103 protein-coding genes, 3 tRNA genes, 3 rRNA genes and 1 other annotated feature (1 of these 110 cut by a window edge) are annotated in these 115,343 nt (G+C 53.3%); of the genes, 48 read left to right on the forward strand and 61 right to left on the reverse strand.

Translation table 11 applies throughout. From position 1 onward, the window contains the following. Window positions 1-100: 100 nt before the first annotated feature. The 15 genes from wecG to trxA form a co-directional block, all read right to left on the reverse strand. The gene (gene wecG, locus WM46_RS19195; protein ID WP_102603054.1) at window positions 101-841 is read right to left on the reverse strand and encodes a lipopolysaccharide N-acetylmannosaminouronosyltransferase; all 741 of its coding nucleotides are present in this window, start codon (window positions 839-841) and stop codon (window positions 101-103) included. Window positions 842-843: 2 nt separating this feature from the next. Further along, a complete protein-coding gene (gene wzyE, locus WM46_RS19200) occupies window positions 844-2,196 on the reverse strand; it encodes an ECA oligosaccharide polymerase (RefSeq protein ID WP_102603055.1) in 1,353 nt (450 codons plus the stop codon). Continuing rightward, complete coding sequence (locus WM46_RS19205) at window positions 2,193-3,272, reverse strand: TDP-N-acetylfucosamine:lipid II N-acetylfucosaminyltransferase (protein ID WP_102603056.1); 1,080 nt, start codon at window positions 3,270-3,272, stop codon at window positions 2,193-2,195. Before WM46_RS19205 ends, wzyE begins: the two co-directional genes overlap by 4 nt. After that, entirely contained in the window at window positions 3,269-4,519 is a 1,251-nt protein-coding gene (gene wzxE / locus WM46_RS19210) for a lipid III flippase WzxE (protein WP_102603057.1), read from the reverse strand. The genes WM46_RS19205 and wzxE overlap by 4 nt, the downstream gene beginning before the upstream one ends. Window position 4,520: 1 nt before the next feature. Further along, complete coding sequence (rffA, locus tag WM46_RS19215; protein WP_061075779.1) at window positions 4,521-5,651, reverse strand: dTDP-4-amino-4,6-dideoxygalactose transaminase; 1,131 nt, start codon at window positions 5,649-5,651, stop codon at window positions 4,521-4,523. Between the two features lie 4 nt (window positions 5,652-5,655). Beyond that, on the reverse strand, window positions 5,656-6,333 hold the full coding sequence (gene rffC, locus WM46_RS19220) for a dTDP-4-amino-4,6-dideoxy-D-galactose acyltransferase (RefSeq protein WP_102603058.1): 678 nt from the start codon (window positions 6,331-6,333) through the stop codon (window positions 5,656-5,658). Further along, on the reverse strand, window positions 6,311-7,192 hold the full coding sequence (gene rfbA / locus WM46_RS19225) for a glucose-1-phosphate thymidylyltransferase RfbA (RefSeq protein WP_061075781.1): 882 nt from the start codon (window positions 7,190-7,192) through the stop codon (window positions 6,311-6,313). The genes rffC and rfbA overlap by 23 nt, the downstream gene beginning before the upstream one ends. 19 nt (window positions 7,193-7,211) lie before the next feature. Then, window positions 7,212-8,279 (reverse strand): dTDP-glucose 4,6-dehydratase, encoded by a 1,068-nt coding sequence (gene rffG / locus WM46_RS19230; protein WP_102603059.1) that lies wholly within the window; start codon window positions 8,277-8,279, stop codon window positions 7,212-7,214. Then, the gene (gene wecC, locus WM46_RS19235; protein WP_102603060.1) at window positions 8,279-9,541 is read right to left on the reverse strand and encodes a UDP-N-acetyl-D-mannosamine dehydrogenase; all 1,263 of its coding nucleotides are present in this window, start codon (window positions 9,539-9,541) and stop codon (window positions 8,279-8,281) included. Before wecC ends, rffG begins: the two co-directional genes overlap by 1 nt. After that, a complete protein-coding gene (gene wecB, locus WM46_RS19240) occupies window positions 9,538-10,668 on the reverse strand; it encodes a non-hydrolyzing UDP-N-acetylglucosamine 2-epimerase (protein ID WP_061075784.1) in 1,131 nt (376 codons plus the stop codon). Before wecB ends, wecC begins: the two co-directional genes overlap by 4 nt. 55 nt (window positions 10,669-10,723) lie before the next feature. Then, complete coding sequence (gene wzzE / locus WM46_RS19245) at window positions 10,724-11,770, reverse strand: ECA polysaccharide chain length modulation protein (RefSeq protein ID WP_061075785.1); 1,047 nt, start codon at window positions 11,768-11,770, stop codon at window positions 10,724-10,726. Window positions 11,771-11,781: 11 nt separating this feature from the next. Then, on the reverse strand, window positions 11,782-12,885 hold the full coding sequence (gene wecA, locus WM46_RS19250; RefSeq protein ID WP_061075786.1) for a UDP-N-acetylglucosamine--undecaprenyl-phosphate N-acetylglucosaminephosphotransferase: 1,104 nt from the start codon (window positions 12,883-12,885) through the stop codon (window positions 11,782-11,784). A gap of 238 nt (window positions 12,886-13,123) precedes the next feature. Next, on the reverse strand, window positions 13,124-14,383 hold the full coding sequence (rho, locus tag WM46_RS19260; protein ID WP_002437993.1) for a transcription termination factor Rho: 1,260 nt from the start codon (window positions 14,381-14,383) through the stop codon (window positions 13,124-13,126). Window positions 14,384-14,470: 87 nt separating this feature from the next. After that, window positions 14,471-14,590 carry a rho operon leader peptide gene (locus WM46_RS19265; protein WP_071887707.1) on the reverse strand — a complete coding sequence of 40 codons (120 nt, stop codon included), beginning with the start codon at window positions 14,588-14,590 and terminating at the stop codon, window positions 14,471-14,473. Between the two features lie 133 nt (window positions 14,591-14,723). After that, window positions 14,724-15,053, reverse strand: a complete 330-nt coding sequence (trxA, locus tag WM46_RS19270) for a thioredoxin TrxA (RefSeq protein ID WP_001280776.1) — start codon at window positions 15,051-15,053, stop codon at window positions 14,724-14,726. Between the two features lie 239 nt (window positions 15,054-15,292). Here trxA and rhlB point away from each other — a divergent pair, with 239 nt between their 5' ends. Both rhlB and gppA read left to right on the forward strand, forming a co-directional pair. Then, a complete protein-coding gene (gene rhlB, locus WM46_RS19275; protein ID WP_061075787.1) occupies window positions 15,293-16,561 on the forward strand; it encodes an ATP-dependent RNA helicase RhlB in 1,269 nt (422 codons plus the stop codon). 136 nt (window positions 16,562-16,697) lie between these two features. After that, the gene (gppA, locus tag WM46_RS19280; RefSeq protein ID WP_061075788.1) at window positions 16,698-18,182 is read left to right on the forward strand and encodes a guanosine-5'-triphosphate,3'-diphosphate diphosphatase; all 1,485 of its coding nucleotides are present in this window, start codon (window positions 16,698-16,700) and stop codon (window positions 18,180-18,182) included. Between the two features lie 44 nt (window positions 18,183-18,226). Here gppA and rep read toward each other — a convergent pair whose 3' ends face one another. The 4 genes from rep to WM46_RS19300 all read right to left on the reverse strand — a co-directional run bounded on the left by rep (window position 18,227) and on the right by WM46_RS19300 (window position 22,711). After that, window positions 18,227-20,251 carry a DNA helicase Rep gene (gene rep / locus WM46_RS19285; protein WP_102603061.1) on the reverse strand — a complete coding sequence of 675 codons (2,025 nt, stop codon included), beginning with the start codon at window positions 20,249-20,251 and terminating at the stop codon, window positions 18,227-18,229. 260 nt (window positions 20,252-20,511) lie between these two features. After that, on the reverse strand, window positions 20,512-21,240 hold the full coding sequence (pnuC, locus tag WM46_RS19290; protein ID WP_102603062.1) for a nicotinamide riboside transporter PnuC: 729 nt from the start codon (window positions 21,238-21,240) through the stop codon (window positions 20,512-20,514). Next, complete coding sequence (locus WM46_RS19295) at window positions 21,240-21,983, reverse strand: nucleoside phosphorylase (RefSeq protein ID WP_102603063.1); 744 nt, start codon at window positions 21,981-21,983, stop codon at window positions 21,240-21,242. The genes pnuC and WM46_RS19295 overlap by 1 nt, the downstream gene beginning before the upstream one ends. A 26-nt stretch (window positions 21,984-22,009) precedes the next feature. After that, a complete protein-coding gene (locus WM46_RS19300) occupies window positions 22,010-22,711 on the reverse strand; it encodes a Crp/Fnr family transcriptional regulator (RefSeq protein ID WP_061075791.1) in 702 nt (233 codons plus the stop codon). A gap of 194 nt (window positions 22,712-22,905) precedes the next feature. Between WM46_RS19300 and ppiC the strand changes: the two genes are divergently transcribed. Then, complete coding sequence (gene ppiC, locus WM46_RS19305) at window positions 22,906-23,187, forward strand: peptidylprolyl isomerase PpiC (RefSeq protein WP_001140251.1); 282 nt, start codon at window positions 22,906-22,908, stop codon at window positions 23,185-23,187. 111 nt (window positions 23,188-23,298) lie between these two features. Here the strand turns inward: ppiC and ilvC are convergent, their stop codons facing one another. Beyond that, window positions 23,299-24,774, reverse strand: a complete 1,476-nt coding sequence (gene ilvC, locus WM46_RS19310) for a ketol-acid reductoisomerase (protein WP_102603064.1) — start codon at window positions 24,772-24,774, stop codon at window positions 23,299-23,301. A 156-nt stretch (window positions 24,775-24,930) separates the two neighbouring features. On the opposite strand from ilvC, the gene ilvY reads away from it, so the two are divergent. After that, complete coding sequence (gene ilvY / locus WM46_RS19315; RefSeq protein ID WP_042326059.1) at window positions 24,931-25,839, forward strand: HTH-type transcriptional activator IlvY; 909 nt, start codon at window positions 24,931-24,933, stop codon at window positions 25,837-25,839. A gap of 3 nt (window positions 25,840-25,842) precedes the next feature. Here the strand turns inward: ilvY and WM46_RS19320 are convergent, their stop codons facing one another. The 8 genes from WM46_RS19320 to ilvL all read right to left on the reverse strand — a co-directional run bounded on the left by WM46_RS19320 (window position 25,843) and on the right by ilvL (window position 33,262). Then, window positions 25,843-26,544, reverse strand: coding sequence for a DUF2461 domain-containing protein (locus WM46_RS19320; RefSeq protein WP_102603065.1), 702 nt, complete (start codon window positions 26,542-26,544; stop codon window positions 25,843-25,845). A 66-nt stretch (window positions 26,545-26,610) separates the two neighbouring features. Next, window positions 26,611-28,155, reverse strand: coding sequence for a threonine ammonia-lyase, biosynthetic (gene ilvA, locus WM46_RS19325; RefSeq protein ID WP_043001785.1), 1,545 nt, complete (start codon window positions 28,153-28,155; stop codon window positions 26,611-26,613). Between the two features lie 2 nt (window positions 28,156-28,157). Beyond that, a complete protein-coding gene (gene ilvD / locus WM46_RS19330) occupies window positions 28,158-30,008 on the reverse strand; it encodes a dihydroxy-acid dehydratase (RefSeq protein ID WP_061075794.1) in 1,851 nt (616 codons plus the stop codon). A gap of 161 nt (window positions 30,009-30,169) precedes the next feature. Continuing rightward, window positions 30,170-31,099 (reverse strand): branched-chain-amino-acid transaminase, encoded by a 930-nt coding sequence (ilvE, locus tag WM46_RS19335; RefSeq protein WP_061075795.1) that lies wholly within the window; start codon window positions 31,097-31,099, stop codon window positions 30,170-30,172. A gap of 18 nt (window positions 31,100-31,117) precedes the next feature. Then, the gene (gene ilvM, locus WM46_RS19340) at window positions 31,118-31,381 is read right to left on the reverse strand and encodes an acetolactate synthase 2 small subunit (protein WP_042326055.1); all 264 of its coding nucleotides are present in this window, start codon (window positions 31,379-31,381) and stop codon (window positions 31,118-31,120) included. Beyond that, a complete protein-coding gene (gene ilvG, locus WM46_RS19345) occupies window positions 31,378-33,024 on the reverse strand; it encodes an acetolactate synthase 2 catalytic subunit (RefSeq protein ID WP_102603066.1) in 1,647 nt (548 codons plus the stop codon). Before ilvG ends, ilvM begins: the two co-directional genes overlap by 4 nt. Window positions 33,025-33,026: 2 nt before the next feature. Continuing rightward, on the reverse strand, window positions 33,027-33,077 hold the full coding sequence (gene ilvX / locus WM46_RS26520; RefSeq protein ID WP_193388322.1) for a peptide IlvX: 51 nt from the start codon (window positions 33,075-33,077) through the stop codon (window positions 33,027-33,029). Window positions 33,078-33,163: 86 nt separating this feature from the next. Beyond that, window positions 33,164-33,262: an ilv operon leader peptide gene (ilvL, locus tag WM46_RS19350; protein ID WP_001311244.1), complete on the reverse strand. Its 99-nt coding sequence runs from the start codon at window positions 33,260-33,262 to the stop codon at window positions 33,164-33,166. Between the two features lie 353 nt (window positions 33,263-33,615). On the opposite strand from ilvL, the gene WM46_RS19360 reads away from it, so the two are divergent. Then, entirely contained in the window at window positions 33,616-35,136 is a 1,521-nt protein-coding gene (locus WM46_RS19360) for a YifB family Mg chelatase-like AAA ATPase (protein WP_102603067.1), read from the forward strand. A 25-nt stretch (window positions 35,137-35,161) separates the two neighbouring features. Here WM46_RS19360 and maoP read toward each other — a convergent pair whose 3' ends face one another. Then, entirely contained in the window at window positions 35,162-35,500 is a 339-nt protein-coding gene (gene maoP / locus WM46_RS19365) for a macrodomain Ori organization protein MaoP (RefSeq protein ID WP_042326051.1), read from the reverse strand. 119 nt (window positions 35,501-35,619) lie between these two features. Between maoP and hdfR the strand changes: the two genes are divergently transcribed. Further along, on the forward strand, window positions 35,620-36,453 hold the full coding sequence (gene hdfR, locus WM46_RS19370; RefSeq protein WP_102603068.1) for an HTH-type transcriptional regulator HdfR: 834 nt from the start codon (window positions 35,620-35,622) through the stop codon (window positions 36,451-36,453). Window positions 36,454-36,557: 104 nt separating this feature from the next. On the opposite strand, the gene WM46_RS19375 is transcribed toward hdfR, so the two are convergent. From WM46_RS19375 to WM46_RS19400, 6 genes are all read right to left on the reverse strand, one after another. After that, window positions 36,558-36,633 (reverse strand) — tRNA-Trp (locus tag WM46_RS19375). Window positions 36,634-36,641: 8 nt separating this feature from the next. Then, window positions 36,642-36,718: transfer RNA gene (locus WM46_RS19380), tRNA-Asp, on the reverse strand. Window positions 36,719-36,772: 54 nt separating this feature from the next. After that, a 5S ribosomal RNA gene (gene rrf / locus WM46_RS19385) occupies window positions 36,773-36,888 on the reverse strand. A gap of 198 nt (window positions 36,889-37,086) precedes the next feature. Continuing rightward, window positions 37,087-39,991 (reverse strand): 23S ribosomal RNA (locus WM46_RS19390). Between the two features lie 194 nt (window positions 39,992-40,185). Then, window positions 40,186-40,261: transfer RNA gene (locus WM46_RS19395), tRNA-Glu, on the reverse strand. A gap of 85 nt (window positions 40,262-40,346) precedes the next feature. Further along, window positions 40,347-41,888, reverse strand: a 16S ribosomal RNA gene (locus WM46_RS19400). Together the 16S, 23S and 5S rRNA genes with 3 tRNA genes alongside form the textbook arrangement of a ribosomal RNA operon. Window positions 41,889-42,382: 494 nt before the next feature. On the opposite strand from WM46_RS19400, the gene WM46_RS19405 reads away from it, so the two are divergent. Next, window positions 42,383-43,102: a FadR/GntR family transcriptional regulator gene (locus WM46_RS19405; RefSeq protein WP_061075799.1), complete on the forward strand. Its 720-nt coding sequence runs from the start codon at window positions 42,383-42,385 to the stop codon at window positions 43,100-43,102. Then, window positions 43,099-44,526, forward strand: a complete 1,428-nt coding sequence (gene mdtD, locus WM46_RS19410; RefSeq protein WP_102603069.1) for a multidrug transporter subunit MdtD — start codon at window positions 43,099-43,101, stop codon at window positions 44,524-44,526. The genes WM46_RS19405 and mdtD overlap by 4 nt, the downstream gene beginning before the upstream one ends. Here mdtD and rbsR read toward each other — a convergent pair. From rbsR to kup, 7 genes are all read right to left on the reverse strand, one after another. Continuing rightward, on the reverse strand, window positions 44,492-45,490 hold the full coding sequence (gene rbsR / locus WM46_RS19415) for a ribose operon transcriptional repressor RbsR (RefSeq protein ID WP_081093651.1): 999 nt from the start codon (window positions 45,488-45,490) through the stop codon (window positions 44,492-44,494). The genes mdtD and rbsR overlap by 35 nt on opposite strands. A 3-nt stretch (window positions 45,491-45,493) precedes the next feature. Continuing rightward, window positions 45,494-46,423 carry a ribokinase gene (gene rbsK, locus WM46_RS19420; RefSeq protein ID WP_102603859.1) on the reverse strand — a complete coding sequence of 310 codons (930 nt, stop codon included), beginning with the start codon at window positions 46,421-46,423 and terminating at the stop codon, window positions 45,494-45,496. Between the two features lie 107 nt (window positions 46,424-46,530). Next, window positions 46,531-47,421 (reverse strand): ribose ABC transporter substrate-binding protein RbsB, encoded by an 891-nt coding sequence (rbsB, locus tag WM46_RS19425; RefSeq protein WP_042998766.1) that lies wholly within the window; start codon window positions 47,419-47,421, stop codon window positions 46,531-46,533. Window positions 47,422-47,445: 24 nt separating this feature from the next. Then, a complete protein-coding gene (gene rbsC / locus WM46_RS19430) occupies window positions 47,446-48,411 on the reverse strand; it encodes a ribose ABC transporter permease (RefSeq protein ID WP_042998765.1) in 966 nt (321 codons plus the stop codon). A gap of 5 nt (window positions 48,412-48,416) precedes the next feature. Then, window positions 48,417-49,922, reverse strand: coding sequence for a ribose ABC transporter ATP-binding protein RbsA (gene rbsA, locus WM46_RS19435; RefSeq protein ID WP_061075802.1), 1,506 nt, complete (start codon window positions 49,920-49,922; stop codon window positions 48,417-48,419). A gap of 7 nt (window positions 49,923-49,929) precedes the next feature. Next, window positions 49,930-50,349 (reverse strand): D-ribose pyranase, encoded by a 420-nt coding sequence (gene rbsD / locus WM46_RS19440; RefSeq protein WP_061075803.1) that lies wholly within the window; start codon window positions 50,347-50,349, stop codon window positions 49,930-49,932. Between the two features lie 196 nt (window positions 50,350-50,545). Continuing rightward, on the reverse strand, window positions 50,546-52,414 hold the full coding sequence (kup, locus tag WM46_RS19445) for a low affinity potassium transporter Kup (protein WP_102603070.1): 1,869 nt from the start codon (window positions 52,412-52,414) through the stop codon (window positions 50,546-50,548). Between the two features lie 220 nt (window positions 52,415-52,634). On the opposite strand from kup, the gene ravA reads away from it, so the two are divergent. Together ravA and viaA are read left to right on the forward strand one after the other, a co-directional pair. Continuing rightward, the gene (ravA, locus tag WM46_RS19450) at window positions 52,635-54,131 is read left to right on the forward strand and encodes an ATPase RavA (RefSeq protein ID WP_102603071.1); all 1,497 of its coding nucleotides are present in this window, start codon (window positions 52,635-52,637) and stop codon (window positions 54,129-54,131) included. Continuing rightward, window positions 54,125-55,576, forward strand: coding sequence for an ATPase RavA stimulator ViaA (viaA, locus tag WM46_RS19455; protein WP_102603072.1), 1,452 nt, complete (start codon window positions 54,125-54,127; stop codon window positions 55,574-55,576). The genes ravA and viaA overlap by 7 nt, the downstream gene beginning before the upstream one ends. Before the next feature lie 2 nt (window positions 55,577-55,578). On the opposite strand, the gene asnA is transcribed toward viaA, so the two are convergent. Then, window positions 55,579-56,571 carry an aspartate--ammonia ligase gene (gene asnA / locus WM46_RS19460; RefSeq protein WP_102603073.1) on the reverse strand — a complete coding sequence of 331 codons (993 nt, stop codon included), beginning with the start codon at window positions 56,569-56,571 and terminating at the stop codon, window positions 55,579-55,581. Window positions 56,572-56,721: 150 nt separating this feature from the next. Here asnA and asnC point away from each other — a divergent pair, with 150 nt between their 5' ends. From asnC to phoU, 20 genes are all read left to right on the forward strand, one after another. Then, window positions 56,722-57,180, forward strand: a complete 459-nt coding sequence (gene asnC, locus WM46_RS19465; RefSeq protein WP_042323573.1) for a transcriptional regulator AsnC — start codon at window positions 56,722-56,724, stop codon at window positions 57,178-57,180. Window positions 57,181-57,268: 88 nt separating this feature from the next. Next, the gene (mioC, locus tag WM46_RS19470) at window positions 57,269-57,712 is read left to right on the forward strand and encodes an FMN-binding protein MioC (protein ID WP_102603074.1); all 444 of its coding nucleotides are present in this window, start codon (window positions 57,269-57,271) and stop codon (window positions 57,710-57,712) included. Window positions 57,713-58,091: 379 nt separating this feature from the next. After that, a complete protein-coding gene (gene mnmG / locus WM46_RS19480) occupies window positions 58,092-59,981 on the forward strand; it encodes a tRNA uridine-5-carboxymethylaminomethyl(34) synthesis enzyme MnmG (RefSeq protein ID WP_102603075.1) in 1,890 nt (629 codons plus the stop codon). A gap of 64 nt (window positions 59,982-60,045) precedes the next feature. Next, window positions 60,046-60,669 (forward strand): 16S rRNA (guanine(527)-N(7))-methyltransferase RsmG, encoded by a 624-nt coding sequence (rsmG, locus tag WM46_RS19485; RefSeq protein ID WP_102603076.1) that lies wholly within the window; start codon window positions 60,046-60,048, stop codon window positions 60,667-60,669. A 616-nt stretch (window positions 60,670-61,285) separates the two neighbouring features. Then, window positions 61,286-61,666, forward strand: coding sequence for a F0F1 ATP synthase subunit I (gene atpI / locus WM46_RS19490; RefSeq protein WP_042323565.1), 381 nt, complete (start codon window positions 61,286-61,288; stop codon window positions 61,664-61,666). 8 nt (window positions 61,667-61,674) lie between these two features. Then, window positions 61,675-62,490, forward strand: coding sequence for a F0F1 ATP synthase subunit A (atpB, locus tag WM46_RS19495; RefSeq protein WP_061075811.1), 816 nt, complete (start codon window positions 61,675-61,677; stop codon window positions 62,488-62,490). Between the two features lie 46 nt (window positions 62,491-62,536). Next, window positions 62,537-62,776 (forward strand): F0F1 ATP synthase subunit C, encoded by a 240-nt coding sequence (gene atpE, locus WM46_RS19500; RefSeq protein WP_000429386.1) that lies wholly within the window; start codon window positions 62,537-62,539, stop codon window positions 62,774-62,776. A 59-nt stretch (window positions 62,777-62,835) separates the two neighbouring features. After that, entirely contained in the window at window positions 62,836-63,306 is a 471-nt protein-coding gene (gene atpF, locus WM46_RS19505) for a F0F1 ATP synthase subunit B (protein WP_003827022.1), read from the forward strand. A 14-nt stretch (window positions 63,307-63,320) separates the two neighbouring features. Further along, window positions 63,321-63,854, forward strand: a complete 534-nt coding sequence (gene atpH / locus WM46_RS19510) for a F0F1 ATP synthase subunit delta (RefSeq protein WP_042998754.1) — start codon at window positions 63,321-63,323, stop codon at window positions 63,852-63,854. Window positions 63,855-63,866: 12 nt separating this feature from the next. After that, window positions 63,867-65,408 (forward strand): F0F1 ATP synthase subunit alpha, encoded by a 1,542-nt coding sequence (gene atpA, locus WM46_RS19515; protein ID WP_061075812.1) that lies wholly within the window; start codon window positions 63,867-63,869, stop codon window positions 65,406-65,408. Window positions 65,409-65,458: 50 nt separating this feature from the next. Next, window positions 65,459-66,322: a F0F1 ATP synthase subunit gamma gene (atpG, locus tag WM46_RS19520; RefSeq protein ID WP_005121458.1), complete on the forward strand. Its 864-nt coding sequence runs from the start codon at window positions 65,459-65,461 to the stop codon at window positions 66,320-66,322. Window positions 66,323-66,348: 26 nt separating this feature from the next. Continuing rightward, window positions 66,349-67,731, forward strand: coding sequence for a F0F1 ATP synthase subunit beta (gene atpD, locus WM46_RS19525; protein ID WP_003023806.1), 1,383 nt, complete (start codon window positions 66,349-66,351; stop codon window positions 67,729-67,731). A 20-nt stretch (window positions 67,732-67,751) separates the two neighbouring features. After that, window positions 67,752-68,171: a F0F1 ATP synthase subunit epsilon gene (locus WM46_RS19530; RefSeq protein WP_003023809.1), complete on the forward strand. Its 420-nt coding sequence runs from the start codon at window positions 67,752-67,754 to the stop codon at window positions 68,169-68,171. Window positions 68,172-68,483: 312 nt separating this feature from the next. After that, window positions 68,484-69,854, forward strand: a complete 1,371-nt coding sequence (glmU, locus tag WM46_RS19535) for a bifunctional UDP-N-acetylglucosamine diphosphorylase/glucosamine-1-phosphate N-acetyltransferase GlmU (RefSeq protein WP_102603077.1) — start codon at window positions 68,484-68,486, stop codon at window positions 69,852-69,854. A 237-nt stretch (window positions 69,855-70,091) separates the two neighbouring features. Beyond that, complete coding sequence (gene glmS, locus WM46_RS19540; RefSeq protein ID WP_044256178.1) at window positions 70,092-71,921, forward strand: glutamine--fructose-6-phosphate transaminase (isomerizing); 1,830 nt, start codon at window positions 70,092-70,094, stop codon at window positions 71,919-71,921. 318 nt (window positions 71,922-72,239) lie between these two features. After that, on the forward strand, window positions 72,240-73,280 hold the full coding sequence (gene pstS / locus WM46_RS19545) for a phosphate ABC transporter substrate-binding protein PstS (RefSeq protein WP_046492450.1): 1,041 nt from the start codon (window positions 72,240-72,242) through the stop codon (window positions 73,278-73,280). A gap of 192 nt (window positions 73,281-73,472) precedes the next feature. Further along, entirely contained in the window at window positions 73,473-74,432 is a 960-nt protein-coding gene (gene pstC / locus WM46_RS19555; RefSeq protein WP_102603079.1) for a phosphate ABC transporter permease PstC, read from the forward strand. Further along, window positions 74,432-75,322: a phosphate ABC transporter permease PstA gene (pstA, locus tag WM46_RS19560; RefSeq protein WP_061075814.1), complete on the forward strand. Its 891-nt coding sequence runs from the start codon at window positions 74,432-74,434 to the stop codon at window positions 75,320-75,322. Before pstC ends, pstA begins: the two co-directional genes overlap by 1 nt. A 133-nt stretch (window positions 75,323-75,455) precedes the next feature. Then, window positions 75,456-76,229 (forward strand): phosphate ABC transporter ATP-binding protein PstB, encoded by a 774-nt coding sequence (gene pstB, locus WM46_RS19565; RefSeq protein WP_042998747.1) that lies wholly within the window; start codon window positions 75,456-75,458, stop codon window positions 76,227-76,229. A gap of 24 nt (window positions 76,230-76,253) precedes the next feature. Further along, a complete protein-coding gene (gene phoU / locus WM46_RS19570; RefSeq protein ID WP_042998746.1) occupies window positions 76,254-76,979 on the forward strand; it encodes a phosphate signaling complex protein PhoU in 726 nt (241 codons plus the stop codon). A gap of 52 nt (window positions 76,980-77,031) precedes the next feature. Here phoU and yieH read toward each other — a convergent pair whose 3' ends face one another. Beyond that, window positions 77,032-77,697 (reverse strand): 6-phosphogluconate phosphatase, encoded by a 666-nt coding sequence (gene yieH / locus WM46_RS19575; protein WP_102603080.1) that lies wholly within the window; start codon window positions 77,695-77,697, stop codon window positions 77,032-77,034. A gap of 166 nt (window positions 77,698-77,863) precedes the next feature. Here yieH and adeP point away from each other — a divergent pair, with 166 nt between their 5' ends. Then, the gene (adeP, locus tag WM46_RS19580; protein ID WP_061075815.1) at window positions 77,864-79,201 is read left to right on the forward strand and encodes an adenine permease AdeP; all 1,338 of its coding nucleotides are present in this window, start codon (window positions 77,864-77,866) and stop codon (window positions 79,199-79,201) included. Window positions 79,202-79,261: 60 nt separating this feature from the next. On the opposite strand, the gene yieF is transcribed toward adeP, so the two are convergent. The 13 genes from yieF to rpmH all read right to left on the reverse strand — a co-directional run bounded on the left by yieF (window position 79,262) and on the right by rpmH (window position 91,081). Continuing rightward, window positions 79,262-79,828 (reverse strand): class I chromate reductase YieF, encoded by a 567-nt coding sequence (yieF, locus tag WM46_RS19585; RefSeq protein ID WP_061075816.1) that lies wholly within the window; start codon window positions 79,826-79,828, stop codon window positions 79,262-79,264. A 10-nt stretch (window positions 79,829-79,838) separates the two neighbouring features. Then, window positions 79,839-80,588 carry a 4'-phosphopantetheinyl transferase family protein gene (locus WM46_RS19590; RefSeq protein ID WP_061075817.1) on the reverse strand — a complete coding sequence of 250 codons (750 nt, stop codon included), beginning with the start codon at window positions 80,586-80,588 and terminating at the stop codon, window positions 79,839-79,841. A gap of 146 nt (window positions 80,589-80,734) precedes the next feature. Beyond that, the gene (yidZ, locus tag WM46_RS19595) at window positions 80,735-81,694 is read right to left on the reverse strand and encodes an HTH-type transcriptional regulator YidZ (protein WP_102603081.1); all 960 of its coding nucleotides are present in this window, start codon (window positions 81,692-81,694) and stop codon (window positions 80,735-80,737) included. Further along, window positions 81,663-82,841: an MFS transporter gene (locus WM46_RS19600; protein ID WP_102603082.1), complete on the reverse strand. Its 1,179-nt coding sequence runs from the start codon at window positions 82,839-82,841 to the stop codon at window positions 81,663-81,665. Before WM46_RS19600 ends, yidZ begins: the two co-directional genes overlap by 32 nt. A 138-nt stretch (window positions 82,842-82,979) precedes the next feature. Further along, window positions 82,980-84,230, reverse strand: a complete 1,251-nt coding sequence (gene tnaB, locus WM46_RS19605; protein WP_061075820.1) for a low affinity tryptophan permease TnaB — start codon at window positions 84,228-84,230, stop codon at window positions 82,980-82,982. Between the two features lie 111 nt (window positions 84,231-84,341). Beyond that, window positions 84,342-85,757, reverse strand: a complete 1,416-nt coding sequence (gene tnaA / locus WM46_RS19610; protein ID WP_061075821.1) for a tryptophanase — start codon at window positions 85,755-85,757, stop codon at window positions 84,342-84,344. A gap of 243 nt (window positions 85,758-86,000) precedes the next feature. Further along, on the reverse strand, window positions 86,001-86,102 hold the full coding sequence (gene tnaC / locus WM46_RS26890; RefSeq protein ID WP_071887608.1) for a tryptophanase leader peptide: 102 nt from the start codon (window positions 86,100-86,102) through the stop codon (window positions 86,001-86,003). A gap of 124 nt (window positions 86,103-86,226) precedes the next feature. After that, window positions 86,227-87,156: a PEP phosphonomutase gene (locus WM46_RS19620; RefSeq protein WP_102603083.1), complete on the reverse strand. Its 930-nt coding sequence runs from the start codon at window positions 87,154-87,156 to the stop codon at window positions 86,227-86,229. A gap of 67 nt (window positions 87,157-87,223) precedes the next feature. After that, window positions 87,224-88,588: a tRNA uridine-5-carboxymethylaminomethyl(34) synthesis GTPase MnmE gene (gene mnmE, locus WM46_RS19625; protein ID WP_042998736.1), complete on the reverse strand. Its 1,365-nt coding sequence runs from the start codon at window positions 88,586-88,588 to the stop codon at window positions 87,224-87,226. A gap of 106 nt (window positions 88,589-88,694) precedes the next feature. Further along, complete coding sequence (gene yidC, locus WM46_RS19630; protein ID WP_061075822.1) at window positions 88,695-90,341, reverse strand: membrane protein insertase YidC; 1,647 nt, start codon at window positions 90,339-90,341, stop codon at window positions 88,695-88,697. Between the two features lie 2 nt (window positions 90,342-90,343). Beyond that, on the reverse strand, window positions 90,344-90,601 hold the full coding sequence (yidD, locus tag WM46_RS19635) for a membrane protein insertion efficiency factor YidD (protein WP_001307474.1): 258 nt from the start codon (window positions 90,599-90,601) through the stop codon (window positions 90,344-90,346). Next, window positions 90,565-90,924, reverse strand: a complete 360-nt coding sequence (rnpA, locus tag WM46_RS19640) for a ribonuclease P protein component (RefSeq protein ID WP_042287256.1) — start codon at window positions 90,922-90,924, stop codon at window positions 90,565-90,567. Before rnpA ends, yidD begins: the two co-directional genes overlap by 37 nt. 16 nt (window positions 90,925-90,940) lie before the next feature. Beyond that, window positions 90,941-91,081 carry a 50S ribosomal protein L34 gene (gene rpmH / locus WM46_RS19645; RefSeq protein ID WP_000831330.1) on the reverse strand — a complete coding sequence of 47 codons (141 nt, stop codon included), beginning with the start codon at window positions 91,079-91,081 and terminating at the stop codon, window positions 90,941-90,943. Between the two features lie 606 nt (window positions 91,082-91,687). Between rpmH and dnaA the strand changes: the two genes are divergently transcribed. From dnaA to WM46_RS19695, 10 genes are all read left to right on the forward strand, one after another. Further along, a complete protein-coding gene (gene dnaA / locus WM46_RS19650; RefSeq protein WP_061075823.1) occupies window positions 91,688-93,097 on the forward strand; it encodes a chromosomal replication initiator protein DnaA in 1,410 nt (469 codons plus the stop codon). A 4-nt stretch (window positions 93,098-93,101) separates the two neighbouring features. Further along, entirely contained in the window at window positions 93,102-94,202 is a 1,101-nt protein-coding gene (gene dnaN, locus WM46_RS19655) for a DNA polymerase III subunit beta (protein ID WP_042998734.1), read from the forward strand. Window positions 94,203-94,350: 148 nt separating this feature from the next. Continuing rightward, window positions 94,351-95,424, forward strand: a complete 1,074-nt coding sequence (gene recF, locus WM46_RS19660; protein WP_102603084.1) for a DNA replication/repair protein RecF — start codon at window positions 94,351-94,353, stop codon at window positions 95,422-95,424. Between the two features lie 28 nt (window positions 95,425-95,452). Continuing rightward, window positions 95,453-97,867 (forward strand): DNA topoisomerase (ATP-hydrolyzing) subunit B, encoded by a 2,415-nt coding sequence (gyrB, locus tag WM46_RS19665; protein ID WP_061075825.1) that lies wholly within the window; start codon window positions 95,453-95,455, stop codon window positions 97,865-97,867. Between the two features lie 214 nt (window positions 97,868-98,081). Further along, on the forward strand, window positions 98,082-98,894 hold the full coding sequence (gene yidA / locus WM46_RS19670) for a sugar-phosphatase (RefSeq protein ID WP_102603085.1): 813 nt from the start codon (window positions 98,082-98,084) through the stop codon (window positions 98,892-98,894). A 247-nt stretch (window positions 98,895-99,141) separates the two neighbouring features. Next, window positions 99,142-99,831 carry a D-galactonate utilization transcriptional regulator DgoR gene (gene dgoR, locus WM46_RS19675; RefSeq protein ID WP_042323516.1) on the forward strand — a complete coding sequence of 230 codons (690 nt, stop codon included), beginning with the start codon at window positions 99,142-99,144 and terminating at the stop codon, window positions 99,829-99,831. After that, a complete protein-coding gene (locus WM46_RS19680) occupies window positions 99,828-100,706 on the forward strand; it encodes a 2-dehydro-3-deoxygalactonokinase (RefSeq protein WP_061075827.1) in 879 nt (292 codons plus the stop codon). The genes dgoR and WM46_RS19680 overlap by 4 nt, the downstream gene beginning before the upstream one ends. Further along, window positions 100,690-101,307 (forward strand): 2-dehydro-3-deoxy-6-phosphogalactonate aldolase, encoded by a 618-nt coding sequence (locus WM46_RS19685; protein ID WP_102603086.1) that lies wholly within the window; start codon window positions 100,690-100,692, stop codon window positions 101,305-101,307. Before WM46_RS19680 ends, WM46_RS19685 begins: the two co-directional genes overlap by 17 nt. Then, a complete protein-coding gene (gene dgoD, locus WM46_RS19690; protein ID WP_102603087.1) occupies window positions 101,304-102,452 on the forward strand; it encodes a galactonate dehydratase in 1,149 nt (382 codons plus the stop codon). Before WM46_RS19685 ends, dgoD begins: the two co-directional genes overlap by 4 nt. A 180-nt stretch (window positions 102,453-102,632) precedes the next feature. Next, window positions 102,633-103,970, forward strand: coding sequence for an MFS transporter (locus WM46_RS19695; protein ID WP_061075829.1), 1,338 nt, complete (start codon window positions 102,633-102,635; stop codon window positions 103,968-103,970). Here the strand turns inward: WM46_RS19695 and cbrA are convergent. Then, complete coding sequence (gene cbrA / locus WM46_RS19700; RefSeq protein WP_102603861.1) at window positions 103,967-105,073, reverse strand: colicin M resistance lipid reductase CbrA; 1,107 nt, start codon at window positions 105,071-105,073, stop codon at window positions 103,967-103,969. The genes WM46_RS19695 and cbrA overlap by 4 nt on opposite strands. A gap of 100 nt (window positions 105,074-105,173) precedes the next feature. Between cbrA and WM46_RS19705 the strand changes: the two genes are divergently transcribed. Further along, entirely contained in the window at window positions 105,174-106,400 is a 1,227-nt protein-coding gene (locus WM46_RS19705) for a DUF3748 domain-containing protein (RefSeq protein ID WP_102603088.1), read from the forward strand. On the opposite strand, the gene WM46_RS19710 is transcribed toward WM46_RS19705, so the two are convergent. Next, window positions 106,401-106,733 carry a YceK/YidQ family lipoprotein gene (locus tag WM46_RS19710; protein ID WP_102603089.1) on the reverse strand — a complete coding sequence of 111 codons (333 nt, stop codon included), beginning with the start codon at window positions 106,731-106,733 and terminating at the stop codon, window positions 106,401-106,403. It lies immediately after the preceding gene. Between the two features lie 243 nt (window positions 106,734-106,976). Further along, window positions 106,977-107,051, forward strand: a sequence feature (ROSE (Repression Of Heat Shock gene Expression) occurs in the 5'-region of heat shock genes and acts as an RNA thermometer to modulate expression.). Between WM46_RS19710 and ibpA the strand changes: the two genes are divergently transcribed. The 3 genes from ibpA to WM46_RS19725 all read left to right on the forward strand — a co-directional run bounded on the left by ibpA (window position 107,045) and on the right by WM46_RS19725 (window position 109,959). Then, complete coding sequence (ibpA, locus tag WM46_RS19715) at window positions 107,045-107,458, forward strand: small heat shock chaperone IbpA (protein WP_042998723.1); 414 nt, start codon at window positions 107,045-107,047, stop codon at window positions 107,456-107,458. It overlaps the preceding feature by 7 nt. Window positions 107,459-107,605: 147 nt before the next feature. Then, on the forward strand, window positions 107,606-108,034 hold the full coding sequence (gene ibpB, locus WM46_RS19720) for a small heat shock chaperone IbpB (RefSeq protein WP_102603090.1): 429 nt from the start codon (window positions 107,606-107,608) through the stop codon (window positions 108,032-108,034). Window positions 108,035-108,297: 263 nt separating this feature from the next. Beyond that, the gene (locus WM46_RS19725) at window positions 108,298-109,959 is read left to right on the forward strand and encodes a putative transporter (protein ID WP_102603091.1); all 1,662 of its coding nucleotides are present in this window, start codon (window positions 108,298-108,300) and stop codon (window positions 109,957-109,959) included. A 63-nt stretch (window positions 109,960-110,022) separates the two neighbouring features. On the opposite strand, the gene WM46_RS19730 is transcribed toward WM46_RS19725, so the two are convergent. Beyond that, the gene (locus WM46_RS19730; protein ID WP_102603092.1) at window positions 110,023-111,486 is read right to left on the reverse strand and encodes a sulfatase; all 1,464 of its coding nucleotides are present in this window, start codon (window positions 111,484-111,486) and stop codon (window positions 110,023-110,025) included. Further along, window positions 111,483-112,949, reverse strand: coding sequence for a sulfatase (locus tag WM46_RS19735; protein ID WP_102603093.1), 1,467 nt, complete (start codon window positions 112,947-112,949; stop codon window positions 111,483-111,485). The genes WM46_RS19730 and WM46_RS19735 overlap by 4 nt, the downstream gene beginning before the upstream one ends. Window positions 112,950-113,232: 283 nt before the next feature. On the opposite strand from WM46_RS19735, the gene WM46_RS19740 reads away from it, so the two are divergent. From WM46_RS19740 to WM46_RS19750, 3 genes are all read left to right on the forward strand, one after another. After that, entirely contained in the window at window positions 113,233-114,582 is a 1,350-nt protein-coding gene (locus WM46_RS19740) for a glycoside-pentoside-hexuronide (GPH):cation symporter (protein ID WP_102603094.1), read from the forward strand. A gap of 91 nt (window positions 114,583-114,673) precedes the next feature. Continuing rightward, window positions 114,674-115,021, forward strand: a complete 348-nt coding sequence (locus WM46_RS19745) for a YidH family protein (protein WP_042998720.1) — start codon at window positions 114,674-114,676, stop codon at window positions 115,019-115,021. Then, on the forward strand, window positions 115,011-115,343 hold the 5' portion of the coding sequence (locus tag WM46_RS19750; RefSeq protein WP_102603095.1) for a DUF202 domain-containing protein. 30 nt of this gene lie beyond the right edge of the window; only the first 333 of its 363 coding nucleotides appear in the window; it begins with the start codon at window positions 115,011-115,013; its stop codon lies beyond the right edge, outside the window. The genes WM46_RS19745 and WM46_RS19750 overlap by 11 nt, the downstream gene beginning before the upstream one ends.

Below are 115,343 nucleotides of genomic sequence, written 5' to 3' on the forward strand. Positions count from 1 at the left end.
AAGCATTAAAAAAATGCATGTTTCAGGTAATAACGGAGCAAAAATGCGGCAGCGAGGTAGCGCATGAAGCAGAATGCGCTACCCGCATGAGAAAGGGGTTTTAGATATTTCCGCTGTAGTGCCAGCGCAGGTAACGCAGTAAACGGAGCTGACGGGTAATGCGGCTCGGCTGCGACAGCAGCCGATACAGCCACTCCAGCCCCAGATTCTGCCACACTTTCGGCGCGCGTTTTACATGACCGGTGAAAACGTCATAGGTACCGCCGACGCCCATATAGAGCGCATGCGGATGCACCTGACGGCAATCGCGCATAAAAATTTCCTGTTTCGGCGATCCCATCGCCACGGTAACGATTTTCGCCCCACTGGCATGGATTTGCTCAAACAGCGCAGGGCGCTGCTCCGGCGTAAAATAGCCGTCCTGGCTGCCGACAATGTTCACATTCCATTGGGTGCGCAGTTTCGCTTGCGTTTGCGCCAGCACTTCCGGCTTTCCGCCAACCAGGAATACCGGCGTGCCTTCCTCGCCCGCACGGGCCATCAACGCTTCCCAGAGATCGGCACCCGCCACGCGAGAAACCTGGGCATGCGGAAATTTTTTGCGTATTGATCGCACGACGCTGATCCCGTCAGCATATTTATACTCAGCCGCCTCAATCAGGGTACGAACTTCCGGGTTATCTTCCGCCGTCAGGACCTTTTCTGCGTTAATTGCCACCAGCGTACCTTGCTTAAGCTGGCCGCCAGCATAGAGATAATCCATCGCATGGTGCATATCACGCCAGCCAATCAGCTGGAGTCCGCGCAGATCGTAAATCGGTGCCGTTGTATTATCAGTCATTGCTATCCTTCAACCCGTTTGTCTGGCAGGGCTCGCAAACGTTTATGAATCAGTCCGGCCTGGTCAAACAGCCAGAACAGAAGTTTTGCCACCAGCAAACAGGCACCAAAAACCACCAGGAAAAAAACAACACGCGAGACAAACGAGTCCAGTCCTTCTCGCGCCAGCACGATCATATTGAAAATCGCGCCAAAGCAAAAACTATGCAAAATCGCGGCCTTGTAGCGGTTGGTCTCACGATTGCCCAGCTCGTACAGCCAGTCGAACCATTTGATGATCAACCCCACCACAACCGCGCCCAGTGGGATAAACAGCGCACCGCCCATCACCACCAGCGAACCAATCAGCGTTGGCGAGATCGCCAAACCGGAATGGTTGTTCAACACTTCCCACGTAAAGTAGTTCGCCGTATTCAGCACCACGCTCGGCCGCCCCGGCCACAGCCAGGAAGGAATAAAGACGTAGAAATCACGGGCAATTGGCGCTAGCCCCTGGAAGTCGATTTTGTCGTAGTTTTGCAGCAGCAACGCCAGGTTCTCCCACGGGGAAAACGTGTCGCGGGTGAGGTAGAGAAACGTGTAGAACGCCTCGTCGCCGCTAACATTCAGCCCGTAACGCTTCAGCGCCAGCCAGAACATACCGACAATCCCCAGCACGCCTGCCGCCGCCAGCATCCACAGCGAGATCCAGCCGCGAATAATGCCGATAAACAGGAAGATGGCGAAGGCAATGATGATATTGGCGCGCGTGCCGCCGACAATCATATACGTCAACAGGCCAAATGCGACGGTGCTGACCAGGAAGAACAGCCACGCTTTGCTGTCCTGGCGCAGGAAATAGACCACCAGCATTGCCGGGATGAAAAAGTAAAAGAAGCGTTTTAACGCCACGCCGGAAACTTCGCTGGAGAAAATCTGGCTATACGACTGCAGGCGGAACAGCAAAAAGCCGTTATGCATGAAGAAGATGCCCACGCTGATCAGCGCAATCCCCATCAGAATCATCCAGGTGAGATGGGTTTCCACCCGATTCATCGTGAACAGCGGTGTGTGCGGCGCGTCCGCAACCTGTTTGCGTAAGCGGGTCTTATAGGTCACATAGTAGATCGCGTAGAAACAGGCGGCGGAAAGCAGCGCCTGTAGCAGAATTTCCGGCGGTGCGACGGCGACGTCAAAGCGGAACGCCAGCACGCTGGTCAGCGGAAAGCCAAAAAAGAAGGTCAGCAAAAACAGCAGCGAGAAAAACACGTTGAAATTAAAGCGCACGCGGCGGAATTCAAACCAGGTTAGCGTGGCGATAAACAACGTGGAGAGGAGCCAGACGACAAACAGGCCGCTGAACTGCATCAGACTCATAGCGCCTCCCCTGCTGCAACCTGCAACGCGTGATGCCAGGGCTGCAAATAGTTCGGGCTAAAGAAGGTAATGGTATTTTTATCCACTGACGCCAGCTGGCGCTGCGCCTCGCGCACCACCTGTTCGTTCAGCGCATCGCTCGTAAACAGCACCGGAAGATGCTGTTCCACCATGTCCTGCCAGAAGGGATTCTCGCGGTTCAACACACACGGCACGCCAGCCTGAATCAGCAAGCATAAAGTGCCAATCCCCTGCTGACGGGCAAAAATAAAGTACCCAAGATCGCACTGGCGAAGCAGCGCCAGATAGTCGTCGAACGCCAGTTTGTCGCTGAGGATCTGCAGGTTATCTGCGCTGAACAGTTTCAGCCCCGCCTGACGGACGTCCGCAATATACGCCTCGTTATGCGCCGGATAGCCCATCGGGACAATCACATTTACCGTATCGCCAAACTGCTGATGCACCGCCCGCAGCGCGGCAATATGTTCGTTGCTGCGATCGCCAGAGTTACCCACCAGAATGGTCATTTTTCCGCGGCGTTGGCGATCGTTCACCATATTGTTGAGCGAGGGATCCATTCGCGTCGGGAAATAGAGCAGTTCCCCTGGCACGCGCGGATGCTGTTGGGCGAAATAGTTCAGATCGCCACGGGTGGCAAAAACGCCCCCAACACGGCTTTGCGCCAGACGGCGAAGCGGATAAAACAGTTTGAATTTCAGCCCACTGGAGACTTCATATAGATCCGCGCCCCAGATGTGCCAGTAAAACTGACCGGGTTTAATTCCGCCGCTCAGTAACGCCAGCCACAGCGCCGTATTAAACTGACCGTGGAAGAAGAAGCGCTGCTGTCTGTTCGCTTTGGCTTGCGCTATCACCGCTTCCGCCAGCGATTTTTTACCGCTGTAGAAACGGATGGAGAGCGCCGGGCAACTTTCCGTCAGCCCGGTATCCTGACCGGCGACCATAAAGACACGGGCATGCTCGCTGGTCGATGCCAGCGTATCGTTGAAAAACCGCAGCACGGTTTGATTATGGTGAGGGATATCCGATCCCAGTACGTGAATCAGTACAGTCATGCCCGCCTACGCCAGAGTATAAATACGCAACAACACAGAGAGAAATAGACGACATACGTGGCCATATAGGCCTGTGCCGCACCCAGCGCGCCATGTGCCGGGATCAGCCAGTGCGAAAATGCCGTCAATAAAATGAACTGGCTGATTTCAGCCAAAATATAAAACCGCAGTGACGCTTTGGCGATCACCAGATAACCGAAGACATATGCCCCGACTTTCAGCACATCTCCGACCAACTGCCAGGCAAACAGATCGCGCATGGCGGTGAATTTCTCAGAGAACAGCAGCCAGATAGCAAAATCACGCAACAGCCAGACGGTGAAACTCGCGGCAGCCACCGCAGGCAGAACAAACTTCAGCGACTTCACCACTTCCCGTGTGATGTCCCGCTTTTCGGTAAGGCGCGACAGTGTCGGCAACAGATAGACGCTGAACGAGGCGGTAATAAATTGTAGGTAAGCATCCGAGATACTGCTCACCCCTTGCCAGATCCCGACGTCATCCCAACTGTAATGCGCCGCCAGCAGGTTTCGCATCATCACATACGCCACCGGCAGCGTAACGGAGGTGATCAGCGCCATCAGGGTAAACTTGCTGAGCTGACCCGCCAGTCCCTTGTCCCAGGATGGCCGCAGATAGTGCAGCGGGATCATCCCGCGCTTCATCAGCATGGCTGCTGCCGGGATCACCACCAGTGCGGGCACCAGCGCCAGGCCGAGCAGCGCGCCTTCATAGCCGCCCAGCCGGTAACAGCCATAATAGGCGACAACGCCCACCAGACTGCCAACAATCAGTGACAGCGCATTCCCGGCCGCATCGCGAAATCCTTTCATCAACGCCAGCAGCAGGTTGGCCCAGGCAATTCCCATCTGCACCAGCGCCACTAAGCGCACTAACCCCTGATACTGAGTATGTCCAAACAGTCCCTGGCTAATCGGTGCCGCCGCGAGCAGAAACACCAACGCCAGCAGCGTCGAAAAACCCAGCACCATGGCCGAGGATGTCCCGACCACCCGCCGCAGTTGTTCGGGGTTATCGTGAGACTGCGCAACGTATTTGGTGACGCCGTTGAAAATCCCGGCCCCTGCCAGGACACCGAGCACGGTGACCATCTGACGGAAATTTCCCGCTTGCCCGACGCCAGCCGGGCCGAATGACACCGCCAGCAGCTTAACGACCAGTAACCCCGCGCCAATTTTGACCAGCGTGCTGGCCGCCGTCCACAAGGACGCTTTCGCAAGCGACATATCAGGCGAAATAGTTCAGCAATGTCGTGATCACCGTGCGCTGATTCACTGCCGACAGGTTATAGAACAGTGGCAGGCGCAGCAGACGTTCGCTCTCTTTGGTGGTGTAACGGTCCTCACCGGAGAATTCACCAAACTTGTCGCCAGCCGGGCAGTCATGCAGCGGAATGTAGTGGAACACCGCCATAATCTCGGCTTCTTTCAGGAAGTTAATCAGCGCGCTACGATCGTCAATGTCGCGCAGCTTGATATAAAACATATGGGCGTTCTGTTTGCAGTCATCCGGAATGGATGGCAATTCAATTCTGCCCGCACGCGCCAGCGGTGCGAGGGCATCGTAGTAGGTCTGCCACAACGCCAGACGTTGCTGATTAATGCGGTCCGCCGCTTCCAGTTGCGCCCAGAGATAAGCGGCCTGTAGATCGGACATCAAATAGCTGGAACCGATATCGCGCCAGGTATATTTGTCGACCTGTCCACGGAAGAACTGGCTGCGGTTAGTGCCTTTTTCACGAATGATTTCCGCACGCTCGATCAGGTGACGATCGTTAATCAGCGTTGCGCCGCCTTCGCCACCGGCGGTGTAGTTTTTGGTTTCATGGAAACTGAAGCAGCCGATGTGGCCAATCGTTCCCAGCGCCCGACCTTTGTAAGTCGACATCACCCCCTGCGCGGCGTCTTCTACCACAAACAGGTTGTACTTATCCGCCAGCGCCATGATGGCGTCCATCTCACAGGCCACGCCCGCATAATGCACAGGCACGATCGCCCGTGTTTTTTCGGTGATCGCCGCTTCAATGCGTGTTTCGTCGATGTTCATGGTATCCGGGCGGATATCCACAAAGATGATTTTAGCGCCGCGCAGCACAAAGGCATTCGCGGTCGACACGAAGGTGTAACTCGGCATGATCACTTCATCACCCGGCTGGATATCCAGCAGCAGTGCCGCCATCTCCAGTGAGGCGGTACAGGAAGGCGTCAGCAGCACCTTCGCGCTACCAAAACGCTGCTCCAGCCACTGCTGGCAACGGCGGGTAAAGCCGCCATCGCCGCACAGTTTGCCGCTGCCCATCGCGGACTGCATATAGTCGAGTTCGGTTCCCACCACCGGCGGTGCGTTAAACGGAATCATGTTGTCACCTGTATAACCAGTACGCAGTGCTTTCTACATTCGCACCGCTTTGTATATAACGTTTAAGCGCGGCGGTGTTGCCCATCTGGGTCGCCACCCGCAATGTTGTTTTGCCGCGCGCCTGCGCCCAGCCAATCGCCGCCTGCATCAGCTCTTCCCCAGCGCCACGCCCGGCGAGCAAGCCGATTCGCGCCTCGCGCTCATCCAGTTCACGCAGCGAGACATAGCCGCGAATATCCCCGTTTGAGGTGCGAAGAACCAGACATTGATGATCAAACGTGCCGCGCACCGCGTTTTCAATCCACTGCGCATAAAAGCGGGCGCTAGCGTCAGCCGCATACCACGGCGTGCGAAAGCGACTTTGCGCAAAAGCCGCCGCCGCGAGCTGGCGCAACGCCGGGATGTCCGTCAGTTGTGCAATTTCTGCGCCAGTTTGCCCACCCATTTCCCCGACGCTGACGGCAAGATCCACTTCTCCTTCCACCAGTGCGAAACCCAGTTGTTGCAGGGCATCCAGCCCGGCGGTATCAGCCGCCGGAATTTTAGCCTGTACCCGTGACCAGGGCTGCAAGGCGTCTGCGGTCAATAACGGTGCCGCCGGATCCAGTCGGACAATGGCGCTGTTGACGCCAAAGAAGTGGTTTTCCCAGCCCAGCGGCTCAATACTGGCGTGGACGTGCACGAAGCAGCTCCAGTAAATATTGGCCGTAGCCCGTTTTCGCCAGCGCGCTGGCGGCACGTTTCACACCGTCATCATCCAGCCAGCCATTGCGCCAGGCAATCTCTTCCAGACAGGCAATTTTGAATCCCTGACGCTTTTCAACCGTCTGCACAAAGGTGCTCGCCTCAATCAGACTGTCATGCGTTCCCGTATCAAGCCAGGCAAAACCGCGCCCCAGCAGCTCAACGGTCAGATTGCCTGCGTCAAGGTACATCTGATTGATAGACGTGATCTCCAGTTCGCCGCGTTCAGACGGTTTCACGCGCTTTGCGTACTCCACCACCTTGCTGTCGTAGAAATAGAGTCCGGTCACCGCCCAGTTAGATTTAGGCTGCTTCGGTTTCTCTTCTAACGAGATGGCGCGGAAATGATCATCAAACTCCACCACGCCAAACCGTTCTGGATCCATCACCTGATAGCCAAACACGGTCGCCCCTTCGGTACGTGCTGCGACATGGCGCAATTTAGGGCTGAACCCTTGACCGAAGAAGATATTGTCGCCTAACACCAGGCAGGAAGGTTCGCCGTTAAGGAACGTCTCACCGATGATAAATGCCTGCGCCAGACCATCCGGACTCGGTTGTTCGGCATACTGCAAATGAATGCCAAATTCAGAACCGTCGCCTAACAGACGCTGAAAATACCCTTTATCTTCCGGCGTAGTGATAATCAGGATCTCACGAATACCTGCCAGCATGAGCACCGATAACGGATAATAAATCATCGGCTTATCGTAAATGGGGAGCAGCTGTTTCGACACGCCGCGCGTGATAGGATGCAAACGGGTGCCGGAGCCGCCCGCCAGAATGATACCTTTCATGCCTTCCTCCTCCGGGAAATTAACCCTTCAGACCTAAACGTTGCCCCTGATAGCTACCGTCCTGCACGGGCTTCCACCAGGCTTCATTCGCCAGATACCACTGCACGGTTTTACGCATGCCGCTTTCAAAGGTTTCCTGTGGCGTCCAGCCAAGCTCACGGGCGATTTTGGACGCATCAATGGCGTAACGTAAGTCGTGACCAGGACGATCGTCCACAAAGGTAATCAGGTCGCGGTAGTGAGCGATACCCTGCGGTTTGTTCGGCGCCAGTGTTTCCAGCAGGTCGCAAATCGTCTCAACCACGTCCAGATTCTTACGCTCGTTATGGCCGCCAATGTTATACGTTTCACCGACTTCTCCGGTGGTCGCCACGCAGTACAGCGCTCTCGCATGATCGTCCACATACAGCCAGTCGCGGACCTGCTGTCCGTTGCCATACACCGGCAGCGATTTGCCCGCCAGCGCATTAAGAATCATCAGCGGGATCAGTTTTTCCGGGAAGTGATATGGGCCATAGTTGTTGGAGCAGTTGGTAATGAGCGTCGGGAAACCGTAGGTACGCAACCAGGCGCGCACCAGGTGATCGCTGCTGGCTTTTGATGCGGAATAGGGACTGCTTGGGGCGTACGGCGTCGTCTCGGTAAAGAAATCATCCGCTGAGTGCAGATCGCCATACACCTCGTCCGTCGAGATGTGGTGGAAGCGAAACGCCGATTTTTTCTCGTCAGCCCGTTCACTCCAGTACGCCCGCGCCGCTTCCAGCAACGTGTAGGTGCCAACAATGTTAGTTTCGATAAACGCCGCCGGACCGTCGATAGAGCGATCGACGTGGCTTTCGGCGGCCAGGTGCATCACGCAGTCTGGCTGATACTGTTGAAAAACCCGATCCAGTGAAGCGCGATCGCAAATATCCACTTTCTCGAAAGCAAAGCGCTCGCTCTGCGCAACCGGCGCCAGCGACATCAGATTGCCGGCGTAGGTGAGTTTATCCACCACCACGACCGCATCTGCCGTCTCATTAATGATATGCCGTACCACCGCTGAGCCGATGAAACCTGCGCCACCCGTCACCAGAATCCGTTTCATTAACGCCACACTCCTTTGGTATCCACGACGTACTGCTGCGGCACCGCATCGCCCTGAATGGCTTTAAACTGGCTATGATCGACCAGCATCACCAGCACGTCGGCAGTCGCCAGCGCGTCGTTCAGTTCGGCAAGAGTGCAAAGACCGTCCAGCTTTTTCGGCAACTGGTGAATGTTCGGTTCCACCACCAGCGTTTCACCGCTGTGCCACTGGGCGATGCTTTTTGCGATCCCCATTGCCGGGCTTTCACGCAAATCGTCGATATTAGGTTTAAATGCGAGGCCAAAACAGGCGATTTTCACTTCGCTGGCGCGCTTGTTCGTCGCCGCCAGGCAGTCCGCAACGGCGGCTTTGACCTGATCGACAACCCAGTGCGGTTTACCGTCGTTCACTTCACGCGCGGTACGGATCAGACGCGACTGCAGCGGATTCTGCGCCACGATAAACCACGGGTCGACAGCAATACAGTGCCCGCCCACACCCGGTCCCGGCTGGAGAATGTTGACGCGCGGATGGCGGTTCGCCAGGCGAATCAGTTCCCAGACGTTAATCCCCTGCTCGGCGCAAATCAGCGACAGTTCGTTAGCAAAGGCGATATTGACGTCGCGGAAGCTGTTTTCCGTCAGCTTGCACATTTCGGCCGTACGGGAATTGGTCACCACGCACTCGCCTTCAAGGAATATTTTGTACAGCTCACTGGCACGCGCCGAGCACACTGGCGTCATGCCGCCGATGACCCGGTCATTTTTGATCAGTTCAACCATTACCTGACCCGGCAGAACGCGCTCAGGGCAATAGGCGATATTCACATCCGCCTGCTCGCCCGCCTGCTGCGGGAAAGTGAGATCCGGACGCATTTCGGCCAGCCACGCCGCCATCTGTTCGGTCGCGCCAACCGGAGAGGTCGACTCGAGGATCACCAGCGCGCCCTTTTTCAGCACCGGCGCAACGGATTTCGCCGCTGCTTCGACATAGGTCATATCCGGCTCATGCTCACCTTTAAACGGCGTCGGTACGGCAATCAGATACGCATCGGCATCGACAGGGGTCGTGGTGGCGCGCAGAAAACCGCCTTCCACCGCCGTTTTCACGACGTTATCCAGGTCCGGCTCAACAATATGGATTTCACCGCGGTTGATGGTCTCCACCGCATGCGGGTTAACGTCCACCCCAATCACCTGCTTTTGGCGCGAAGCAAAGGCAGCCGCCGTCGGCAAACCGATATAGCCCAACCCAATAACAGAAATGGTAGAAAAACTCATAGCGATACCCGATTGTTTTTTAACGCGTGTAAAATGCGGCCACAGGCCTGCCCGTCACCGTAAGGGTTATGGGCGCGGCTCATGGCCTGATATTCGTTTTCGTCATGCAGCAAACGCGTGACTTCTTCAACAATACGCCGTGAGTCGGTCCCCACCAGACGCACCGTGCCCGCCGTAATGGCCTCGGGTCGTTCGGTGGTTTCACGCATCACCAGCACCGGCTTACCCAGTGACGGCGCCTCTTCCTGAATCCCGCCGGAGTCCGTCAGAATCAGCCAGGCGTGATTCATTAGCCAGACAAAGGGCAGATAGTCCTGCGGTTCAATCAGCGTTACGTTGTTAACATGGCCGAGAATGCGGTTGACCGGCTCGCTGACGTTCGGGTTCAGGTGCACCGGATAGACAATCTGCACATCCTGATTGGCGGCCGCAATCTCCGCCAGCGCATGGCAAATCTGCTCAAATCCGCGACCAAAACTTTCGCGACGATGACCGGTCACCAGGATCAGCTTTTTATCCGAGCTGAGGAAGGGATACTGTTCGGCCAGTTCGGAACGTAGCGTATCGCTCGCCAGAACGCGATCGCGCACCCAGATCAGCGCATCGATCACCGTATTGCCGGTAACAAAGATGCGGCTGTCGGCAATATTCTCGCGCAGCAGGTTTTGCCGCGAGTTCTCCGTCGGCGCAAAGTGATACATCGCCAGATGCCCGGTCAGCGTACGGTTTGCCTCTTCCGGCCACGGGGAATAGAGATCGCCAGTGCGTAACCCGGCTTCGACATGGCCGACCGGTATACGTTGGTAAAAAGCGGCCAGACTGGTCGCAATCGTGGTGGTGGTATCTCCGTGTACCAGTACCACATCCGGCTTGAAGTCAGCGAGGATAGGCTTCAGCCCTTCCAGTATCCGACAGGTTATCTCTGTCAATCCCTGACCTGGCTGCATGATGTTGAGATCGTAGTCAGGAACAATAGAAAAGAGATTCAATACCTGATCGAGCATCTCACGGTGCTGCGCGGTGACGCAGACTTTTGCGTCGAAATCAGGATCCTTTGCCAGCGCATGCACCAGAGGTGCCATTTTTATGGCTTCCGGTCGCGTGCCAAATACAGTCAGTACTTTCACATCGATTCTCTTCGAATAGTCAGTGAGGGCCCAGCCCCTCACTGCGGCAGTCGTGCTAAATCGTGCGGCGGCGGGTTAACGCAACACCTGCGCCGATAAGCCCCCCCACGATGCCCCACATCACCATCAGGAAGGCACGGCGCGGGCTATCGCGTTTTACCGGTTCTTCCGGTGTACGCAAATAGCGATAGGTCTGAAAACGCGGGTCCAGAGTTGGACCCACATTCAATGTATTTAGCATGGCTCGATTCTGGAAGTAGTCCAGATCGAAAGAGGGGCCGACCGCCTGTAAATTTTCAAGACGCGCCTGGAGCATTGGACGTCCGAGCAGAAACAGCTCCGAATCCGGTAATTCATCCGCCGGTACATCGGTCGCACTGCGGGAGATATTGTGCTGTTCCGCGATTTTAAGCGCCTGTTCAATGCTGCTCACGCGGCGGGAGAAAATCGCTTTCGCCACCTCTTCCTGACGTTTGACCTGCGCCTTCATTTGCACGGTCCGCGCAGCCCACGCGCCTTTCAGTTCTTCGTTGAGATGGCTTGCCGCACGCTGACTGGAGAACGCCACATACTGACGCAGCAGATTGTTCGCATCAGGCGCGGTTTCGGCAATGAGCTTGACGCTGTCGTTAATTGCGCGGGCAAAATCACCGGGGGTGAACTGAATGTTATTGATCATCTCATCCAGCATGGCGGCATCGGCCTTGCTGTTGCCAACCATCCGCTGCTTGTAATAGTCGGTTTGCAGCCAGAAGTCGCGACGCGTATCCCAGGAGGCCAGTTGCATCACGAACTCTTTATAGGCTTCATCCATCACCGAAGGTTGATCGCCTGACGCGTTGTCCGCTTTCGTATCCAGATTCCGCAAAAACTGCTGTTGGGAATAGTAACCGCCCAACATATTCACCGTGGGGCGATCGGAGATCGCGGTCGCGCTCCACTCCTGACGAGCAAAAAAAGTATACGCCAGCGCGATCAGCGCGAATAACAGCGCGATACCGACAATCCACACCTTCCCGGCCCACAAGGTACGAAACAACCCACGAATATCCAGTTCATTTTCAGCGCTCACAGCGTGTGCCCCCGGTAATGGTTGAGTCATCGCACCCTCATTTACTTGGTTAATTTTGGATTGTTATCACGGTTTCTTCGTAATCTGCGCTTCATGCGCTTAATAAACCTCGCCACCTTCCATGCACGCTTAATGCAGTAACCGTAGAGGAAGAATGCTAGCAAAAAGAGCACCAGCATGACCCATTCCGGGACAAAATGAGAATATTCCGCCAGCACGCCAATCGAGGCCAGTATTGCGGCGGCAAGTGTGATCAGGACAAACGCCTGACGGGAAGTAAACCCTGCACGCATGATCAAATGATGAATATGCTGGCGGTCTGGCGAGAAGGGGCTCATCCCTTTACGCAGACGACGATACATGATGGCCACCATGTCCATCAGCGGAATGGCGATGATCCACAGCGCGGTAACCGGGCTTATCGGGTGCGTTTTCCCCTGGGTGGTTTCAAGCAGGATCCAGATAACGGTAAAACCAATCAGCGTACTGCCGGCATCACCCATAAACACTTTATAGCGACGGCCAAGCGCACCGAGGTTCAACAGGATATAGGGCAGGATGGCGGCGATCATGGCAAAGCACCAGATAGCCAGACTGGTCTGTCCATCAAACCACAGAATAAGCCCCATTGCGGCAAATGAGACGCTTGAGAGTCCGCCTAATAAGCCATCGATACCATCCACCATGTTAAAGGCGTTGATCGCAGCCCATACGGCGAAGAGCGTGAGGAAATAACCAAACGGCCCGAGCACCATTTCCCACGGGCCAAAGATATAACCCAGGCTGCTGAGATAGAGCTTGCCCACCACCATCATAATTACGCCGATAGCAGCCTGAATGGTGGCGCGAATTTTTACGCTAATATCAAAGCGATCGTCCAGTGCGCCGATAAAGACCAGGACACCGGCACAAGCCAGATAGAGAGCAGCGTGGGGGATATAGACATTCACAATGCTAAATGTGAAACAAATCCCCGCATAAACTGAGATGCCCCCAACCAACGGTATCAATCCCTGGTGGCGTTTACGGAAGTTGGGTTTATCCACTAAACCGACCTTTTTTGCGACCTTCCGCGCAAAAAACAGAAACAGTGTCGTGAATAAAAAAATACTGATGAGATCAGTACTGACTGTCAGTAAATTCACAATGCGTGCTCTCAGAGAAAATTATAAGCAGAAGTATAACCACGAAGGCCTGTATTCAGAAGGGAAACTCCACTCCGAACCGTCTGTTTTGTATAATTATTAACCACGTGTCGCACTTGATGGTTGACGCACGTGCAGCGGAGGACGATAACCCCTGATTTGTTAACTTGTCGTTAAGATTACAGACATAAAAGCAAAACGCCACGTAAAAACGTGGCGTTTTCGGCTCAGAGCACGTTTACGAGCGCTTCATCATGTCGAAGAAATCGTCGTTAGTCTTGGTCATCGCCAGTTTATTAATGAGGAATTCCATTGCGTCGATTTCGCCCATCGGGTGAATAATCTTGCGCAGGATCCACATTTTCTGCAGCTCTTCCTGAGTGGTGAGCAGCTCTTCTTTACGGGTACCGGAACGGTTGTAGTCGATAGCCGGGAAGACGCGTTTTTCAGCAATCTTACGAGAGAGATGCAGTTCCATGTTACCGGTGCCTTTAAACTCTTCGTAGATGACTTCATCCATCTTAGAGCCGGTATCGATCAGCGCCGTTGCGATGATGGTCAGGCTGCCGCCCTCTTCCACGTTACGCGCCGCACCGAAGAAACGCTTCGGACGATGCAGGGCGTTAGCGTCCACACCACCGGTCAGCACTTTACCGGAGGCCGGAACCACGGTGTTGTAAGCACGCGCCAGACGGGTGATGGAATCGAGCAGAATGATAACGTCTTTTTTGTGTTCAACCAGACGTTTCGCTTTCTCGATCACCATTTCCGCCACCTGAACGTGACGGGATGCTGGCTCGTCAAAGGTAGAAGCAACGACTTCACCTTTCACCAGACGCTGCATCTCGGTCACTTCTTCCGGACGTTCGTCAATCAGCAGCACCATCAGCACACAGTCAGGATGGTTGTAAGCGATGCTCTGCGCAATGTTTTGCAGCAGCATGGTTTTACCGGCTTTCGGCGGTGCGACGATCAGACCACGCTGACCACGACCGATTGGTGAAGCCAGATCCAAAACGCGCGCCGTTAAGTCTTCGGTCGAACCGTTACCACGTTCCATACGCAGACGAGAGTTTGCGTGCAGCGGGGTTAAGTTTTCGAAGAGAATTTTGTTACGGGCGTTTTCCGGTTTGTCGTAGTTAACTTCGTTAACTTTCAGCAGCGCAAAGTAGCGTTCGCCTTCTTTTGGCGGGCGAATCTTACCAGAGATGGTATCACCAGTGCGGAGGTTGAAACGGCGGATTTGGCTGGGGGAAACGTAGATGTCATCAGGACCGGCGAGGTAGGAGCTGTCTGCAGAACGGAGGAAACCAAATCCATCCTGCAATATCTCCAGCACACCGTCACCAAAGATATCTTCGCCACTCTTTGCGTGCTGCTTCAGGATGGCAAAAATAATGTCCTGCTTACGCATACGAGCCAGGTTTTCCAGCCCCATATTTTCGCCGAGAGTGATCAGCTCAGAAACCGGCGTATTCTTTAATTCGGTAAGATTCATAGTGGTGTGAGTTCTTAAACTTGGGGTAAATCTCGAACTTAATGTTGTGAATGGTATGGCAGGGTCATCCATGCCTGTTTACGGCCATCAACTCATGTCTGTTCGCTGTCTGGTCACAGGAAAGTACGCAGAACTGAAACGACAAGACGGATTGAATGATAAGCCAGGAATCTGTCCACTTCGCGTGCGAGAAAAAACGGGAAGTATTGGAGTTATCAAGATTCAAACTTAATAAGGTATGTTTAATACGAAGTCAACACTAACTTAGCACGACTCAAGTCGGGCGTCCAGTCATCCGAATCAATTAGGATCCTGGGCACCCGAACATGAGACGCCCGGCTTACGCCAGGTTAGCGTCGAGGAACTCTTTCAGCTGACCTTTGGACAGTGCGCCCACTTTGGTCGCTGCAACCTCACCGTTCTTGAACAGCAGCAGGGTCGGGATGCCACGGATACCATACTTCGGCGCAGTGCCTGGGTTTTGGTCAATGTTCAGTTTAGCAACCGTCAATTTGCCCTGATATTCGTCAGCGATTTCATCCAAAATCGGGGCGATCATTTTGCACGGTCCGCACCACTCTGCCCAGAAATCAACGAGGATCGCCCCGTCCGCTTTGAGTACATCCGTGTCAAAACTGTCGTCAGTCAGGTGAATAATTTTATCGCTCATATAAACTCCACAGGAATAAGCCTGGTGTGTTGGTGTATACACATCATCCTTTAAGCTGCCTCTTTGTTGGCTGCGCTCATCGCTCCGGTCACGTACTCTGTACGCTCTTGTGAACGCGTTCGCTTGCCGCCTCGACGCATCATGAATGATTTGTGTACAGCATTAACCAACTAAAGGTTGACTTTATTTCACCGGATACGCTTTCGTAAAGCAATAGTAAGCTGATATTCTACCACACTATGAGCAAAACACATTTAACAGAACAGAAGTTTTCCGACTTCGCCCTGCACCCAAAGGTTATCGAAGCCCTTGAAAATAAAGGCTTTCATAACTGCACGCCCATTCAGGCCCTCGCACTGCCGCTTACGCTGGCTGGTCGCGATGTTGCAGGGCAGGCGCAAACCGGTACCGGAAAAACGATGGCGTTCCTGACGTCAACGTTTCATTATCTTCTCTCTCATCCCGCGATTGACGATCGCAAGGTGAACCAGCCACGCGCCTTAATTATGGCGCCGACGCGTGAGTTAGCCGTGCAGATCCACGCCGATGCCGAGCCGCTGGCACAGACGACCGGTCTGAAGCTGGGTCTCGCTTACGGCGGTGACGGTTACGACAAACAGCTAAAAGTGCTGGAAAGCGGCGTCGATATTCTCATCGGCACCACGGGTCGTCTGATCGACTACGCGAAACAGAATCACATCAACCTGGGTGCCATCCAGGTGGTGGTCCTCGATGAAGCCGATCGCATGTACGATCTGGGCTTTATTAAAGATATCCGTTGGCTGTTCCGCCGCATGCCGCCGGCCAACCAGCGCCTGAACATGTTGTTCTCTGCCACCCTCTCTTACCGCGTTCGTGAACTGGCGTTCGAACAAATGAACAACGCCGAATACGTTGAAGTCGAGCCGGAACAGAAAACGGGTCACCGTATTAAAGAAGAGCTTTTCTATCCGTCTAACGAAGAGAAAATGCGCTTACTGCAAACGCTGATCGAAGAAGAATGGCCGGATCGCGCCATCGTATTCGCGAACACCAAACACCGCTGCGAAGATATCTGGGGCCATCTGGCCGCCGATGGTCATCGCGTTGGCTTGCTGACCGGCGATGTGGCGCAGAAAAAACGTCTGCGTATTCTCGATGAATTCACCCGTGGCGATCTGGATATTCTGGTCGCAACCGACGTTGCCGCGCGCGGCCTGCACATTCCTGCCGTCACGCACGTCTTTAACTACGATCTGCCGGACGATTGCGAAGACTACGTACACCGTATCGGTCGTACAGGCCGTGCTGGCGCAAGCGGTCACTCCATCAGCCTGGCCTGTGAAGAGTATGCCCTGAACCTGCCCGCGATTGAAACCTACATTGGTCACTCTATTCCGGTCAGTAAATATAATCCGGATGCGTTGATGAACAATCTGCCGAAACCGCTGCGTCTGACGCGCACGCGTCCTGGCAATGGCCCGCGTCGCTCTGGCGGTGCCCCGCGTAATCGTCGTCGTTCAGGTTAAGAAAAGTTATGCCATACACAAAATCATTCAGCCCGTATCAAGGCAGCAAGAAAACGAATCCCGATGAGCTCACTGTCGTCAGTGATTCGGGTGAGAGAACGCCGCCAACACAGATACAGGTTGAAGGATGAAGTGTATGAATTCTACCTCGTTGTACGCCGCTATCGATCTCGGTTCCAATAGTTTTCATATGCTGGTCGTACGCGAGGTAGCGGGTAGCATCCAGACGCTCACGCGCATTAAACGCAAAGTGCGTCTGGCCGCCGGTCTGAACAGCAGCAATGTTCTTTCTGCTGAAGCAATGGAACGCGGCTGGCAATGTCTGCGTCTGTTCGCCGAGCGCCTTCAGGATATTCCGCTGCCGCAAATCCGCGTGGTCGCCACGGCAACCTTGCGTATCGCGGTGAACGCCAGCGAGTTTATCGCGAAAGCGCAGGAAATCCTCGGTTGTCCGGTTCAGGTCATCAGCGGTGAAGAAGAAGCGCGCCTGATTTATCAGGGCGTGGCGCACACCACTGGCGGAGCAGATCAGCGTCTGGTCGTCGATATTGGCGGCGCCAGTACCGAACTGGTCACCGGAACGGGGGCGCAAACCACCTCCCTGTTCAGCCTGTCGATGGGCTGTGTCACCTGGCTCGAACGCTACTTTACCGATCGCAATCTGGCACAAGAGAATTTCGACGAAGCGGAAAAAGCCGCGCGCGATGTGCTGCGCCCGATCGCCGATGAACTTCGCTATCACGGCTGGAAAGTCTGCGTCGGTGCCTCCGGTACCGTTCAGGCGTTGCAGGAAATCATGATGGCGCAAGGGATGGATGAGCGCATCACGCTGGCGAAATTGCAGCAGTTGAAACAGCGGGCGATTCATTGCGGTCGTCTGGAAGAACTGGAAATTGAAGGCTTAACCCTGGAACGCGCGCTGGTGTTCCCCAGCGGGCTGGCCATTCTGATCGCCATCTTCACCGAGCTCAATATTCAGTGTATGACCCTGGCCGGTGGGGCATTGCGTGAAGGGCTGGTCTACGGGATGCTGCATCTCGCGGTGGATCAGGATATTCGCAGCCGCACGCTGCGTAACATTCAGCGCCGGTTTATGGTGGATACCGAACAGGCGCATCGCGTTGCGAATCTGGCGGTGAGTTTTCTCGATCAGGTAGAAAATGAGTGGCATCTTGAGCCGATCAGCCGCGAACTGCTGATCAGCGCCTGCCAGTTGCACGAGATTGGCCTGAGCGTTGATTTTAAGCAAGCGCCTCAGCATGCCGCCTATCTGGTCCGTAATCTGGATCTGCCGGGCTTCACGCCTGCACAGAAAAAACTGCTCGCCACGCTATTGTTAAATCAGACCAACCCGGTCGATCTCTCGTCGTTGCATCAGCAAAATGCCGTACCACCGCGTGTGGCGGAGCATCTTTGTCGTCTGCTCAGACTGGCGATTATCTTTGCCAGCCGCCGTCGTGACGATCTGGTGCCAGCCATTACGTTACAGGCGTCAAATGAAATTCTCGCCTTAACGCTGCCGCCGGACTGGCTGGAACAGCATCCGCTGGGGAAAGAGTTGATTGAACAAGAAAGCCAGTGGCAGAGCTATGTCCACTGGCCTTTAGAAGTGTGTGAATGATTCACTGCCGGAGGGCGGCGTAAACGCCTTATCCGGCCTACAACCTACGATTTTTCTCTTTTCGCCGCCATCATGGCTTTCAGATTCGCCAAATGGCTCTGCCCTTTCTGCATTCGCTCTTCGGCGCTCACCACTTTACGCTCCTGCTCCCAGATCAGATCGTCCTGCGGTAACTCCAGCAGGAAGCGACTCGGCTCCGGGCGCACCAGTTCACCGTACTGACGTCGCTCTTTACACAGCGTAAAAATCAACTCTTTCTGCGCTCGGGTGATGCCGACATAGGCCAGACGGCGCTCTTCATCAATGTTGTCTTCATCGATGCTGCTCTGGTGCGGCAGAAAGCCTTCTTCCATACCCACCATAAACACATACGGGAACTCCAGCCCTTTCGAGGCATGCAGCGTCATCAGTTGCACCTGATCCAGCTCTTCCTCGCTCTCGCCGCGCTCCATCATGTCACGTAGTGTGAAGCGGGTGACAACCTGAGTGAGCGTCATCGGTTCATCCAGTTCGCTGCCTTCCAGCATTTCGGTCATCCAGCTAAACAGCTGGTTAACGTTTTTCATGCGCATTTCAGCGGCTTTTGGGCTGGGCGAGGTTTCGTAAAGCCAGGATTCGTAATCAATTCCGTGGATGAGATCGCGAACGGCGGCAATCGGCTCACGTTCAGCCAACCGCTGAACCTCACCCAGCCAGTGGGTAAAACGGGTGAGCGAGTCATAGCCGCGCCCGGTGAGCGTCTGGCTCAGTCCCAGATCAAAACTGGCGGTAAACAGGCTTTTATTCCGCGTCATCGCCCACTCGCCCAGTTTTTGCAACGTGGCGGGGCCGATTTCACGTTTTGGCGTATTTACGATACGCAGGAACGCGCTGTCATCATCCGGATTGGTCAACACCCGCAGATAGGCCAGCAAATCTTTAATTTCCGGACGCGAAAAGAACGAGGTGCCGCCGGAAATTTTGTAGGGAATACGGTTCTGCATGAGGAATTTTTCGAACACCCGCGCCTGGTGGTTACCGCGATACAGAATGGCGTAATCTTTATATTCCGTTTTATTCACAAAGTGATGGGCGATGAGTTCCCCGGTCACCCGCTCGGCTTCGTGCTCTTCGTTGTTGGCGCTCAATACTTTGAGCTCCTTGCCGTAGCCTAGTTCGGAGAACAGACGTTTTTCAAAGACGTGCGGGTTATTGGCAATAAGGATGTTCGCCGCCTTCAGGATCCGCCCGGAGGAGCGGTAGTTTTGCTCCAGTTTGATCACCTGTAATGCCGGGAAATCCTGACTTAACAACACCAGGTTTTGCGGACGCGCCCCGCGCCAGGAGTAAATCGACTGATCGTCGTCCCCCACGACGGTGAATCGCGCCCGGTTTCCCACCAGCAGTTTCACCAGTTCGTACTGACTGGTGTTGGTGTCCTGATATTCATCCACCAGCAGATAGCGAATCTTGTTCTGCCAGCGCTCACGCACCTCTTCATTACGCTGCAACAGCAGCGTCGGCAGCAAAATCAGATCGTCAAAGTCGAGGACGTTACAGGCTTTCATATGCGCATCGTACAGCCCGTAACAGTGCGCAAAGATACGATCGCGCTCGCCTTTCGCACCGGCGGCCGCCTGTGCGGGCGTTTTGAGATCGTTCTTCCAGTTCGAGATCGTCGAGATCAGCTGTTGCAGTACAACTTTGTCGTCTTCAATCAGCCCTTCCGTCAGATCTTTGAGCAGCGCAACCTGGTCCGTGTCATCAAACAGCGAGAAATTCGATTTCATCCCCAGCGCGGCGTATTCGCGTTTAATCACCTCCAGCCCTAACGTATGGAAAGTGGAGATCATCAACCCGCGCGCTTCTTTGCGTCCCAGCGTCTGTCCGACACGCTCTTTCATCTCGCGCGCCGCTTTGTTAGTAAAGGTCACCGCCGCAATATGTCGCGCCTGGTAGCCGCAGCCACGGATCAGGTGAGCGATTTTATTGGTGATAACGCGTGTCTTACCGGAACCCGCCCCCGCCAGCACCAGGCACGGTCCGGTGACGAATTCGACAGCTTGTTGTTGGCCGGGGTTTAAACGCATAGGAAAAAGTGCTCAATCTTCGAACGGGGGACGAATTGTAGCAGAAAGCGAGGCCAAGGGAGTAACAGGCTGCCCGTCAGGCAGCCGGAGAGTGATGACAAACCTCATTTTGATACCGGGCAAGCAGAGAGCACCTCATTAAAAACCAGGAAAATCAATTCATTGATTTTCGGCTGATAACCACAAAGAAGGAAAAACCACGTTTTTTCCTTCTTTGCTGCGGTCTGAGGCTGCCCGTCAGGCAGCCTGAAAAATATCCATCAGGATGCGCTGGCCGCGAGCGGCGAATAGCCGTTACGTTTTGCGCTCAGAATCCAACTGTAAGAACCCATCACCGCAATGGCTGTCAGCAGGACATACTCCAGCGACATGGCATAGACGCCCTGAACCGCATAAATCACGACGCTAATGACATCAATAAGCACCCACAGCAACCAGTTTTCCACATACTTGCGGGTCATCAACACCATTGCGGCAATCGACAACACCAGCATGGTGGAATCCCAGAACGGGAAAGCATCCGGCTGTAGCTCTGGCATTGCCACCGACACTCCCACAGTGTGCAACAGCGCAAGCATGATACGGGTGAGTGTCGCAAATACCGGATCAATAAACAGTGTCATCAACAGGATAGCAACAATACAAACACTACCCAGCGCCAGCGTTTGTTGCCGGGAAAGCCAGCGAACTTTCAGCGTCGCCTCTTGTTCCTCATTCTGGCGACTCCACGCATACCAGCCGTAGATATTCGCCGCAAAGAAGAACACCTGAAGCAGTAAACTGGCATACAGTTGGATCTGGAAAAAGATCGCGGCAAACAGAGTGACGTTAATCAGTCCGAACAGGTAATTTATAATTTTTTCCCTGCTGGCGTACCAGATACACAGTAAGCCAAAGACCGTACCGATAGCCTCAATCCACGAGAGCGCATACCCACCCTCTCCGAGAGGAATGTTGACCATTACGTTGTTAATACTGAAAAAATCCATCATTGCTCTCCTTGCTGACTGTCGAAGTAAATGGCCTGTAGCGCTAGGGAAACCTGATGAATTTCACCCTGCTGACACCGCATTTCTTGTTGCACATAATTGTTGATGCTGCTGTCCAGACAGCCGTTATGGGTGACAACCACATTGAGCAACGACGCCGTTCGCAGCCCGCGTAGCGCACCGACCACCATCAGTGCGGCCGTCTCCATATCTGCGCCAAGAATGCCGCGAGCAGACCATTCCGCATCCAGTTCAGCCTCGCGGTCGGTATAAAAACTGTCATGGCTGCGTACCAGTCCGCAACGGGCGGGAATGTTCATTTGCAACGCCAACTGCATCAGCGTTGCCGTGAGCTGCGGATCCGCGCATGCCGGATAGCTGACAGGCGCATAGGTTTTACTGGTGCCATCATCCGCGACCGCACCGTGGGCGATAATCACCTCGCCCAGCGCCAGCGTATCCTGCAATGCTCCGCAGCTTCCGATTCGGATCAGCGTGTTGACGCCAATCTGGCGTAACTCTTCAATCGCAATAGCCGTTGATGGTCCGCCGATTCCCGTCGATAGCACCAGAATTTCAACGCCCTTATACTCACCACGCGCCGCGCGAAATTCCCGGTTTTGCCCCAGCATTTCGGGCTTATCCAGAAAACGAGCGATTCGATCCACACGTTCGGGATCGCCAGGCAATAGCGCATACCTTGCGCTCGTCATGTTTTTGCTTAATCGAATATGGGGTTGCATCTCTTGTCTCCTTACGCCCCTGGCGCTTAACTTTCCGCCTCCCGCTTCAGTTTTTCAGGAGCCAGCAGAACAATACGATCCCCATCGGTATCAATAATTTTCAGTGATTTAAGATCGTGCAAAATACGGTTAATACTGCGTGTCGTCGCCGCAAATTCCTGACTCAGATTTTGCTTATCCAGCAAAATAGACGTCGATTTATTGTGTTGATATCGCTGCCATAATGCCTGGCATACCCGCTGGTGCAGCGAATATAAATTGTCGCTACTGGCCTTTTTCGACAGCTGATAATATTGCTGACTGAAGAAGCGTAATATTCGCTGGTTGAAATGATTATCCAGTGCCAGCCAGTGATTAAAATGTTCCTGCGACAGACTTAACAGTTGGACATTTCCCACCGCCACCACCGAGCAGATGTAATGCCGCGACTCAAATATCTCCAGTTCACCCAGCATGTCGCCTTTGCAGTAATGAGCCTGTCGATAACGACGACCATCTTCAGCCTCGTAAAAGACATCCACTTCACCCGATACGATCAGGGAAAACTGTCGACAGACCTCCCCCTGACGGCAAATCAGCGCACCGCACGCGATATCGTCAAAACGCCAGCGCTGCATGACCTCCAGCGGGCAGTATTTGAGGAGTTCATACAACAGGGGGTCGTCTACAACCTGAGTCAATCCGACCAGCCAGTCACCTGAAAAATCTGCTTTTTTCATTGTGTTCATGTTATCGCGTCCCTCTGACGGAAAGACAGGACCGCTGTCCCGCTCCCTCAGGAATACACTGGATGAAAATGCTATCTATCTCCCGATTCGATAAACCCGATGAGACATCTGTCCTGCGCTGGCGAAGAGTATATGTCTGACGCCCTGAGGAATGATAAAGTGGCGGGCAACCTTTGAGACATGAGAACGAAATAATGGCAAAAACCGCAGCAGCACTGCATATTCTTGTTAAAGAAGAGAAACTGGCACTGGATCTTCTGGAGCAGATTAAAAACGGCGCCGACTTCGGCAAGCTGGCGAAGAAACACTCTATCTGCCCGTCCGGCAAAAGAGGCGGTGACTTAGGTGAATTCCGCCAGGGCCAAATGGTCCCGGCGTTCGATAAAGTGGTCTTTTCCTGCCCGGTGCTGGAACCTACCGGCCCACTGCACACTCAGTTCGGTTACCACATTATCAAAGTGTTATATCGCAACTAACAGAAAAGCCTTCTCATAAGAGAAGGCTTTTTTGCCTGATGCGGCTACGCCTTATCAGGCCTACGTGTTTTTGTAGGTCGGGTAAGGCGTAGCCGCACCCGACATCAACAATTAACCCGCGACAGCAATGCGCTTCATATCGGTCATATAGCCACGCAGTTTCTGGCCGACTTTCTCGATAGCATGGCTGCGAATCGCGTCGTTTACATCACGCAGTTGAGCGTTATCCACTGCGCCTTCAGCAATCTCTTTACCCAGGTCGCCGGTCTGCAGCGTCGTCATAAACTCTTTCAGCAGCGGTACGCAAGCGTAAGAGAACAGGTAGTTACCGTATTCTGCAGTATCAGAAATAACCACGTTCATTTCGTACAGACGCTTACGCGCGATGGTGTTGGCGATCAGCGGCAGCTCGTGCAGTGACTCGTAGTACGCGGACTCTTCGATGATGCCAGAATCCACCATCGTTTCGAACGCCAGCTCAACGCCTGCTTTCACCATGGCGATCATCAGCACGCCTTTATCGAAGTACTCCTGCTCGCCGATCTTACCGTCAAACTGCGGTGCGGTTTCAAACGCGGTTTTACCGGTCTCTTCACGCCAGGTCAGCAGTTTCTTATCGTCGTTGGCCCAGTCAGCCATCATGCCGGAAGAGAACTCACCGGAGATGATGTCATCCATGTGTTTCTGGAACAGCGGCGCCATAATCTCTTTCAGCTGTTCGGACAGTGCGTAAGCGCGCAGTTTCGCCGGGTTAGACAGACGGTCCATCATCAGCGTGATACCGCCCTGCTTCAGCGCTTCAGTAATGGTTTCCCAGCCGAACTGAATCAGTTTCTCGGCATACGCCGGATCGGTACCTTCTTCCACCAGTTTATCGAAGCACAGCAGAGAACCGGCCTGCAGCATGCCGCAGAGAATGGTCTGCTCGCCCATCAGGTCAGATTTCACTTCCGCCACGAAAGAAGATTCCAGCACGCCCGCACGGTGACCGCCGGTCGCAGCAGCCCAGGCTTTAGCAATCGCCATGCCTTCGCCTTTCGGATCGTTTTCCGGGTGAACCGCGATCAGCGTCGGCACACCGAAACCACGTTTGTACTCTTCACGTACTTCGGTACCCGGACACTTCGGCGCCACCATCACCACGGTGATGTCTTTACGGATCTGCTCGCCCACTTCAACGATGTTGAAACCATGAGAGTAACCCAGCGCCGCGCCGTCTTTCATCAGCGGTTGTACGGAACGCACCACGTCGGAGTGCTGTTTGTCTGGCGTCAGGTTAACCACCAGGTCCGCCTGTGGGATCAGTTCTTCATACGTGCCGACTTTGAAGCCGTTTTCAGTCGCTTTACGCCAGGATGCGCGCTTCTCAGCAATCGCCTCTTTACGCAGCGCGTAGGAGATATCCAGACCGGAATCACGCATGTTCAGGCCCTGGTTCAGACCCTGAGCGCCACAGCCGACGATGACCACTTTTTTACCCTGAAGGTAGCTCGCGCCATCGGCGAACTCATCGCGGCCCATAAAGCGACATTTACCCAGCTGTGCCAGCTGCTGGCGCAGGTTCAGTGTATTAAAGTAGTTAGCCATAGTGGTGTACTCCGTGATGTTGTGTTGTGGTGCTTATTATTCGGTTCGCTTTTGCGAGAATGAATCCACTATATGACAGGAAATTTATTGCGGAAATTGATATATTCACAACGTCACGTTGCAATAACTGCAACGTAAAAATGAAGAGGTTCGCCGGTGGATTTACGCGATCTGAAAATGTTCCTGCATCTGGCGGAAAGCCGCCACTTTGGTCGCAGCGCGCGGGCGATGCATGTCAGCCCTTCCACACTGTCACGACAGATCCAGCGCCTTGAAGAAGACCTCGGCCAACCGTTGTTTGTCCGCGATAATCGCACGGTTACGCTGACCGAAGCCGGCGAAGAGCTACGAACGTTTGCCCAACAGACGCTGTTGCAGTATCAGCAATTGCGCCACACTCTCGATCAGCAAGGTCCATCGCTGTCGGGGGAACTGCATATTTTCTGCTCGGTGACCGCCGCCTATAGCCATCTGCCGCCCATCCTCGATCGCTTTCGCGCTGAACATCCCTCAGTAGAAATTAAACTCACCACCGGCGACGCCGCCGATGCCATGGAAAAAGTGGTAACCGGCGAAGCGGATCTGGCGATTGCCGGAAAGCCGGAGACGCTGCCCGGTGCGGTGGCGTTTTCAATGCTGGAGAATCTGGCGGTGGTACTCATTGCCCCGGCGCTGCCCTGCCCGGTACGCAATCAGGTTTCGGTAGAGAAACCCGACTGGTCTACGGTGCCATTCATCATGGCCGATCAGGGACCCGTGCGCCGTCGCATTGAACTGTGGTTCCGTCGCCATAAAATCAGCAATCCGCAGATTTACGCCACCGTGGGCGGGCATGAAGCGATGGTGTCGATGGTCGCGCTCGGCTGTGGCGTGGCGCTACTGCCCGAAGTGGTGCTGGAAAACAGCCCCGAACCGGTGCGCAATCGCGTGATGATTTTAGAACGCAGCGACGAGAAAACCCCGTTCGAACTGGGCGTCTGTGCGCCGAAAAAGCGGCTGCATGAGCCGCTCATTGATGCGTTCTGGAAAATAGTCCTCGAAAGGAAAATCGACGAAGGACGGTAACGGTTACAGATCCGCCGGGTCAATTTGCTTCAGCGTTTCCACCTGCATGAGCCACTGGTACAACGGTTCCAGCTGGCGGAAACCGTCGGCCAGCAACGTCACCAGATCGGCATGGAAGAGTTTTTCCACGTCGGTATCCGTTGCCATTGCGGCAAAAGATTTACGGTGATACCAGTCGGAAATCGTCGGTTCAAGATCTTTCACCAGCAGCCGCTTATAGCGCTCTCCCACCAGCTCAAACGGCGCCCGACAACAGTTAGCCACTTCCAGAAACTGCGTAGGTCGCTGTTTTAACGTATGGCGAAACAGATCCATCGTCGGCTTACTGGCGCTGTAGTAACCCAGTCCATAGCGCAATGTATCGGGGCTGATCTCAAAAAAATACGCGGGCGCATCGGTCCAGTTTTTGGCTGAACGTTTGAAGGTCAGCCACATCCGGCTACGGTAAAGCGATTTGTCATGGGAAAAGCGGGTATCGCGATGAATGCGAGATAGCGTTTTGCCGATGGCGGAACGTGTCTCAAGCTGAGGATCGATCTCCAGCATCACCGGCGCTAAGTCATCCACCAGCGCCCGGAACGGCGTGAGTATGCTGCGATCGTAAATAAAACGGTGCTCCTCGAACCACGTTTTATCATTTTCAATTTTTACCTGCTGAAGAAACGTCAGCCCTTCCTGCGCAAAGCCCTGAAAGCGTCCAGCCATCTGCTTGCCTCTAAAATAATTGCCGGACGGCGCAAAGCCCTGCGCCATCCGGTCATACCAACACGCTTACCCCGCGAGGAAAAAGCGAAATGCCGGGTTATGCGTTTCGTCGTGACACTCATAGCCCAGTTCTTGCAGTCGCGTTTCGAAATCGGGTTCGTGATCGCCCAGTTCAAACGCGGCCAGGACGCGACCATAGTCCGTGCCGTGGCTGCGGTAATGGAACAACGAGATATTCCAGTGGGTCCCCAGCGTATGCAAGAACTTGAGCAGCGCGCCGGGTGATTCCGGAAACTCGAAACTGAATAAACGTTCCTGTAGCGGTTTCGACGGACGTCCACCTACCATGTAGCGCACGTGCAGCTTCGCCATTTCGTCGTCAGAGAGATCGACCACGCTGTAGCCACCGTCGCGCAACAGATTCAGGATCTCGGTGCGTTCTTCCATCCCCCTGCTCAGCCGAACACCGACGAAAATGCAGGCGTTCTTATCATCGGCAAAGCGATAGTTAAATTCAGTGACCGAGCGACCGCCCAGCAGCTGGCAAAACTTCAGGAAGCTGCCTTTTTCTTCCGGAATGGTCACGGCCAGCAGCGCCTCACGCTGTTCGCCCAGCTCGCAACGCTCGGAAACGTAGCGCAGACCGTGGAAATTGACGTTAGCGCCGGAAAGGATATGCGCCAGACGTTCGCCGCGGATGTTGTGCTGAGCGACGTACTTTTTCATTCCCGCCAGCGCCAGCGCGCCGGAAGGTTCTGCCACTGCGCGCACATCCTCGAACAAGTCTTTCATCGCCGCACATATTGCATCGCTATCCACAGTGATAATGTCGTCGAGATATTCCTGGCACAGACGGAAGGTTTCATCGCCAATGCGCTTCACCGCCACGCCTTCGGCAAATAGCCCAACGCGCGGGAGATCGACCGGATGACCCGCATCCAGCGCCGCTTTCAGACAGGCGGAGTCTTCTGCTTCCACCGCAATCACTTTGATTTGCGGCATCAGCTGTTTGATCAGTACCGCAACGCCCGCCGCCAGACCGCCGCCGCCGACCGGCACAAACACACGATCGAGATGAGCATCTTGCTGAAGTAATTCCAGCGCCAGCGTCCCCTGACCGGCAATCACCATCGGATGATCGAATGGCGGAACCCAGGTAAAACCCTGCTGCTGCGACAGTTCAATCGCTTTCGCTTTCGCTTCATCAAAGTTTGCGCCATGCAGCAGTACTTCGCCGCCGAAGCCACGAACGGCATCGACTTTGATATCCGCCGTCGCAACAGGCATCACGATCAGCGCCTTCACGCCCAGACGAGCGGAGGAAAACGCCACGCCCTGGGCATGGTTGCCCGCAGAAGCGGTGATGACCCCGTGAGCTTTTTGCGCCTCGGTCAGCCCTGCCATCATCGCGTAAGCGCCACGAAGCTTGAAGCTGTGCACCGGCTGCCGGTCTTCGCGTTTCACCAGAATCACGTTATCCAGGCGCGATGAGAGCTTTTCCATTTTTTGTAGCGGCGTCACCTGCGCCGCCTCGTATACCGGCGCGCGGAGTACCGCACGCAGATATTCTGCCCCTTCCGGGGCCGCTGACAGAGGTTGTGATTCGGCCATCATCAGCCTCCCAGTTTCGATTTATCGCGGACCGCGCCTTTATCGGCGCTGGTCGCCAGACTGGCATAGGCGCGCAGCGCAAACGACACCTGACGCTGACGATCTTTCGGGGTCCAGGCTTTGTCGCCGCGTGCTTCCTGTGCTTCACGACGCGCAGCAATTTCCGCATCGCTCAGTTGCAGCTGAATGCCACGGTTCGGAATATCGATAGCAATCATGTCACCGTCTTCAATGATCGCGATATTACCGCCGCTGGCCGCTTCCGGTGAAACGTGACCAATGGAGAGGCCAGAAGTGCCGCCAGAGAAACGACCGTCGGTAACCAGCGCGCACGCTTTGCCGAGGCCCATCGATTTGAGGAAGGTGGTCGGGTAGAGCATTTCCTGCATCCCCGGTCCGCCTTTCGGCCCTTCGTAGCGGATCACAACCACATCGCCTGCTACCACTTTGCCGCCGAGAATAGCGTCAACCGCCTCATCCTGGCTTTCATACACTTTGGCCGGGCCAGTGAATTTCAGAATGCTGTCGTCCACGCCGGCGGTTTTGACGATGCAGCCATTCTCCGCGAAGTTACCGTAAAGTACCGCCAGACCGCCATCTTTGCTGTAGGCATGTTCCAGCGAACGGATACAACCTTCAGCGCGATCGTCATCCAGCGAGTCCCAGCGGCAATCCTGCGAGAACGCTTCTGTGGTACGAATACCCGCAGGGCCTGCGCGGAACATCTGCTTCACGGCGTCATCTTGCGTCACCGTGATGTCATACTGCTCAAGGGTTTGCGGCAGCGTCAGCCCCAACACGTTCTTCACGTCCCGGTTCAACAGGCTCGCGCGATCCAGCTCGCCCAGAATCCCCAGTACCCCGCCCGCTCGGTGGACATCTTCCATGTGGTATTTCTGCGTACTCGGCGCCACTTTGCACAGCTGTGGCACTTTACGGGAAAGCTTGTCGATATCACTCATCGTGAAGTCGATCTCCGCTTCCTGCGCCGCCGCCAGTAAGTGCAGAACGGTATTGGTGGAACCGCCCATCGCGATATCCAGCGTCATGGCGTTTTCAAACGCCGCCTTGCTGGCAATGTTGCGCGGCAGCGCGGAGGCGTCATCCTGCTCGTAATAACGTTTAGTCAGCTCAACAATGCGTTTACCGGCATTGAGGAACAACTGTTTACGGTCGGCGTGGGTCGCCAGCAGAGAACCGTTACCCGGCTGCGACAGGCCCAATGCTTCGGTCAGGCAGTTCATCGAGTTTGCGGTAAACATCCCGGAACAGGAACCGCAGGTCGGACAGGCGGAACGTTCAACCTGATTACTCTGATCGTCAGACACTTTCGGGTCTGCACCCTGAATCATGGCATCAACCAGATCGAGCTTGATGATTTTGTCAGACAGCTTAGTTTTCCCGGCCTCCATCGGACCGCCGGAAACGAAGATCACCGGAATGTTCAGGCGCAGGGAGGCCATCAGCATCCCCGGGGTGATTTTGTCGCAGTTGGAGATACAGACCATCGCATCGGCGCAATGGGCATTCACCATGTACTCCACCGAATCGGCGATCAGCTCGCGCGACGGCAGTGAATAAAGCATGCCCCCGTGGCCCATGGCGATACCATCATCCACGGCAATGGTATTGAACTCTTTAGCCACGCCGCCGGACGCTTCAATCTGCTCAGCGACCAGTTTACCGAGATCGCGCAGGTGCACGTGCCCTGGCACAAACTGGGTGAATGAGTTCACGACGGCAATGATCGGTTTGCCAAAATCGGCATCCGTCATTCCGGTTGCGCGCCACAGCGCGCGGGCTCCTGCCATATTGCGGCCATGAGTGGTGGTGGCGGAACGGTACTTAGGCATGCGTTATTTACTCCTGGTGTCTGTTTTCCCTTCATACTTCACGCCACAGGTGCGTTGGCTGCCTCACTCATCCCTGTCACTTACAACGGTAAGCTCCAGGGAATTCGCTGTGTTGCCGCCTTCCTGTGACGCGAATTATTTTGGGAAAAATAATTTTTTTGTTATGAATTTACCTGATCCAACCAGCCCCATTTGTCCTCGGTTTCACCGGTAAACAGGCCGAAGAACGCTTGCTGGATGCGTTTGGTGACCGGACCACAGCGGCCTTCGCCCACCTGGATGCCGTCAACGCTGCGAACCGGGGTGATTTCCGCCGCGGTACCAGACATGAAGACTTCATCCGCCAGATACAGGGATTCGCGGGACAGAACCTGCTCGCGGACTTCAATACCCAGTTCTTTCGCCAGTTTAATGATGGCGTCACGGGTGATCCCCGGCAGCGCGGAAGAGGTAAACGGCGGGGTAAACAGCACACCGTCTTTCACTTCAAACAGGTTTTCACCGGCACCTTCGGAGATATAACCATTCACATCCAGCGCAATACCTTCCTGATAGCCATGACGACGCGCTTCGCTACCGACCAGAAGTGAAGAAAGGTAGTTACCGCCCGCTTTTGCCGCGGTCGGGATAGTGTTAGGTGCGGCACGGTTCCACGAGGAAACCATTGCATCGATCCCCTGTTCCAGCGCTTCAGCGCCCAGGTACGCGCCCCAGGGGAACGCGGCAATGATGACGTCGGTGGAGTATCCCGGAGGCGGGTTCACGCCCATACCCACATCGCCAACAAATACCAGCGGGCGAATATAAGCGCTGGTCAGGTTATTTTTACGGATCACCTCACGGCAGGCTTCCATCAGTTCATCCACGCTCTGAGAGACCGGGAAACGATAAATTTTGGCTGAGTCATGCAGGCGTTGCATATGTTCGCGATGACGGAACACCACCGGGCCTTTGTGCGAGTCATAGCAACGGATGCCTTCAAAGACAGACGTACCGTAGTGCAGCGCGTGGGACATTACGTGAACTTTCGCGTCTTCCCAACGAACCATCTCGCCATTGAACCAAATGTAATCAGCTTTTTTCGTCGTCATTTCTTCTTCCTGTCACGCTTACGCGCGGATTTGTTGTGATGTTGTTGTGCTCTGGCAGATGGCAACATGTGCTACATCCACCAGCTTACTTAACTGACTAAACAGTAAGTCGACCGACCGTGGGCTGGCAACGGTCAATTCGATATTTATATTCTGCGCGTCACGGGCGGCTTCCATATTCATGGCACACACCTGAAAACCACGGTGGCGTACCACACGTAAAACACGTTCCAGCGTTTCCGGGTTAAAGCGAGCCTCTACGGCGACCTGATGTTGCATCATGATAATTTCTCCAGCATTTCAGAGTTGCTGGCGCCAGGCGGCACCAGTGGCCAGACATTCTCAAGTTCGTCGATTGAGACATGAAGCAGGTAAGGCCCGTCGCTGTTCAGCAGGGTATCGAGTGCCGCTTCAACCTGGTCTTTTCGGGTGATGTGTTGGCCAGGGATGCCGAAGGCGCTGGCTAACGTGAGGAAATCGGGGTTATCGGTCAGGGTGGTTTCGCTATATCGTTCCTGGAAAAACAGCTGCTGCCATTGTCGAACCATGCCTAATCGTTGGTTATCCAGTAAAACTATCTTCAACGGTAACTGCTTACGTTTTACGGTGCCCAGCTCCTGAACATTCATCATGAAGGAGCCGTCACCGGAGATACAGATAACAGTGTCGTCCGGTCGCGCAACCTGCGCCCCAACGGCAGCCGGTAAACCAAAACCCATCGTGCCTAAGCCGCTGGAGGTGATGAAATTCTCCGGGCGACTGTACGTCATATGTTGTGCAGACCACATCTGATGCTGACCGACATCCGTCGTTACTACACTGTTTTCAGGCTTACGTTCCGACAGCTGTTTCAACAGCAGCGGCGCGTAGATAGCCTCTCCGGGATGATCGTAACGCCAGGTGTGGTCAGTACGCAGTTCCGCATTACGCTGACGCCATTCATCGATGTCGACCGGCTGTTGCAGTGCAGGCAGCAGCGCATTCAAATCACCCTGCAAGGTGACATGCGCCCGGCGCAGTTTGTTCAGTTCGGCCGGGTCGATATCCATGTGGATCACGCTGGCATGCGGCGCGAAGGTATCCAGTTTACCGGTCACCCGGTCATCAAAACGCGCGCCTACCGCAATCAGCAAATCACACTCCTGCACGGCGAAGTTCGCGGCTTTGGTGCCATGCATGCCAAGCATCCCCAGATAGTAGGGATAATCCGCCTCGACAGCCCCCAGTCCTTTCAGCGTGCAGGTGACTGGCATTTGCGTTACCGCAATAAACTCACGCAGCGCCGGAACCGCCTGCGCCATTCCTACGCCGCCTCCCACATACAGCATCGGTTTTTGCGCCTGGGCCAGCATTTTTCGTGCCTGCTCAACGTCAGCCTGAGGGAAAACAGCCGCGTTTTCGACGGTCGTGAAATACGGCTCCAGCGCTCCGCTGGCTAACTGGATATCTTTCGGGATATCAACCAGAACCGGACCCGGACGACCGGTATTAGCGACCTCAAACGCCTCGGCCATGATGCGTGGCAACTCTTCCAGCGACTGCACCAGGAAACTGTGCTTGGTACAAGCCAGCGACAGCCCCAATACGTCCACTTCCTGAAACGCATCAGTGCCGATGAGCGGCGCAGCAACCTGCCCGGTGATCGCTACAACAGGGACCGAATCTAACAGCGCATCCGCAAGTCCGGTGATCAGGTTGGTTGCCCCCGGACCAGAAGTGGCGATGCAGACGCCCGTTTTACCGGTGGAACGGGCATAGCCAATGGCTGCGATCGCGGCCCCCTGTTCGTGTCGGCACAGGAGGTGTTCCACGCCACCGTCGTACAACGCATCGTAGACCGGCATAATTGCGCCACCGGGATAGCCGAATACTGTCTCGACACCCTGTGCACGCAACGCATGTACCACCCACTGTGCTCCATTCATAGTTAGTTCCCCGTCGTAAATCTTAAGAAACAGAATTTTATGCTGTTATTCATTTTCTGTTCCTCTGTTGTGTTTTTAAGGTCAAAAAAAACCCCCGGACCTTTCGGTGCGGGGGTCTTAGTTCGTTAAGGCTTGATTCTTAAGCCTTTCCTCGTCCAAGTGCAGCCCCGCACGGTGGGATAATAATCACCACCACGCTAATCACGACCAGGCTAATCACTCGTAGAAGGGCTGTCATTTTTGTCGATTCTTGCATCTTGTTCGAAGGAATACCTAAAGAGTTACCATAGATTTCGCCAATAGCACAAGATTTTTTTCTTTTCATTTTTCTGACTCAGCTAACGGATTAATGAAAAATCATTGTTTTTTATACAAAAACAAAGAATTGAAAAAAATTCACTTTCCGGGCGAGAGTAAACCTCTTTTTCAGAAGGCCAGGGAAAGGGGAAACCTGACTGCGAGCCCCCTTCCAGTAAAAGAGAAAGCCCAGGAAAATTGCATTAAAAGTGCGGAATCCGCTGCGAATAAACATTATTTTGCAATGATAATGCAGAAAAGAGTTCAGACATAATAGTGGCATCTGGAGGGGCTATGTCACTGTCAATTGTTCATACACGCGCTGCGCTGGGTATCAATGCACCGGCGATTACTATCGAAGTGCATATCAGCAACGGTTTACCCGGTTTAACACTGGTGGGGTTACCAGAAACGACCGTCAAAGAGGCGCGCGACCGGGTACGCAGCGCAATCATTAATAGCGGATATGACTTTCCCGCAAAGAAAATCACCATCAATCTCGCCCCAGCCGATCTTCCCAAAGAGGGCGGGAGATATGATTTACCTATTGCTGTGGCGCTTCTGGTTGCATCTGAGCAGCTTACAACCCATAAACTCGACCAATATGAGTTAGTGGGTGAATTAGCGCTTACAGGTGCGTTACGCGGCGTTCCCGGCGCCATATCCAGTGCAACCGAAGCGATACGGGCGGGAAGGGGCATTATCGTGGCAAAAGAGAACGAAGAAGAAGTCGGGCTGATTGAGGGTGAAGGATGTCTGGTTGCCGAGCATCTACAAGCCGTCTGTGCCTTCCTGGAAGGAAAACATGACCTTAGCCATCCTGTTGTCAGCAACGAAACTATCAGTGTGTCATCTGACGATCTCAGTGACATTATTGGTCAGGAGCAAGGGAAGCGCAGTCTTGAGATCACCGCCGCGGGTGGGCACAATCTGCTGTTAGTTGGCCCACCGGGTACAGGGAAAACGATGCTTGCCAGCCGTCTTAATGGTCTGTTACCGGCATTAAGTAACGAAGAAGCCCTGGAAAGCGCCGCCATCCTCAGTCTGGTTAATTCAACCAGCGTGCAAAAGTTGTGGAAACAACGACCTTTTCGCTCACCACACCACAGCGCATCCCTGACCGCAATGGTCGGTGGTGGTACCATCCCCGCGCCAGGCGAAATTTCTTTGGCACACAATGGCATACTGTTTCTTGATGAGTTACCTGAGTTTGAACGACGGACATTAGATGCTCTACGTGAACCGATAGAGTCTGGTCAGATCCACCTTTCGCGCACGCGCGCTAAGATCACCTATCCTGCGCGCTTTCAATTGGTGGCGGCAATGAATCCCAGTCCCACAGGTCATTATCAGGGCAACCATAGCCGCAATACGCCTGAACAGACATTACGCTATCTCAGTCGGCTATCGGGCCCCTTTCTGGACCGCTTCGATCTTTCTCTTGAGATCCCTCTCCCGCCGCCAGGCATACTCAGCCAGCCCGGTGTAAAGGGAGAAAGCAGCCTTACGGTTAAACAACGGGTCATTGCTGCACGGGAACGTCAGCATAAACGCCAGGGAAAACTGAATGCGCACCTGCAAAACAGGGAGATACGTGAGCACTGTCCGTTAACGGACGAAGACGCGCAGTGGCTTGAAGAGACACTCATCCATCTTGGATTGTCTATACGGGCCTGGCAGCGGTTATTGAAGGTATCGAGGACTATTGCCGATCTGGCGCAAGCCGAACACATTTCACGGAGACACTTGCAGGAAGCCGTCAGCTACCGGGCGATAGATCGACTGCTTGCTTACCTGCAGAAACAACTGACATAAAAAAAGGGCCTTCGCCCTTTTTTTATTAGTCATCAGACTCTGTGTAGTCCTCAGCACCTTCCATCTGCGGTTTACCGCCGGACAGGGTGTGGAAACGTTTTGGACGCTTGATACGCGTCATATATTTGGACCAGACGCGTTCCGCTTCGGTCACCGGCTCACGTTCACCACGACATACCGCGACAAAGAGCTTCTCTTCTTCGGTAACCGGCTCGCGTTTGCCCAGATCCAGCTCGTTGAAGGCATAACCATGACGTTCAAGCAGTTGCGCCTCTTTGATGGTGAAATCACCATGACGAGAGAATCCGCGTGGATAATATTTGTTGTCGAAATATCGATTAGTCGTCGTAAAGCTTTCCGCCATCCTGCACGCTCCTAATTCTTTTGGCCGAGCTATTTATGGCGCGGAGTATTAGTTACGCTTGACAGAGTGTAAAACAAAACATTTAAATCATAACGACAAATAATTTTGCGGAGAGCACTGTGGATACGGAATTGTTAAAAACTTTCCTGGAAGTTAGCCGAACGCGCCACTTTGGCCGGGCTGCGGAAGCGCTCTACCTGACTCAGTCGGCGGTAAGCTTTCGCATCAGACAGTTGGAAAATCAACTGGGTGTGAATCTTTTTACCCGCCACAGAAATAATATCCGCTTAACGGCGGCCGGCGAGAAGCTTCTGCCCTATGCAGAAACGCTGATGAATACATGGCAGGCAGCACGCAAAGAAGTCGCCCATACATCACGGCATAATGAATTTTCAATCGGCGCCAGCGCCTCTCTGTGGGAGTGCATGCTCAACGGCTGGTTGGGGCGTTTGTATCAGTCACAAGAGCCTCAGAACGGTCTGCAATTCGAAGCCCGTATTGCGCAGCGCCAGTCACTGGTAAAACAGTTGCATGAACGTCAGCTTGATCTGCTTATCACCACAGAAGCCCCCAAAATGGATGAGTTTAGCAGTCAGTTACTGGGGTATTTCACCCTGGCGTTATATTGCACCAGCCCTTCAACGATGAAAGAGGCTCTGAACTATCTGCGCCTGGAGTGGGGACCGGACTTTCAACAGAACGAAGTGGGTTTGATTGCCGCCGATGAAGTCCCGGTACTCACCACCAGTTCTGCTGAACTGGCCAGACAGCAACTTCACGCTCTGAACGGTTGCACCTGGTTACCCACGCGTTGGGCAAAAGAGAAAGGTGGGTTGCATACCGTTGCAGACAGCGCAACGCTTTCACGTCCGTTGTACGCTATTTGGCTGCAAAATAGTGATAAACATGCACTGATCAAAGATCTTCTAAAGATAGATGTGCTGGAAGAGTAAGCAAAAATGAGATTGGCAAGGATGCCAGAAAAGGAAGAGATCGGTATCTGGAGGCGCGTTTTACAGACAAAAAAAATCCTTAGCAGATGCTAAGGATTATTTTCTGGCAGGGGCGGAGAGACTCGAACTCCCAACACCCGGTTTTGGAGACCGGTGCTCTACCAATTGAACTACGCCCCTAATTAGGGTGGCGGAACGGACGGGACTCGAACCCGCGACCCCCTGCGTGACAGGCAGGTATTCTAACCAACTGAACTACCGCTCCACCGAATTTTTCTACAACCACTGATTTTTACATCAGTTTACTGCTTAATTTGATGCCTGGCAGTTCCCTACTCTCGCATGGGGAGACCCCACACTACCATCGGCGCTACGGCGTTTCACTTCTGAGTTCGGCATGGGGTCAGGTGGGACCACCGCGCTACAGCCGCCAGGCAAATTCTTTTGTGCTCAGTACGCAATATTTTATCGCATCAGCTGCGCTGGCTGCATTCGTGAACGTCAGTCACATACTCATGTATGCTCCTTCCGTCACTTCATTTGCCGCCCTGCCGCTGCGCAAACTATTGCGCACTACAATCCGGTATCAAACTGAAAATTCTCTCTATTCCGCCAAAACATCTTCGGCGTTGTAAGGTTAAGCCTCACGGTTCATTAGTACCGGTTAGCTCAACGCATCGCTGCGCTTACACACCCGGCCTATCAACGTCGTCGTCTTCAACGTTCCTTCAGGACCCTTAAAGGGTCAGGGAGAACTCATCTCGGGGCAAGTTTCGTGCTTAGATGCTTTCAGCACTTATCTCTTCCGCATTTAGCTACCGGGCAGTGCCATTGGCATGACAACCCGAACACCAGTGATGCGTCCACTCCGGTCCTCTCGTACTAGGAGCAGCCCCCCTCAATTCTCCAGCGCCCACGGCAGATAGGGACCGAACTGTCTCACGACGTTCTAAACCCAGCTCGCGTACCACTTTAAATGGCGAACAGCCATACCCTTGGGACCTACTTCAGCCCCAGGATGTGATGAGCCGACATCGAGGTGCCAAACACCGCCGTCGATATGAACTCTTGGGCGGTATCAGCCTGTTATCCCCGGAGTACCTTTTATCCGTTGAGCGATGGCCCTTCCATTCAGAACCACCGGATCACTAAGACCTGCTTTCGCACCTGCTCGCGCCGTCACGCTCGCAGTCAAGCTAGCTTATGCCTTTGCACTAACCTCCTGATGTCCGACCAGGATTAGCTAACCTTCGTGCTCCTCCGTTACTCTTTAGGAGGAGACCGCCCCAGTCAAACTACCCACCAGACACTGTCCGCAACCCGGATCACGGGCCTACGTTAGAACACCAGCCATTAAAGGGTGGTATTTCAAGGTTGGCTCCACACGAACTGGCGTCCGCGCTTCAAAGCCTCCCACCTATCCTACACATCAAGGACCAGTGTTCAGTGTCAAGCTATAGTAAAGGTTCACGGGGTCTTTCCGTCTTGCCGCGGGTACACTGCATCTTCACAGCGAGTTCAATTTCACTGAGTCTCGGGTGGAGACAGCCTGGCCATCATTACGCCATTCGTGCAGGTCGGAACTTACCCGACAAGGAATTTCGCTACCTTAGGACCGTTATAGTTACGGCCGCCGTTTACCGGGGCTTCGATCAAGAGCTTCTCCGCGAGGATAACCCCATCAATTAACCTTCCGGCACCGGGCAGGCGTCACACCGTATACGTCCACTTTCGTGTTTGCACAGTGCTGTGTTTTTAATAAACAGTTGCAGCCAGCTGGTATCTTCGACTGATTTCAGCTCCACGAGTAAATCGCTTCACCTACGTATCAGCGTGCCTTCTCCCGAAGTTACGGCACCATTTTGCCTAGTTCCTTCACCCGAGTTCTCTCAAGCGCCTTGGTATTCTCTACCTGACCACCTGTGTCGGTTTGGGGTACGATCTGATGTTACCTGATGCTTAGAGGCTTTTCCTGGAAGCAGGGCATTTGTTGCTTCAGCACCGTAGTGCCTCGTCATCACGCCTCAGTGTTAAAGTGAACCGGATTTACCTGGAACACACACCTACACGCTTAAACCGGGACAACCGTCGCCCGGCCAACATAGCCTTCTCCGTCCCCCTTCGCAGTAACACCTGGTACAGGAATATTAACCTGTTTCCCATCGACTACGCCTTTCGGCCTCGCCTTAGGGGTCGACTCACCCTGCCCCGATTAACGTTGGACAGGAACCCTTGGTCTTCCGGCGAGCGGGCTTTTCACCCGCTTTATCGTTACTTATGTCAGCATTCGCACTTCTGATACCTCCAGCATGCCTCACAGCACACCTTCACAGGCTTACAGAACGCTCCCCTACCCAACAACACTTAGTGTCGCTGCCGCAGCTTCGGTGCATGGTTTAGCCCCGTTACATCTTCCGCGCAGGCCGACTCGACCAGTGAGCTATTACGCTTTCTTTAAATGATGGCTGCTTCTAAGCCAACATCCTGGCTGTCTGAGCCTTCCCACATCGTTTCCCACTTAACCATGACTTTGGGACCTTAGCTGGCGGTCTGGGTTGTTTCCCTCTTCACGACGGACGTTAGCACCCGCCGTGTGTCTCCCGTGATAACATTCTCCGGTATTCGCAGTTTGCATCGGGTTGGTAAGTCGGGATGACCCCCTAGCCGAAACAGTGCTCTACCCCCGGAGATGAATTCACGAGGCGCTACCTAAATAGCTTTCGGGGAGAACCAGCTATCTCCCGGTTTGATTGGCCTTTCACCCCCAGCCACAAGTCATCCGCTAATTTTTCAACATTAGTCGGTTCGGTCCTCCAGTTAGTGTTACCCAACCTTCAACCTGCCCATGGCTAGATCACCGGGTTTCGGGTCTATACCCTGCAACTTAACGCCCAGTTAAGACTCGGTTTCCCTTCGGCTCCCCTATTCGGTTAACCTTGCTACAGAATATAAGTCGCTGACCCATTATACAAAAGGTACGCAGTCACCCCATAAAGAGGCTCCCACTGCTTGTACGTACACGGTTTCAGGTTCTTTTTCACTCCCCTCGCCGGGGTTCTTTTCGCCTTTCCCTCACGGTACTGGTTCACTATCGGTCAGTCAGGAGTATTTAGCCTTGGAGGATGGTCCCCCCATATTCAGACAGGATACCACGTGTCCCGCCCTACTCATCGAGCTCACAACACATGCGGTTTTGTGTACGGGGCTGTCACCCTGTATCGCCGGCCTTTCCAGACCGTTCCACTACCACACATGCTGATTCAGGCTCTGGGCTGCTCCCCGTTCGCTCGCCGCTACTGGGGGAATCTCGGTTGATTTCTTTTCCTCGGGGTACTTAGATGTTTCAGTTCCCCCGGTTCGCCTCGTTAACCTATGTATTCAGTTAACGATAGTGCAACGAATTGCACTGGGTTTCCCCATTCGGACATCGCCGGCTATAGCGGTTCATATCACCTTACCGGCGCTTTTCGCAGATTAGCACGTCCTTCATCGCCTCTGACTGCCAGGGCATCCACCGTGTACGCTTAGTCGCTTAACCTCACAACCCGAAGATGTTTCTTCCGATTCATCATCGTGATTGCGAAAATTTGAGAGACTCGAACACACCAATAAAGATGTGTCGTTTCAATTTTCAGCTTGATCCAGATTTTTAAAGAGCAAATATCTCAAACATGACTCTGAAGTCAGTTTTGAGATATTGAGGCAGGTGACTTTCACTCACAAACCAGCAAGTGGCGTCCCCTAGGGGATTCGAACCCCTGTTACCGCCGTGAAAGGGCGGTGTCCTGGGCCTCTAGACGAAGGGGACACTGAAGTCTCAATCGCAAGACGCCTTGCTATTCACTTTTCATCAGACAATCTGTGTGGGCACTGCAAAGGCAGGTTCTTTAAGGTAAGGAGGTGATCCAACCGCAGGTTCCCCTACGGTTACCTTGTTACGACTTCACCCCAGTCATGAATCACAAAGTGGTAAGCGCCCTCCCGAAGGTTAAGCTACCTACTTCTTTTGCAACCCACTCCCATGGTGTGACGGGCGGTGTGTACAAGGCCCGGGAACGTATTCACCGTGGCATTCTGATCCACGATTACTAGCGATTCCGACTTCATGGAGTCGAGTTGCAGACTCCAATCCGGACTACGACATACTTTATGAGGTCCGCTTGCTCTCGCGAGGTCGCTTCTCTTTGTATATGCCATTGTAGCACGTGTGTAGCCCTGGTCGTAAGGGCCATGATGACTTGACGTCATCCCCACCTTCCTCCAGTTTATCACTGGCAGTCTCCTTTGAGTTCCCGGCCGGACCGCTGGCAACAAAGGATAAGGGTTGCGCTCGTTGCGGGACTTAACCCAACATTTCACAACACGAGCTGACGACAGCCATGCAGCACCTGTCTCACAGTTCCCGAAGGCACCAATCCATCTCTGGAAAGTTCTGTGGATGTCAAGACCAGGTAAGGTTCTTCGCGTTGCATCGAATTAAACCACATGCTCCACCGCTTGTGCGGGCCCCCGTCAATTCATTTGAGTTTTAACCTTGCGGCCGTACTCCCCAGGCGGTCTATTTAACGCGTTAGCTCCGGAAGCCACTCCTCAAGGGAACAACCTCCAAATAGACATCGTTTACGGCGTGGACTACCAGGGTATCTAATCCTGTTTGCTCCCCACGCTTTCGCACCTGAGCGTCAGTCTTCGTCCAGGGGGCCGCCTTCGCCACCGGTATTCCTCCAGATCTCTACGCATTTCACCGCTACACCTGGAATTCTACCCCCCTCTACGAGACTCAAGCCTGCCAGTTTCGAATGCAGTTCCCAGGTTGAGCCCGGGGATTTCACATCCGACTTGACAGACCGCCTGCGTGCGCTTTACGCCCAGTAATTCCGATTAACGCTTGCACCCTCCGTATTACCGCGGCTGCTGGCACGGAGTTAGCCGGTGCTTCTTCTGCGGGTAACGTCAATGGTTAAGGTTATTAACCTTAACCCCTTCCTCCCCGCTGAAAGTACTTTACAACCCGAAGGCCTTCTTCATACACGCGGCATGGCTGCATCAGGCTTGCGCCCATTGTGCAATATTCCCCACTGCTGCCTCCCGTAGGAGTCTGGACCGTGTCTCAGTTCCAGTGTGGCTGGTCATCCTCTCAGACCAGCTAGGGATCGTCGCCTTGGTGAGCCGTTACCTCACCAACAAGCTAATCCCATCTGGGCACATCCGATGGCAAGAGGCCCGAAGGTCCCCCTCTTTGGTCTTGCGACGTTATGCGGTATTAGCTACCGTTTCCAGTAGTTATCCCCCTCCATCGGGCAGTTTCCCAGACATTACTCACCCGTCCGCCACTCGTCAGCGAAGCAGCAAGCTGCTTCCTGTTACCGTTCGACTTGCATGTGTTAGGCCTGCCGCCAGCGTTCAATCTGAGCCATGATCAAACTCTTCAATTTAAGTTTGATGCTCTTAGAATTAAACGTCGTAATGAATTACGTGTTCACTCTTTGAGACTTGGTATTCATTTATTGTCCGAAGACATTAAGAATCCATGTCACTCTGAGTGCCCACACAGATTGTCTGATAAATTGTTAAAGAGCAGTGCCGCTTCGCTTTTTCTCAGCGGCGCGGGGTGTGCATAATACGCTTTCCCGCTTCAGAGTCAAGCATTTATTTCGCTTTTCTCTGTCGGTGTTCATCACTGGTTTTCACCGGAGAACCCTGCTGACCCGGCGGCTTGCGTGCCGTTGTTCCGTGTCAGTGGAGGCGCATTATAGGGAGTTATTTCGGGCTGACAAGGGGAAATTTAAAATAATTTTCCGAGTGTTCCTTTTTTCACCAAAACCGGTATTAACGTGCCATAAAATAAGCGTTTTGCTGTTTTTGCAACCGCAATCACACTTCCTGGTGGCATACTAATGAGTAAGAAGAAGATAAAGGACAAAGAGTCATGCCTTTAAGCGCACAACAGTTGGCTGCACAGAAAAACCTTTCCTATGTCCTGGCTGAGAAGCTGGCGCAGCAGATCCTCAAAGGTGAATATGCCCCTGGTGCCATTCTCCCTGGCGAAATTGAGCTTGGCGAACAGTTTGGTGTGAGCCGGACCGCCGTTCGGGAAGCGGTTAAAACATTAACGGCCAAAGGGATGGTGCTGCCGCGCCCTCGCATTGGCACCCGCGTGATGCCACAGGCAAACTGGAACTTCCTCGATCAGGAGTTACTCACCTGGTGGATGACTGAAGAGAACTTTCAGCAGGTTATTGAACACTTTCTGGTGATGCGTATCAGCCTGGAGCCTCAGGCGTGCGCGCTGGCGGCAACAATTGGCACCGCGGAACAGAAAGCGCATCTGAATACATTAATGGAAGAGATGGTGGCGCTGAAAAAGAACTTTAAGCGCGAGCGCTGGATTGAAGTAGACATGGCCTGGCATGAACATATTTATGAAATGAGCGCGAACCCGTTCTTAACCTCTTTTGCCTCGTTGTTTCATTCTGTCTACCACACCTATTTTAATTCAATCACCTATAACACCGTCGTGAAGCTGGATTTGCATCAGGCGATTGTCGATGCCATTGCACAAAGCGACGGTGACGGTGCGTTTAAGGCCTGTCAGGCGCTACTGTTCGCCCCAAATGAACGTCCCGAAAATAACCAGGATTGTGCATGACCAACAAAAAAGCGCGCAGTATGGCCGGATTGCCGTGGATAGCGGCAATGGCTTTCTTCATGCAGGCACTGGACGCCACTATTCTAAATACCGCTTTACCCGCCATTGCCCAGAGTCTCAATCGCTCCCCGCTGGCAATGCAGTCCGCAATTATCAGTTATACCCTGACGGTAGCCATGCTAATTCCGGTGAGTGGATGGCTGGCCGATCGCTTTGGTACCCGACGCGTATTCATGATCGCCGTGAGCTTGTTCACGCTCGGCTCACTCGCCTGTGCGCTTTCCAGTACGCTGCCGGAGTTGGTTATCTTTCGCGTGATTCAGGGGATTGGCGGCGCAATGATGATGCCCGTTGCTCGCCTGGCGTTATTAAGAGCTTACCCGCGCAGTGAACTGCTGCCGGTGCTGAATTTTGTGACGATGCCTGGACTGGTCGGCCCCATCCTGGGCCCGGTACTGGGAGGCGTTCTGGTCACCTGGGCCAGTTGGCACTGGATTTTCCTGATCAATATTCCGATAGGAATCGCCGGCATTTTATATGCGCGCAAATATATGCCGAACTTCACCACCCCTCGGCGCAAATTTGATATGACTGGCTTCTTTCTTTTCGGCCTGAGTCTGGTTCTCTTTTCCAGCGGGATGGAGTTATTTGGTGAGAAAATTGTCGCCACCTGGATAGCACTGACCATTATTCTGCTGAGTATTGTGTTGCTGCTGGCTTATATTCGTCATGCGCGACGCCATCCCACCCCGCTCATTTCGTTATCATTGTTTAAGACCCGCACTTTCTCTGTCGGCATTTCCGGCAACCTTGCTACCCGTCTGGGAACAGGATGTGTGCCGTTCCTGATGCCATTGATGCTACAGGTAGGATTTGGCCTCCCGGCGCTGATTGCCGGTTGCATGATGGCGCCCACCGCGCTGGGTTCAATACTGGCAAAGTCGATGGTGACGCAGGTACTGCGCCGTCTGGGTTATCGAACCACACTGGTGGGCATTACGGTCTTTATCGGACTGATGATTGCGCAGTTTTCTCTGCAATCCCCCGCCATGCCCGTCTGGATGTTGATTCTGCCGTTATTCATTCTCGGGATGGCAATGTCGACGCAATTCACCGCAATGAACACCATTACGCTGGCCGATCTGACCGATGACAACGCCAGCAGCGGCAACAGCGTACTGGCTGTTACACAGCAACTATCCATCAGTTTAGGGGTGGCCATCAGCGCAGCGGTATTGCGCATTTATGAAGGGATGGAAGGAACCAATACCGTTGAACAGTTCCACTACACCTTTATAACGATGGGTGCTATCACGATCGTATCCGCACTGATGTTCATGTTGCTAAGAGCCAAAGATGGCCGCAACCTGATCAAAGAGCGACACAAACCTACACCGAACCCCGCGCCATCAAAACAGGAGTAAGTTGCAAACGCTGCTGCTGTAGGGCGGGTTGCGCCATCCGATGAATCAGAACATCGATGGCCAGCTCACCCAGTTCATCTTTCGGCTGATGAATCGTGGTAAGCGGCGGCGTCATGTAACGCGCCAGTTCTATGTCATCGTAGCCAATCACAGCCATGTCCTGCGGAATTCGCAATCCGGCCTGGTACAACGCCTGATAAGCGCCTACCGCCATCGCATCGTTGCCGGCGAAAACCGCATGTGGACGCGGTTGATGAGAAAGCAGTTTCTGCATGGCTTCAAACCCACCGCCAAATTCAAAATCACCAGTAATTTCGTAACCGTCAGGGATATCCAGCCCGGCACGCTTCATCGCAGCGCGATACCCTTCCAGACGCAATCGCGCCGGGGTTTTATCTAACGGTCCGGTAATGCAGGCAATACGGGTAAAGCCTTTATCAATCAAATGCTGTGTCGCCAGGTCGCCGCCGAGCAACGAATTATCCTGAATAAGATCGCTATCCCCTTCGCCATCAAAAGGCGACCAGTCCATCATAACGGTGGGGATAGAAGGATAGCGCTGCATGATTTCACGCGATGGCTGGTGTGTTTCGGTACAGAGCAACAGTAAACCATCCACCCGCTTTTGCATCAGGGTTTCCAGATTACGGTTCATGCGCTGCTCATCGCCTTCGGTATTGCATAACACCAGGCTATAGCCGCGTTCAAAACAACTGCGCTCAACGCCACGCACCAGTTCAGAATAAAAGGGGTTGGTACTCGCCGTAATCAGCATGCCGATAGTGCGCGTCTGATTCAACTTCAGGCTGCGCGCCAGCGCAGAAGGGGCGTAATTTAACGACTTGATCGCCGCATCGACTTTTTCAGTTATCGCTTCACTGACAAAGCGATCCTTATTAATGACGTGCGAAACGGTCGAAGTGGAAACGCCCGCCAGGCGGGCAACATCCTTCATGGTAGCCAAGCGTTACCTCTGCTGACCTAAAAACGCCTCAATTTCATCACGCCACGGCACGGAAGGCTGTGCTCCTTTACGAGTCACCGCAATCGCCGCAGCGGCATGAGCAAAGCGAATCGCGTCAGATAACGGTTTTTCTTCCAGCAGAGCGGTGATCAGCGCGCCGTTGAAGGTATCGCCCGCAGCGATAGTATCGACAGCGTCAACGTTAAATCCAGGTATCCGACGGCCTTCGCCATTCACACTGGCCCAGACACCCCGGCTTCCTAAAGTAATCAATACGGTACGAATGCCTTTCGCATGCAGCGCCTGGGATGCTTTCGCCGCGTCTTCATCGGTTTCAACACGGATCCCCGTCAGCTTTTCCGCTTCGGTTTCGTTGGGGGTGATAATATCCACCAGCGCCAGCAGTTCGTCGGATAACTCACGCGCCGGAGCCGGGTTTAGCGCCACAATCGTGTTGTTTTGCTTTGCGATTTTCGCGGCCGTCAGCACGCTTTCTATCGGCGACTCCAGTTGCATCAACAATGCGGATGCCTGAGCAATACGCTCGCGCTGCGCCTCAACTAATGCAGGGGAAAGCGCCGCATTCGCGCCTGCATGGATACCAATAACGTTTTCACCGTCGCCGTTCACAAATATCAGCGCCACGCCGGTGGCCTCACCGCTAATGACACTGATCGGATCGACGTCAATGTTGTCACTGACAAGCTGTTTACGGATGTTACTTCCGATGTCGTCATCGCCCGTACAGGCAATGAACGCAATATTCGCCCCACTGCGACCCGCAGCCACCGCCTGATTCGCCCCTTTGCCGCCAAAAGCCACCTGATAGTGGTTTCCGGTAACGGTTTCACCCGGCGTTGGGAATGTTTTAAGGTTCAGGATATGGTCGGCATTAATACTGCCAAGAACGACAAGAGTGCCTGCGGTTTTCATGTTCGGGGTGTCCATCTGAGATCGCCACCGGTATTACCCGGTGGCGTATGCCACACTTTTCTTTATATTTAGTCCCTCAGGCGACGCGCGGTCGCCTGAATCGCCAGTTACTGCTTAATGACCAGCTTCAGGTCAACAGGGTACTTGGCCTGAACTTTCTCGCCTTTCAGTACCTTATCTGCCGTCTCAACGCCTTTCGCGCCGATCTGGTCCGGTAACTGTGCGATAGTCGCAGCCAGTTTGCCATCATTTACCGCTTTTTCGCCATCAGGCGTACCGTCAAATCCGACCACCATCACATCAGATTTACCTGCGGTTTGCAGCGCACGCAGCGCACCCAGCGCCATTTCATCGTTCTGTGCAAAGACAGCCTGCACGTCCGGATGCGCAGTCAGCAGGTTCTGCATGACGTTCAGACCTTTGGTGCGGTCGAAGTCTGCCGGCTGACTGGCCAGAACGTTAAATTTGTGTGCAGCAACAGCCTGCTGGAAACCTTCGCCACGCTCACGCGCCGCAGAAGTCCCGGCAATACCTTGCAGTTCAATGACTTTTGCGCCTTCACCGGCTTTTTTGGCGATGTAATCACCGGCGATTTTCCCGCCCAGCACGTTATCAGATGCGATATGGCTGACGACATCACCTTTAGTTGCCTGGCGGTCAAGGGTAATAACCGGGATATTCGCCTGGTTCGCCATCTTCACCGCGTTACCTACCGCGTCGGAATCCGTCGGGTTGATCAGCAGAATTTTAGTACCACGTACGGTTAAATCCTGAACGTTCGCCAGCTCTTTCGCCGGGTTGTTCTGGGAGTCCAGTACCACCAGGTTGTAACCCAGCTTGTCAGCCTCTTTCTGCGCCCCATCTTTCAGCGAGACAAAGAACGGGTTGTTAAGCGTGGAGACCACCAGCGCAATGGTATCTTTCGCCATTGCGTTCGCGCTCACGGTGGCGCTTAGCGCAACAGCAGAAACCAGGGTAGCCAGTTTTTTCATGTTCATATTTAAGATGTCCTGTAGTCGTTGTTACTGCTTTTTGTTGTCTACCAGTACCGCCAGCAAAATCACCACCGCTTTGACGATCATCTGGTAATAGGAGGAAACACCTAACAAATTCAAACCATTATTGAGGAAACCCAGAATTAATGCGCCGATCAAGGTCCCAACAATACGTCCTTTGCCGCCCGCCAGACTGGTCCCGCCCAGCACAACGGCCGCGATGGCATCCAGCTCGTAGCCCGTACCGGCAGTCGGCTGGGCAGAGGAGAGGCGCGCCACTTCAATGATGCCCGCCAGCGACGCCAGCAGCCCACACAGTGAATAGACGATAATCTTGATTTTACTGACGCTAATGCCAGACAGACGCGTTGCCGCTTCGTTACCGCCCAGCGCATAGATATAGCGACCCAGACGAGTGTGGTGCAACATGTACCATGCCGCCAGGAAAACAATCCCCATGATCCAGACCGGCGTCGGAACCCCCAGCGGACGACCGATACCGAACCAGCCAAACAGATCGGCGTTATCGGTAAAGCCCGTATTAACCGGACTCCCGTTGGTGTACACCATCGTCACGCCGCGCAGCAGTAACATCATGACCAGCGTGGCGATAAACGCCTGCACGCGGCCTTTTGCCACAATTACGCCTGTCACTGCACCTACCGCTGCACCTAATGCGAGGGCAGCGGCAACGGCCACCAGCGCGTTAACTTCAATCCCTACAATTGAAGCCGCCACCGCGCCGGTGAGCGCCAGCAAGGAACCGACGGACAAATCGATACCTGATGTCAGGATCACCAGCGTCATCCCCACCGCCATAATGGCGTTCACGGATGTCTGTTGAAGAATGTTGAACAGGTTATTGACGGTAAAAAAGTTAGGGCTCAACGTCGAGACAATCGCGATCAGCACCAGCAGGGCGATGAGCGACTTCTGCTCCATCAACCACGCTTTGGTGAAATAACGGCGACCAGAAACAGCCTGGGTAGTCATCTTTTTTACTCCTGATTCACGCGATTAAGCTTGCCCACAGCGGCAGCCATCAGAACTTCCTGGGTGGCCTGCTCGCGAGTGAATTCACCGCCGAGATGCCCTTCATGCATGACGATAATGCGATCGCTCATGCCTAATACTTCTGGCATCTCAGAGGAGACCAGAATGATGCTCAGGCCGTCGGCCTTAAACTGGTTGATTAACTGATAAATTTCTTTCTTGGCCCCCACGTCCACGCCGCGGGTAGGTTCATCGAGGATCAGCACCTTCGGACGGGTCATCAGCCCACGGGCAATCGCCACTTTCTGCTGGTTGCCACCGGACAGCAAACCGATAGCCTGTTCCATCGACGGCGTTTTCACGTTGAACAAGCGGATAAAATCGCTTACCGCCTGCTGCTCATCCTTATGCTTCAGACTGCCGCCGCTGCGGCTGAAATAGCGCAGCGCGGTCAGCGACATATTCTCTTTCACCGACATACCGAGCACTAAACCGTCGCGCTTACGGTCTTCAGAAATATAGACGATGCCGTTCGCCAGTCCGTCCTGCGGAGAACGGGTGATCACTTCATGCCCGTCTAGCGTGACATAACCACTGGTGCGTGGCAGCGCGCCATACAGAACCTTCATCAGTTCGGTACGTCCAGCGCCCATCAGGCCCGAGATCCCTAATATTTCACCTTTACGCAGAGTAAAAGAGACATCGTTCACGCCAGGTCCGCACAGGTTATCGACCTTCAGACGGATGTCGCCAGGCGCTTTATCCAGGCGTGGATACTGTTCTTCGAGCTTGCGTCCCACCATCATCTCAATCAGGGAGTCTTCGGTCAGCGAGGCCACTTCACGTTCGGCAATAAACTGCCCGTCGCGGAAAACGGTCACGTCATCACAAATCTCGAAGATCTCTTTCATTCGGTGAGAAATATAGACAATGCCGCGCCCCTGCGACTTCAGTTCACGGATCACGCGGAACAGGGATTCGGTTTCGGTATCGGTGAGCGCATCCGTCGGCTCATCCATAATGATGACTTTCGACTCAAAGCTCAGCACTTTGGCGATTTCAACCATCTGCTGGTCGCCGATCGACAACTCACCGACCAGGCGGTCGCTCTTAAAGCGCAGGTTGAGTTTATTTAACAGGATGTCCGCTTCGGCATACATTTTCTTCCAGTCGATTTTGCCAAAACGGTTAACGAATTCGCGGCCGAGGAAAATATTTTCCGCAATAGTCAGTTGCGGGATCAGGTTAAGTTCCTGATGGATGATGCCGATACCGGCTTCCTGGGACGATTTAGGGCCACTAAAGGTGGTTTCTTTACCCAGCCACAACAGCGAACCGGCATCGCGGGTATAGATACCGGTCAGCACTTTCATCATGGTGGATTTGCCGGCACCGTTTTCCCCCACCAGCGCCATCACGCGGCCGGGATAAACATTGAGTGCGGCGCCGGATAGCGCTTTTACGCCCGGGAACGCTTTATCGATCCCTTTGAGTTGCAGTAATGCGTCCATGACGGCCTCAGAAAGTGACGCCAGCACAGAGAATGATATTCGCATACGGGGAACACTCCCCGCTGCGAATTACCGCCTGACTGTCTGCGGTTTGTTTTTTAAATTGTTCATGCGTGGTGTAACGAATTTCTATGGTATTTCCCTGGTGTTGTTGCAGTTGCTCGATGTGGCTGAGCAACGTTTCGTGGAGCTGCGGATTATGTTGTTTAATTTCCGTCGCGAGAATGGCCGATTCAACCTGCATTTCACGAGTCACCACATCCAGTACCTGCATAAAAGAAGGTACGCCCTGGGTTAATGCCATATCGATACGCGTAGTACTGTTCGGGATGGGTAAACCTGCATCACACACCACCAGCGTATCGGTATGCCCCAGACGGGAGATCACCGATGAAATCTCTGAATTGAGTACAGTGCCTTTCTTCATTTTCTTACTCCACTAGCGAAACGTTTCGCTGGTATTCAGTGTAGTCTGAGAAGTGAGCAAATAACCATCATAACGTAACAGATTTGTGATCACCGTCGAAACGTTTCGCTAAGTGAAATGGAGACAGAGACAAAGCAGGGCTGGAGGGGAAGGAAAATGCCGGGCAAGCGTTGCGCCGCCCGGCTGAATTAACACGTTAAATCTCGACCTGTGTCCCCAGTTCAATCACACGGTTAGGCGGGATCTCAAACTGGTCAGGCGCGCGCAGCGCGTTACGCTGGAGAAGAAGATACAGCTTGCCGCGCAGACGCAAATACCAGGGGCGTTTGCCGACGATTAACGACTCGTGCGACATAAAGAACGACGTTTCCATCATCCGACAGCTCAAGCCTTCCAGACCGCAACGATGGAAAACTTCTTCAACATTCGGCGTTTCACGCCAGCCGTAGCTGGCGACGACGCGCCAGAAGGTTGGCGACAGCTGTTCAATCTGCACACGACGGACGTTATGCACGTACGGCGCATCTTCAGTCCGCAGCGTCAGCAGGATCACCCTCTCATGCAATACCTTGTTGTGCTTTAGGTTATGCATCAGAGCAAAGGGGATCACATTCAGCGCGCGAGACATATAAACCGCAGTACCCGGCACGCGTACCGGCGGGGATTTCTCCAGCGAGGCGATCATCGCTTCCAGAGAATTACCGTGCTCATGCATACGACGCAGCAGGCGGAAACGTTCGCTCTTCCAGGTGGTCATGATGGTAAACATCACCAGACCCAGCGATAACGGCAACCAACCACCGGACAGCAGTTTGTCGAGGTTTGCCGAGAACAGCGGAATATCAACACACAGGAACGCGACGAGAATCAGCGCCACGAAGTACTTATTCCAGTGCCAGTTTTTACGTGCCACGGTAGTTGAGAGAATAGAGGTCAGCACCATCGTACCGGTCACGGCAATCCCGTATGCCGCCGCCAGGTTACTCGAGTGTTCGAAGCTGACAATCACAATCACCACCGCGATATAGAGCATCCAGTTGACGAACGGAATGTAGATCTGCCCGGACTCCATTTCTGACGTATGAATGATACGCATCGGCGACAGATATCCCAGGCGAACCGCCTGACGCGTCAGCGAGAAGACGCCTGAAATCACCGCCTGAGAGGCGATCACCGTCGCCAGCGCCGCGATGATCAGCAGCGGAATCAAAGCCCAGTCCGGCGCCAACAGGAAGAACGGGTTTTTAATCGCTTCCGGATGTTTTAACAGCAGCGCGCCCTGTCCAAAGTAGTTGAGCACCAGCGATGGCAGTACCACGGTGAACCACGCCAGGCGGATGGGGAACTTACCAAAGTGCCCCATATCGGCATACAACGCTTCGACGCCGGTGATCGACAACACCACCGCGCCAAGCGCAATAAAGGAGACGGTTTTATATTCCAGAAAGAAATGTACCGCCCACATCGGGTTCAACGCCTGCAGCACTTCGGGGTTGGCAATAATACTGCGCAGGCCAAGCACGGCCAGAATCAAAAACCAGGCCAGCATGATAGGCGCAAATAACTTCCCCACCATCCCGGTTCCGTGCTTTTGAATCATAAACAGCAGCGTCAGGACGATTATCGACAGCGGGACAATCCAGGTATCCAGTTGCGGCGCGACGATCTCCAGCCCTTCAATGGCCGACATCACCGAGATGGCCGGGGTGATCACCACCTCGCCATAAAAGAAGCTGCCGCCGATTAAGCCCATGATGACCAGCATAGAGGTCGTTCGAGCGGAGGTATTACGACCCGCCAACGACATCAGCGTCAGGATCCCCCCTTCGCCAGCGTTATCAGCACGCATGACGAAGGTCAGATACTTAATGGAAACAACAAAGATAAGTAGCCAGAAAATCAGCGACAAAAAACCAAAAACGGCATCGCGTTCAACGCCAAAACCAAACTGACCGGACAAACATTCACGAAGTGTATAAAGTGGGCTGGTACCAATATCACCGTAGACAACCCCAATGGCTGCGAGGGTTATCGCAGACAATGATTGCTTATTATCAGTGCTCATAGACTAGTCTTTCATATATAAAGAAATGTGTGCGTAGTCCCTTGGCCCACAAAAAGCGCACAGTATGCACGATTCAAAGCAAAATCGTACCCCTAAATGAGCCCAGATTAACCTGGCTCAAAGAAAAATAAACAGCCTCTCAGACAAGTTCAGCCTCTGGAGCGAAACGTCTATACTCGCTGTTAACGCAGTACATTTTATGAAAGGACGCCACTCTATTATGGCTCACCCACATTTATTAGCGGAAAGAATTTCCCGCCTGAGCAGCGCGCTGGAAAAAGGTCTCTATGAGCGCAGTCACGCCATTCGGCTTTGCCTGCTGGCCGCCCTGAGCGGCGAAAGCGTTTTCTTGCTTGGTCCTCCGGGGATCGCCAAAAGCCTGATCGCCCGTCGGCTGAAATTTGCCTTCCAGAATGCGCGCGCGTTTGAATATCTGATGACGCGTTTCTCCACGCCGGAAGAGGTTTTTGGCCCGCTCTCTATCCAGGCGCTTAAAGATGAAGGTCGTTACGAACGCTTAACCGCCGGTTATCTTCCCGAAGCGGAAATCGTCTTTCTCGATGAGATCTGGAAAGCGGGTCCGGCAATCCTCAATACGCTGCTGACTGCGATTAACGAACGTCATTTCCGTAACGGCGCGCACGAAGAAAAAATCCCCATGCGCCTGCTGGTGGCCGCCTCCAACGAACTGCCGGAAGCAGACAGCAGTCTGGAAGCGCTGTACGACCGTATGCTGATCCGTCTGTGGCTGGACAAAGTGCAGGACAAAGCTAACTTTCGCTCCCTGCTGATCAGCCAACAGGACGAAAGCGAAAACCCGGTCCCCGCCTCACTGCAGGTGAGCGATGAAGAGTATTACCGGTGGCAGAAGGAGATTGGCGCGATTACGCTGCCCGATCATGTTTTTGAGCTGATTTTTACGCTGCGCCAGCAGCTGGATAATCTGCCGAATGCGCCTTACGTCTCAGACCGTCGCTGGAAAAAAGCGATTCGTCTGTTACAGGCCAGCGCCTTCTTTAGCGGGCGTGACGCTGTTGCCCCTATCGATCTCATTCTGCTGAAGGATTGCCTGTGGTATGACGCCCAGAGCCTGAACCTGATGCAGCAACAGCTCGAAATATTGATGACCGGACACGCCTGGCAACAGCAAACGATGCTGACGCGCCTCGGCGGCATCGTTCAGCAACGCATTCAGTTGCAGCAACAACAAAGCGATAAAACCGCTTTTACCGTGCTGCGTCAGGGAGGCATGTTCAGTCGTCGTCCGCATTACGATTTGCCCGCCGAGGTCACCGCGACAACGCTAACGCTACTCCTGCAAAAACCATTGAAATTGCATGATATGGAAGTGATCCACATCGCTTTTGATCGCAGCGCGCTGGAGCAATGGTTGGCGAAAGGGGGCGAAATCCGCGGCAAACTTAACGGGATCGGTTTTGCCCAGACGCTGAATATGGAAGTCGATAGCGCCCAGCATCTGGTAGTGCGTGATGTCAGTCTACAAGGCACGCGACTGGCGCTTCCAGGTGCGTCTGAAGAAGCGATGCCCGGCGAAATCAAGCAACAACTGGAAGCGCTGGAAAATGACTGGCGCCAGCAGCATACCCGCTTTAGCGAACAACAAAAGTGCCTGTTTATTCATAGCGACTGGTTAGGTCGTATCGAGGCCAGCCTTCAGGATGTCGGTGAGCAGATCCGTCAGGCGCAACAATGCTGACACTGGATACACTCAATGTCATGTTAGCCGTCAGTGAAGAGGGGATGATCGAAGAGATGATCCTCGCGCTGCTGGCCTCACCACAGCTGGCGGTTTTTTTTGAAAAATTTCCCCGTCTGAAAGCCGCAATCACGGACGATCTGCCGCGCTGGCGCGAAGCGCTTCGTAGTCGACTGAAAGATGCACGCGTACCGCCTGAGCTGACGGAAGAGGTCATGTGCTATCAGCATAGCCAGCTCCTCTCCACCCCGCAGTTCATCGTCCAGCTACCGCAAATATTAACGCTGTTACACCGGCTACACTCGCCATATGCCGGACAGGCGCAGCAACTGGTGGACAGCAATGCGGTATTCACCCCCGCCCTGCACACGCTCTTTTTACAACGCTGGCGCTTAAGTCTGGTGGTACAGGCCACCACGCTTAATCAGCAGCTACTTGAAGAGGAGCGTGAGCAGTTACTCAGTGAAGTTCAGGAACGAATGACCCTGAGCGGTCAACTGGATCCGGTTCTGGCAGAAAACGAAACCGCTGCAGGCCGCCTGTGGGATATGAGCGCAGGCCAGCTCAGACGCGGTGATTATCAGTTGATTGTGAAGTATGGCGATTTTCTGAGTGAACAGCCGGAATTGATGCGACTGGCAGAGCAACTGGGGCGTTCCAGAGAAGCCAAATCCGTTCCGCGAAAAGATGCGCCGATGGAGACCTTCCGCACGCTGGTACGCGAGCCTGCAACGGTTCCTGAGCAGGTTGATGGTATTCAGCAAAGTGACGATATTCTGCGTCTGTTGCCGCCGGAACTGGCCACGCTCGGCATAACAGAACTGGAATATGAGTTCTACCGGCGGCTGGTGGAAAAACAACTGCTCACTTATCGTCTGCACGGTGAAGCCTGGCGCGAGAAGGTCACTGAACGGCCGGTGATTCATCAGGATTTCGACGAACAGCCGCGCGGGCCGTTCATTGTGTGCGTTGACACCTCCGGCTCAATGGGCGGATTTAATGAACAGTGTGCGAAGGCCTTCTGCCTTGCCCTGATGCGCATTGCTCTTGCCGATAACCGTCGTTGCTTCATCATGCTGTTTTCCACCGAAGTGGTGCGCTATGAGCTTTCCGGTCCACAAGGCATTGAGCAGGCAATCCGCTTTCTGAGCCAACGCTTTCGCGGTGGTACGGATATCGCCAGCTGTTTTCGCGCCATTATTGAACGCATGCAGGGGCGGGAGTGGTTTGATGCCGATGCGGTGGTGATTTCAGATTTTATCGCCCAGCGGTTGCCTGACGACGTGGTGAGTAAAGTCGGAGAGCTGCAGCGCGTTCATCAACATCGCTTTCATGCCGTAGCGATGTCAGCACATGGCAAACCCGGCATCATGCGCATTTTCGATCATATCTGGCGCTTTGATACCGGGATGCGAAGCCGCCTGCTCAGACGCTGGCGGCGATAAGATTACAGCAGCGAAGCAACGCTTTCACGGACCTGCGCAGGCCATACGCCACACTGAACCTGACCAATGTGCGGCAGTTGCAGCAGCAGCATGGTTAAGCGCGACTGACCAATGCCGCCGCCGATAGTCTGCGGCATTTCACCGCGCAGCAGCGCCTGATGCCATTCCAGACTCAGGCGATCTTCATCACCGGTCAGCGCCAGCTGATGTTTCAGCGCGTCGGCATCGACACGGATCCCCATGGAAGAGAGTTCAAACGCATCTTCGAGCACCGGATTCCAGACCAGAATATCGCCGTTCAGACCGGCATACCCCAGATCGGATGCGGAGCTCCAGTCATCATAGTCCGGCGCACGAACGTCATGGCGGTGACCGTCGCTGAGCTTGCCGCCAATCCCCACCAGGAATACCGCGCCTAACTCTTTTGCGATCGCACGTTCACGACCTTTTGCATCAAGACCCGGATAACGGCTCAGTAATTCCTGGCTGTGCACAAAGTGGATCTGCTCAGGCAGGAACGGTGCCAGACCAAATTCTTTGCTTACCGCCGCTTCGGTCGCTTTAATTCCCGCCCAGATAGCCTCTACCGTGCTTTTCAGAGTGGAGAACTGACGCTCACCGTCGCCCATCACGCGTTCCCAGTCCCACTGATCGACATACACCGAGTGGAGTGGGGAGAGACGATCTTCATCCGGGCGAAGGGCTTTCATGTGCGTGTAAAGCCCTTCGCCGGCGCTGAAGTCGTGTTGTCCCAGTGTTTGACGCTTCCACTTCGCCAGCGAATGAACCACTTCGAACTGGGCATCTGGCAGCGCTTTCACTTTCACCTGCACCGCTTTTTCACAGCCCGACAAGTTATCCTGCGTGCCATCCCCTACACGGCTGAGGATCGGTGCCTGGACTTCAATCAGACCCAGACGCACCTCCAGTTGACGAGAGAAGTGAGATTTCACGAAGCTAATTTGGCGTTGTTTGGCAATGTAAGCGGTTTTCATTTTTTTACTCCTGCGTCCTGTTGCCTATGATTAAGCAACAGAATGGGGTCAACATTCAATAATCAACAAACAAAAAGCCGAATTCGATTTTGATTCGTTAAAATTACCCGCTAAAATAGAGTGAATCATTAATACACATAAGAAAAACCTATGGAAAATTATCAGATCGACAATCTGGACCGCGGCATTCTTGATGCCTTAATGGAAAATGCCCGTACTGCCTATGCCGAACTGGCAAAACAGTTTGGCGTCAGTCCGGGGACCATTCACGTGCGCGTGGAGAAAATGAAACAGGCGGGGATCATCACCGGCGCGCGCATTGACGTCAGCCCGAAGCAACTCGGTTATGACGTCGGCTGCTTTATCGGCATCATTCTCAAAAGCGCCAAAGACTATCCTTCGGCGTTGGCCAGACTGGAAAGCCTGGATGAAGTCACTGAGGCGTACTACACCACCGGCCACTACAGCATCTTTATTAAGGTCATGTGCCGGTCGATTGATGCGCTCCAGCATGTACTTATCAACAAGATCCAAACAATTGATGAAATTCAGTCCACCGAGACGCTGATCGTCCTGCAGAACCCGATCATGCGTACCATCAAGCCGTGATCGCCTTTTTTAATCCCACATTTTTCCACAGGTAGATCCCAGCTCACTCACAGCGTACAATAGCCCTTCTTTAACAGGATGGGCTCGTATGGCTGACATAACTCTTATTAGCGGCAGCACCCTCGGCGGCGCTGAATATGTTGCAGAACACCTGGCTGAAAAGCTGGAAGATGCCGGTTTTTCTACTGAAACCCTGCACGGCCCGCTGTTAGAGGATCTTTCAACCTCCGGGATCTGGCTGGTCATCAGCTCCACGCACGGTGCGGGAGACATTCCGGATAACCTTGTTCCTTTATATGAAGATCTTCAAGCGCAAAAAACGGATCTGTCGCAGGTTCGTTTCGGCGCGATCGGTATCGGCAGTCGCGAATATGACACCTTCTGTGGCGCTATCGAGAAGATCGAAGCCGAACTGAAGCATTCCGGCGCCAGACAGATCGGCGAAACGCTGAAGATCAACATCCTTGAACACGATATTCCGGAAGATCCGGCAGAAGCCTGGCTGGGATCCTGGATTAATTTACTCAAATAAGTGTAAAGATCGTGCGATCGAGTGTGGATAACTCTGTCAGGAACCTTGGATCAACCGGTAGTTATCCAAAGAATAACCGTTGTTCAGTTTTTGAGTTGTGTATAACCCTTCATTCTGATCCCAGCTTATACGGACCAGGATCACCGATCATTCACAGCTAATGATCCTTACCAACGTATTGATCTTAATACCTGGATCCGGCTTATCCACAGCCAATGGCGATCCTAATAAGAGATCACAATAGAACAGATCTCTAAATAAAAAGATCTTCTTTTTAATACCCAGGATCCCGGGGACTTTCTCAAGCCGACAAAGTTGAGTAGAATCCACCGCCCGGGCTTCAATCCATTTTCACACCGCGTTATGCGAGGCAATTACCATGTTTTATCCGGATCCTTTTGACGTCATCATCATTGGCGGGGGTCATGCAGGCACTGAGGCCGCGATGGCCGCAGCGCGTATGGGTCAACAAACCCTGCTTTTGACACACAATATCGACACGCTGGGGCAGATGAGCTGCAACCCGGCGATTGGCGGTATTGGGAAGGGACACCTGGTAAAAGAAGTGGATGCGCTCGGCGGGCTGATGGCACAAGCAATCGACCAGGCAGGTATCCAGTTTAGGATACTAAACGCGAGCAAAGGACCGGCGGTTCGCGCCACCCGTGCTCAGGCGGATCGTGTACTGTATCGTCAGGCGGTGCGTACTGCGCTGGAGAACCAACCCAACCTGATGATCTTCCAGCAGGCGGTTGAAGATCTGATTGTTGAAAACGATCGTGTCGTTGGTGCCGTGACCCAGATGGGGCTGAAATTCCGCGCCAAAGCGGTCGTGTTGACCGTTGGCACCTTCCTTGACGGCAAAATTCATATTGGTCTGGATAACTACAGCGGTGGCCGTGCTGGCGATCCGCCGTCCATTCCGCTCTCTCGCCGTCTGCGCGAACTGCCGCTGCGCGTAAGCCGTCTTAAAACCGGTACCCCGCCGCGTATCGATGCGCGCACGATTAATTTCAGCGTACTGGCGCAGCAGCATGGCGACAACCCAATGCCGGTCTTCTCGTTCATGGGCAATGCTGCCCAGCATCCGCAACAGGTGCCGTGCTATATCACGCACACCAACGAGAAAACCCATGACGTGATCCGCAATAATCTCGATCGTAGCCCAATGTATGCCGGCGTGATCGAAGGGATCGGGCCGCGTTATTGCCCGTCGATCGAAGACAAAGTGATGCGCTTTGCCGATCGTAACCAGCACCAGATCTTCCTGGAGCCGGAAGGACTAACCTCAAACGAAATTTACCCGAATGGGATCTCCACCAGCCTGCCTTTCGACGTGCAGATGCAGATTGTCCGCTCCATGGAAGGGATGGAGAACGCGAAAATCGTTCGTCCGGGCTATGCCATTGAGTATGACTTTTTCGACCCGCGCGACCTGAAACCGACGCTGGAAAGCAAATTTATCCAGGGCCTGTTCTTCGCTGGACAAATTAACGGCACAACCGGCTACGAAGAAGCTGCCGCGCAGGGCCTGCTTGCAGGGCTCAACGCCGCGCGTCTGTCCGCAGACAAAGAGGGGTGGGCACCGGCGCGTTCTCAGGCATATCTCGGCGTACTGGTTGATGACCTGTGCACGCTGGGGACCAAAGAACCGTACCGCATGTTCACCTCGCGTGCCGAATACCGTCTGATGCTGCGCGAAGACAACGCCGATCTGCGTCTGACCGAAATGGGGCGTGAACTGGGTCTGGTGGATGACGTGCGTTGGGCTCGCTTCAACGAGAAGCTGGAGAACATCGAACGCGAACGTCAGCGCCTGAAATCCACCTGGGTGACGCCTGCGGCGGAATCGGCCAACGAAGTGAACGCTCACCTTACTGCGCCGCTGTCTCGTGAAGCCAGTGGCGAAGATCTGCTGCGTCGTCCGGAAATGACCTATGCACAGCTCACGACCCTGACGCCGTTTGCCCCCGCACTGGAAGACGTGCAGGCTGCTGAGCAGGTCGAAATCCAGGTGAAGTATGAAGGCTATATCGCGCGTCAGCAGGATGAGATTGAAAAACAGCTGCGCAATGAAAACACGCTGCTGCCTGCCACGCTGGATTACCGCCAGGTATCCGGCCTGTCGAACGAAGTGATTGCCAAGCTGAACGATCACAAGCCGGTTTCGATCGGTCAGGCGTCGCGTATCTCCGGCGTCACGCCTGCCGCTATCTCCATTCTGCTGGTGTGGCTAAAAAAACAAGGTATGCTGCGCCGCAGCGCTTAATGTGTTGAACGTTGCCCGGTGGCGCATTGCTTACCGGGCAAATTAGTTAAAACAGGTAATCACCGTGCTCAACAAACTCTCACGCCTGCTGGCAGACGCCGGCATTTCGCTTACCGATCACCAGAAAAATCAGTTGATTGCGTATGTTGAAATGCTGCACAAATGGAACAAAGCGTACAACCTGACCTCTGTGCGGGATCCCAACGAGATGCTGGTTCGTCACATTCTCGACAGTATTATCGTTGCGCCGCATTTACAGGGTGAGCGTTTTATTGATGTCGGTACCGGACCAGGGTTGCCGGGCATTCCGTTGTCCATTGTGCTTCCGCAAGCGCATTTCACTCTGCTCGACAGTCTGGGTAAACGCGTGCGTTTCCTGCGTCAGGTCCAGCATGAGCTGAAACTGGATAACATCACGCCAGTGCAAAGTCGTGTAGAGGAATTTCCCGCAGAGCCGCCGTTTGATGGCGTGATCAGCCGGGCGTTCGCTTCACTCAATGACATGATGAGCTGGTGTCACCACCTTCCGGGCGAGAAGGGCTGTTTTTATGCGCTGAAAGGCCAGCTCCCGGAAGACGAGATTGCGTCGCTTCCCCCGGCGTTTTGCGTTGAATTTGTGGTTAAACTGCAGGTTCCAAATCTGGAAGGTGAGCGCCATTTGGTGGTGATTAAGCCAAACAAAATTTAATATTTATCAAAAAAAATAGAGAAAAATCGGTCTTTTTATTGTTAAAACACTGAGACATTTTTGCCGATATAAGTCGTTACACTTAACGCCACGTTTACTGTCTATTATCAACAGAGCAACGTGGCTTTTTTGGCTAAAGACAAAATTAGTCAACACTGAAAATATCAGGCTGCTAAAAATCCAGGCATAGAATCACTCTCGTGTGTTGAATTTTTATTAAAAATGTCAATGGTTGGTTTTTGAGATGTAATCGGTCGTTTTTAAAAGAGTGATTGATTTTAGGCTTAAATATCAGAAAGTTGAAAAGGCATCATTTGCCAAGTAAATAAATACCGTCGGCGCGAATATGCTCAATATGTGATCTGAAGCACGCTTTAACACCAGTGTTTACGCGCTATTTGCAGTTTTGCATGATCGTTCACAGTTTGGCTAAAAGTCATAAATGTGGGCCAGGGAAAAATATTTAAACATTTATTCACCTTTTAGCTACTTATTGTTTGAAATCACGAGGGCGCACCGTATAATTTGACCGCTTTTTGATGCTTGACTCTAAGCCTCAAAGAACGTTTTATACGACACGCGGCATACCTCGAAGGGAGCAGGAGTTAAAAACGTGATGTCTGTGTCGCTCTTGAGTCGAAACGTTGCTCGTAAGCTTCTGTTCATTCAGTTTCTGGCGGTAGTAGCAAGTGGATTGCTGTTCAGCCTCAAAGACCTCTTCTGGGGCACTTCCGCAATATGCGGAGGTATGGCAGTCTTTCTGCCTAACGTGTTGTTTATGATATTTGCCTGGCGTCACCAGGCGCATACACCTGCTAAAGGCCGAGTGGCCTGGACGTTCGCCTTCGGCGAAGCCTTCAAGGTGTTAGCGATGCTGATTTTGCTGGTGGTGGCGCTGGCGGTTTTCAAGGCGGTATTTTTGCCGCTGATCGTTACGTGGGTTTTGGTGCTGGTGGTTCAGATACTGGCGCCGGCTGTAATTAACAACAAAGGGTAAAAGGCATCATGGCTTCAGAAAATATGACGCCGCAGGATTACATAGGACACCATCTGAACAACCTTCAGTTGGACCTGCGTACATTCTCGCTGGTGGATCCGCATAACCCCCCAGCCACCTTCTGGACGCTCAATATTGACTCCATATTTTTCTCGGTGGTGCTGGGTCTGTTGTTCCTGGCTTTGTTCCGCAGCGTGGCCAAGAAGGCGACCAGCGGCGTACCAGGCAAGTTTCAGACCGCGATTGAGCTGATAATCGGCTTTGTGCATGGTAGCGTGAAAGACATGTACCATGGCAAAAGCAAGCTGATTGCACCGCTGGCCCTGACGATCTTCGTTTGGGTATTCCTGATGAACCTGATGGACTTACTGCCAATCGACTTGCTGCCGTACATCGGCGAGCACATCTTCGGTCTGCCTGCACTGCGTGTGGTTCCGTCTGCTGACGTGAACGTTACCCTGTCCATGGCGCTCGGCGTATTTATCCTCATTCTGTTCTACAGCATCAAAATGAAAGGCATCGGTGGCTTCACGAAAGAGTTGACGCTGCAGCCGTTCAATCACTGGGCGTTCATCCCTGTCAACTTAATCCTTGAAGGGGTAAGTCTGCTGTCTAAACCGGTTTCTCTCGGTCTGCGACTGTTCGGCAACATGTATGCCGGTGAGCTGATTTTCATTCTGATTGCTGGCCTGTTGCCGTGGTGGTCACAGTGGATCCTGAATGTGCCGTGGGCCATTTTCCACATCCTGATTATTACGCTGCAAGCCTTCATCTTCATGGTTCTGACGATCGTCTATCTGTCGATGGCGTCTGAAGAGCATTAATTTACCAACACTACTACGTTTTAACTGAAACAAACTGGAGACTGTCATGGAAAACCTGAATATGGATCTGCTGTACATGGCTGCCGCTGTGATGATGGGTCTGGCGGCAATCGGTGCTGCGATCGGTATCGGCATCCTCGGGGGTAAATTCCTGGAAGGCGCAGCGCGTCAACCTGATCTGATTCCTCTGCTGCGTACTCAGTTCTTTATCGTTATGGGTCTGGTGGATGCTATCCCGATGATCGCTGTAGGTCTGGGTCTGTACGTGATGTTCGCTGTCGCGTAGTAAGCGTTGCTTGAATTAAGAGCAATATCAGAACGTTAACTAGATAGAGGCATTGTGCTGTGAATCTTAACGCAACAATCCTCGGCCAGGCCATCGCGTTTGTCCTGTTTGTTCTGTTCTGCATGAAGTATGTATGGCCGCCGTTAATGGCAGCCATCGAGAAGCGTCAAAAAGAAATTGCTGACGGTCTTGCTTCTGCTGAACGCGCACACAAGGATCTTGACCTTGCAAAGGCCAGCGCGACCGACCAGCTGAAAAAAGCGAAGGCGGAAGCTCAGGTAATCATCGAGCAGGCGAACAAACGTCGCGCTCAGATCCTGGACGAAGCCAAAACGGAAGCAGAACAGGAACGTACTAAAATCGTGGCCCAGGCGCAGGCGGAAATTGATGCCGAGCGTAAACGTGCCCGTGAAGAGCTGCGTAAGCAAGTTGCTATCCTGGCTGTTGCTGGCGCCGAGAAGATCATCGAACGTTCCGTGGATGAAGCTGCTAACAGCGACATCGTGGACAAACTTGTCGCTGAACTGTAAGGAGGGAGGGGCTGATGTCTGAATTTGTTACGGTAGCTCGCCCCTACGCCAAAGCAGCTTTTGACTTTGCCGTCGAACACCAAAGTGTAGAGCGCTGGCAGGACATGCTGGCGTTTGCCGCCGAGGTGACTAAGAACGAACAAATGGCAGAGCTTCTCTCTGGCGCACTGGCGCCGGAAACGCTCGCCGGGTCGTTTATCGCAGTTTGCGGTGAGCAACTGGACGAAAACGGTCAGAACCTGATTAAGGTTATGGCTGAGAATAACCGTCTGAACGCGCTCCCGGATGTTCTTGAGCAGTTTATTCACCTGCGTGCCGCGAGTGAGTCTATCTCTGAGGTAGAAGTCACTTCCGCGAACGAACTGAGTGAAGAACAGCTTGCGAAGATTAGCGCTGCGATGGAAAAACGTCTGTCACGCAAAGTTAAGCTGAATTGCAAAATCGATAAGTCTGTAATGGCGGGCGTAATCATCCGTGCGGGTGATATGGTCATTGATGGCAGCGTACGCGGCCGTCTTGAACGTCTTGCAGACGTCTTGCAGTCTTAAGGGGACTGGAGCATGCAACTGAATTCCACCGAAATCAGCGAACTGATCAAGCAGCGCATTGCTCAGTTCAATGTTGTGAGTGAAGCTCACAACGAAGGTACTATTGTTTCTGTAAGTGACGGTGTTATCCGCATTCACGGCCTGGCCGATTGTATGCAGGGTGAGATGATTTCCCTGCCGGGTAACCGTTACGCTATCGCACTGAACCTGGAGCGCGACTCCGTGGGTGCTGTGGTGATGGGTCCATACGCTGACCTCGCCGAAGGTATGAAGGTTAAGTGTACGGGTCGTATTCTGGAAGTTCCGGTTGGCCGTGGCCTGCTGGGCCGTGTGGTTAACACACTGGGTTCCCCGATTGACGGTAAAGGTCCGGTTGATAACGATGGCTTCTCGCCAATCGAAGTTATCGCACCGGGCGTAATCGAACGTCAGTCCGTCGATCAGCCGGTGCAGACTGGTTATAAATCCGTTGATGCCATGATCCCAATTGGTCGTGGTCAGCGTGAATTGATCATCGGTGACCGTCAGACCGGTAAAACCGCGATGGCAATCGATGCCATCATCAACCAGCGTGATTCCGGCATCAAATGTGTGTACGTGGCTATTGGCCAGAAAGCGTCCACCATTTCTAACGTGGTTCGTAAACTGGAAGAACACGGCGCACTGGCCAACACTATCGTTGTTGTGGCGACCGCGTCTGAATCTGCTGCACTGCAATACCTGGCGCCGTATGCCGGTTGCGCAATGGGCGAATACTTCCGTGACCGCGGTGAAGATGCGCTGATCGTTTATGATGACCTGTCTAAACAGGCTGTTGCTTACCGTCAGGTTTCCCTGCTGCTCCGTCGTCCGCCAGGACGTGAAGCATTCCCGGGCGACGTGTTCTACCTCCACTCCCGTCTGCTGGAACGCGCATCCCGCGTTAACGCGGAATACGTTGAGAACTTCACCAAGGGTGAAGTGAAAGGTAAAACCGGCTCCCTGACCGCTCTGCCGATTATCGAAACCCAGGCGGGTGACGTTTCTGCGTTCGTTCCGACCAACGTAATTTCTATTACCGATGGTCAGATCTTCCTGGAAACTAACCTGTTCAACTCCGGTATTCGTCCGGCGGTTAACCCGGGTATCTCCGTATCTCGTGTAGGTGGTGCTGCTCAGACCAAGATCATCAAGAAACTGTCCGGTGGTATCCGTACCGCGCTGGCACAGTATCGTGAACTGGCTGCGTTCTCTCAGTTCGCATCCGATCTGGACGAAGCAACCCGTAAACAGCTGAGCCACGGTCAGAAAGTGACCGAGCTGCTGAAACAGAAACAGTATGCCCCTATGTCTGTAGCACAACAGGGTGTGGTTCTGTTCGCGGCTGAACGCGGTTACCTCGAAGATGTGGAACTGGCGAAAATCGGTAGCTTCGAAGCCGCTCTGCTGGCTTACGTCGACCGTGACCATGCTCCGCTGATGCAAGAAATCAACCAGACTGGTAACTATAACGACGAAATCGAAGGCAAGCTGAAAGCTATCCTCGATTCCTTCAAAGCAACCCAGTCCTGGTAACGTCTGGCGGCTTGTCTTAGGACAGGCCGCAAGGCATTGAGGAGAAGCTCATGGCCGGCGCAAAAGAGATACGTAGTAAGATCGCAAGCGTCCAGAACACGCAGAAGATCACTAAAGCGATGGAGATGGTCGCCGCTTCCAAAATGCGTAAATCGCAGGATCGCATGGCGGCCAGCCGTCCTTATGCAGAGACCATGCGCAAAGTGATTGGTCACCTTGCGAATGGTAATCTGGAATATAAGCACCCGTACCTGGAAGAACGCGACGTTAAACGCGTGGGCTACCTGGTGGTGTCGACTGACCGTGGTCTGTGCGGTGGCTTGAACATTAACCTGTTCAAAAAGCTGCTGGCGGATATGAAAACATGGTCCGATAAAGGCGTTCAGTGCGACATCGCAATGATCGGCTCTAAGGGCGTGTCTTTCTTTAATTCCGTTGGCGGTAATGTGGTTGCTCAGGTAACCGGTATGGGGGATAACCCTTCCCTGTCCGAACTGATCGGTCCGGTTAAAGTGATGCTGCAGGCTTACGATGAAGGTCGTCTGGACAGACTGTACGTTGTCAGCAACAAATTTATCAACACCATGTCTCAGGTTCCGACGCTGACTCAACTGCTGCCATTACCGGCATCAGAAGATGAAGAGTTAAAACAAAAAGCCTGGGATTACCTGTATGAACCCGATCCGAAACCGCTGCTGGATACCCTGCTGCGTCGTTACGTTGAATCTCAGGTTTATCAGGGCGTGGTAGAAAACCTGGCCAGCGAGCAGGCCGCACGTATGGTGGCGATGAAAGCCGCGACCGACAATGGCGGCAGCCTGATTAAAGAGCTGCAGTTGGTATACAACAAAGCTCGTCAGGCCAGCATTACTCAGGAACTCACCGAAATCGTCGGTGGTGCATCCGCGGTATAACCAGGTTAATTCGTAGAGGATTCAAGATGGCTACTGGAAAAATTGTCCAGGTAATCGGCGCCGTGGTTGACGTCGAATTCCCTCAGGATGCCGTACCGCGCGTGTACGATGCTCTTGAGGTTATGAATGGTAAAGAGAGTCTGGTGCTGGAAGTTCAGCAGCAGCTCGGCGGCGGTATCGTACGTACCATCGCAATGGGTTCTTCCGACGGTCTGCGTCGTGGTCTGGAAGTCAAAGACCTCGAGCACCCGATCGAAGTCCCGGTAGGTAAAGCAACCCTGGGTCGTATCATGAACGTCCTGGGTCACCCGATCGACATGAAAGGCGATATCGGTGAAGAAGAGCGTTGGGCTATCCACCGCGCAGCACCGTCCTATGAAGAGCTGTCCAGCTCTCAGGAACTGCTGGAAACCGGTATCAAAGTTATCGACCTGATGTGTCCGTTCGCGAAGGGCGGTAAAGTCGGTCTGTTCGGTGGTGCGGGTGTAGGTAAAACCGTAAACATGATGGAGCTGATCCGTAACATCGCGATCGAGCACTCCGGTTACTCCGTGTTTGCGGGCGTAGGTGAACGTACTCGTGAGGGTAACGACTTCTACCACGAAATGACCGACTCCAACGTTCTGGATAAAGTATCCCTGGTTTATGGCCAGATGAACGAGCCGCCGGGAAACCGTCTGCGCGTTGCACTGACTGGTCTGACCATGGCAGAGAAATTCCGTGACGAAGGTCGTGACGTACTGCTGTTCGTCGATAACATCTATCGTTACACCCTGGCCGGTACGGAAGTTTCCGCACTGCTGGGGCGTATGCCATCAGCGGTAGGCTACCAGCCGACCCTGGCGGAAGAGATGGGTGTTCTGCAGGAACGTATCACTTCTACCAAAACCGGTTCTATCACTTCCGTTCAGGCGGTATACGTACCTGCGGATGACTTGACTGACCCGTCGCCAGCCACCACCTTTGCTCACTTAGATGCAACCGTGGTACTGAGCCGTCAGATCGCGTCTCTGGGTATCTACCCGGCCGTTGACCCGCTGGATTCTACCAGCCGTCAGCTGGATCCACTGGTGGTCGGTCAGGAACACTACGACACCGCGCGTGGCGTACAGTCCCTGCTGCAGCGTTATCAGGAACTGAAAGACATCATCGCCATCCTGGGTATGGATGAACTGTCTGAAGAAGACAAACTGGTGGTAGCACGTGCGCGTAAGATCCAGCGCTTCCTGTCCCAGCCGTTCTTCGTTGCGGAAGTATTCACCGGTTCTCCGGGTAAATACGTTTCCCTGAAAGACACCATCCGTGGCTTTAAAGGCATCATGGAAGGCGAGTATGACCACCTGCCAGAGCAGGCGTTCTACATGGTTGGTTCTATCGACGAAGCCGTAGAAAAAGCCAAAAAACTTTAACGCCTTAATCGGAGGGTGATATGGCAATGACTTACCACCTGGACGTCGTCAGCGCAGAGCAACAAATGTTCTCTGGTCTGGTCGAGAAAATCCAGGTAACGGGTAGTGAAGGTGAACTGGGTATTTTCCCAGGGCACGCCCCACTGCTCACCGCCATTAAGCCTGGTATGATCCGCATCGTTAAACAGTTTGGTCATGAAGAGTTTATCTATCTGTCTGGCGGCATTCTTGAAGTGCAACCTGGCAGCGTGACCGTACTGGCTGATACCGCGATTCGCGGGCAGGATCTCGATGAAGCGAGAGCCCTGGAAGCGAAACGTAAGGCTGAAGAGCACATTAAGAGCTCTCATGGTGACGTGGATTACGCTCAGGCATCTGCGGAACTGGCCAAAGCGATCGCGAAACTGCGCGTTATCGAGTTGACCAAAAAAGCGATGTAACACCGGGTTAAAATACGAAAACCAGTCTGATTTCAGGCTGGTTTTTTTTTGCCTGTCATTATTATGCTTTTTACGTCATCTTTCTTTTTGGATCAAAAAAAGAGCAAAAACATTAGTCTGGCGCGTTAATCACGAGGTCAGGTGACTTTTCAGAAGACAAAAGCCGCATCAATGGACGAAAATGTCTCTATCTTCGTTGAGGAAAACTCGTGATTGTGCGTTTTATCCTCTGCCCATTTCACGATGAAAAAAATGTAGTATTTTCAAAGTGAAACGGTATAAATTCGTTCTCAAATTACAGTCAGGGCGCGTATGTTGAATAAAGCGATGAGCGTAGTGATCCTTGCCGCAGGCAAAGGCACACGTATGTATTCCGATCTTCCAAAAGTGCTGCATACCCTTGCCGGGAAATCGATGGTTCAGCATGTCATTGATGTTGCTAATGAATTAGGTTCATCTCAGGTTCATCTGGTCTACGGCCACGGTGGCGATCTGCTTAAAGAAAGCCTGAAAGAAGACAACCTGAACTGGGTGTTGCAGGCGGAGCAGTTGGGCACCGGCCACGCTATGCAGCAGGCGGCGCCATTCTTTGGCGATGATGAAGACATTTTAATGCTCTACGGCGATGTCCCGCTGATCTCGATTGAGACCTTACAGCGCCTGCGCGATGCCAAACCCCAGGGGGGAATTGGCCTGCTCACGGTTAAACTGGACGATCCGAGCGGCTATGGTCGCATCACGCGTGAAAACGGCAAAGTGACCGGCATCGTGGAGCATAAAGATGCCAGCGAGGAACAACGTCAGATCCAGGAAATCAATACCGGGATCCTGATTGCAAACGGCGCGGACATGAAGCGCTGGTTGTCTAAACTGACCAATAACAATGCGCAGGGTGAATACTACATCACCGATATCATTGCGCTGGCTTATCAGGAAGGTCGTGAAATCGCGGCCGTTCATCCCGATCGTCTGAGTGAAGTCGAAGGCGTCAACAACCGTCTGCAACTTTCCCGTCTGGAACGCGTTTACCAGTCCGAGCAGGCAGAAAAACTGCTGCTGGCGGGCGTGATGCTGCGCGATCCGGCGCGTTTTGACCTGCGCGGTACGCTCGTTCACGGGCAAGATGTTGAAATTGATACTAACGTTATCATCGAAGGTCACGTCACGTTGGGTCATCGCGTGAAGATTGGCGCCGGTTGCGTCATTAAAAACAGCGTTATTGGTGATGATTGTGAAATCAGCCCGTACAGCGTGGTGGAAGATGCCCATCTGGACGCGGCCTGCACCATTGGACCCTTCGCTCGTCTGCGCCCTGGTGCGGAGCTGATGGAAGGTGCTCACGTCGGTAACTTCGTTGAGATGAAGAAAGCGCGTCTCGGTAAAGGCTCAAAAGCCGGTCACCTGACCTATCTGGGTGATGCGGAAATTGGCGACAACGTGAACATTGGCGCTGGCACTATTACCTGCAACTACGACGGCGCGAACAAGTTTAAAACCATTATTGGCGACGATGTGTTTGTCGGATCCGATACTCAGCTGGTGGCGCCAGTGACAGTGGGTAATGGGGCGACGATTGCGGCGGGCACCACCGTCACCCGTAACGTTGCGGATAATGAACTGGTGATAAGCCGCGTGCCGCAGGTTAACAAGCAGGGCTGGAAACGCCCGGTGAAGAAAAAGTAAATATTTTTGCCGGATGGCGCTTTCGCTTATCCGGCCTGGGTTCAGTGATGTTTTGTTGGCCGGATAAGGCGCAGCCTTCATCAGGCAAACCCGGGTGAGGAAATAAAGATATATTTCCCCCCAGCAGTACTTATAAAAATAACCCCACTCTCTACAAGGCTCGGGGCGCCCGAAAATACGGGCATACAGGTCGAAAGACAACGACAGGCATAATGCCTTGATTCGGAATAAAAAACTATGTGTGGAATTGTTGGCGCTATCGCGCAACGTGATGTAGCTGAAATCCTTCTCGAAGGTTTACGTCGTCTGGAATACCGTGGTTACGACTCTGCGGGTCTGGCCGTGGTGGATGCAGAAGGTCATATGACCCGTCTGCGTCGTTTGGGTAAAGTACAGATGCTGTCCCAGGCTGCGGAAGAACATCCGCTGCATGGCGGTACCGGTATTGCTCACACCCGTTGGGCAACGCATGGCGAACCTTCGGAAGCAAACGCGCATCCGCATGTTTCTGAGCACATTGTGGTGGTGCATAACGGCATCATCGAAAACCATGAACCGCTGCGTGAAGAACTGAAAGCGCGTGGCTATACCTTCGTTTCAGAAACCGACACCGAAGTGATTGCTCACTTAGTGCACTGGGAGCTGAAACAGGGCGGTACGCTGCGTGATGCCGTGCTGCGCACCATCCCGCAACTGCGCGGCGCGTACGGTACGGTAATCATGGATACCCGTCATCCGGATACGCTGCTGGCTGCGCGTTCAGGTAGCCCGCTGGTTATCGGTCTGGGGATGGGCGAAAACTTTATCGCCTCCGATCAGTTGGCGCTGCTGCCGGTGACTCGTCGCTTTATCTTCCTGGAAGAAGGCGATATTGCGGAAGTCACCCGCCGTTCCGTCGCGATTTTTGATAAAACTGGCGCGGACGTGAAGCGTCAGGATATCGAATCTAATCTGCAATATGACGCGGGTGATAAAGGTATCTATCGCCACTACATGCAGAAAGAGATCTACGAACAGCCGAATGCGATTAAAAACACCCTGACCGGGCGCATCAGCCACGGCGAAGTGGATTTAAGCGAACTCGGACCAAAAGCTAACGAACTGTTGTCGCAGGTTGAGCATATCCAGATCATCGCGTGTGGCACGTCCTACAACTCCGGGATGGTTTCTCGCTACTGGTTTGAATCTCTGGCCGGTATTCCGTGCGATGTCGAAATTGCTTCTGAATTCCGCTACCGCAAATCAGCAGTACGCCGTAACAGCCTGATGATCACCCTGTCTCAGTCGGGCGAAACGGCGGATACGCTGGCAGGTCTGCGTTTGTCGAAAGAGCTGGGCTATCTGGGCTCACTCGCCATCTGTAACGTTCCGGGGTCTTCTCTGGTGCGTGAATCGGATCTGGCGATGATGACCAATGCCGGCACGGAAATCGGCGTGGCGTCGACGAAAGCGTTTACCACTCAGTTAACCGTTCTGTTGATGCTGGTGGCGAAACTGGCGCGTCTGAAAGGTCTGGACGCATCCATTGAGCATGACATCGTTCATGGCCTGCAGGCGTTGCCGAGCCGTATCGAGCAAATGCTCTCTCAGGACAAACGCATTGAAGCGTTGGCTGAAGATTTCTCTGACAAACACCATGCCCTGTTCCTGGGCCGTGGCGATCAGTATCCGATCGCTCTCGAAGGCGCGTTGAAGCTGAAAGAGATCTCCTACATCCACGCTGAAGCCTATGCAGCAGGTGAGCTGAAACACGGTCCGCTGGCGCTGATTGATGCCGATATGCCGGTTATCGTTGTTGCGCCAAACAACGAACTGTTGGAAAAACTGAAGTCCAACATTGAAGAAGTACGCGCCCGTGGCGGTCAGCTGTATGTCTTCGCCGATCAGGACGCTGGTTTTGCCAGCAGCGACAATATGCACATCATTGAGATGCCGCATGTGGAAGAGGTGATTGCACCGATCTTCTATACCGTGCCGCTGCAACTGCTGGCTTATCACGTGGCGCTGATTAAAGGCACCGACGTGGATCAGCCGCGTAACCTGGCAAAATCGGTTACCGTCGAGTAAAACGCTCATGCCCTGCGAAAGCGGGGCTTTTTTTTCACCCCTGCGCTGTTTTTAATCAATTCTCTCGCCGTTTTAATGTGACAAATCGTCATCTTCAGCTACTTTTTTCAGTGTCACAAAAAGAAAATTTTCCTGAAAAGCTGTTGTCATATATTCAGTTAACTTAATGATAAACAGGGAAAAAATGATTCTGATTTAACGGAAATTTTCATTGTCATAAAACTGTCATATTTCGTACATTTAACTGTCACCTGTTTGTCCTATTTTGCTCATCGTAGCCACTTAACAATGATTTACGAAAATCTTGCAGGAGACATTATGAAAGTTATGCGTACCACTGTCGCAACTGTTGTCGCCGCGACCTTATCTATGAGCGCTTTCTCTGCATTAGCAGCAGCAAGTCTGACAGGTGCAGGTGCAACTTTTCCTGCGCCGGTGTATGCCAAATGGGCTGATACTTATCAGAAAGAGACTGGTAGTAAAGTTAACTACCAGGGTATCGGCTCCTCCGGTGGTGTTAAACAAATTACAGCGAATACCGTTGATTTCGGTGCCTCTGATGCGCCGCTGTCTGACGAAAAACTGAATCAGGAAGGTTTGTTCCAGTTCCCGACCGTGATTGGCGGCGTGGTACTGGCAGTGAACATCCCAGGTCTGAAGTCTGGCGAACTGGTGCTGGATGGTAAAACGCTGGGTGACATCTACCTGGGTAAAATCAAGAAGTGGGATGATGAAGCCATCACCAAACTGAACCCAGGCGTGAAACTGCCTTCTCAGAACATCGCCGTTGTGCGTCGTGCTGATGGTTCTGGTACCTCCTTCGTCTTCACCAGCTATCTGGCGAAAGTGAACGAAGAGTGGAAAACCAAAGTGGGCGCTGGCTCTACCGTTAACTGGCCAACCGGTCTGGGCGGTAAAGGTAACGACGGTATCGCCGCATTCGTACAGCGTCTGCCGGGTTCCATCGGCTACGTTGAATATGCTTACGCTAAGCAGAACAACCTGGCCTACACCAAGCTGATTTCTGCTGACGGTAAACCGGTTAGTCCGACTGAAGAGAACTTCGCTAACGCCGCGAAAGGCGCTGACTGGAGTAAATCCTTTGCCCAGGATCTGACGAACCAGAAAGGTGATGATGCGTGGCCGATTACCTCCACCACCTTCATCCTGGTTCACAAAGAGCAGAAGAAACCTGAGCAGGGGGCTGAAGTGCTGAAATTCTTCGACTGGGCATACAAAAATGGCGGCAAACAGGCTAATGACCTGGATTACGCCAGTCTGCCAGACAGCGTGGTTGAGCAGATCCGTGCGGCATGGAAGACCAATGTGAAAGACAGCAGCGGTAAAGCGCTGTACTAAATACCCGTCATACTTCGAGCCGCAGTTGTGTTGGCTGCGTTTGTTCACCCCAGTCACATAGTGAATCTATGCTCCTGGGGATTCACAAGCTTGCCGCCTTGCTGCAACTCGAATTATTTAGGGTATGGCATTACGTTAGCCAGGAAGCGCGATAAAATGCGCGCTTCCTGGCCCAAACTTAAAGAGTGATTTATGGCTGCAACCAAGCCTGCTTTTAACCCACCGGGTAAAAAGGGTGACAAAATCTTCAGCGCGCTGGTAAAACTGGCTGCGCTGATTGTGCTATTGATGTTGGGTGGCATTATTGTCTCTCTGATCATCTCCTCCTGGCCCAGCATTGAGAAATTTGGTTTCTCCTTCCTGTGGACCAAAGACTGGGACGCGCCAAACGACATCTACGGAGCGCTGGTACCGATCTACGGTACGCTGGTCACCTCTTTTATCGCACTGCTGATCGCCGTTCCGGTGAGCTTCGGCATTGCCCTGTTTCTGACCGAACTCGCGCCTGGCTGGCTGCGTCGCCCGCTGGGGATCGCGATTGAACTGCTGGCGGCTATCCCGAGTATCGTCTACGGCATGTGGGGCCTGTTTATCTTTGCCCCGCTGTTTGCCACTTATTTCCAGGAACCGGTCGGGAATGTCCTTTCCAACATTCCGTTTGTTGGCGCACTGTTCTCCGGCCCGGCGTTTGGTATCGGTATTCTGGCGGCAGGCGTGATCCTCGCCATCATGATCATTCCTTACATTGCAGCCGTAATGCGTGATGTATTTGAACAGACGCCGGTGATGATGAAAGAGTCTGCCTACGGTATCGGCTGCACCACCTGGGAAGTGATCAGGCGCATCGTGTTGCCTTTCACCAAAAATGGGGTAATTGGCGGCATCATGCTGGGTCTGGGACGTGCACTGGGTGAAACGATGGCGGTGACCTTCATCATCGGCAACACCTACCAGCTCGACAGCGCATCGCTGTATATGCCGGGTAACAGCATCACCTCGGCGCTGGCGAATGAATTTGCGGAAGCGGAATCTGGCCTGCACGTTGCCGCGTTGATGGAGCTGGGTCTGATTCTGTTTGTAATTACCTTCATCGTGCTGGCAGCGTCTAAGTTTATGATTTTGCGCCTTGCGAAGAACGAGGGGGCACGCTAATGGCAACGCTTGAAATGCAAACCAGCGCAGAGCTGGCGGAATCACGCCGCAAAATGCAGGCTAAGCGCCGGATGAAAAACCGCATCGCGCTGACGCTCTCTATGGCGACGATGGCGTTTGGTCTGTTCTGGCTCGTCTGGATCCTGATGTCCACCATTACCCGCGGTATCGACGGGATGTCACTGGCGCTGTTCACCGAAATGACGCCGCCGCCGAACACGGCGGGTGGCGGTCTGGCGAACGCCCTGGCAGGCAGTGGTCTGTTGATCCTCTGGGCAACCGTGTTTGGTACGCCGCTGGGCATCATGGCCGGGATTTATCTGGCGGAATATGGCCGCAAATCCTGGCTGGCGGAAGTGATTCGCTTCATCAATGACATTCTGCTTTCCGCCCCGTCTATCGTGGTTGGTCTGTTCGTGTACACCATCGTAGTGGCGCAGATGGAGCATTTTTCCGGCTGGGCGGGCGTGATTGCGCTGGCGCTGCTGCAGGTGCCTATTGTGATTCGAACCACCGAGAACATGTTGAAGCTGGTGCCGGACAGTCTGCGTGAAGCGGCTTATGCGCTGGGGACGCCGAAGTGGAAAATGATCTCCGCGATTACGCTGAAAGCGTCGGTCTCCGGGATCATGACCGGTATCCTGCTGGCGATTGCGCGTATCGCGGGTGAAACCGCTCCGCTGCTGTTTACCGCGCTCTCCAATCAGTTCTGGAGTACCGACATGATGCAGCCGATCGCCAACCTGCCGGTCACCATCTTTAAATTTGCGATGAGCCCGTTTGCGGAATGGCAGCAACTGGCGTGGGCCGGGGTGCTGATTATCACGCTGTGCGTATTGCTGCTGAACATTCTGGCGCGCGTTATTTTCGCCAAGAGTAAACACGGTTAAGACGACTTGCCGGATGGCGGCGTAATCGCCTTATCCGGCCTACGGTTGTACCTTTTGTAGGCCTGAAAGCTGCGCGCCATCAGGCAAAATTTACGGCGTGGCGGATGCGACGCCGAATGAGGAAGAGATTGAAATGAGTATGGTTGATACTGCTCCGGGTAAGATTCAGGTTCGTGATTTGAACTTCTACTACGGCAAATTCCATGCCCTGAAGAACATCAACCTGGATATTGCAAAGAACCAGGTAACGGCATTCATCGGGCCTTCTGGCTGCGGTAAATCGACGCTGCTGCGTACGTTCAACAAGATGTTTGAACTCTACCCGGAACAGCGTGCGGAAGGTGAAATCCTGCTCGATGGTGACAATATTCTCACCAATACCCAGGATATCGCCCTGCTGCGTGCCAAAGTCGGGATGGTGTTCCAGAAGCCGACGCCGTTCCCGATGTCTATCTACGACAACATCGCCTTTGGCGTGCGTCTGTTCGAGAAGCTGTCCCGGGCAGATATGGACGAGCGCGTACAGTGGGCGTTGACCAAGGCCGCACTGTGGAATGAAACCAAAGATAAATTGCACCAGAGCGGGTACTCTCTCTCCGGTGGTCAGCAGCAGCGTCTGTGCATCGCGCGAGGTATCGCCATTCGCCCGGAAGTTTTGCTGCTGGATGAGCCGTGCTCAGCACTGGATCCGATCTCAACCGGTCGTATCGAAGAGCTGATTACCGAGCTGAAACAGGATTACACCGTGGTGATTGTGACCCACAACATGCAGCAGGCTGCGCGTTGTTCCGACCATACGGCGTTTATGTACCTGGGCGAGTTGATTGAGTTCAGCAACACGGACGACCTGTTCACCAAGCCCGCGAAGAAACAAACCGAAGATTACATTACTGGCCGCTACGGTTGATATGCCCGGGCATCTGGAGAAATGATGGACAATTTAAACCTTAATAAACACATTTCCGGTCAGTTCAACGCCGAACTGGAAAGCATCCGCACTCAGGTAATGACGATGGGTGGCATGGTCGAGCAGCAGCTTTCTGATGCCATCACCGCGATGCACAATCAGGACAGCGAGCTGGCGAAACGCGTTGTTGATGGCGATAAGCACGTCAATATGATGGAAGTGGCGATTGATGAAGCCTGTGTTCGCATCATCGCCAAGCGCCAGCCGACGGCGAGCGATCTGCGTCTGGTGATGGCGATCATCAAAACTATCGCCGAGCTGGAACGTATTGGCGACGTGGCGGATAAAATCTGTCGTACCGCGCTGGAGAAGTTCTCCCAGCAACATCAGCCGCTGTTGGTGAGCCTGGAGTCTCTGGGTCGTCACACCATACAGATGCTGCACGACGTGCTGGATGCGTTTGCGCGGATGGATCTGGACGAAGCGGTGCGTATCTACCGTGAAGACAAGAAAGTGGACCAGGAATACGAAGGGATCGTGCGTCAGCTGATGACCTATATGATGGAAGATTCGCGTACGATTCCCAGCGTGCTGACCGCGTTATTCTGCGCGCGCTCTATCGAGCGTATCGGCGACCGCTGCCAGAATATCTGTGAATACATCTTCTACTTCGTGAAGGGTCAGGATTTCCGTCACGTGGGCGGCGATGAGCTGGATAAGCTGCTGGCGGGCAAAGATCCAAAAGAGTGATAAAAACGTAATAAGTAGGCCGGTGGCGCAAGCTTACCGGGCCTACAAAAAATTACCGCGTAATATTCCATCCGCGTGCTTTCCACAACGCCGGCAACTGCGCCAGATCGGTAAAGGTCGTCACTTTGGGATGTTCGATAGGTTTGTTGTGCGGATCGGCACAGAAGTAGAACACTTCCATTCCCGCATCAATCCCCGACTGTGCGCCAGCAGAAGAGTCATCTACCAGAATACAGTTCTGCGCGTTGACGTTCATCGCGTTTGCCGCGTGGAACATCAGCGCCGGATCGGGTTTCCAGCGTTGAATATCGTAACCGCTGTACAGTTTGTCCGGAAAATGATGCAGCATGCCCAGTTTACCCAGTGAGTGCTGCATTTTGCTGACCGGACCGTTAGAGACCACGCACATCGGCACCGTCATGCTGTCCAGCAGTGTATTCGCGCCAGGGATCACTTCCAGTTCTGAGTCGAACAGGCGTGCGACCTCGGCGCGGTAGACAGGTTCTAAGTCGGCTTTGGCCAACGTCACCCCATGCTCCTCATTAATGATATCAATGATTTCGTAGAGTTTTACGCCCTTAAAGCGTTTAAAAGTTTCTTCGAGATCGAGGGTGATACCGAATTCCTGGAACATTGCGACGTACGCGCGGGAACAGATCACTTCACTGTCGACCAGCGTACCGTCACAGTCAAAAAATACCGCTTCAATTCCGGACATGCCTTTCCCTTTTCACTAGTTTAACGTTTACGTACTGCTTGATTGTGCAACGCAATCGTTGCCGTATAAGCAAAATCAATGAAAAAAACATCGCACAATCACCCCCTATTGTCGCATTTTGGTATAGGATAGCGACGAATTTTCCCTCCTTGTTTGGAAATTGATAATGAGTCAACAACACACAACCCAGACGTCTGGTCAGGGGATGCTGGAACGCGTGTTCAAACTGCGCGAACATGGCACAACGGCACGAACCGAAGTGATCGCCGGTTTTACCACCTTCCTGACCATGGTTTACATCGTTTTTGTTAACCCGCAAATTCTGGGCGTTGCTGGCATGGACACCAGCGCCGTCTTCGTGACCACCTGTCTGATTGCCGCGTTCGGCAGCATTCTGATGGGGCTGTTCGCTAACCTGCCGGTGGCGCTGGCGCCCGCGATGGGGCTGAATGCGTTCTTTGCCTTCGTTGTGGTTGGCGCGATGGGCCTGCCGTGGCAGGTCGGTATGGGGGCGATTTTCTGGGGCGCCGTCGGTCTGCTGCTGCTGACTATTTTCCGCGTGCGTTACTGGATGATTGCCAATATCCCGGTCAGTCTGCGCGTGGGGATCACCAGCGGTATCGGTTTATTCATCGGCATGATGGGTCTGAAAAACGCGGGCGTCATCGTCGCGAATCCGGAAACGCTGGTCAGCATTGGTAATCTGACCTCTCATAGCGTCCTGCTGGGCGTGCTCGGTTTCTTTATCATCGCTATTCTGGCGTCACGTAATATTCACGCCGCCGTGTTGGTATCCATCATCGTCACGACGCTGTTGGGCTGGATGCTGGGTGATGTGCACTATAACGGCATTGTCTCTGCGCCGCCGAGCGTCTCGTCGGTGATTGGGCATGTCGATCTGGCCGGGTCGTTTAACATTGGTCTGGCAGGGGTGATTTTCTCCTTCATGCTGGTTAACCTGTTTGACTCCTCCGGCACATTGATCGGCGTAACTGATAAAGCCGGTCTGGCGGATGAAAAAGGGAAATTCCCGCGCATGAAGCAGGCGCTGTTTGTCGACAGCGTCTCCTCTGTGACCGGGGCATTTATCGGTACGTCTTCCGTCACTGCTTATATCGAGTCCTCTTCCGGCGTTTCTGTCGGGGGGCGTACCGGCCTGACCGCCGTGGTGGTTGGTCTGCTGTTCCTGCTGGTGATCTTCCTGTCGCCGTTAGCGGGAATGGTGCCAGGTTATGCGGCTGCAGGCGCGCTGATTTACGTCGGCGTGTTAATGACTTCCAGTCTGGCGCGCGTGAAGTGGGACGATCTCACCGAATCCGTACCGGCGTTTATCACTGCCGTGATGATGCCGTTCAGCTTCTCGATTACCGAAGGGATCGCGCTGGGCTTTATCTCTTACTGCGTGATGAAAATCGGTACCGGTCGTCTGCGTGACCTGAGTCCGTGCGTGGTCGTTGTGGCGCTGCTGTTTGTGCTGAAGATTGTGTTTATCGACGCGCACTAAGTCCGTCAGGACATAAAAAAACCCGGTGGCGTGATGCTTACCGGGTTTTTTGTTTCTGGCTTACGCCTTCACGCGCTGGATGTAGTCGCCAAACGCGGTGAGCTGGCCGGTCAGATGGTCCAGCGTACTCTGGTCAATCACTTCACCCGTCTGCGGGTCTACTTTGTTCTGAATCACGCCGCCCATAAATTCCGGCTTGTTCATGACCATCGCATCCAGGAAGACCAGGATCTGACGCAGATGATACTGGCATCGTGCGCCGCCAATCGCGCCCATCGAGCTGGTCTGGATGAGCACCGGTTTGCCGGAAAGCGGCTGATCGGGCAGGCGTGACAGCCAGTCGATGGCGTTCTTCAGACCACCCGGCACCGAATAGTTGTATTCCGGCGTAACGATAACTACGCCATCGGCCTGGCGGATCTGCTCAGCCAGCGCTTCGACGCTTGCCGGAAACCCCTCTTCCTGCTGTACGTCAGCATCATAAAGCGGGATATCACCGATAGACGGTAACGCACTGACTTCCATACCCGCCGGAGCGATTTTCGGCAGTGTACGGGCAACCATACCGTTAAACGAACCTTTGCGCAGGCTTCCCAGTAACGTAACAACATTCAACGTTTCAGACATGGTAACTCCATCAGTTGTGCGTATAAGACGTCGCGGCAGATAATTGCGCGAATCGCATCAGACGACCCGTCGACGCATTCGCGCGGGTCTGGATATCAGGCAGGCTTTTCCAGCCCTGCTTAACATCAAACTCCCAAAGTTGAAGTTTATCAATGGCTGGCGTAACCGCAACCGACCACACCAGCAGGTCTTCAGCATCGCAAATAGCCTCAATCTGAGCGACATGGGCACATTTCAGACGCCCGGAGACCGGCAGCAGTTGCAGTTCACGAGGATCGTCATTGCGGACGTCACCCGTCAGTTTCAGGACGCTCTGGCGTAAGGTGATCATCTGCGCGCGCGCTTCATCCGGATCGTTTTGCTTGCTGATCCACAGACTTTCATTGCTGGAGAAGGTCGGGACTTCGGCGGTATGGGGGCTGATAAATCCTCGGGTGGCACGCTGGAGTTCCATATCCAGTCCGCATTCCCCTTCGGTTGTCAGCGCCACACCGACCATATTACCGGCATAGGCGATGGAAAAACTGGGCAAATTTTTATCGCGAAATGCCGGTTTGCCTTTGGCTTTGTATACGATTTCCGGTAACTCGAGCGTGCCATACAGCATAAACATCAGCTCGGCGAGAAGTCCTCGGGATGCCAGAAAACGGGTCTGGCGATGTGTGGGTAGTCTTCGTGCTTCATGATGGCAGGATGACGGGAGGCGCATCGAAATCAGGTGTCCTTCCGTCAGGATCCCTCTGGCAAAATGGGTCGCCATTTTTCTCTCCATGATTAATGGTCGTTGATAATGACGAGAGTAACATTTACTCGGTTTATAGACAGAGTAAATAGCCAAAAAGTACGACTGAATCAGCCTCCCTTACGCGCATTTACATTTCCTGGCGCGTATTGGCTGTTTTTGCGTCAGGACAAGTCGCTATACAGGGATTTGATGGTCTCTCTTAACCAGACGATTTTTGGATTATGACTGTTGCGCTTGTGCCAAAGCAGGGTAAACGGCACCAGCAGTTTTTCCCGCTGCGCGGCATCAAACGGCAAAGGACGGGCGACAAGAGGCAGATGGTGGAGCTGGTTATAGCGGTGGCAATAGTGTGGAGCGGTTGCCAGCAGCGCGTGTTCGGGTTGCGCGGCCATAAACAGGGACTGCTCGAATCCAGGCAGACTCATCGCGATATTGCGTTTCAGGCCCATCTCCTGCAACACATCATCCAGCGCCCAGGTATCGCTTTGTTCCCAACAAATGCTGATGTGTGGGTAGCGCAGAAACGTCTCCAGATTCCACTCTTCCTGTAGCGCAGGATGATCTTCACGCAGCCATACCCACGGTAAATCGCTGAACAGCACCTCAAAATCAATCGACAGCGGCAGCAGGCTCAATAATTCCCGCGAACGCGGATGGCTTTCGCGCCCGGTAAACCCGATATCCACCTCGCCACGGGTGATGGCATCCAGGGAGTCGTAATCCCAACGGCGCACTTTGATCGTCGCCTGCGGGTCGCGTTGATAGATCTTCTGCGACAGCGCATTGAACATAATCATCATCAGCGGAGATTCGGCAACCAGTTCAAACTTCAGGCCGCGTGGCGTCTCGTGATGTGGCTTATCCAGCAGCTGATTGCCCATTTGCATCCAGTCCGCCAGATTTTGCTCCATACTGAGCATCAGCGGCGTTGGCGACAGGCCGAGCGGCGTGTTTACGAACAGCGGGTCGTCAAACCACGCTCTGAGCTTCGACAGCGACTTGCTCACCGCCGAGGGCGTCACGTTCATCCGCTTGGCCGTTTTGGTTACGCTGCGCTCTTGCATCAGAAGCTGCAGGCATAGCATCAAATTAAGATCGAGACTGGTGATGGATTTTTTCATGGTCGGAAACGGGCCTGTTGGGCGCGACGAGCATAATCAGTAACAGACTCACCATGCTACAGCCAATCAGGATCCCGATCAGCATATTCAGCGCATTGATGCCCAGCACCGCTGCCAGCCAAATCCACAGCGACGACCCGCAGACCTGTGCAATGCCCAGCGTTGAACTGGCTACCCCCGCGCGCAGTGAAAATGGCCCCAGCGCCTGGCTCATCGCCACACCAAAGCCGACGGAAAATCCGGCACAAATCAGCGTCAGACCAAACAGCGTCACCGTGCTGGAATCGGCAAGGCTAAGCACAACACCGGCGGTCAGAAAGAGCGCTTGTGAGGTGAACATTAGGGTGCGTGGTTTAAAAATGCTCAGCGCGAACGGTGTAGAAAAAGAGACCACCATGCTGACACCTGCCGTCATCGCCATGATGGTGGCATATTCACCGCGCTCAAAGCCCATCACCTCCATCAATAGCACCGGCGATGTATTCACAAAGGTGAGGATCACCGACACGCTAAGGGTCGTTATCGCCAACCTGCTGAGGAAAAAACGGTTTACCAGCGACTCGTTCCCCTGCGGCGAAGGAGAGGTGGTGTGCGCGGTCGGACGCGTCTCTTTCAGAATGAACAGCGACAGCAGCCCCACCGTAACGCCCATGGCGATCATGGTGTAGAACAGACTTTGCCACGGAAAGCGTAGCATGATCAGATGTCCGAGGACCGGTGCCAGTACTGGAACGATGCAGGTGATGCCGTTTAGCAATGACAGTACTTTTGCCCGCAGGCGATCGTTCAGCGTATCGCGCAGGATGGCGAAGGCGACGACGTAGCAGCTACCGGCGCCAACACCCTGCAGGAAACGTCCGCAAAGGAACAGCGTACCGCTGGTTGCCTGTGAGCACAGCGTGGAGGCGATAATGAAGATGACGGCCCCCACAAGGGCAACAGGCTTGCGTCCGGAGCGGTCGGCAACGCGTCCGGCAAACAGCATGGCGAAAGCCATCCCGGCCAGATAGACAGAGAAGGCAATATGCAGTTGCGCTTCGCTGGCGTTGAGATCGGCCGCGATGCGCGGTAAACCCACCAGATACATATCGATGCCGGCGGGATAGAGTAAAACAAGGGCAAAACTGCAGAGTAGAAAGCGGATCATAGCGTCCTCACGATAAGCGTGGCGCTAAGAATACGGGGCGATGTGAGAGAAGGCGAATTGCCATTTGGACAACAGTGATTTCCTGAAAGGACATGCCGCCCTGAATGAGGCGGCATGTCAGCCAGGTGGCACAGCAATTTAACTGAATCGGGGTAACAGGTTGAAGACGTTGCCGAACCAGCAAACAATAACCGCTACGCCGAACAGGATCACGATAGTCGGGATAATGACTCCGCCCCAGACGGTAAACATTTTATTGGGGAACTTCTGGCGGGCTTTCAGGGCCAGTACTGCAGGGATGATCACGGCCCATATCGTTGCGCACAGCCCTGCACCGCCGATGCCATAGATAAAACCGTTCGGGAAGATTAAGTATAAAAGCGCCGGGGGCAGGAAGGTCAACAAGACGGTTTTAAAACGTCCCACCGCCGAGTTGTCGAATTTGAACAGATCCGCAAGATAATCAAATAGCCCCAGAGTCACGCCAAAAAAGGAGCTGGCAACGGCCAGGTTTGAAAAAACCAGCAGACAAAATTCGATGATTCCGGTTTGCCTGGTGCCGAGGAATGATTTTACTAATGAATCAACATTACCGCCTGAGGCGATGATGTCACTGAAGCTTTCTCGTGAAATATTACCCATGGTGCAATACAACCAGAACAGATAAATCACCAGCGCCAGCAGAGAACCAAAGACAATGCTTTTTATTAATTTATCTTTTCTCTTGCCATAGCAGATGATCAGGCTGGGAATGTTTCCGTGAAAGCCAAATGAGGCCAGGCATACCGGTAGTGCCATAAAAATATAGGGGAAGTAGGAGGCGTTGTTTTGGGCCTGACCAGCTGTATCGCGCAATATTGAAAAATCGACCTGAAAGAAAAACGATCCAAAAACGATAATAAAAGAGATGATTTTAATCCCGAGGAACAGAGAGGTAATTCGACTGGCAGCCAGTGAACTGATCCACAGCACGCTGGCGACAAAAATGGCAGTACAGATTCCGACAATTCGGGGGTTAACGCGATATCCCATGTTCATGGAGATCGTTTCGCTAATGATGGCGCCATTAGCAGAAATATAGGCATACGTGAGAATATAGAGAACAAAGGCGACCGTAAATCCACTCACAATGTTCCATTTGTTGCCAATAAGATCTTTTGTGATGGTATTAAAACTGGATCCGATGGGGTAATTTAAATTTGCCTCTAATAACAGGAGTCCGGAATGCAACATTGAAAACCAGGCGATTATTAAGATAAACGCCCCCCAGAAAAACCACGCACCGGACAAATCAACGGGTAGAGCAAACATCCCCCCACCAATCACCGTGCCGGCTATGACCATAATCCCCCAAAAGGAGGAGTGTTTAGCATTCGAATTTTCTTCCATGATGCCTCATTAATTATAGTGAACCTATAAGGTTTTAATTATGCAACAATATAAAGGAAGTGGATTTATCGCTGGGGGGGTTACATCGTATAACCCCCCTGATGCTTATAATTAAACTTCTTTCAGTTTAGCGGTGAAGTGACGTAATACTTTCGGTTCATAGGTGAAGGTCAATCCTTTAATATTCACCGCGTTTTCTTTGACATGCTCAAAGGCTTCAATAATGAAATCCATATGAGATTGGGTATATGTTGCCCTTGGGATGGTTAAACGCAGAAGCTCGGCCGGGCAAGGTAATTGCTTACCGGTTTTAGGATCTCTGCCTAATAAGAATGAACCAATCTCAACGGCCCGGATACCGGCCACTTTATAGAGTTCGCAAGCGAGAGCCTGGGCCGGGAACTGTTCTGCCGGAATGTGCGGTAATAATTTACCGGCATCCACAAATGCCGCGTGGCCGCCGGCTTGTTGGCAAGTGACACCAATCGCTTCGAGGCCATCGACTAAATATTGCACCTGCGTAATACGATAGGCCAGCCAGTCCTGATTCATACCATCGACCAGACCCACCGCAAGACGCTCCATTGCCCCGCCTTCCAGACCACCGTATGTCGGGAAGCCTTCCTGTACGACGCACAGGGTTCTGCACTCGGTATAGACGTCAAAATAGGTGTCGTCTTTAATGCACAATAAGCCGCCCATTGGCACCATCGCATCTTTTTTCGCGGACATTGCTAACATATCGGCATATTTGTAAGTCTCGCGGGTAATGTCTTCGATGCTCCAGTCCCGGTATTCTGCTTCGCGTTTCTGGATAAAATAAGCATTCTCGGCAAAGCGTGCGGAGTCCATTACCACCGGAATGTCATATTTTTTGGCGATGTTATACATGGCCTTCAGGTTGGCTAATGAAACCGGTTGTCCGCCTGCAGAGTTACTGGTAATGGTCGCCACAATATACGGTACGTTGTTTGCACCGACTTCCTGAATGCCGCGCTCTAATCCATCGAGATCGAAATTTCCCTTAAAGTCATAACGAACACCAGTATCAAATGCCTCTTTGATGTATACGTTACGCACGGCACAGCCGTTGATTTGGCTGTGTCCCTGGGTGGTATCGAAGAAGTAGTTGGAGAAAACCGCCATCTTACTTCTGTCTAACCCTTTTTCCTGTTCACGTTTTTTGATGAGTACCGGAATATAAATTTGTTCTGCACCGCGGCCCTGGTGCGTTGGAATAGTATATTGATAACCAAAAATGTTTTTCACTGCTTCAGATAGCGCGTAATAACTGCGACTGCCGCTATAGGCCTCATCCCCGCGCAGCATGGCTGCTTGCATGTTCTGTGTCACTGCGCCAGTACCACTGTCGGTCAGCAGATCAATAAAGACATCTTCACTATCCAGCAGGAAAGGGTTCATCCCGGATTTAATGATTGCGTTATTCCGATGTTCTCTCGTTGTACGTTTTACCGGTTCAATAACACGAATACGGAAGGGTTCTGGTAAATGTTTAAAGTTATCCATGACATAATCCTTTAATTTATTTGACTGTATTGACGCAATACGTCTGCACGCGGGTATAAATATACCCGGCATAATTCATCCCTCATTTATTCCAGCCATGACTGTATTTTCGTTTAAAAAAACGAACAGGCATACGTGGCGTTGCGATATGCAACCACAATGAGGAATTGAGCTATGTTTGAGATGTGCCAAATGAACAGGCTACAAATAGCCTATGCTCTGGCAAAATAAAGGCAGGGAAACTTAAGGGTGATGATTGACAATTTTATTGTCAACATTAAACCATTTTGAAATGATGTATGTATTTAAGATAATCATGATTGAGTTATCCTCTTTAGACACCATGCTACATTATGGCAATGAAAATATTTGTCTATGAGAGAATAATTTAACTGTGATTGTTATCACAGTTAAATTAACATTTAATTAATTAAGGATCATTCAATAAAATAGAAAATACAATATAACGCTAGCGATTTACCGAACGCGCGATACGTGTATAAGTATGTCTGACGCCACGAATCGCCACGCTGTAGGCCAGTATATTTTCCGGCAACGCCATCCCCATATAGCCGGTATCGCCAATATGATGGAGATCCGCTCCTGCCATTTTACTCATCAGGGCTATCTGGCGAATGGTACTGACGTCTGCGCCCTCTTGAGAGGTGCCGATTGCCGTCATTGCCAGCGCGCCATGCGCGTGCGCACACGCGATCAGCGACTCTACTTTTTGCTGGCTCATACCCGGTACAGTGCCCGGCGCTGGAATGAGCACGATATCTGCGCCCTGATCGGCAAAGGCAGCGACGTCACTTTCGCTGATAATTGCGCTGCCGTTCTCCCGGACAATGCCTGCGCCGTGCATTTTACCGGTGATGATAATGGCCTTATCGCCAACGGCTTCACGGATCGTTTTCACTGCTTTTCCCAGAGAGTGATTGCTGACGCCGTTGTTGGGATTTCCCGTCAGTACCAGGATCTTCGCTCCCATTTCTACCAGTTTGCGAGCATTCTCTGCGGTTGCGGCACGGCCTGGCTTCATCTTCCAGATATCATCATGCGCAATGGCAAATTCAGGATCGACGGCCTCCAGGTTGACGCCGATGATGCGCCCGGTCAGGCGCTGGAGTTCATGCAACGTCTGATCCGGTGCGGTACCGGCAGGCATTCCCTGGATTAGGGGGGCTTCACTATCGAACATGTTGATCAGCAGAATGTCCGCCCCCTGCGACGCGGCAAGTTCGGCATTAGTGACGTTATTGAGCAGTGGTTGGGTAATGGCGATAGTTTCACTGACCAGGACGCGGCCTTCACTGGCGCGGATTGCGTACAGCAGCGCGGTTTTGTCCATGCACACGAAATCAGAAGCACTACAGTCAAGTAAACGTTTATGTTCCATAAAAAGAGACCCTCTTATAAAACGATAAAGCTCCGAATTAACCGTTGGTAAATCCGGAGCTACGGGATTACTTACCGATACAGAAGCTGGAGAAAATTCGCCCCAGCAGATCGTCGGAGGTAAACTCACCGGTGATCTCGCTTAAGCTTTGCTGCGCCAGACGGAGCTCTTCAGCCAGTAGCTCACCGGCCCACGCACCTAACAGTTGGGCCTTGCCCTGCTGGAGATGCTCAGCGGCGTCGGCCAGCGCCTGTAGGTGACGACGACGGGCCAGGAAGCCGCCTTCCATGTTGGTATCAAACCCCATGCTCTGCTTGAGATGGTTACGCAGTACATCCACGCCTTCACCGGTGCGCGCCGAAAGACGAACCAGTGAGTGACCATTCACCTCGCTGATGCCCAGCGGCTCGCCGGTGATATCCGCTTTGTTTCGCACCACGGTAATGGGCAGTTTTGACGGTAAACGGGCGATAAAGTCCGGCCAGATGTCAGCCGGGTCAACGGCATCCGTGGTGGTGCCATCGACCATAAACAGCACGCGATCCGCTTGCTCAATTTCCTGCCAGGCCCGTTCGATACCGATACGCTCCACTTCATCGCTGGCCTCACGCAGACCGGCGGTATCGATAATGTGCAGCGGCATACCATCGATATGGATGTGCTCACGCAGCACGTCGCGCGTGGTACCGGCGATATCGGTGACAATGGCCGCTTCACGACCCGCCAGGGCGTTCAGGAGGCTTGATTTACCGGCGTTAGGGCGTCCGGCAATGACCACCTTCATCCCTTCACGCAGCAGGCTGCCCTGACGCGCTTCAGCGCGAACGGCATCGAGGTCGGCAATCACGCCATTCAACTGCGCTTCAATTTTACCATCGGACAGGAAGTCGATCTCTTCATCCGGAAAGTCGATGGCCGCTTCTACGTAGATGCGCAGGTGAGTGAGTGCTTCCACCAGATGGTTTACGCGGGTGGAAAACGCCCCCTGCAATGAGTTCAACGCTGAACGAGCCGCCTGTTCAGAGCTGGCATCAATCAGGTCGGCAATGGCTTCGGCCTGGGCTAAGTCGAGTTTATCATTGAGAAACGCGCGCTCGGAGAACTCGCCGGGGCGGGCAATGCGCAGGCCAGGCAGCGTCAGGATGCGTTTTAACAGAAGGTCGAGAATGACCGGGCCGCCGTGTCCCTGTAGCTCCAGTACATCCTCGCCGGTAAACGAGTTAGGGCCGGGAAACCACAAGGCGATCCCCTGGTCCAGCGCAGTACCGTCGGCATCTTTAAACGGCAGATAGTCAGCGTAACGGGGTTTGGGCAGTTTGCCCAGAACGGCTTCGGCTACCTCACGCGCCTTCAGGCCGGAGATTCGCAGAATACCTACACCACCGCGTCCCGGTGGGGTTGCCTGGGCGACGATAGTGTCGTTATGGCTCATGGTTTTTCTCTTTCAATACCCATAAAAAAGGCGGTCATAAGACCGCCCTTTGTTTTATGCTCCGTTTGCCGGATGGCGGCTTCGCCTTATCCGGCCTACAACCGAATCAGGACTTTTTCTTCTCGCGGCTATGCAGACCACGCTTCTCCAGACCACGGTAAATCAGCTGCTGCTGAATAATGGTGACCAGGTTGCTGACGATATAGTACAGCACCAGACCTGACGGGAACCACAGGAAGAACACCGTGAAGATGACCGGCATAAAGGTCATGATCTTCTGCTGCATCGGGTCAGTCACGGTGGTCGGCGACATCTTCTGGATGAAGAACATCGTTACGCCCATCAGGATCGGCAGGATGTAGTACGGGTCCTGTGCAGACAAGTCATGGATCCACAGGGCAAACGGCGCATGACGCAGTTCGACGGAGCCCATCAGCATGTAATACAACGCCAGGAAGATAGGCATCTGGATGATCAGCGGGAAGCAGCCGCCCAGCGGGTTAACCTTCTCCGCTTTGTACAGGGCCATCATTTCCTGGCTCTGACGCTGTTTGTCATCGCCCAGACGTTCACGCATAGCCTGAATCTTCGGCTGCAGCATACGCATCTTCGCCATGGAGGTGTACTGCGCTTTGGTCAGCGGGTACATGATGCCACGAACGATAAAGGTGATGATGATAATGGAGAAGCCCCAGTTACCGACGAAGCTGTGGATCCATTTCAGCAGTTTGAACAGCGGCTGAGAGATGAACCACAACCAACCGTAATCCACGGTCAGATCCAGGTGCGGTGCAACGGCCGCCATTTTGTCCTGAATTTCCGGGCCAACCCACAGGGTGCTGGTCATCGCGCCAGACTGGCCTGGCTGAACCAGTACCGGCTGAGATTTATAGCCGATAGCGGCAATGCCGTTACCCAGGTTCGCGGTATAGAAGTTGTTGGTACCGTCGTTACGTGGCACCCATGCCGTGGCAAAATACTGTTGCAGCATCGCGACCCAACCGTCTTTCGCATTGACGTTCAGGTTTTCGTTATCCGCGATGGTGTCGAATTTGTATTTTTCATACTTCTCATCTGGCGTGGAGTACGCCGCGCCACGGAAAGTATGCAGCGCGAAGTTGCTGCTTCCGGTGTCGCGATGAGACGGCAGATTGATGGATTGCTTCAGCTGACCAAAGGTGGAGATCTCCAACGGTTTCTCGCTGGCGTTCTGCACGCTGTAGTTCACGTTAACCGCATACTCACCACGTTTGAGGACAAACGTTTTAGTAAAGGTGTTACCCGCGGCATCCGTATAGGTCATCGGGATCTGCAGTTCGTTCTGACCATCAGCCAGTACAAAGGCGTCTTTTTCGACATTGTACAGCGGACGTGGGCCGTTAGCCGGGTTATCCGGGCCGTCACGACCAGTCAGACCGCTCTGAGCCTGATAGATAAACTGCGGCGTGGTTTCCAGCAGTTGGAACGGTTCGCTGGAACCGAGTTCTTTCGGATAAGCTGGCAGCAGGGCCTGTTCCACATCACCACCACGGGTGTTGATGGTCAGATCAAGCACGTCAGTCTTAACCGTAATCAGTTTCCCCTGGCCACTGGCCGGTACGCCCTGGTCGGCGGCGCTACCCGCTGCGGTGGTCGTTGTCTGCGTGGTCTGTTGGGTCTGAGGTTGAGGATTTTTATCCTGCTCCCAGGCTTGCCAGATCATGAAAGACACGAACAGCAAAGCGATGACTAAAAGATTGCGTTGCGAATCCATCGTTAGTGTTCTCTGGTATCAAATGGTCCGGGCGGGACGGGATCGTCACCACCAGGGTGTAAAGGGTGGCATTTTAATACGCGTTTCACCGTCAACCAACTGCCTTTTATCACTCCAAACCTGCGCAATGCCTCAATTCCGTAGCTTGAACACGTTGGAGTGAAACGGCAATGCGGCCCAAGCAGCGGACTGATCAGGCGTTGATAGACCCGAATAAGGGCTATCAGGACCCGCGAGCCAGGCGACAATGGCGGCGCCATAATTTTTCCAACGCTTCCGAGAGAGCACGGTTATCGAGGTCGGCAACCCCTTTTTTCGCCACCACCACGAAGTCCATTGCTGGCAATTCGTGTTGACGCAGACGAAAGCTTTCACGCGTCAGACGTTTAATCCGATTGCGTTCATGAGCGCGTCGAACGTTTTTCTTGGCGACAGTAAGACCGATACGGGGATGCCCCAGCGAATTCAGGCGGCCGAGGATGGTGATTTGCGGCGTGCCAGCCCGTTGTGGCTGCTGGAAGACGAATGTGAAATGATTGGGAGTTAACAAACGTAACTCCCTGGGAAATGCGAGCTTAACCACTCAGGGGTTAGCTTTATTACTTGGAAACGGTCAGACGAGCGCGGCCTTTAGCACGACGACGTGCCAGAACCTGACGACCATTTTTAGTAGCCATACGAGCACGGAAGCCGTGAGAACGGTTGCGCTTCAGTACAGACGGTTGAAAAGTGCGTTTCATGGCGATTTCTACCTAAACTTGAATAAATTCATGACATTTACGAGAGCCCGAACGAGTTTCGAATGACGGACGCCCAAGTCGTGGGTGATTAAAGAGGCCGGATTGTAATAATTGTACACTCCGGAGTCAATTCTCTTTGCTTAAATCCCTGCCTTTTTCCGCACCTTTTCGCGTGAAAAACAGGCAGCGTTGACGCCGTGTTACGGGCATCGCGCGACGGGGGAAAGATTATACGGCCTGATGAACAAAGCGCAAGGATCGCTCGGGATCTTTATGAGATCGTTTTAGCAGTATAGCGTCTTTACTCATTAATTTTTCCAATATGCGGGCGAAATCGTGCAGCACTTCTCCAGGATCGTTTACACTTATCCGGTCCTGTGAAGGCCTGTGGATAAATCGGGAAGAATCTGTGAGAAACAGAAGATCTCTTGCTCAGTTTACGCTATGATCCGCGGTCCCGATCGTTTCAAAGGATCCTGATCGGGTTAAAATTGCAGATAGCAATTCGCACGTCACCCTTTGCATAGGGTCTAGCCGATGTGCGTCAACAATCATGAATGTTTCAGCCTTTGTCATTTATCGACTTTTGTTCGAGTGGAGTCCGCCGTGTCACTTTCGCTTTGGCAGCAGTGTCTTGCCCGATTGCAGGATGAGTTACCAGCCACAGAATTCAGTATGTGGATACGCCCTTTGCAGGCGGAACTGAGCGATAACACGCTGGCTTTGTATGCGCCAAACCGTTTTGTGCTCGATTGGGTAAGAGACAAGTACCTTAACAATATCAATGGGCTGCTGAATAACTTCTGCGGTGCGGATGCCCCGCAGCTGCGTTTTGAGGTCGGGACGAAGCCCGTCAGCCAGACGCTGAAGACGCCCGTGAACAACAATGTCGCTGCACCGGCTCAGGTGGCGCACCAGGTTCAGCCGCAGCGCGCGGCGCCTGTCGCGGCGCGTCCGGGCTGGGACAATGTGCCTGCGCCTGCAGAACCGACCTATCGCTCTAACGTTAACGTCAAACACACGTTTGATAACTTCGTTGAAGGTAAATCCAACCAGTTGGCCCGCGCGGCGGCGCGTCAGGTGGCGGACAATCCTGGCGGCGCCTATAACCCGCTGTTCCTTTATGGCGGCACCGGTCTGGGTAAAACCCACCTGCTGCACGCGGTGGGGAACGGCATTATGGCGCGCAAGCCTAATGCCAAAGTGGTGTATATGCACTCCGAACGTTTTGTACAGGACATGGTAAAAGCCCTGCAAAACAACGCGATCGAAGAGTTTAAACGCTATTATCGTTCTGTCGACGCCCTGCTTATCGATGACATCCAGTTCTTTGCTAATAAAGAACGATCCCAGGAAGAGTTTTTCCACACCTTTAACGCCCTTCTTGAAGGTAATCAGCAGATCATTTTGACCTCGGATCGTTATCCAAAAGAGATCAACGGCGTTGAGGATCGTCTGAAATCCCGCTTCGGTTGGGGGCTGACGGTGGCGATCGAACCGCCAGAACTGGAAACTCGCGTGGCGATCCTGATGAAAAAGGCCGACGAAAATGACATTCGTCTGCCGGGCGAAGTGGCCTTCTTTATTGCCAAGCGTCTACGCTCTAACGTGCGTGAGCTGGAAGGGGCGCTGAACCGTGTGATTGCCAACGCCAACTTTACCGGTCGGGCGATTACCATCGACTTCGTTCGCGAAGCGCTGCGCGATCTGCTGGCGTTGCAGGAAAAACTGGTCACCATCGACAATATTCAGAAGACGGTGGCGGAGTATTACAAAATTAAAATTGCGGATTTGCTGTCCAAGCGTCGTTCTCGCTCGGTAGCGCGTCCGCGTCAGATGGCCATGGCGCTGGCGAAAGAGCTCACTAACCACAGTCTGCCGGAAATTGGCGACGCATTTGGTGGGCGCGACCACACTACGGTGCTTCATGCCTGCCGTAAGATTGAGCAGTTGCGTGAAGAAAGCCATGATATTAAAGAAGATTTCTCAAACTTAATCAGAACATTATCTTCGTGACGCTATGAAATTTACCGTTGAACGTGAACATTTATTAAAGCCGCTTCAGCAGGTCAGCGGCCCGCTGGGTGGTCGTCCTACGCTGCCTATTCTTGGCAACCTGTTGCTGCAGGTGGCTGACGGTGCGCTTTCGCTGACGGGTACCGATCTTGAAATGGAAATGGTGGCCCGCGTTGCGTTGATTCAGCCGCATGAGCCTGGCGCCACCACCGTCCCGGCGCGGAAGTTCTTTGATATCTGCCGTGGCCTACCGGAAGGGGCGGAAATCGCCGTCCAACTCGAAGGCGATCGCATGCTGGTACGTTCGGGCCGCAGCCGTTTTTCGCTGTCCACGCTACCTGCCGCCGACTTCCCGAATCTGGATGACTGGCAGAGCGAGGTAGAATTCACCCTACCGCAGGCGACGATGAAGCGTCTGATTGAAGCCACGCAGTTCTCCATGGCGCATCAGGACGTGCGTTACTACTTAAACGGCATGCTGTTTGAGACTGAAGGTGAAGAGTTGCGTACCGTGGCGACCGATGGTCACCGTCTGGCGGTTTGCTCTATGCCTGTTGGTCAGTCGCTGCCCAACCATTCGGTGATCGTGCCGCGTAAAGGTGTGATTGAACTGATGCGTATGCTCGACGGCGGCGATAACCCGCTGCGCGTGCAGATTGGCAGCAACAACATCCGCGCGCACGTTGGCGACTTTATCTTTACTTCTAAGCTGGTGGATGGTCGTTTCCCGGATTACCGTCGCGTACTGCCGAAGAATCCGGATAAACATCTGGAAGCTGGCTGCGATATCCTCAAGCAGGCTTTTGCCCGCGCGGCGATCCTGTCGAACGAGAAATTCCGCGGCGTGCGTCTGTATGTGAGTGAAAATCAGCTCAAGATCACCGCGAACAACCCGGAACAGGAAGAAGCTGAAGAGATTCTGGACGTCACCTATCCGGGGACTGAAATGGAGATCGGCTTTAACGTCAGCTACGTGTTAGATGTCCTGAATGCGCTGAAGTGCGAAAACGTGCGCATCATGCTGACCGACTCCGTCTCAAGCGTACAAATTGAAGATGCGGCGTCGCAAAGTGCGGCTTACGTTGTTATGCCAATGAGACTGTAGTGAAAAATATCGGGCTATCTTACTTGCCATTTTCAACCTGGGCTGTGCTCACCCCTGTCACGTACTTCGTGTACGCTCCAGGGGTTGCGCACAGTCCGTGTTGAAACTGGCTGCACCGATAACGCCCTGGTACGAAGAAGCCTGATATATGTCTCTGACGCGCTTACTTATCAAAGATTTCCGCAATATTGAAAATGCGGATCTCGCTTTATCCCCCGGCTTTAACTTCCTGGTTGGCGCTAACGGCAGCGGTAAAACCAGCGTTCTGGAAGCTATCTATACGCTCGGCCATGGCCGGGCGTTTCGCAGTTTGCAGATTGGTCGTGTCATTCGCCACGAGCAGGAGTCGTTCGTGCTTCACGGGCGGTTGCAGGGCGAAGCGCGAGAGACATCGATTGGGTTAACCAAAGATAAGCTGGGTGACAGCAAAGTGCGCATCGACGGCACTGACGGCCACAAGGTGGCGGAACTGGCGCTGTTGATGCCGATGCAACTGATCACCCCTGAGGGGTTTACTTTACTCAACGGCGGCCCCAAATACAGAAGAGCGTTCCTCGATTGGGGATGCTTTCACAATGAAGCCGGATTCTTCACCGCCTGGAGCAACCTGAAGCGTCTGCTTAAGCAGCGCAATGCGGCGCTGCGCCAGGTGAGTCGTTACGAGCAACTGCGTCCGTGGGATAAAGAACTGATCCCGCTGGCGGAACAAATCAGCACCTGGCGCGCGGAGTACAGCGCCAGTATCGCGCAGGATATGGCGGATACTTGCCAGCAGTTTCTTCCTGAATTTTCTCTTTCCTTCTCTTTTCAGCGCGGCTGGGAGAAAGAGACAGATTATGCCGAGGTGCTGGAACGCGGTTTTGAACGCGACCGCATGTTGACTTACACCGCGCACGGCCCGCATAAAGCGGATTTCCGCATTCGCGCCGACGGTGCGCCGGTAGAAGATACCTTGTCGCGTGGGCAGTTAAAGCTGCTAATGTGCGCCTTACGTCTGGCGCAAGGGGAGTTCCTCACCCGTGAAAGCGGGCGGCGGTGTCTCTACCTGATAGATGATTTTGCCTCAGAGCTTGATGATGCGCGTCGCGGACTGCTGGCCAGTCGATTAAAAGCGACGCAATCTCAGGTCTTTGTCAGCGCAATCAGCGCTGAACACGTTCTGGACATGTCGGACAAAAATTCGAAGATGTTCACCGTGGAAAAGGGTAAAATAACGGATTAACCCAAGTTTAAATGAGCGAGAAACGTTGATGTCGAATTCTTATGACTCCTCCAGTATCAAAGTCCTGAAAGGACTGGATGCGGTGCGTAAGCGCCCGGGTATGTATATCGGCGATACGGATGACGGCACCGGTCTGCACCACATGGTATTCGAGGTGGTAGATAACGCTATCGACGAAGCGCTCGCGGGTCACTGTAAAGACATCGTGGTCACTATCCATGCCGATAACTCCGTCTCCGTAACGGATGATGGTCGTGGCATCCCAACCGGTATTCACCCGGAAGAGGGCGTGTCGGCGGCGGAGGTGATCATGACCGTTCTGCACGCAGGCGGTAAATTCGACGATAACTCCTATAAAGTGTCCGGCGGTCTGCATGGCGTGGGTGTCTCCGTAGTGAACGCCCTGTCGCAGAAACTGGAACTGGTTATCCAGCGCGATAACAAAATCCACCGTCAGATCTACGAGCACGGTGTCCCGCAGGCACCGCTGGCGGTGACTGGCGATACCGACAAAACCGGTACGATGGTGCGTTTCTGGCCGAGCCACGAAACCTTCACTAACGTGACAGAGTTCGAATACGAAATTCTGGCGAAGCGTCTGCGCGAGCTGTCGTTCCTGAACTCTGGCGTCTCCATTCGTCTGAAAGACAAGCGCGATGGTAAAGAAGACCATTTCCACTATGAAGGCGGTATCAGGGCGTTCGTTGAGTATCTGAATAAGAACAAAACGCCGATCCACCCGAATATCTTCTACTTCTCCACCGAAAAAGACGGTATCGGCGTAGAAGTGGCGCTGCAATGGAACGACGGTTTCCAGGAAAACATCTACTGCTTTACCAACAACATTCCGCAGCGTGACGGCGGTACACACCTTGCAGGCTTCCGTGCGGCGATGACCCGTACCCTGAACGCCTACATGGACAAAGAAGGCTACAGCAAAAAAGCAAAAGTCAGCGCCACCGGTGATGACGCCCGTGAAGGCCTGATTGCCGTGGTGTCCGTGAAGGTGCCGGATCCGAAGTTCTCCTCTCAGACCAAAGATAAACTGGTCTCCTCTGAGGTGAAATCGGCGGTAGAACAGCAGATGAACGAACTGCTGAGCGAATACCTGCTGGAAAATCCGTCTGACGCCAAAATCGTGGTCGGTAAAATTATTGATGCGGCCCGTGCCCGTGAAGCGGCCCGTCGTGCACGTGAAATGACGCGTCGTAAAGGCGCGCTGGATCTGGCGGGTCTGCCAGGCAAACTGGCGGATTGCCAGGAACGCGATCCGGCGCTGTCCGAACTGTACCTTGTGGAAGGGGACTCCGCGGGCGGCTCTGCAAAACAGGGGCGTAACCGTAAGAACCAGGCGATTCTGCCGCTGAAGGGTAAAATCCTCAACGTAGAAAAAGCGCGTTTCGACAAGATGCTCTCTTCTCAGGAAGTGGCGACACTGATTACCGCGCTGGGCTGTGGCATTGGCCGTGACGAGTACAACCCGGACAAACTGCGCTATCACAGCATCATCATCATGACCGATGCGGACGTCGACGGCTCGCACATCCGTACGCTGCTGTTGACCTTCTTCTACCGTCAGATGCCGGAAATTGTCGAGCGTGGCCACGTCTATATCGCACAGCCACCTCTGTACAAAGTGAAAAAAGGTAAGCAGGAACAGTACATTAAAGACGATGAAGCGATGGACCAGTACCAGATCTCCATCGCGCTGGACGGTGCAACGCTGCATACCAACGCCAGCGCGCCGGCACTGTCTGGCGAAGCGTTAGAAAAACTGGTTTCTGAGTACAACGGCACGCAGAAAATGATTGGTCGTATGGAGCGTCGCTTCCCGAAAGCGCTGCTGAAAGAGCTGGTGTATCAGCCGACGCTGACTGAAGCCAATCTGTCTGACGAGCAGACCGTGACCCGTTGGGTGAACGCGCTGATTACCGAGCTGAACGAGAAAGAGCAGCACGGTAGCCAGTGGAAGTTCGATATCCAGCACAATACGGAACAGAATCTGTTTGAGCCGATCGTTCGCGTGCGTACCCACGGTGTGGACACCGACTACGCACTGGATCACGAGTTTGTGACCGGTGCGGAATACCGCCGTATCTGCACGCTGGGTGAAAAACTGCGCGGCCTGATGGAAGAAGATGCCTTCATCGAACGTGGTGAACGTCGTCAACCGGTTGCCAGCTTCGAACAGGCGCTGGACTGGCTGGTGAAAGAGTCACGTCGTGGCCTCGCGATCCAGCGTTATAAAGGTCTGGGCGAGATGAACCCGGATCAGCTGTGGGAAACCACCATGGATCCGGAAAGCCGTCGTATGCTGCGCGTGACCGTGAAGGATGCGATTGCTGCTGACCAGTTGTTCACCACGCTGATGGGCGACGCCGTAGAACCGCGTCGTGCGTTTATCGAAGAGAATGCCCTGAAAGCGGCAAATATCGATATCTAATCCCTGTCTGTAGGCCGGATAAGGCGGTTTTACACCGCCATCCGGCAAGATTCAGTGCCAGGCCTGATGGCGCGTTGCTTATCAGGCCTGCAATTGATCATCAAAAGGGGAATCGTGCTTCCCCTTCCTATCCCCCTTTATCCCCGACTCTTTTACTGTTTTTTGAGCGGAATCGCGTTAGCATGAGCCAGGACTCATTTAATGCGGGGAATTCATGGCTATCAAACTCATTGCTATCGATATGGATGGCACCCTTCTGCTGCCCGATCACACCATTTCACCGGCGGTTAAACGTGCGATTGCCGCAGCCCGTGAAAAAGGGGTAAACGTGGTACTGACCACCGGTCGTCCGTATGCGGGTGTGCACAGCTATCTGAAAGAGCTGCATATGGAACAACCCGGCGACTACTGCATTACCTATAACGGCGCGCTGGTGCAGAAAGCGGGCGATGGTAGCACTGTCGCGCAAACCGCACTGAGCTATGACGATTACCGCTATCTGGAAAAACTCTCCCGCGAGGTCGGCTCGCACTTCCACGCGCTGGACCGTACCACGCTGTATACCGCAAACCGTGATATCAGCTACTACACCGTACATGAATCCTATGTCGCGACCATTCCTCTGGTGTTCTGCGAAGCGGAAAAGATGGATCCGGAAACCCAGTTCCTGAAAGTGATGATGATTGATGAGCCCGCGATCCTCGATCAGGCCATCGCCCGCATTCCGGCGGAAGTGAAAGAGAAGTATACCGTGCTGAAAAGTGCGCCGTACTTCCTCGAAATCCTCGATAAACGCGTCAATAAAGGCACGGGTGTGAAATCACTGGCCGATGCGCTGGGCATCAAACCGGAAGAGATTATGGCGATTGGCGATCAGGAAAATGACATTGCGATGATCGAGTATGCCGGGCTTGGGGTGGCGATGGATAACGCCATCCCCTCGGTGAAAGAGATTGCCAACTTTGTCACCAAATCAAATCTGGAAGATGGCGTTGCGTATGCCATTGAGCAGCACGTCCTGAAGTAATTCCTCTGGATGGTTTGCCATGACCCGCGTTGATCGCGGGTTTTTTTATCCCCGCAGTTTACTCCTCATAACATTTTCATTACCGATTGTCGTTTTTGTGATCTAAATTGTAGTACAACATGATTGTGTTGTACTACATTGTGCGCAAGGCAACGGCGAATGACATCACGTTAGTACTACAAAAGTGAGGCGAATTTCAGCGATAACGGTAAAGTAGAGAGGACCATCCAGAGCATAAGGACTCTCCATGACTCTCAATAAAACCGATCGCATCGTGATCACGCTGGGCAAACAGATTGTCAGCGGTAAGTACGTACCGGGTGCCGCGCTCCCTGCGGAAGCGGAGCTGTGTGAGGAGTTTGAAACCTCGCGCAACATCATTCGCGAAGTGTTCCGCTCGCTGATGGCAAAGCGGCTGATTGAAATGAAGCGTTATCGCGGCGCCTTTGTCACACCGCGGAATCAGTGGAATTACCTCGATACCGACGTGTTGCAATGGGTACTGGAAAACGACTACGACCCACGACTCATCAGCGCGATGAGCGAAGTCCGAAACCTGGTGGAACCCGCTATTGCCCGCTGGGCTGCGGAACGCGCAACGTCGAGTGATTTGGCTGAAATTGAATCGGCGCTCAATGACATGATCGCCAACAATCAGGATCGGGAGGCCTTTAATGAAGCGGATATCCGCTATCACGAGGCGGTATTGCAGTCGGTGCATAACCCGGTTTTACAACAGCTGAGCGTGGCAATCACTTCGCTTCAACGGGCGGTATTTGAACGGACCTGGATGGGCGATGAAGCCAACATGCCAAAAACGCTCCAGGAACATAAGGCGCTATTCGATGCGATACGGCATCAGGATAGCAATGCGGCAGAGCAGGCGGCCCTGACCATGATCGCCAGCTCGACACGAAGGTTGAAGGAAATCACATGACAGCTCGCTACATCGCAATTGACTGGGGATCGACCAATTTGCGCGCCTGGCTTTACCAGGGTGACAAATGCCTGGAAAGCAGGCAATCAGAAGCAGGCGTTACGCGTCTGAACGGTAAATCCCCCGAAGCGGTGTTAGCAGAGGTCACACAGCACTGGCGCGACAGCGCCACACCGGTGGTCATGGCCGGAATGGTCGGAAGCAACGTGGGCTGGAAGATTGCCCCGTACCTGCCGGTTCCTGCCTGTTTCTCTGCAATTGGCGAGCAATTAACCGCCGTTAGCGACAATGTCTGGATCATTCCAGGTTTGTGTGTTTCGCGCGACGATAACCACAATGTGATGCGCGGCGAAGAGACACAACTGCTCGGCGCGCGCACGCTTTCTCCTTCTTCTGTCTATGTCATGCCGGGGACGCACTGCAAATGGGTGCAGGCTGACGCCGAGCAAATTCACGATTTTCGTACCGTGATGACCGGCGAACTACACCATTTGCTACTGCAACACTCGCTGGTGGGCGCGGGTTTACCGGAACAGCAAGCCTCTTCAGACGCGTTTGCCGCCGGACTTGCGCGCGGGATCCACTCCCCTGCCGTTTTGCCACAACTTTTTGAGGTTCGTGCCTCGCACGTGCTGGGACATCTCCCGCGCGAGCAGGTCAGCGAATTTCTCTCCGGCCTGTTGATTGGCGCAGAAGTCGCCAGTATGAGCGAACAATTCGCCGGGTCGCAGTCCATTACGATCGTCGCAGGTACCGCGCTGACGTCACGCTATCAGCAGGCGTTCCACGCCATGGGGCGTGACGTCTGTACGGTGTCCGGCGATACGGCATTTCAGGCAGGTATAAGGAGCATCGCCCATGCAGTGGCAAACTAATCTTCCGCTTATTGCGATTTTGCGCGGAATTACCCCCGAGGAGGCGCTCGCGCACGTTGGTGCGGTGATCGACGCCGGATTTGACGCGGTGGAGATCCCGCTTAACTCCCCTGAGTGGGAAAAGAGCATTCCGGCCGTGGTGGATGCGTTTGGTGATAAAGCGCTGATCGGTGCCGGGACGGTATTACAACCGGAGCAGGTGGATCGCCTGGCGAAGATGGGCTGTCGGCTCATTGTGACGCCAAATATCAATGCAGAGGTCATTCGTCGCGCGGTGGATTACGGCATGACGGTCTGTCCGGGATGCGCCACCGCCACAGAAGCCTTTACCGCGCTGGATGCTGGCGCGCAGGCGCTGAAAATTTTCCCGTCATCGGCCTTTGGACCGGATTACATCAAAGCGCTGAAAGCGGTATTGCCCGCCAGCGTGCCGGTCTTCGCCGTGGGCGGGGTAACGCCAGACAACCTGGCGCAGTGGATGAACGCCGGGTGCGTGGGTGCGGGACTGGGCAGCGATCTGTATCGCGCCGGGCAGTCCGTAGCGCGCACCGCGCAGCAGGCGGCGGCATTTGTTAAGGCATATCGAGAGGCTGTGAAATGAAAATAACCAAACTCACCACGTACCGTTTACCTCCACGCTGGATGTTCCTGAAAATCGAAACCGACGAAGGCGTCGTTGGCTGGGGCGAGCCGGTGATTGAAGGTCGCGCGCGTACCGTCGAAGCGGCGGTACATGAACTGGGCGATTACCTGATTGGTCAGGACCCGGCGCGCATTAACGACCTGTGGCAGGTAATGTACCGCGCAGGCTTCTACCGCGGCGGCCCGATACTGATGAGCGCCATCGCCGGCATCGACCAGGCGTTGTGGGATATCAAAGGCAAAGTGCTGAATGCCCCGGTCTGGCAGTTGATGGGCGGCCTGGTGCGCGACAAAATCAAAGCCTACAGCTGGGTTGGCGGCGATCGTCCTGCGGAAGTGATCGACGGTATTAAACAACTGCGGAATATCGGCTTTGACACCTTTAAGCTCAACGGCTGCGAAGAGATGGGCGTGATTGATAATTCACAGGCGGTCGATCGCGCGGTCAACACCGTGGCGCAAATCCGCGAAGCCTTTGGCAATGAAATTGAGTTTGGTCTGGATTTCCACGGACGCGTCAGCGCGCCGATGGCGAAAGTGCTGATTAAAGAGCTGGAGCCTTATCGCCCGCTGTTTATTGAAGAGCCGGTGCTGGCGGAACAGGCAGAGTATTATCCGAAACTGGCGGAACAGACCCATATTCCGATCGCGGCGGGTGAACGTATGTTCTCGCGCTTCGAGTTTAAACGGGTGCTGGAAGCGGGTGGACTGGCGATTTTGCAGCCGGATTTGTCACATGCTGGCGGCATTACCGAGTGCTACAAAATTGCCGCGATGGCGGAAGCTTATGACGTGGCGCTGGCCCCGCACTGCCCGCTGGGACCGATTGCGCTGGCAGCGTGTCTGCACGTCGACTTTGTTTCGCGCAACGCCGTGTTCCAGGAACAGAGTATGGGCATTCACTATAACAAGGGCGCGGAACTGCTCGACTTTGTGAAAAACAAAGACGATTTCAACATGGAAGGCGGGTTCTTTAAACCGTTGATGAAGCCGGGCCTTGGCGTGGATATTGATGAAGCCAAAGTCATTGAGCTGAGTAAGAATGCGCCGGACTGGCGTAATCCGCTGTGGCGTCATGAAGACGGTTCGGTCGCCGAATGGTAAATGCGCGTCATACTTCGCGCTGGTGGTGCGTTGGCTGCGTTTTCTTACCCCGGTCACATACTTTTGTATGCTCCCGGGGATGCGAAAACTTGCCGCCTTCCCCCAGCACGAATTATTTAGCGCATTAGCGTAATTTTTAATTTTAAAAATAAAACAAACACCCTCTGTAAATTACCGGGCATGGTGAGCGGCTTCGCTATGCCCAAAATCTGGAGACAGATTGCGATGGATATTCCAGTTACTGCTGCAAAAATAGGGCGTCGCCGTTACCTGACGCTGATTATGATCTTTATTACCGTGGTTATCTGTTATGTCGACCGTGCCAATCTCGCGGTGGCGTCGGCGCATATTCAGGAAGAGTTTGGTATTACGAAAGCGGAAATGGGCTATGTCTTCTCGGCTTTTGCCTGGTTGTATACCCTATGCCAGATCCCGGGCGGCTGGTTCCTTGACCGCGTCGGTTCACGTCTGACCTACTTTATCGCGATATTTGGCTGGTCGGTGGCAACCCTCTTCCAGGGCTTCGCCACCGGGTTGATGTCGTTAATTGGCCTGCGTGCCATTACCGGGATATTCGAAGCCCCGGCGTTTCCGACCAACAACCGCATGGTGACGAGCTGGTTCCCCGAGCACGAACGCGCCTCCGCCGTCGGTTTTTATACATCCGGACAGTTTGTTGGTCTGGCGTTCCTGACCCCGCTGTTGATCTGGATCCAGGAGATGCTGAGCTGGCACTGGGTGTTCATTGTCACCGGGGGGATCGGCATTATCTGGTCGCTGGTCTGGTTTAAGGTGTACCAACCGCCTCGTCTGACCAAAAGTATCACCAAAGCGGAACTGGACTATATTCGTGACGGCGGCGGCCTGGTGGATGGCGATGCGCCCGTCAAGAAAGAGGCGCGTCAGCCGCTGACCAAAGCGGACTGGAAACTGGTGTTCCACCGTAAGCTGGTGGGTGTTTATCTGGGCCAGTTTGCCGTCACCTCTACGCTGTGGTTCTTCCTGACGTGGTTCCCGAACTACCTGACGCAGGAAAAAGGCATTACCGCGCTGAAAGCGGGCTTTATGACCACCGTTCCGTTCCTCGCGGCGTTCTTTGGCGTACTGCTTTCCGGATGGCTGGCGGATAAGCTGGTGAAAAAAGGCTTCTCGCTGGGCGTGGCGCGTAAGACACCGATTATCTGTGGTCTGTTAATCTCCACCTGCATTATGGGTGCAAACTACACCAACGATCCGGTGTGGATTATGACCCTGATGGCGGTGGCGTTCTTCGGTAACGGCTTTGCTTCCATCACCTGGTCACTGGTCTCTTCGCTGGCACCGATGCGCCTCATCGGCCTGACGGGCGGCGTGTTTAACTTTGTCGGTGGGCTGGGGGGCATCACCGTTCCGCTGGTGATTGGCTACCTTGCGCAGGACTACGGCTTTGGTCCCGCGCTGGTCTATATCTCCGCCGTTGCCCTGATTGGCGCGCTCTCTTACATCCTGCTGGTGGGTGATGTAAAACGTGTAGGTTAATACCCCTTTACCAGCCCGCCAGACGTTGTGGTGGGCTGGTCATCCTGGCTCAGTGGGATATGCGCGATGCCGCTTCGCATAATCGCGCTTCGCAATACGGGCGCAGTCAAACAGCGGCTCTTCAGGATCTTGCCGTACAGTTTACCGCGCAGTGGGCGGGTGGCCTTCCGGTAAGCGCGGTTCATCTCCGGCGCATTCTTCAGCAGCACAGACTTGAGGATCTCTGCGCTATCCAGGGCGTAGCTAATCCCCTCCAGTGAACTGGCGCTGATAAACCCGGCGGCCTCACCAATCAGAAATGCGTTATCTTCACCGCAGACGAAATCCGCCCAGCGCGACGGAAAGAGTACGGTACATTTCTCGCTTTTCACCGGCGTGCCGAAGCGGAACTGAAAGGCCGCCATTTTCTCTTTCAGCGCCTCGAAGCGGGTCTGGCCATCCTTCATGGGATAAGCGCCACCAAAGATGAAATAGCCGTCTTTGCTGATGCTCCAGGAGTAACAGTCCGTTGCGGCGTTATCGAAAATGCAGGAGTAAAACGGGACCGGATGACTTTCTGCGAACCATTGTTGGATGGCGACATATTTGCGAATCTGATGTTCCGGATAAAGATAGCGACGCACCAGTGAGTTTGCACCGTCGGCCCCCACCAGATAGTGGGCAGTAATCTGTTGCTCCCAACCGTCGGCGCGAAAAATCACGTGCCATTTCCCCTCTTCTCGCCAGATTTTTCGACACAGGCTGTCGTGATACACCTGTACCTCATCCGGGATCAGCGACTTCATCCATAAATCAAAGGCATGACGGTTGATATTGATATAGCTGCGCTGGTAGTTGCGCGTCAGCGAGGTGTCGACATCCACCGTTTTGACACTGAAAATTTGCGGGTTGGCGATGACGTCCACCGGCAGCGTAATTCCGTCGCGAATAAACGAACGCTGTGCATCCGGAGCCAGTAAACCGCCGCAGGGTTTGGTGAACCCTTCATTGCCGCAGTGACGTTTTTTATCCAGCGCGAGCACGCGCATTTTACCGCTCAATTTACGCGCCAGCGTTGCGCCGGCCGGGCCGAGACCGATAATCGCTACGTCGAAATGTTCCATCTCTTTGTCCGCAAAAAATGAAGATGGCACTACGCTAATGCCTGAAAGTGAAGTCCTTGTGAAGTATGATTGATGAAATTGTCCCCGACCTGAGCATCCCATGAAGCAAATCACCTTTACGCCGCGTAATCATCAGCTTACCAATACCCGGACCTGGACGGCGGACAGCCGCTGGCTGGTTTTTGATGTCCGCCCGTCAGGGGCGTCTTTCACCGGTGAAACCATTGAACGGGTAAATGTCCATACCGGTGAGCTGGAGGTGATTTATCGCGCGACGCAGGGGGCGCATGTCGGCGTGGTAACGGTGCATCCGCAGGCGGAGAAATATGTGTTTATTCATGGACCTGAAAACCCGGATGCGACGTGGCAATATGACTTTCATCATCGTCGCGGCGTGATTGCCGAACAGGGGAAAGTGACGAATCTGGATGCGATGGATATCACGTCACCCTACACGCCGGGCGCACTGCGCGGGGGTAGCCATGTTCATGTTTTCAGCCCGAACGGCGAGTTTGTCAGCTTTACCTACAACGATCATGTCATGCATGAACGCGATCTGGCGCTGGACTTACGCAACGTTGGCGTCGCGGTGCCTTATGGGCCGGTGACGGTGTCGGCGCAGCATCCAAGAGAATACTGCGGCAGCCACTGGTGCGTGCTGGTCAGCCAGACAACGCCTGAACCCACGCCGGGCAGCGATGAAATCTCTCGTGCCTACGAAGAGGGCTGGGTGGGAAATCATGCGCTGGCGTTTATCGGCGACACGTTGTCTGAAAGCGGCGAGAAAGTACCGGAGCTGTTTCTGGTCGAACTCCCGCAGACGGAGGCGAGCTGGAAAATGTCCGGTGAGGCACCGCTGGAAGGCACGGATTCCACGTTACCCGCACCGCCGCGCGGAGTGACACAGCGCCGCCTGACGTTTACCCATGCACGTCGTTTTCCTGGGCTGGCAACGGTTCCACGTCACTGGGTACGCGGTAATCCGCAGGCGACGGAGATTGCGTTCCTGATGCGCGATGAGGTTGGTATCGTGCAACTGTGGCTAATTTTGCCGCAGGGTGGGGAGCCCCGCCAGTTGACCCGTCACGCCACGGGAATTCAGTCCGCGTTTAACTGGCATCCGTCGGGGAAATGGCTGGGATGTGTGCTGGATAACCGCATTGTCTGCTGTGATGCGCGCAGCGGAGACATCACGTTTTTAACGCAGAATCACGGCACCCCGCCTTCTGGGGATGCTGTGGTTTTCTCGCCTGATGGTCAGTTTGTGGCGTGGATGGAAGATGTAGACGGTTTCCGTCAGCTGTGGATGACAGAAACCGGGCGGTGATCAGGGGGCGGACATTTTTGCCGGAGGGATCACGGAGTTGGTTATCTGTGTTCTCTCCTCGCTTCTTTCGACACGCGATCTGACCGAATTGTCTTTACGGAACAGATCCCACGGCAACAGGATCGTGTCCATTACTGCCGTAAAGGGCATATCCAGTATCGCCAGCGATTTGGTACCCCAGTTTGTCTCATCGTCACCTATCATCGTGGCGCTGGCGCGGGTGCCAGGATAAGTTCCCTCTTTACCACCGGTATGTGACATTACGCTGGAGCAACCACTCAGTAAAACCATCCCACTGCACATCATCAGCGTTAATAACACATTTCTTATCATGATTTATTCATCTGTTGATCATCGGTGTTTGCATGATGAGTTATAGCGATCCCTTGCCAGAAATAACATCCTCATCACGTCGCACTGTGGCGGCTATCGCACTTTAACGTTTAGTGCTTTCCCCTCCCAGTCTATGCAATGGACAGCAAACTGCAAAAAAAAGTCAGCCACGAGTGCTTGAAAAGTGCGTAATCAAACCCATTTTGATGGTGTAGGCAAATGAAGAGCACGCCTGATGGGTGTTCTGACTACCGGGCCTGTCCATGATGGAAGGTCATTTAACTTCTCGCTGATTTCAGGAGCTATTGATTATGCGTAACTTTGATTTATCCCCGCTGTACCGTTCTGCTATTGGTTTTGACCGCCTGTTTAACCTGCTGGAAAGCAATCAGAGCCAGAGTAATGGCGGCTACCCTCCGTATAACGTTGAGCTGGTAGACGAAAACCATTACCGCATTGCCATCGCCGTTGCCGGATTCGCAGAGAGCGAGCTGGAAATTACCGCACAGGACAACCTGCTGGTGGTGAAAGGCGCACATGCGGACGAGCAAAAAGAACGGACCTACCTTTACCAGGGTATCGCGGAGCGCAACTTTGAGCGTAAGTTCCAGTTAGCTGAGAACATCCATGTTCGCGGCGCGAATCTGGTCAATGGTCTGCTGTACATCGATCTTGAGCGCGTGATTCCGGAAGCGAACAAACCGCGCCGTATCGAAATCAATTAATTCTGTCGGGCCGCGTTGCGCGGCCTGTTATCCCGGGCTCGCCGACAGGGGCCTATGCGAATCCACGGATTTGCAGGTACGACTATGCCCTAAAACATTTACGTTGCAGGGTTTAGTGAAAACTCGCTTCTTAGAAGGAGAATGATTATGCGTAACTACGATTTATCCCCGCTGCTGCGTCAATGGATCGGTTTTGACAAACTGGCCAACGCGTTACAAAACACCGGTGAAAGCCAGAGCTTCCCACCCTATAACATTGAAAAAAGTGACGATAACCACTATCGCATTACGCTTGCGTTGGCGGGGTTCCGTCAGGAAGATCTGGATATTCAACTGGAAGGCACCCGCCTGACCGTAAAAGGCGCACCGCAGCAGACTGAAAAAGAGACCAAATGGTTGCATCAGGGGCTGGTCACCCAGTCGTTCAGCCTGAGTTTTACCCTGGCTGAAAACATGGAGGTTTCCGGCGCGACGTTTACCAACGGGTTGTTGCATATCGATTTGACCCGTAATGTCCCGGAAACAGTTGCTCCGCAACGTATCGCCATCAGCGAACGTCCCGCATTAAATAGCTAATTTAGCTCCTTGCCTTTGCCCCGCCAGAAATGACGGGGCTTTTTTGTGCGCGAAGACAACACCGGGTTTTGGGGAATGATGCCCTTACCAGAAGAAAGCATTCAGCAACTTCAGGTTACGATGAAGAAAAAGGGGAAGAGACGCCCATCATGAGGGCGTTTTAGCGTCGTTTCAGCACCAGAATGTGCGCCATCTTGCATATATGCCTGAACGGTTCAGTCATAATCCACGTAAATAGAAATGTTATTCACAGGGAATAAAAAATGAGTGATATAGCATTGACGGTCAGCGTTCTGGCGTTGGTGGCGGTTGTCGGATTATGGATCGGCAATATCAAGGTGCGGGGTGTCGGCTTTGGCATCGGCGGCGTGTTGTTCGGCGGCATTATCGTCGGCCACTTCGTTGATCAGGCAGGGGTGACGCTGAGCGGCGATATGCTGCACTTCATCCAGGAATTTGGCCTGATTCTGTTCGTCTACACCATTGGGATTCAGGTGGGGCCTGGGTTCTTCGCCTCGCTGCGGGTTTCTGGCCTGCGTCTCAATCTGTTTGCGATTCTGATCGTCATCATCGGCGGACTGGTCACCGCCATCTTGCATAAAGTGTTTGCTATTCCGCTGCCGGTGGTGCTGGGGATTTTCTCCGGTGCGGTCACCAATACTCCGGCGCTGGGGGCCGGACAACAAATCCTGCGCGATCTGGGTACGCCAATGGAGCTGGTGGATCAGATGGGGATGAGCTACGCGATGGCGTATCCGTTTGGGATTTGCGGTATTTTGCTGACCATGTGGCTGATGCGCATGATATTTCGCGTCAATGTGGAAGCGGAAGCGCAACAGCATGAATCGACGCTCACCAACGGGCATTCGCTGATTCAGACCATCAATATTCGCGTTGAGAACCCAAACCTCAACAATATGGCGATTAAGGATGTGCCAATCCTCAACAGCGATAAAATCATCTGCTCACGACTGAAGCGTGAAGAGACGCTGATGGTGCCGTCGCCGGGAACGGTGATTCAACTGGGTGATTTGCTGCACCTGGTCGGGCAGCCGGGCGATCTGCATAACGCACGACTGGTGATAGGTCAGGAGGTGGATACCTCACTGTCGACCCGGGGCACCGATTTGCGCGTCGAACGCGTCGTGGTCACCAACGAAAAAGTGCTCGGCAAACGCATCCGCGATTTGCACTTTAAAGAGCGTTACGACGTTGTGATTTCTCGACTGAACCGTGCGGGCGTTGAACTGGTGGCCAGCAGCGATGCCAGTCTGCAATTTGGTGACATCCTTAATCTGGTGGGACGACCCGCTTCGATTGATGCCGTTGCCAATGTTGTGGGTAATGCCCAGCAAAAACTGCAGCAGGTGCAGATGCTACCGGTGTTTATTGGCATCGGTCTGGGGGTGCTGCTGGGGTCCATTCCGCTCTTTGTTCCCGGCTTTCCGGTGGCGTTAAAGCTGGGACTGGCGGGTGGGCCGCTGATTATGGCGCTGATTCTGGGGCGTATCGGCAGCATTGGTAAGCTGTACTGGTTTATGCCGCCAAGCGCGAACCTGGCGCTGCGTGAACTGGGGATTGTGCTGTTTCTGGCCGTGGTGGGGCTGAAATCGGGTGGTGACTTTATCAATACGCTGACTCAGGGCGATGGTCTGAGCTGGGTGGGCTACGGTATTTTTATTACTGCTATCCCGCTTATCACCGTCGGTTTACTGGCGCGTATTTTTGCCAAAATGAACTACCTGACGCTGTGCGGGATGCTGGCCGGTTCGATGACCGATCCGCCTGCGCTGGCGTTTGCTAACAACCTGCATGCCACCAGCGGCGCGGCGGCACTGTCGTATGCGACGGTATATCCGTTGGTGATGTTCCTGCGTATTATCACGCCTCAACTGCTGGCGGTGATTTTCTGGGGGCTGGGCTAGTTTCGGTTTTGTTGACGGCATCCATGAGATGCTGTCAACAAGGGGTTACGCTAACGATAACGGTTATAGATTCAGGCGGATGAATTGTTCCTCTGGCGCCTGATTTTTAACCAGCCAGTTTTTCATTTGTTGCGCCAGTCGCGCCTCGGTCTGTGGATCCTGCCGCGGATAGATTTGGTGATAGTCTTCCTGTAAATCAAACAGTAAATTCTCTTCTAGCCCTTGCGAACGCTGCGGGATTTTCAATAATGGGCAGTTTTTAGCGAACGGGAAACTTTTCGTCGGTGGTACAAACGTTGCGGTAGCCAGCAACTCCGGCGACATACGGTAATTCATGTAGCAGGGCATCAGCGTGTATTCGTGTACCTGCTGATCATGTTTGCTGCCGCGCATATAGACGTAACGACCATCGGTGATATTCACCTCTTTGCCAAAGTAACCAAAAATCAGTGAGTCATGGATTGGGTGATCGTCTTTGATTACTGGGCACAGGTCTTTGCCATCCATCTCTTTGGTAGGTGCAAGGTTAAAGAAATTCAGTAGGGTGGGCGCCATGTCGATCATGGATGCCAGTCCCTGACGGCTCTCATTTTTTCGCTGACTGCGAGGATCCCAGATAAAAAGCGGGATGTGTGCGATTTCACAATAACTCGGCGGGTTGTTTTTCGCCCACCAGTTATGTTCGCCAAACATAAAGCCGTGATCGGTATTTACGATCAGCAGCGTGTCCTCCCACAAATTATGCTTATCCATCACATCCAGCAGACGATTCAGGTATTTATCGCACAGTGAAAACAGCGCGCGGGCGCGGTTTTTACAATGTTCAATACTGTCCGGACTCTCCTCAACCTGTCGATAGAAGGGCCAGTCGAAATGGGGACCATCATAGTTTTCTGGATATAACGCCTGACATTCTGGTGAAGAAAAATAAGGCTCGTGGGGGTCGAAGGCTTCCAGATGTAAAAACCAGTTGTCCTCGGCATGGTGTTTTTCTAAAAATGCTTCTGCCAGCGCAAAGACCTGCGGGGTACACATTTTTTCTTCGCTATCCATGTAGGAACGGTTAACGAAGTCACGTTTTTCCAGTTCTTTGCGCCAACCGGAGAGTGAGGGATCGTAGTTATCGGGAAACTCGGGCGTGGTGATGGCGGGTTTGTATTCATCGACTTCCTGACCGCGGATAAATTCTGCTGAGGCGTAGCGATTGTGATAGGTTGCGCCGCCATCCTGCCAGTAGTGGTAATGGTCGGTAATCAGGTGACTATAAATGCCGTTATTTTTCAGAATCTCTGGCAAGGAGTCATCGAAAGGTTCAAGCGGTCCCCATGCGCGATGCAGGAAATTATAGCGCCCGGTATGCAGATCCCGACGGGCGGGCATGCAGGGCATCGAACCAATCCAGCACTGATCGAAACGCAGGCTATGTTCAGCCAGACGCTGGAAACCAGGCGTGTGTACATCCGTTGCACCGTAGGGTGACAGCATGCGGCGGCAAAGTGAGTCAAACATCACCATGATGGCTTTCATTTCGGTTCATCCTTGTGTGGGAGGGGTAAACCCAGGCGTTCGTATTGTTCTTGTGGCGCATCGTTTTCCCTCATCAGACGAACTATTTCTAGCTTCATGCGTGCGACGACTGTGGGATTATGGAGCGGCGTGGTTTGCCGGGGATCGTCAGTGACGTTGAACAGCACGCTCTGCCAGTGATGCGTTAAAGGCACCATACCGAGGCCGATGTCAGCAATCTTCATCAACCGACATCCTTTGGTGAAACTGAACGATTCCACCATTTCCGTATGCTGGAGTTCCTGCGGGGTAAAAGGATGGCGCATATGCGTGGGCATCAACGTGTAGTGATTCAACGGACGATTTTCGCGCGTCGGCGCATGCGTATAAACCCAGGTGCCGTCCGTGCAACTGATCTGCGCGCCATAGACACCAAACAACGCTGTTTTGCGTACAGGGGTATCATGGGCAATGGTTTCTCCTAATGGTTTCCCCTGCATATCCGGCGGGATGGCCTGATTAAAAAAATCTAACAGTGTCGGGGCTAAATCGATGGTCTGCACTAACTGGCGATTCCTGCCGGTTTTTTTACTCCGTGGGTCGTAAATAAACAGCGGTGTATGGGAGACCTCCTCATAAAAGTTGGCATCGTTGGCTTTTGCCCACCAGTCGTGTTCGCTGAGTAAATAGCCGTGGTCAGTGTTGACGATCAGCAGGGTGTCTTGCCAGAGATCGTATTTGTCCATCATGTCGAGCACGCGGCCAAGACCCGTATCGCACATATCCAGCAAACCGCTATATTCCTGACGAAGATTATCCACCCATGGACGTTCCTCATCGGACACCTGCGCATAGTGTGGCCAGTCAAAAAGAGGCCCAGCCGCTTTCTCTTTTTGCCGACGATGGAAAAAAGGCTCGTGAGGATCGAAGGTCTCAATTTGCAGAAACCAGTTGTCCTGCGTGTGGTATTTTTCGATAAATTCCAGACCAAGATCGAAGGTTTTCTCAATGGGAAATTTATCCTGTTGCAGGATTTTTTCGCGGTTGGATAAGTCCTGCGACATCATTTGCCCAAGGTGAATCGGGAACTCACGTTTTATGATATCCGGCTCCCAGCGATCGCCTTCCTGACCCCTGACGATTTCCCATGTGGCATAGCGGTTATGATAGGTACAGCCGCCATCTTCCCAGTAGTGGTAATGGTCGCTGATTAAATGGCTGTGTATGCCATTCTTTTTCATAATTTCAAAACAGGAGTCATCAAAGGGCTCCAGTGGCCCCCAACCGCGATGCAAAAAATTATAACGTCCGGTGTGCAGTTCACGTCTGGCTGGCATACAGGGCAGGCTTCCGACATAGCTTTTATCGAATACCACGCATTTATTCGCCAGGCGGGTAAAGTTAGGCGTCTGAGTCCAGTGGGAATTATAAGGGGTTAAGCAATGTCGGTTTAATGAATCATACATTACCATTATCGCTTTCATTTTTTCTCCTGTCGGGTGGCTTATATCATCCAGTTATCGGTGTTTCATCGATTTATTGGTGTTAGTAATGAATTTCCGTAAAAATTATCTTTTTAATATTGGCTGTGAATGTATTGTTTTTATTTATATGTTACTGAACATATTGTCTTAGAGGAGGAATGCGAGGTTGTGAGAGATATCACATATGAAAATAAACATAACTATTAAGTGAAAAATCATAATTCAGCGTCTGACTTCATTAAATCTACTATAGGGACACAATCTCACCACTATCTGGAATAATATGAATAGTCAAGTTTTGAGTGTCAGGGAAAAGATTGGCTATGGCCTTGGTGACGCAGCAAGTCATATTGTCTTTGATAATGTTATGTTGTATCTCATGTTTTTTTATACCGATATTGCTGGTTTGCCTGCGGCGTTTATTGGCAGTATGTTTTTAGTTACGCGAATACTTGATGCAATATCTGACCCTTGTATGGGATTGCTTGCAGACCGTACCCGCACGCGCTGGGGAAAATTTCGCCCGTGGCTGCTGTGGGCGTCTATTCCTTTTGGTATTAGTTGTGTTCTTACTTATACGGTTCCGGATTTATCGCTATATGGAAAAATGATTTATGCCACGGTGACCTATATCGCGCTTACGCTGATGTATACCATCGTCAATATCCCCTATTGCGCGTTGGGTGGGGTTATCACTGGCGATTCGCAACAGCGTATGTCTTTGCAGTCGTGGCGGTTTGTCCTTGCGACGGCGGGCGGCATGTTATCCACCGCATTGATGATGAGTCTGGTGAACGGGTTGGGTGGAGAGGATAAAAAATTAGGTTTTCAGGCCAGTATCACACTGCTTTCTATTATTGCTGTTTTGATGTTTTATTTTTGTTTTTTCACCACCAAAGAGCGCGTTGTTTCACCGCCAATTAGCAGTGGCTTTAAAGGTATGATGAGCGATTTAAAGGATATCTGGAAAAACGATCAGTGGCGAGTGGTGGGGGTTTTGACCGTTTTCGCTATTATTGGAACTTCAGTTCGTGGTGGGGTGATGATGTATTATGTCACCTGGATTATGGAGTCGCCAAAAGTGTTTTCGATATTTCTCTCAACATATTGTGTCGGAAATATCGTCGGCAGTGCGCTGGCAAAACCGTTAAGCGTTCGCTTCTGTAAAGTGACGGTCTTTATTTGCTGTAATTTTATTTTAATGGCGCTGAGTTTTTCAATGTACTTTGTGCCGATGGATAAAATGATGGTGATGTTTTGCCTGATTTTCATCATTGGTGTGCTGCATCAGATAATGACGCCGATAAAGTGGGTCATGATGGCAGACACCGTCGATTATGGTGAAATGGTCAGCGGGAAACGACTGACGGGAATTAGCTTCGCGGGAACGTTGTTTGTGCTGAAAATGGGGCTGGCGGTCGGGGGGGCGATTATTGGCTGGATGCTCGCTATGGGCGGCTATCAGGCGGGAGCCGATGCGCAGTTGCCGGAAACGCTGAAGACCATCATCACCTTGTTTACGGTTGCGCCGGGACTTTGTTATCTGTGCTGTGCGTTAATCGCCAAATGCTTCTACCGGTTGACTACGGAAAAAATGAAACAGGTTTCGCAAACGCTTCATGCATCGACCTGATTTGCAGAGTTTATTAATGCTATTTATCCAGGTGCTCAGGTAATATTGCGGTTATTTCATGCACATTGTTGCGCATTCAGTAGGGGGTTAAATGAAGATTTCCCGCCTCGGAGAAGCCCCGGATTACCGCTTCTCACTGGCAAACGAGCGTACCTTTCTGGCGTGGATCCGCACCGCGCTGGGTTTCCTGGCCGCCGGCGTTGGGCTTGACCAACTGGCGCCGGACTTCGCCACGCCGGTGATCCGCGAGCTGTTGGCGCTGCTGCTCTGTTTGTTCGCCGGCGGCCTGGCGATTTACGGTTATCTGCGCTGGCTGCGCAATGAAAAGGCGATGCGGCTGAAAGAGGATTTACCTTATACCCGTAGCCTGCTGATCATCAGTCTGATATTGACCATTGTGGCGATTGTGGTCATGGCGCTGGTGCTGTATGCCGGATAGCCGTAAGGCCCGTCGCCTGGCCGATCCGGGACTGCAGCCGGAGCGCACGTCGCTGGCATGGTTTCGCACGCTGCTGGGCTACGGTGCGCTAATGGCGCTGGCGATAAAACATCACTGGCATCAGGCGGGATTCTTGTTCTGGGTCTCTATCGCGGTGCTGGCTATCGTGGCTGTAATCCTCTGGCGTTATACGCGCAAGCGTAATCTGATGGATGTCTCGCATCTTGATTTTGCCCAATCGCGCGCGGTTCGTGACAAATTTATGATCTCCCTCGCGGTGTTATCTCTCGCAATACTGTTTGCTGTAACGCACGTTCGCCAA

Origin of the sequence: Citrobacter freundii complex sp. CFNIH2, assembly GCF_002880615.1 — a bacterium.
Taxonomy (GTDB): domain Bacteria; phylum Pseudomonadota; class Gammaproteobacteria; order Enterobacterales; family Enterobacteriaceae; genus Citrobacter_A; species Citrobacter_A amalonaticus_F.

Excerpts from the sequence above, each read along its gene's own strand:
- wecG (WP_102603054.1), bottom strand. The coding sequence starts at position 841 with ATGACTGATAATACAACGGCACCGATTTACGATCTGCGCGGACTCCAG.
- wzyE (WP_102603055.1), bottom strand. The coding sequence starts at position 2,196 with ATGAGTCTGATGCAGTTCAGCGGCCTGTTTGTCGTCTGGCTCCTCTCC.
- WM46_RS19205 (WP_102603056.1), bottom strand. The coding sequence starts at position 3,272 with ATGACTGTACTGATTCACGTACTGGGATCGGATATCCCTCACCATAAT.
- wzxE (WP_102603057.1), bottom strand. The coding sequence starts at position 4,519 with ATGTCGCTTGCGAAAGCGTCCTTGTGGACGGCGGCCAGCACGCTGGTC.
- rffA (WP_061075779.1), bottom strand. The coding sequence starts at position 5,651 with ATGATTCCGTTTAACGCACCGCCGGTGGTGGGAACCGAACTCGACTAT.
- rfbA (WP_061075781.1), bottom strand. The coding sequence starts at position 7,192 with ATGAAAGGTATCATTCTGGCGGGCGGCTCCGGCACCCGTTTGCATCCT.
- rffG (WP_102603059.1), bottom strand. The coding sequence starts at position 8,279 with ATGAAACGGATTCTGGTGACGGGTGGCGCAGGTTTCATCGGCTCAGCG.
- wecC (WP_102603060.1), bottom strand. The coding sequence starts at position 9,541 with ATGAGTTTTTCTACCATTTCTGTTATTGGGTTGGGCTATATCGGTTTG.
- wzzE (WP_061075785.1), bottom strand. The coding sequence starts at position 11,770 with ATGACTCAACCATTACCGGGGGCACACGCTGTGAGCGCTGAAAATGAA.
- rho (WP_002437993.1), bottom strand. The coding sequence starts at position 14,383 with ATGAATCTTACCGAATTAAAGAATACGCCGGTTTCTGAGCTGATCACT.
- trxA (WP_001280776.1), bottom strand. The coding sequence starts at position 15,053 with ATGAGCGATAAAATTATTCACCTGACTGACGACAGTTTTGACACGGAT.
- rhlB (WP_061075787.1), top strand. The coding sequence starts at position 15,293 with ATGAGCAAAACACATTTAACAGAACAGAAGTTTTCCGACTTCGCCCTG.
- gppA (WP_061075788.1), top strand. The coding sequence starts at position 16,698 with ATGAATTCTACCTCGTTGTACGCCGCTATCGATCTCGGTTCCAATAGT.
- rep (WP_102603061.1), bottom strand. The coding sequence starts at position 20,251 with ATGCGTTTAAACCCCGGCCAACAACAAGCTGTCGAATTCGTCACCGGA.
- pnuC (WP_102603062.1), bottom strand. The coding sequence starts at position 21,240 with ATGGATTTTTTCAGTATTAACAACGTAATGGTCAACATTCCTCTCGGA.
- WM46_RS19295 (WP_102603063.1), bottom strand. The coding sequence starts at position 21,983 with ATGCAACCCCATATTCGATTAAGCAAAAACATGACGAGCGCAAGGTAT.
- WM46_RS19300 (WP_061075791.1), bottom strand. The coding sequence starts at position 22,711 with ATGAACACAATGAAAAAAGCAGATTTTTCAGGTGACTGGCTGGTCGGA.
- ppiC (WP_001140251.1), top strand. The coding sequence starts at position 22,906 with ATGGCAAAAACCGCAGCAGCACTGCATATTCTTGTTAAAGAAGAGAAA.
- ilvC (WP_102603064.1), bottom strand. The coding sequence starts at position 24,774 with ATGGCTAACTACTTTAATACACTGAACCTGCGCCAGCAGCTGGCACAG.
- WM46_RS19320 (WP_102603065.1), bottom strand. The coding sequence starts at position 26,544 with ATGGCTGGACGCTTTCAGGGCTTTGCGCAGGAAGGGCTGACGTTTCTT.
- ilvA (WP_043001785.1), bottom strand. The coding sequence starts at position 28,155 with ATGGCCGAATCACAACCTCTGTCAGCGGCCCCGGAAGGGGCAGAATAT.
- ilvD (WP_061075794.1), bottom strand. The coding sequence starts at position 30,008 with ATGCCTAAGTACCGTTCCGCCACCACCACTCATGGCCGCAATATGGCA.
- ilvE (WP_061075795.1), bottom strand. The coding sequence starts at position 31,099 with ATGACGACGAAAAAAGCTGATTACATTTGGTTCAATGGCGAGATGGTT.
- ilvM (WP_042326055.1), bottom strand. The coding sequence starts at position 31,381 with ATGATGCAACATCAGGTCGCCGTAGAGGCTCGCTTTAACCCGGAAACG.
- ilvG (WP_102603066.1), bottom strand. The coding sequence starts at position 33,024 with ATGAATGGAGCACAGTGGGTGGTACATGCGTTGCGTGCACAGGGTGTC.
- ilvL (WP_001311244.1), bottom strand. The coding sequence starts at position 33,262 with ATGACAGCCCTTCTACGAGTGATTAGCCTGGTCGTGATTAGCGTGGTG.
- WM46_RS19360 (WP_102603067.1), top strand. The coding sequence starts at position 33,616 with ATGTCACTGTCAATTGTTCATACACGCGCTGCGCTGGGTATCAATGCA.
- maoP (WP_042326051.1), bottom strand. The coding sequence starts at position 35,500 with ATGGCGGAAAGCTTTACGACGACTAATCGATATTTCGACAACAAATAT.
- WM46_RS19405 (WP_061075799.1), top strand. The coding sequence starts at position 42,383 with ATGCCTTTAAGCGCACAACAGTTGGCTGCACAGAAAAACCTTTCCTAT.
- mdtD (WP_102603069.1), top strand. The coding sequence starts at position 43,099 with ATGACCAACAAAAAAGCGCGCAGTATGGCCGGATTGCCGTGGATAGCG.
- rbsK (WP_102603859.1), bottom strand. The coding sequence starts at position 46,423 with ATGAAAACCGCAGGCACTCTTGTCGTTCTTGGCAGTATTAATGCCGAC.
- rbsB (WP_042998766.1), bottom strand. The coding sequence starts at position 47,421 with ATGAACATGAAAAAACTGGCTACCCTGGTTTCTGCTGTTGCGCTAAGC.
- rbsC (WP_042998765.1), bottom strand. The coding sequence starts at position 48,411 with ATGACTACCCAGGCTGTTTCTGGTCGCCGTTATTTCACCAAAGCGTGG.
- rbsA (WP_061075802.1), bottom strand. The coding sequence starts at position 49,922 with ATGGACGCATTACTGCAACTCAAAGGGATCGATAAAGCGTTCCCGGGC.
- rbsD (WP_061075803.1), bottom strand. The coding sequence starts at position 50,349 with ATGAAGAAAGGCACTGTACTCAATTCAGAGATTTCATCGGTGATCTCC.
- kup (WP_102603070.1), bottom strand. The coding sequence starts at position 52,414 with ATGAGCACTGATAATAAGCAATCATTGTCTGCGATAACCCTCGCAGCC.
- ravA (WP_102603071.1), top strand. The coding sequence starts at position 52,635 with ATGGCTCACCCACATTTATTAGCGGAAAGAATTTCCCGCCTGAGCAGC.
- viaA (WP_102603072.1), top strand. The coding sequence starts at position 54,125 with ATGCTGACACTGGATACACTCAATGTCATGTTAGCCGTCAGTGAAGAG.
- asnA (WP_102603073.1), bottom strand. The coding sequence starts at position 56,571 with ATGAAAACCGCTTACATTGCCAAACAACGCCAAATTAGCTTCGTGAAA.
- asnC (WP_042323573.1), top strand. The coding sequence starts at position 56,722 with ATGGAAAATTATCAGATCGACAATCTGGACCGCGGCATTCTTGATGCC.
- mioC (WP_102603074.1), top strand. The coding sequence starts at position 57,269 with ATGGCTGACATAACTCTTATTAGCGGCAGCACCCTCGGCGGCGCTGAA.
- mnmG (WP_102603075.1), top strand. The coding sequence starts at position 58,092 with ATGTTTTATCCGGATCCTTTTGACGTCATCATCATTGGCGGGGGTCAT.
- atpI (WP_042323565.1), top strand. The coding sequence starts at position 61,286 with ATGTCTGTGTCGCTCTTGAGTCGAAACGTTGCTCGTAAGCTTCTGTTC.
- atpB (WP_061075811.1), top strand. The coding sequence starts at position 61,675 with ATGGCTTCAGAAAATATGACGCCGCAGGATTACATAGGACACCATCTG.
- atpE (WP_000429386.1), top strand. The coding sequence starts at position 62,537 with ATGGAAAACCTGAATATGGATCTGCTGTACATGGCTGCCGCTGTGATG.
- atpH (WP_042998754.1), top strand. The coding sequence starts at position 63,321 with ATGTCTGAATTTGTTACGGTAGCTCGCCCCTACGCCAAAGCAGCTTTT.
- atpA (WP_061075812.1), top strand. The coding sequence starts at position 63,867 with ATGCAACTGAATTCCACCGAAATCAGCGAACTGATCAAGCAGCGCATT.
- atpG (WP_005121458.1), top strand. The coding sequence starts at position 65,459 with ATGGCCGGCGCAAAAGAGATACGTAGTAAGATCGCAAGCGTCCAGAAC.
- atpD (WP_003023806.1), top strand. The coding sequence starts at position 66,349 with ATGGCTACTGGAAAAATTGTCCAGGTAATCGGCGCCGTGGTTGACGTC.
- WM46_RS19530 (WP_003023809.1), top strand. The coding sequence starts at position 67,752 with ATGGCAATGACTTACCACCTGGACGTCGTCAGCGCAGAGCAACAAATG.
- glmU (WP_102603077.1), top strand. The coding sequence starts at position 68,484 with ATGTTGAATAAAGCGATGAGCGTAGTGATCCTTGCCGCAGGCAAAGGC.
- glmS (WP_044256178.1), top strand. The coding sequence starts at position 70,092 with ATGTGTGGAATTGTTGGCGCTATCGCGCAACGTGATGTAGCTGAAATC.
- pstS (WP_046492450.1), top strand. The coding sequence starts at position 72,240 with ATGAAAGTTATGCGTACCACTGTCGCAACTGTTGTCGCCGCGACCTTA.
- pstC (WP_102603079.1), top strand. The coding sequence starts at position 73,473 with ATGGCTGCAACCAAGCCTGCTTTTAACCCACCGGGTAAAAAGGGTGAC.
- pstA (WP_061075814.1), top strand. The coding sequence starts at position 74,432 with ATGGCAACGCTTGAAATGCAAACCAGCGCAGAGCTGGCGGAATCACGC.
- pstB (WP_042998747.1), top strand. The coding sequence starts at position 75,456 with ATGAGTATGGTTGATACTGCTCCGGGTAAGATTCAGGTTCGTGATTTG.
- phoU (WP_042998746.1), top strand. The coding sequence starts at position 76,254 with ATGGACAATTTAAACCTTAATAAACACATTTCCGGTCAGTTCAACGCC.
- yieH (WP_102603080.1), bottom strand. The coding sequence starts at position 77,697 with ATGTCCGGAATTGAAGCGGTATTTTTTGACTGTGACGGTACGCTGGTC.
- adeP (WP_061075815.1), top strand. The coding sequence starts at position 77,864 with ATGAGTCAACAACACACAACCCAGACGTCTGGTCAGGGGATGCTGGAA.
- yieF (WP_061075816.1), bottom strand. The coding sequence starts at position 79,828 with ATGTCTGAAACGTTGAATGTTGTTACGTTACTGGGAAGCCTGCGCAAA.
- WM46_RS19590 (WP_061075817.1), bottom strand. The coding sequence starts at position 80,588 with ATGGCGACCCATTTTGCCAGAGGGATCCTGACGGAAGGACACCTGATT.
- yidZ (WP_102603081.1), bottom strand. The coding sequence starts at position 81,694 with ATGAAAAAATCCATCACCAGTCTCGATCTTAATTTGATGCTATGCCTG.
- WM46_RS19600 (WP_102603082.1), bottom strand. The coding sequence starts at position 82,841 with ATGATCCGCTTTCTACTCTGCAGTTTTGCCCTTGTTTTACTCTATCCC.
- tnaB (WP_061075820.1), bottom strand. The coding sequence starts at position 84,230 with ATGGAAGAAAATTCGAATGCTAAACACTCCTCCTTTTGGGGGATTATG.
- tnaA (WP_061075821.1), bottom strand. The coding sequence starts at position 85,757 with ATGGATAACTTTAAACATTTACCAGAACCCTTCCGTATTCGTGTTATT.
- tnaC (WP_071887608.1), bottom strand. The coding sequence starts at position 86,102 with ATGGTGTCTAAAGAGGATAACTCAATCATGATTATCTTAAATACATAC.
- WM46_RS19620 (WP_102603083.1), bottom strand. The coding sequence starts at position 87,156 with ATGGAACATAAACGTTTACTTGACTGTAGTGCTTCTGATTTCGTGTGC.
- mnmE (WP_042998736.1), bottom strand. The coding sequence starts at position 88,588 with ATGAGCCATAACGACACTATCGTCGCCCAGGCAACCCCACCGGGACGC.
- yidC (WP_061075822.1), bottom strand. The coding sequence starts at position 90,341 with ATGGATTCGCAACGCAATCTTTTAGTCATCGCTTTGCTGTTCGTGTCT.
- yidD (WP_001307474.1), bottom strand. The coding sequence starts at position 90,601 with ATGGCGCCGCCATTGTCGCCTGGCTCGCGGGTCCTGATAGCCCTTATT.
- rpmH (WP_000831330.1), bottom strand. The coding sequence starts at position 91,081 with ATGAAACGCACTTTTCAACCGTCTGTACTGAAGCGCAACCGTTCTCAC.
- dnaN (WP_042998734.1), top strand. The coding sequence starts at position 93,102 with ATGAAATTTACCGTTGAACGTGAACATTTATTAAAGCCGCTTCAGCAG.
- recF (WP_102603084.1), top strand. The coding sequence starts at position 94,351 with ATGTCTCTGACGCGCTTACTTATCAAAGATTTCCGCAATATTGAAAAT.
- gyrB (WP_061075825.1), top strand. The coding sequence starts at position 95,453 with ATGTCGAATTCTTATGACTCCTCCAGTATCAAAGTCCTGAAAGGACTG.
- yidA (WP_102603085.1), top strand. The coding sequence starts at position 98,082 with ATGGCTATCAAACTCATTGCTATCGATATGGATGGCACCCTTCTGCTG.
- dgoR (WP_042323516.1), top strand. The coding sequence starts at position 99,142 with ATGACTCTCAATAAAACCGATCGCATCGTGATCACGCTGGGCAAACAG.
- WM46_RS19680 (WP_061075827.1), top strand. The coding sequence starts at position 99,828 with ATGACAGCTCGCTACATCGCAATTGACTGGGGATCGACCAATTTGCGC.
- WM46_RS19685 (WP_102603086.1), top strand. The coding sequence starts at position 100,690 with ATGCAGTGGCAAACTAATCTTCCGCTTATTGCGATTTTGCGCGGAATT.
- dgoD (WP_102603087.1), top strand. The coding sequence starts at position 101,304 with ATGAAAATAACCAAACTCACCACGTACCGTTTACCTCCACGCTGGATG.
- WM46_RS19695 (WP_061075829.1), top strand. The coding sequence starts at position 102,633 with ATGGTGAGCGGCTTCGCTATGCCCAAAATCTGGAGACAGATTGCGATG.
- cbrA (WP_102603861.1), bottom strand. The coding sequence starts at position 105,073 with ATGGAACATTTCGACGTAGCGATTATCGGTCTCGGCCCGGCCGGCGCA.
- WM46_RS19705 (WP_102603088.1), top strand. The coding sequence starts at position 105,174 with ATGAAGCAAATCACCTTTACGCCGCGTAATCATCAGCTTACCAATACC.
- WM46_RS19710 (WP_102603089.1), bottom strand. The coding sequence starts at position 106,733 with ATGATAAGAAATGTGTTATTAACGCTGATGATGTGCAGTGGGATGGTT.
- ibpA (WP_042998723.1), top strand. The coding sequence starts at position 107,045 with ATGCGTAACTTTGATTTATCCCCGCTGTACCGTTCTGCTATTGGTTTT.
- ibpB (WP_102603090.1), top strand. The coding sequence starts at position 107,606 with ATGCGTAACTACGATTTATCCCCGCTGCTGCGTCAATGGATCGGTTTT.
- WM46_RS19725 (WP_102603091.1), top strand. The coding sequence starts at position 108,298 with ATGAGTGATATAGCATTGACGGTCAGCGTTCTGGCGTTGGTGGCGGTT.
- WM46_RS19730 (WP_102603092.1), bottom strand. The coding sequence starts at position 111,486 with ATGAAAGCCATCATGGTGATGTTTGACTCACTTTGCCGCCGCATGCTG.
- WM46_RS19735 (WP_102603093.1), bottom strand. The coding sequence starts at position 112,949 with ATGAAAGCGATAATGGTAATGTATGATTCATTAAACCGACATTGCTTA.
- WM46_RS19740 (WP_102603094.1), top strand. The coding sequence starts at position 113,233 with ATGAATAGTCAAGTTTTGAGTGTCAGGGAAAAGATTGGCTATGGCCTT.
- WM46_RS19745 (WP_042998720.1), top strand. The coding sequence starts at position 114,674 with ATGAAGATTTCCCGCCTCGGAGAAGCCCCGGATTACCGCTTCTCACTG.